We start from the raw sequence: 114440 nt of genomic DNA on the forward strand, positions 1-114440 counted from the left end.
CTCGACGCGTTTGCTGCGGAGGAAAGTCTGCACGTGCCGCTGAAGGCGCTGGATGCGTACGGCGCGTGATGGTTGCGGAGGGTTTCGCTTGAGGGTGTCGCCGCCCGCGCGGTCACGCGTCGAAGTGTCGGCTTCGTGCGCGAACGCGGGTGGCGCTTCGTTACGTGCGTGTCGCGCTCAGGCCGTCGCGGTTCGCCGCGCCGTCAGCCGATTCCACAGCATCCCGGAGCGGCTCCCGCTTCGGCAATAGGCAAGCACGGGCTTCGGCAGCGCATCGACCAGTGCGCCGAACGCGTCGACTTCCGCATCGCCGATCCGATCGCGTTCGACCGGCAGATAGCGTGCGTCGAGGCCGAGTTCGCGCGCAGCCGCAGCGATCTCGTCGAATGCCGGTTGATCGGCGCCTTCGCCGTCCGGCCGGTTGCAGATCACCGCGCGAAAGCCCGCATTGCGGATCGCCTTCAGGTCTGCCGGCGTGATCTGTCGCGACGCGGTGAAGCCGGTCGCTGCCGCGGCCCGGCATTGCTCGAGCGCGCGGGCGAAACACGCGATCGCGAAATCGACGTCCTGCTCGGTCGTGAAGCGGCCGAAGCTGATGCGCACCGTGCGGCCCGCGGCTTGTTCATCGAGGCCGATCGCGGTCAGCACGTGGGACGGCGCGCCGCTGGTCGAGTTGCATGCGGACGTCGACGACACGGCGAGCGAATCGCCGAGCATGAACGGGAAGAAGCCCGGCGCGTTCACCGTGAGGCTCAACGTGTGCGGGATGCGGCGCGCCGCTGCCGCGTTATGCGTGATGTCGCCGAGCGCGAGCAGCGCGTCCTTCAGGCGCGCACTGAGGGCGGCGATCCGCACGGCTTCACGCTCGAGCTTGTCGGCCGCCAGTTCGCATGCGGTGCCCATCCCGACGATCTGATGCGTCGCGAGCGTGCCCGAGCGCAGGCCGCGCTCGTGTCCGCCGCCGTGAATCTGCGGCGCGATGCGATCGGCGATGTCGCGGCGCACGAACAGCGCGCCGATGCCTTTCGGACCATATACCTTGTGCGCGGACATCGACAGCAGGTCGATGCCGAGCGCGCGCACGTCGATCGGCGTCTTGCCGAGCGCCTGCGCGGCGTCGACGTGCAGCAGCGCGCCGGCCGCGTGCACGATGCGCGAGATCGCGCCGATGTCGGTCAGCGTGCCGAGTTCGTTGTTGACGAGCATCAGCGACACGAGGCCCGTATCGGGGCCGATCGCCGCGGCGACTGCGTCGACGGTGATTTCGCCGTCGGCGGTGGGCGTCAGGTAGGTTGCCGTCATCCCGCGCTTCGACAGGTTCGCCATCGTGTCGAGGATGGCCTTGTGTTCGAGGCGGCTCGTGATCAGGTGGCGCTTGTCGGTCGCGGTCTCCGCGTAGCCCTTCAGCGCGAGGTTGTTCGATTCGGTGGCGCCCGACGTCCAGACGATCTCGTCGGCATCCGCGCCGATCAGCGCGGCGACCTGCGCGCGCGCGTGCTCGACTTTTTCCTTCGCGAGCCGGCCGGCGGCGTGCGAACTCGATGCGGGATTGCCGAAGATGCCGTCGGCACCGAGGCAGGCCGTCATCGCTTCGATCACGCGGGGATCCGCCGGGGTGGTGGCTGCGTAGTCGAGGTAGTGCAGCGGGGTGGTATCGCTCATGTCCTTCTCTGGCTCTTTCTCTTCGGAATGGGAGAAATGATACGAGGGAGGGCGGGGAAAAAGGATCCAAAGTTGGCTGGCAATGCCGCTTGATGTGGAATCGTGTTTTGCATGAATGCGTCTATGGGGAATTTATTTCTGTTTGACGCCGGCCGGGCATGGTGGCGGCCCGGTCATGCGGATGCTCGCGTGACCGGCGTACGCACGCCGACGCAGCGTTCGGGGTTACGCGGCGGGATCGTGAATGCGGTCGTCGCGTATCGAGGAGACGAACGACATCGGCGGGTAGCGAGGTGGCGACTTGTCCGATCTGGCACGCACTGAACGCCAGTGAACGCCCCGAAGCACGAGCCGGTCAGGTCATCTTGTCCTGGTCCGGATGATTCGATAAACGATGTGCGTCCTGCACCCATGCGTGCAGCGCGTGCTCGTATTTCGCCGGGATCGTAATCGTGAGCGTGATGAGATGGGTGGCATTGCCGGGTAGCTGGAGATACCGTTGCCAGGCTTTTCGTACGAGTTGCGACATCGCGGAGCGCGTCATGCCGAGTTCGGCGGCCAGTGCCCGTTGTGGTCGTCCCTTCACGAAAATCTCGTGCAAGGCCCACTGGTTCAAGGGTTTGATCCGCGTATCCTGCATCCGCAGCAGACGAAATTGTTCGGCGGTCATGCGTCGTGTCTTCAGCATTCAAGGCCGCCCCGAAGTCGGAAGGGAAGAAATCAGCAGCGCGCCGCATGAAGTCTCGTGACCGTCGAACGCGGCCGCTTGGCCTTCGACGTTGAATGAAGCGTCACCTTTGGCAATCGTGCAGGTGCCGTGAACCGGACACGAACACACGTCGCCGATGCGGGCGACCGCGCGTCCCATGACCGTGCTTGTCGCGGCTCCGGATTCGACCCGGCCGCCGTGGGTATGTTTGTCGCCTACCCGGATAATTCCTCGCATATGTCGCATCCTTCTGAACGATTCGCGCGGTGGTCACGTTGGTACGCAACGCGCCACTGCGCGGGTTTGCATCACCATGAATAGCCCTGCATGCCGTAATCGGTATCGTGTCGACGGCCCCACCACGGCAGGTAGGCGTTGTTGCCGCCGCGTGCGCGGAACCAGTCTTTGGTTGGGTCGATCGGCGTGAGATTCGACGGCGGCATGACGACAACCGCGACGGGGTGGTCAGGGTCGGTCGTGCCGGCGACGAGTGCGTTGCCACCGAAGTGATTGATTCGGCCGATTGCGAGCGCGACGTCGGTCAGTGCGCTGCCGGTCCCCATGTCGCCGAGTAGGGCGGCCGTGTTGAAGGTCTGCTTCCGGTGGTCGTATTCGGGGAGGGTTTCGGTCAGGGTCTGTGCGAGCGCGACAAGACGTGATGACGCTGCATCGCTGCCGTTGCCGGCGTCGTGGACGATGTAACTCAGGTCGGTGACCGCGACGCCGGCGTTGCGTGCCGCTTGGTCGATGGTTGCTTTCCACGCCTGCACGGTGCGTGTCGTGCCGACCTTTGGCGAAAAATCGTGCGTGTTGCCCGTTGCGGCCTTGCCGATCCAGGCGAGCGGTTCGCGCTGCGTGTTGAAGTTCGGGCCGGCGAGGAACAGCACGACGAGGTTTTCGTTGATTTGTGCGTCGGTAGGCGGGAAGTTCGGTGCGTCCCAGTTCATCGCCCACACGGTCTTGTCGGGGTTTGCCTGCAAGTAGTCCAATGCGTTGTTCAGCGATGTAAAGCCGGCATTCGCGCCGCCTTGCGTGATCTGAACATCAGGGGGCGTGTCGCGGCTCCAAAGCGTCTTGGGCGACGGCGGACCGATCTCGAAGAAATTCATCATCCGATCGACCATGCGCGATTTGGCAAAGGCAGGATCAAGTCGAGGCGGAACAGCAATTTCTACGTGTATGCCGGCGAGTTCGCGCCAGTCACGCTGGCGATCGGGGCTCACTGTATAGAAATACATCGCGTTGCTGAAGTAGCGGGAGCGTAGCAGTAAGATGAATTTATCAATGTACTTGGCGTAGAAACCGTTGAAGGTTTCCGTTCCGCGATTGCCGTACACCAACGCACCAATCGACCGAAGCGCCGAATATTTCTCGGGCTTCGTACGCACCATGTCATCGTTCTTGTTCGGGGCGGCAAACCCTTGCGCCCACAACAACTGCCATTCAGTCGGATAGTCCATACGTTGCAACGGATTCAACCACATCAGACCAACGATCTGCGCGACGAACGGCTTCGCCGGCTCTTCGTTTGTTGGTGTTGCATTCTCTGCACGCTCAATGACAGGCGCGGCTTGTGCCGGATGCATCATGGCCGTGGTGAATAGAAACACCATGAGTGCAGTCAAGCCGGGTACGACAATGAATCGTTTCATCCAATCTCCTATTTCCAAATGGACCGGGTCGGGTTGCTCTACGTGAGCCGTCAGTGTGGCCATGAGCACGCTGATGATCAGCGATGCCGAAACGGGGATGGCGGCACATCTCGGTCATGTGACGATCGGTGCTTTCAAATTACATCGCCGACCTCGATCTGGCCTTGACTCTGCATGAGCCGTGCAGCGGGCTCGCTTGCATGCAACGTGCCACCGCACCGGCTTGCGTCACCACGAATAACCCTGCATGCCGTAATCGGTATCGTGTCGACGTCCCCACCACGGCAGGTAGGCGTTGTTGCCGCCGCGTGCGCGGAACCAGTCTTTGGTCGGATCGATCGGCGTGAGATTCGACGGCGGCATGACGACGACTGCGATGGGGTGGTCAGGGTCGGTCGTGCCGGCGACGAGTGCATTGCCACCGAAGTGATTGATTCGGCCGATTGCGAGCGCGACGTCGGTCAATGCGCTGCCGGTTCCCATGTCGCCGAGTAGGGCGGCCGTGTTGAAGGTCTGCTTCCGGTGGTCGTATTCGGGGAGGGTTTCGGTCAGGGTCTGTGCGAGCGCGACAAGACGTGATGACGCTGCATCGCTGCCGTTGCCTGCGTCGTGGACGATGTAACTCAGGTCAGTGACCGCGACACCGGCATTGCGTGCTGCTTGGTCGATGGTTTCCTTCCACGCCTGCACGGCACGCGTCGTGCCGACCTTCGGCGAAAAGTCGTGCGTGTTACCTGTTGCGGCTTTGCCGATCCAGGCGAGCGGCTCGCGCTCGGTGTTGAAGTTCGGGCCGGCGAGGAACAGCACGACAAGGTTTTCGTTGATCTGTGCGTCGGTAGGCGGGAAGTTCGGTGCGTCCCAGTTCATCGCCCACACGGTCTTGTCGGGGTTTGCCTGCAAGTAGTCCAATGCGTTGTTCAGCGATGTAAAGCCGGCATTCGCGCCTCCTTGCGTGATCTGAACATCAGGGGGCGTGTCGCGGCTCCACATCGATGTAAAGTATGGATTTCCTATAAAGAAAGTTTCTTGGATCGACTTTTTAAGATAGTCGTGGGCGATAATTGAGTCGAGGCGATCGGAAACGGCACTCTCAATGTGAATCCCGGCGAGTTCACGCCAATCCTGTGGACTATCTGGCTTTACAGAATAGAAGTACTTCGCATTTTTCGCGTAGCGACCACTCATCAGACGGGGGAACTTCTCGACGTACTTGTGATAAAAACCCTTGAAAGTTTCTTTCCCACGATTGCCATACACCAACGCTCCAATCGACTGAAGCGTCGCAAACGACTTCGGATCAGTGCGTACCATGTCGTCGTCTTTGTTTGGCACGGCAAGCCCCTGCGTCCACAATAATTGCCATTCGGTCGGGTAGTCCATCCGTTGTAGTGGGTTCAACCAAATCATGCCGACAACCTGAGCGACGAACGGCTTCGCCGGCTCTTCGGCTGTTGGCGCTGCATTCTCTGCACGCTCCAGAACAGGCGTGGCTTGTGCAGGACGTGTGATGGCCGTGGTGAACAGAAACACTATGAATGCAGCCAGGCCAGGAACGACAACGAATCGCTTCATCCAATCTCCCATTTCCAAATGCGCCAGGTCGGGTTGTTCTACGTGCGCCATCAGCGTGGCCATGAGTACAGTGACGATCAGCCATACCGAAATGGCGATGGAGACACGTCGCGGCCATGTAGATATCAGCGTCTTCATGCGACACCCCCGACCTTCAAATAGAGCTGACCTTCACGCTCATCCAATATCGCGGCCGGCATGTTGCCTTCGTTATTCTCGGCACGTACCCACTCCTGCATTGGCATACCGTCGATTGCACCGTCGGAAAAATACTTTCCATATTTCTTGTTTGGATGATCATCGGGAATCCCATCCCCCATCCTCCAATCCGCCTCAATGCGCAAGTCGTAGAGTTGTTCGGGCGTCAGGTAGCACAGGCCCACGGCGACGTCATACGCAAGCGCCTTCTCGGCATGCTCGGGGTTGGTCATCGTCGTCGAATGGTTGGTCGGGCTGTTGGTCGCGCCGCGATCGAGCCAATCGACAATCTGCTTGTCGCGCCATTCCTTGTAGCCATCCGGCATCGAGCTTTTACCGTCCTCGCCGATTACATGGCCGTCGCTATCGAGCCATTCCGTGTTCAGCGTTCGACGCGCCTCCATCCGCATCAGCGCGCGATCCTCATAACGCTGCCCGGCCTCGGTTTCCGCAGTACCTTGCGCTGCACTATCTGCGTTCTTTGCCTTGTACTGGTCGTAGGGATCGTCGGCCCGCTTATCTGCATCGGCCTTGCTCGCATCGCGCCATGCGGCTGGCGGGTCGTTACCTTCGTTGAAGTCGCTTACCGCGTCACCGTCCTTTGTTTCGACCGGCTTACCGAATCGCAACGATTTCGGCGGGAACGGATCATCAAGTGCCGGAGCATCCGCCACTACGGTCCAGCCCTTCGGCGGATCGGCGTTCACGCGGAGCATGTTCAGCGCCGAACTGATTCCGGTCACGACGAACATGAGCGGCGCAGTCACAAGCGTCGCCGCCATCCCGAGAACAGATTCATTCCCTTTGATCGCGCCAATGAGATTGAACTTGGCGGGCGGCGATGGCGGATACCAGAACCCCGGCTTCACTCCTTGCTTGCCGTGCCGCCAGTCATCTTCCCAATACCGATAGGGCTTCTGCACGCCGACCGGAAAACCTGATGCGAAGACCCGCTGCGTCAGGATGCCTGCCGCACCGATATCGTCGAGTTCGTGCTTGCTGATCCCGCGCCAGCCGATACCTTGAACCGTCACCGCCGAAATCACCTGATCGTGCGGACAGCAATACGCGGTAACGCGGCCATACGTCGACCCATTCAAGCCGTGCCGCTCGCGATCCTCTTGGGTCGCATAAGACCGGTTGCTCGTTGGAGATACCCGCTTGTTTTCCATGTCTTCATCGATCTTGTCGGCGGGCAGTTCGTGTGTTTTGCGAGCGCCGATGATCGATAAGAATTTGCCGAAGGTTTTCGTGCGCGCGGCATAGGTCTGCCGTCCGCGCTGGCCGCTCGCGTCTTTCGTCGCGCGTTGCGACCATGTGTCCATGAACGTGTCGGATTTGTACGGACCGTCCGCATTCGCCAGGCTATAAGGCGCATTCGCCAGCACGTAGGCGTCTGCCACGCAATGGCCGGTGCGTCCCCACGGATCTTCGACATCAGGGAAGGCGTCGCCGAAGAAAGCCGCTGTCAGGCCGACGATGTTGCCCTGGCTGTGACACACGACGGTAATGGGTACATCGGCCTGCATGCGGCGAATCGACTCGATCAGCCTGGCGAGGCGCAATGCGGCGAGCACGCCATATGCACGGGGCGGTGCGCGATACAGCGGCCGATTGGTCGGATTGATGCCCTGCACGGTCATCCATCCCATCGTTCGATCGTCCAGACCGCCGTGCCAGAGATCGGGCAGGCTTGCACAGCCGTTCGTAAACGGGCCGCCGCCCCAATAGTCCTTCTCGTTCAGAAAGATCTTGTCGCCGTATTCCTTCAGTTCGGCCGCCGTCGCTCGATAACCCCACCGGAAATGAATCACGGGCGAGAACGACGGGTCGGGCCTGACGTAGTTGTTCGCAAGCAGCTTCGGATTTAGGAACCCATCCGGCGTCACGCTTTCCGTGTACTTCGTGGGCGTCAACTGCCCGGCGTCTATGCCGTGATACATCATTTGATCGTTCAGACGCCCGAGCCGGCGATTCAGACCTTTGCACAGCCCATCCTCCGTCGCGTCGAACCACTCGCCTTCGGAGTTCACGCCATGAACGAAGATCACAATGCCGGGCAAGGGCATCTGCTTGAGGCAGATGAGTCGTACGCCTTTCGTGAACATCGTCACACCTTCGCCGCGGCCGACGATGATCGGCGGCGGTTCAGGGCGCGGCGCGGCCGCATCAGGTGATGTATCGGCTCTCGCGCCGGGTTCGTCGGTGGGCGCATCCGTTCCTGCTCGCGGATCGACAAATGAATCTGTCATCTAAACTCCTGCGTATTCCTATACGTTCTTCTTGATGAACTGCACCGCCAGCCTCTCGAACTGATCGGTATCGACGGCCGGCAGTTCGCCCGCCGCGTCGGCAGTCAAGTTCGACAGCGCACCGGAAGCCTTTTGAATCTGCCCGTCGAATCCTGGAGCCGCGTTGCCGTCCGAGGAGCGAATCAGCTTCGGCACGCGATCAAGTGCGTCCTGGCCGAACGACGGCATATCCACACTCATGCTGGCGGGACCATCCCAGGCATGACCGGCCGATTTCACCGTGAAAGTGCCGGGGCATCCCAGCTCGATATCGCCACCGTGCAGCTTGAGATATGCGCCGCCAGACGTAACGAGCACGACTTCATCACTCGCGGTGCCGACCAGCTTTCCCCCCGCCGCAGTCAATTGAATGTCTTTCGCCGACTCGACCTGCGTGTCGTCGTTCTGCGACTGGATCGAGACCTTCCCATGGTTCGCGATCGCCGACACGCCGTCGCCGTGCGCAAACATCGCGACGCCGCGGCCGGCATGCAGGTTGATGCGCTCGCCGCTGGTGACTTGCACGTGTTGCTGCGCGATCTGATCGATGTTCTCGCCCGCATACATGACGTGCGTTTTGGGGGTGACGTTGAGCGATCCGGACTGCGCGCCGAACGCCATCAACGCAGGCGCATCGTCGGCCGTGCCGGCTTGTGTACGACCGGGCGTCCAGTTGCGGAATGCACTGGCGACGTTGTCCTGACCGCCGGTGTCGGCAGACCGCCCGCCATGCTGTCCGGCATAGTCGCCAAGCGATTTGAAGAGTTCGGTGCACTGATCGAGCAGGCGAATCAGCTCATCGCGATCGAGCTGAGCCCCGGTGGCCCGTGTGCGCGCATAGGTCGACAGCAAGATGCCGCGGGCGGCGCGCAACGCCGCGGCGGCATCGGTGCGCAGCTCCGCGCCTTCGCCGCGACCCTCCCCACGTCCGTTTTCCCGCGGCTGGGTCAGATACCCGAGATTCAATTCGGTATGCGCATGTTCGCTCGTCAACTGCGCCGAGATTTGCGACGGCGTATCGTCCAGACGAAGCTGGTTATAACGCCTGCCGTTGATTTCCTTGGTCTTGATGCCGGAGAGGAACCGGTTGCCGGGAAGCGTGCCTTTATGGCTGAAGGTCGCGGGCGGATTCGCGCCGTTGCTCAAGACGCCGATGATGACCAACCGGTCCGGATCGCCCGACAGACATCCCAGCAGCACTTCCATACCGACGCGGGGCAGGAAGAGCGTGCCGAAGTTGCCGCCCGCGAGGCTGGCCCCGACGCGAATCGGCGCACTATCGCCAGCCCGCCCGTTCGTTCCGGCGCCTTGCGCGTGCGCATGGTCCTCGGGATCGAAGCCGTGGATTCGCACGCGTACGCGGCCGGCCTCGTCGCAAAACACTTCCTCTCCCTGCGTGCCGACGATCGTACCGGTCAGCAGGTGAGCCGGTGGCACATCGACGGTCGGATCGTAGGCAGGCTTGAGCGGCACGCCGCGCCGCACGCACGTGAATCGGTTCTCATAGCGCGTGTCCGTTTGTTCGGAGACGTCGGCAGGCATCGACGGAGCGGTGTCGCCCAGGTTCCGGCTCGCCGCGAACAACCCGTTCACGCGACCCGCCAGATGCTTCGGCAGGTTGTTCCAGATATCGTGTCGAACCGACGTGACGACAAACTGGCGTCGATCGACCGGCTTCATATCCAGTTCGGGGTCGCCCGTCAGCGTGAACCAGTGACCGACCGGCAAATCGCGCACGCTGCCGATGCCGTCGTAACGTTCGGCTTCGAACTGGTGAGCCAGTATCCGGTCGCGCGTGATGCGATTGTGATCGTTCCACGAATCGGCGACGTGCGGGATGTCGATCGCGACGTCGGTCAGCAGGCGCGCAAGATCGTTTCCCGACGCGCCCTGGTCGATACCGGTGACGGCCGTGGAATCGTCCATGCGGGCCGTCTTGTAATCCCAGGACGGACGGCGGACCTTGCCGGACGACAGGCTCTGGCGGTGCGCAAAGAGCGTGACCGTGTCGCGCTGCGCGGCCCCGGCGTCGCGAGGGTGAAGACGCAGGGCGCCGGCCGGTGCCTCCGTCAGGCGATGCGGGTCATCGCAAAATACGAGCGTATGAATCGGTTGCTCGTCGGCCGCGGCGCGCGTTGCTGCGACCGGCTCGGCCTTCGCGAAAACCGTGACGCCTTCCCGACGCAGCAGACGCCGGATGAAGCGTGCGTCCGACTCGTTGACCTGCCGCGTGAGTTCGCGCACCGGATAGCGATCGGCCTGCAATGCCGACAGGTCGAAATCGAATGCGCGTGCGAGTGCGGGGCTGCGCTGCTTCCACTCGTTCATCAGCGTCGCGAGAATCTCCGTCACGCTGCGCGATCGGAACACGCGGGCGTTCTTGCGGCGATCCATCAACGACAGGGCGTCGCACACGTGCAATTGATAGAGGGTCAGCTCGCCGTCGGATTGGCCGGTCCGCACTTCGCACACGATCGCATTGATCGCTCGCACGCTGCCCCGATCGGTCGTCAGCCGGACCGACACGGGCAGCCCGAGAAACAACGCGGGCGACAGATGATCGTGGGTGGACACACAGGTCAGCTGCCCGTCGATTCCGGACATCAGCCCTTCGTGGATATCGGCGTGATGGAGCGCCAGCAGATGGCCGACTGCGCGTTGCGCTCGCCCGAAATGGAGATCGACTGGCCGCGTGTTCCCTTCAATCAGACCAGACGCAAAATTACGGAACGTTTTTGCTATCGACATCACCCTAATCTCATTGATTCTGTTCTAAGTTCTGATTTGTCTGAAATTGAATCTCGGTGTGGTTATGGGCGGGAATCCGCTAAATTTCGCGGCGAAGATTAGCAAATTTATCTGGTGGGATAAATGTATTTTTATTTTGAGATTGTGTGATTTTCCTTTAAGAAACAGTATTTTGCTTTTGTTGTGATCGATTTGTTTTGAGAAAAATCTTATGTTTGGATGTGGAGGGTGTCGCCCGGACGATTATTCGGTGATTTGTCGGGCGGTGATGGTGGGTTTTTGTCCGGTTGAAAGAAGAGGGGATTTTTAAAAACCCGATTTGTCCTGCATGGAAACGGACGGCTGCGTGTTGCAGTATCGGAAAAAATGCGAACGGAATCGCACGCGTGTCTGCTCCGGGCACATCAAGGTGTCCCTGATTTTTCCTGTCGAAGGGAAGGAAGGGAAGGACTCGGCCCCGTTGCACCGTCGTGTGGTGCAGGGTGGCCGCGTGCATGAAGCGCCAGAACGGGGCCGTGCGCGAGAACGCATGATGTCTATGAGGGATTCCCCCGTGGCGCGCGAATGAGCGTCGCGTCGATCCCTTGGCCATTCGCCCGGCGCCTTCCCACCGACGCTTCGCGCCTGCCGCCGCCGATTATTTGCGTTTCGCGAATGGCGCGTTCGCCGGTTGTTCCATACCCGATCTGCATCCGTGCACCTATCGTTCGGGCGTCGGCTGATTGAATTCGACGCCTGCAACCGGAAAGGCGGCCGCCACTTCCTCGCGACTCGCGTCGCATCGCACACCAAGATAACGGACCTGGCTTCATGCACGGACGCTCCGGCGCGTGCAGACGGACCAATCCACGGAGACAGACATGAAAGCAAACGAGTGGGATACCTCCTATGAGTGGAAGGCGGTGACGCTGCTGGCGCTCGGTTTCGGGCTGGTCGGCCTCGACCGCTGGCTCATCGCGCCGCTGTTCCCTTCGATCATGAAGGACCTGCACCTGACCGCGCAGGACGTCGGCAACTGCATCGGCGTGCTCGGCCTGTCATGGGGCATCTTCGCGGCACTGATGGGCGGTATCTCCGACAAGGTCGGCCGCCGCAAGGTCCTGATCCCCGCCATCGTCGCGTTCTCGCTGCTGTCCGGCTTCTCGGGGCTCGCGGGCGGGCTGCTCGGCCTGATCGCGATCCGCGGGCTGATGGGCGTCGCCGAAGGCTCGTTCTGCCCGACCAGCTTCGCGGCGACCGCCGATGCGTCGCATCCGCGGCGGCGCGGCCTGAACCTCGGGCTGCAGCAAAGCGGCTTCGCGCTGTTCGGGCTGGCGCTGTCGCCGATCATCGCGACCCAGCTGCTCAACGTCGTGTCGTGGCGCTGGGTGTTCGCGCTCGTGGCCATTCCCGGGCTGATCCTCGGCGCGATCATGTTCTTCGTGATCCGCGAGCCGAAGCGCGCGACGGAGGTCGTGTCGGAACACGCGCCGGCTTCGCTCGGCCATGTGCTCAAGAGCCGCAACATCCTCGTCGCGATGGCTGCGCTCTGTTGCGCGATGACCGGCGTGTTCGTGCTCGGCGCGCTGCTGCCGCTGTACCTGACGGATTACCTGTCGCTCGGCACGCAGAAGATGGGCCTCGTCGTGTCGGCGATCGGCTTCGGCGGCTTTCTCGGGCAGTTCGGGCTGCCGGGTCTGTCCGACCTGGTAGGCCGCCGACTCGCGAGCATCGTGGGCTTCGCCGGCACGGCGGTGATGCTCTACATTTTCCGCGGTCTCGGCCCGCAGCCGGTCGTACTGTTCGTCGTCCTGTTCGTCGCGTCGTTCTTCACGCTCGGGCTGGTGTCGCTGCTGTCGGGCCCGGTGGCGACCGAAGCCGCGCCCGTCGGCCTCGTTTCGACGTCGATCGGCGTGGTGGTCGGTTGCGGCGAGATCTTCGGCGGCGGCATCGCGCCGGCAATGGGCGGCTACGTCGCCGCGCACTTCGGGATCCAGAACATTCTGTGGCTGCCGATGGGTGCGGTGCTGCTCGGCATCGTGGTCAGCATGCTGCTGCGCGAAACCGCGCCGGCCGTGCTGCAGCGTCGCGTGGGCGTGCAGCCGGAGTTGACGGTGGGCAAGCAGCCGTAACGAGCCGCACGGCCATGCCCGCGCCCGGCGGCTGCGAGATTGACACCTGGCGGGTGACAGTGTGACGCTTGGCGCTTGACCCAACCGGCCGGCAGGTGCGGTTAGACTGGCAGTTTCGCTTTCGGGAAAGGCGCGGTATGGACCGGTTTCTGAGCATCGAGGCATTCGTCAGGGTCGCGGAGGCGAGCAGTTTCGCGGAAGCAGCGCGACAGCTTGGGGTCACCAGTTCGGTCGTGACGAACCGGATCCAGCAACTGGAGAAGTTCGTCAACGCGCCGCTGTTCCATCGCAGCACGCGCCACGTGCGGCTGTCCGAAGTGGGCGAGACCTTCTACCGCGAGTGCGCCGAGGTGGTGGGGCGCGTCAACGAGCTGACCGACCAGATGCGCGAGCTGCGCGCGACACCGACCGGGCGGCTGCGCATCCAGATGCTGCCCGGTTTCGCGCTCGATCACTTCGGCGTGCCGCTCGCCGAATTCAATCGGCGCTACCCGGGCATCCAGTTCGACATCATCGTCAATGACCGTGTCGTGGACCCTGTCGAAGAAGGGTTCGACATCGCGTTCCAGATCTTCCCGCCGATTTCCGAGTCGCTGATCGAGCGGCGACTGTTCGTGGTCCGACGCCTCTTCTGCGCGTCGCCCGCCTACCTCGAAGCGCATGGTGCGCCACAGCATCCGCGCGAATTGCTGCAGCACACCACGGCGCTGTATTCGGGTTATCCATCGCGCAACCGCTGGACGATGACGCGCGGCGACGAGGTCGTCGAAATGGAGTTGCCCGGCATGATCCGCTCGAACTCCGTGCATCTGCTGCGCGAGTACGCACTGACGGGCGGCGGCGTCGTGTGCCTGCCCACGCTGGTCGCGAGCGATGCGCTCGTCGCGGGCCGGCTGGTGCCCATCCTCACCGACTTCCAGATCGCGCCGCTGAGCTTCGCCGCCGTCTATCCCGCAACGCAGCGACAGGCGTTGAAGGTGAAGGCGCTGGTCGAATTCCTCGCCGAATACATCGGCGACGAGTCGCCGTGGGACCGTCCGCTGCTGGAGCGCGGCTGGGTCCGCTGAGCCGGTCGATTATTCGCGAAACGCAAATGCCGTAGTCGCGGTCCGTTGCCTTGTTCAGGGGCGCCCTTGCCCCTAGAGTTGAATCCAACAAGCAGTTCAACTCAGGAGACAGCAATGACCGACACGGCCTTCCACACCGTCTTTGGCTCGCTCGACGGCTACACCAAGGGCGAGATCGAAATCACCAGCGGCAGCGCGCAGCACTACGCCTTCTCGAATGTGTTCGAGGTGGCATCGAAGTCGGCCCCTTATGAAAAGGTCGTCGCCGGCAAGAACCTCGAATACGTGATCGAAGTACTGCGAACCGACGGCCTGTCGCCGTGGTTTGCGTGCGCGCACGACGAGTTCGCGATCCAGATGGATGGCGAAGTCCGCATCGAATTCATCAAGCTCGACAACCCGCCGACCACCGGCCGCGGCACCGTGAGCGCCGGCACGCAGCCGGCGGGCCGCGAGATGGGCTACGTCGTCCTGCGCAAGGGGCACCAGGCATTGCTGCCGGCCGGCTGCGCGTATCGCTTCGCCGCCGGCAAGCCGGGCGTCGCGCTCGTGCAGACCGTGCTCGGCGAGCTGTCCGTCGAGAAGTGGGCCGACATCTGTCTGCACTGACCCATCCGACCGCCCCGATTCGACTATTCCAGGAGACACGATATGGCCACCCTCGAGACCCTCGACCTTTCCGCAGGCTTTGCCGCCGATCTGGTGCAAGCCACGCAAGCCGATGCCGTCACCGGCTACCGCCGCTTCCAGCTCGGCGCGTTCGCGTTCCAGCGCGACGAATACTTCGTGAAGATCAGCTGGCCGGCGAAAGGCCAGACGCGCACGCATGCGATGCCCGCGGACGCGTTCCTGCGCGCGATGATGCGCGACGTTGCGTGGGGCTTCTTCTACGGCTGGGTGAACTTCGATCACGTGTTCGGCACGCGCAATCACTACGGCAAGGTCGACGTCTATGCGGGCACGTTCAACGGAATCCTGAAGGAAGCCGGCGTCGACTACACCGAGACGTTCGAAACGCCGACGATCATGGCGACCTTCAAGGCGATGCTGCACGACTGGACCAACGAAGGCTTCGATCCGTTCGCGGCGCCCGAGGAAACCGGCACCGCATTCGGTCGCAAGCATGGCGAGAACGGCGCGGCGATCGAGCGCACGCGCATCGCGACGCGCCGCATGCCGGGCCTCGAAGGCGACTCGCCGCTGCGCGACGAGCTGCCGGTGAACCGCGCGTTCCTCGACGTCGGCCAGGACGAGCCGGAAGTGCATGTGAAGCCGGGTTTCGAAGGCGAGCTGCATGCGTTCAACCTGTTCAAGTACCTGTCGCGCTCGGACGTGACGTGGAATCCGTCGGTCACGTCCGTGTGCGGGCGCAGCCTGTTCTGCCCGACCACCGAGGAATTCATCCTGCCGGTGTTCCACGGCAACGACCGCGTCGAATGGTTCCTGCAACTGTCCGACGAAATCGTGTGGGACATCGGCGACAAGAACACCGGTGCGCCGCGTGCGCGCATCACGATGCGGGCCGGCGACATCTGCGCGATGCCCGCCGACATCCGGCACCAGGGCTACTCGACGAAGCGTTCGATGCTGCTCGTCTGGGAAAACGCGACGCCGGACCTTCCGCAACGCTACGAGAGCGGCGAGCTTGCGCCGTATCCGATCGAGTTCTAAGCAGCGCATGCGCACACAAGCACATCATCGAGGACGATTCATGCAAACCCAACTCTTCATCGACGGGCGCTTCGTTGACGCCGTCGACCGCGGCACGATCGACGTGCTCAATCCGCACGACGGCTCGCTGATCACGAAGATCGCCGCCGCCACCGCGGCGGACGTGGATCTGGCGGTCGAAGCCGCTACCCGTGCGTTCCCGAAGTGGTCGGCCATGCCGGCAGCCGAACGCGGCCGGCTGCTGCTGCGTCTGGCTGATGCGATCGAAGCCAACGCGGAGGAGCTCGCGCAACTCGAATCGCTGGACACCGGCCACCCGATCCGCGATTCGCGCGCGCTCGACGTGCCGCGCACGGCCGGCTGCTTCCGCTACTTCGGCGGGATGGCCGACAAGCTGCAGGGCTCGGTGATTCCCGTCGAAACGGGCTTCCTGAACTACGTGCAGCGCGCGCCGATCGGCGTCGTCGGGCAGATCGTGCCGTGGAATTTCCCGCTGATGTTCACGAGCTGGAAGATGGGCCCCGCGCTGGCCGCGGGCAACACGGTCGTGCTCAAGCCGTCGGAAATCACGCCGCTGTCGACGCTGCGTATCGTCGAACTGATGGCCGAGGTCGGGTTCCCGGCCGGTGTCGTCAATATCGTTCCCGGCTACGGGCATACGGCCGGCCAGCGGCTCGCCGAACATCCCGGTGTCGGCAAGATCGCGTTCACCGGTTCGACCGCGACGGGCCGCCGCATCGTCGAGGCATCGCAGGGCAACCTGAAGCGCGTGCAACTGGAACTGGGCGGCAAGGGCGCGAACATCGTGTTCGACGACGCGAACCTCGATGCCGCGATCAACGGCGCCGCCTGGGCGATTTTCCACAACCAGGGGCAGGCGTGCATCGCGGGTTCGCGTCTCGTGCTGCACGAACGCATCGCCGACGAATTCCTCGAGCGCTTCGTGTCGCTGGCCTCGTCGATCCGCGTCGGCAATCCGCTGGACCCGAACACCGAGATGGGGCCGCTCACATCGAAGCAGCACCTCGACCGCGTGCTGTCGTTCGTCGACGTCGCGCGCGACCAGGGCGGCCGTGTGCTGGCCGGCGGCAGCGCGCCGCAGGATGCGGCGCTTGCCAACGGCTACTACGTGCGCCCGACCGTGATCGAAGCCAGGAGCGCGACGGATCGCGTCGCCCAGGAGGAAGTGTTCGGCCCGTTCGTCACCGTGCTGCGCTTCGGCAGCGACGAGCAAGCACGGTCGATCGCCAACGCGACCGAATACGGGCTCGGCAGCGGCCTCTGGACCAACGATCTGTCCCGTGCACACAAGATGGCGTCGCAGATCGACGCGGGCATGTGCTGGATCAACTGCTACAAGCGCGTGAATCCGGGCAGCCCGTTCGGCGGCATCGGGAAGTCGGGCTATGGCCGCGAGATGGGCTTCGAGGCGATGCACGACTACACGGAAGCGCGCTCGGTATGGGTCAACGTCGACGGCAAGGTGCCGCCGCACTTCAAGCGCTGAGGCCGAGATGGAGCGCTTCGTCTATCAGGGAACGCCGTCGCGCGTCGTGTTCGAATGGGGCGCGCTCGAGCGGCTGCCGAACGAGCTGTCCGTGCTCGGTGCGCAGCGGGCGCTGATTCTGTCGACGCCCGAGCAGCAGCCGCTCGCCGAACGGGTCAGGGACGTGCTCGGCGAGCGTGCGGCCGGCGTATGCGCGCAGGCCGTGATGCACGTGCCGGTCGAAGTTGCGCGCGCCGCGCGCGAGATGGCGGCCGAGCTGGGTGCGGACTGCTGCATCGCGATCGGCGGCGGCTCGACGATCGGGCTCGGCAAGGCGATCGCGCTCGAATCGTCGCTGCCGATCCTCGCCGTGCCGACGACCTACGCGGGCTCGGAGATGACGCCGATCTTCGGGCTCACGGAAGGCCGGCTGAAGCGTACCGGGCGCGATATGCGCGTGCTGCCGCGGACGGTGCTCTACGACCCGTCGCTGACGTTGTCGCTGCCGCCGGGGATTTCCGCGGCTTCCGGTGTCAATGCGATGGCGCATGCGGTCGAAGCGCTCTATGCGGAAGATGCGAACCCGGTGATCAGCTTGATGGCGGAGGAGTCGATCCGGGCGCTCGGCGAGGCGCTGCCCGCGATCGTGCGTGCGCCGGACGACCGCGAGATGCGCAGCCGCGCGTTGTACGGCGCATGGCTTGCCGGCACGTGTCTCGGCGCGGTCGGCATGGCGTTGCACCACAAGCTCTGTCATACGCTCGGCGGCACGTTCAACCTGCCGCACGCGCAGACGCACGCCGCGATGTTGCCGCATACCGCGCACTACAACCACGCCGCGGCCCCCGACGCGCTGCGCCGTGTCGCGCGGGCGCTGGGCGGCACCGACGCAGCCGACGCCGGCCCGTTGTTGTTCGAATTGAATCGGCGGCTCGGCCTGTCGGCGGCGCTTGCCGACATCGGGATGCCGGAAGCGGGCCTCGACGAAGCCGCCGACCTCGCATGCCGCAATCCCTACGCGAATCCGCGGCCGATCGAACGCGCACCGATTCGTGAATTGCTTCAGCATGCGTGGGAAGGGCACGAGCCGCAGTGAGCGGCCGGCCGCATCCAAGGAGACGAACGTGACGAATGATCATCATGACGGCGACACCCGGCTGACCGAGCAGGTCGTCGCCAGCTTCGACGGTACGCCGAATCCGCGCTTGCGCATGCTGATGCAGAGCCTCGTGCGGCATCTGCATGCGTTTGTCCGCGAAACGGAGTTGACCGAGGCCGAGTGGATGGCCGCGATCCGCTTCCTGACCGAAACCGGGCAGATGTGCGACGACGTCGTGCGCCAGGAGTTCATCCTGTTGTCGGACACGCTGGGCGTGTCGATGCTGGTCGATGCGATCAACCATCGCTTCGCCACAGGCGCGACGGAAACGACCGTGTTCGGGCCGTTCTACATCGAGGGCATGCCCGACCGCGCGTATGGCGAGAACATGGCGTTCACGCCCGGCACGCCGGTCGTCGTGCATGGCCGCGTGCTCGCCACCGACGACACGCCGGTGCGGGGCGCCGTGCTCGACGTGTGGCAGACCGCGGACAACGGCATGTATTCCGGTCAGGACAAGGAACAGCCGCACGGCAATCTGCGCGGCCGCTACCGGACCGATGCCGAAGGCCGGTATGCGATCACGACGATTCTGCCGGTCAGCTATCCGATTCCGACCGACGGCCCGGTCGGGAAGATGCTCGATGCCACCGGACGCCATCCGTGGCGGCCCGCGCACCTGCACTTCATGATCGACGCGCCGGGCTACCGCAAGCTCGTCACGCATCTGTTCGACGAGGAGGACGCGTACCTGAAGTCGGATGCCGTCTTCGGCGTGAAGCCGTCGTTGATGGTCGCGTATCAGCCGCGTGCGGCCGATGATGAACTTGCGCGCCGGTTCGGCTTGAGCGGCGCGTACCGCGAAGCGACGTATGACTTCGTGCTCGACCGGAGCTGATCGACATGGCGCGATTCTTTGCGGTGTTTGCGACGGACCAGCCCGGGATGCGCGAGGTGCGCGACCGCATGCGATCCACGCATCGGACCTACCTGCGTTCCGCCGCGCAGCACGGCGTGTATGTGCGGCTCGGCGGGCCGACGCTCGATCCGCAGGGCGATGCGATGAACGGCACGCTGCTCGTCGTCGAGGCGGACGACATCGATGCGGTGATGCAGTTCGTCGGCAACGATCCGTATGTGAAGGAAGGGCTGTTCTCGCGGGTCGAGGTTCGTCCGTGGGACTGGAGCCTTGGAAACCCCGAGCGGAGAGTGTGAGTCATGGGGGGCGCGCAACTCTGTCGCTTCTCCGATGTGCCCGACGGCGGGGCACGGGTCGTCGATGAAGCGTGTATCGGGCGTCCCGTCGTCGTCGTTCGACGCGGGGAGCAGGTGTGGGCGTACGTGAACCGGTGCCCGCATTTCTCGGTTCCGCTCGATTTCGTGCCGGGCAACGTTTCCTGCTATCGGTCTCAGGTGCTGATGTGTGCGCATCACAGCGCGCTGTTCCGGTTCGACGATGGCGTGTGTATCGACGGTCCGTGTTCGGGCGCCGGACTGGAAGCCGTGGCCGTCGAGGTCGATTCGGCGGCGTGGGTGATCTGTCGGGGCGCGTGAGCCGGAAAGCGGGATTGCCCAAAGGCATTCGAGTAATCGGGCAATCGCTTCGGGTTGGATGAAATTGGGAATATTCTGGATTTCATCCATTCCATTCAATCAGTAAAGCTAAATGAAATTTTTCCGACCCGGATGAAGGCGAAGCCGGGCTGGGGAAGTCGTTGTTTCACGAAGCAGCGGTCGAGTACCTGCGAGACAGTGGGCGGCCGGTTCGCATTGACAGAAAAAAGACGGAGACACAATGAAACTGAGGTTTGGAGCAATCGCGATGCTTGCCATCGCACAGGGCGCATACGCGCAGAGCAGCGTGACCCTGTTCGGTCTGATCGACAGCGGCATCTCGTATGTCAGCAACGAAGGCGGAGGAAAGAACGTCAAGTTCGACGACGGCATCTTCACGCCGAACCTGTTCGGTTTGCGCGGCACGGAGGATCTCGGCGGCGGATATCGCGCGACGTTCGCGCTCGTGAACCAGTTTTCGATGGCGAACGGCAGCATCGTCGGCACCGGGATTTTCGGCCGCAATGCATACGTGGGTATCGAGAGCGACCGCTTCGGCAACATCACGCTCGGGAACCAGTACGACTTCATGGTCGATTCCCTGTTTGCGAAGGGGAATGCGATTTCGATGGATATTACCGGGCTGTACGGGTTCAGGAACGGCCCGTTCCAGCGTCTTGCGCTGCCGAATAATCCGACCGGCGCATTCGACTGGGATCGAACGGCGGGCAGCAAGCCCGTGGCGAATTCGGTCAAATACACTTCGCCGACGATTGCGGGCTTCTCCGGGGGCGTGATGTATGCGTTCGGCGGCGTGGCCGGTTCGGTCGGCGCGGACAATACCGTGAGCGCCGGATTGAACTACGACGCCGGGGCGTTCGGTATCGGCGCGGCCTATACGAACGAGAAGTATGGCCCGGCGCCCGGTACACCGTCGACCAGTGTGCGCAACTGGGGCGTCGGGATGCACTATGACTTCGGTGCGGTGACGGCAAAGGCGTTGCTGACCACCGTGCGCAATTCGTTCAACGACGCCAGCGTGTGGATGGCCGAAGCCGGCGGCGTGTGGCGCATCAGGCCGGACGTCTTTCTCGGCGCGAAGTACATGTACATGAAGGGCAACGAAGCCGTGAACGACAACCATGCGCATCAGGTCAGCGTCGCACTTCAATACCTGTTGACGAAGCGGACGATGGTTTATGTGTCCGCGGATTATCAACGCGCGAACAGCGGCGCGAACGCGCAGATCAACGGTGTGCTCGACCCGAACGGGGCGTCGAGTTCAGCGAGCCAGGCGATCGCGCGGATCGGGTTGCATACGATGTTTTGAAGGCGGACGGCTGGCGGGTTTGCCGGCGTCCGGGCGGAACGTGCATCAAGGTCCGCCCGGCACCGGACTATCTCGCCGCTGCGGCTGCCTCCTTGGCTTTGTCCTGTTCCGCCGCCAGCGCCGCATCTGCGGCCTGTGCGCGCTGGATGGCCGGTCGGGCGAGGATGCGATCGATGTAGGCGCGAATGCGCGGCGTCTCGGGCACCAGCTTGAACATCGTGGTCCAGTTCAGCGCCGAGCCCCACAGCACATCGACCGCCGTAAAGCGCTCGCCCAGCAGGTACGGGCCCTTGGCCAGTTGCGCTTCGATCGCGTTGATGACGGTATCGAAGTCGCCGTAGGGCGACGTCGAGTAGGCCGCGGGCGGGCGATTCATCGACCGGTCGACGATGGCAGGCTCGAAGCACGAACCGTAGAACGCCATCCAGCGCAGATACGGTCCGCGCAGCGAATCACCCGGCGCCGGCGACAGGCCGGCTTCCGGATACAGTTCGGCCGCGTACAGGTAGACGGCAGCCTGCTCGGTGACGATCGCATCGTCGTGGCGCAGTGCGGGAACCTTGCCCATCGGATTGATGGCCAGGTAATCGGGGTCGTGGTGTTTGCCGGTGGAGAGATCGAACGCGTGCAGTTCATAGTCGGCGCCCAGTTCCTCGAGCAGCATGCGGGCGCCGGCCGAGCGGCTGCGCGGGGAGTGGAACAGGGTCAGGTGACGGTCTTGCGGCATCGCGGGCTCCGGTGTGGGTTCGGGACAAGGATTCCAATGTAGGTCGGTTGCGTGCCGCCGTCTTGGAAAAATCCGCTGCGGCAGTGCATCATCACGCAATCCCCCGAACGGTTCGTCACCATGGCCGACTTGCGTAACGTGACCGACACGCCCAAGGGTGTCGTCGGCCCGAAAGCATTCAACCAGCGCTTCCGCCTGAATCGCTACTACCCGCGTGCCGAACTGGCCGGGGTGCTGGATCACCACTGGATCGTCGAATGGGATCTGCGCGACCAGCCGCCGTACGTGCAGCGCACACTGCCGTATCCGTGCGTGAATCTGGTGTTCGATCGGCGGCAGACGGGGATCTTCGGTGTGGTGTCGGGGGCGTTCGAGACGACGCTGGCCGGAGCGGGGAGGGTGATCGGTTTGCGCTTTCGGCCGGGGGCGTTTCGCGCGTTCTTCGGCAAGCCCGTGCATTTGCTGACCGACAAGGTGCTGCCGGTGTCCACGCTGCTCGACTGTGGCGACGCGGAAGCCGAAAATGCCGTGCTCGGCGCCGAGGATGATGCCGGGATGGTGGCGGCCGCCGAGGCGCTGCTGTTGCGCGTGCTGCCGCCGCCCGATCCGCAAGTCGAGCGCATTCACGCCATTTTGCAGATGCTGCAGCAGGACCTCGCGCTCACGCAGGTGCGGGATCTGGCCGAGCGTGCGGGGTTGAGCGAGCGCACGCTTCAGCAGCTCTTCTCCAGCCATGTGGGTGTGACGCCGAAGTGGGTGATCTGTCGATACCGATTGCATGAGGCCGCCGACAAGCTCGCCGGCGGCGAGCCGGTCGATCTCGCGGAGCTGGCTCATGCGCTCGGGTATTTCGATCAGGCGCATTTCACGCGCGATTTCCGCACGCTGGTGGGGAAGGCGCCGGCGGAATACAGGCGGGAGGATCGGCAGGAATGAGGTTGCGGTTGCGGTTTCGCGACGGGCAACGGAATGTCATTGCCCCCGCCCGTCGCGCCGCTGCTCGCTTGTCGTGGATTGTTGTAGTCTGGGCAATACGATAGTGTGGCGCGCCGGCCTGCCGCCGAGCTGACAATGAACCTATGATGTGTCGCGCAAGCGATCGGTGAACTCGAACGGTTGGCACGTTGCCGATCATTGGATCCTGCCGATCTCATGGCCGACCGATCCGCCAGAAAATCAGGAGTTTGCCGTGTTTCACCGGAAATCCATGTTGGGCCGTTTGAATGTCGCGTGCGTCGTCGCCGTGGCGATCATGCTGGCCCCAGTCGCGACGCGCGCAGCGGCCGACAAAGTCAACGAAACGGCGAGCGTCGCGCCTGCCGTTTCGGCCAACAGGTCGCTCACGCGGCCGATTGTCGGCGACGATCCGGTTGCGATTCGGGAAGCACTGGAGAAGCTGCACGTCAAAAGCGCGTCCCCGTCCCTGAGCGATCGCGTCCGCCGCCTGATCCCCGGCGTGGCCGACAAGCATGGCCAGAACGCCGACCTGGCTGCGGTCAACCTGGATCGTGAGGTCACTTTCCTGGTGCCGCTGTCGTACGGGCTGCGATATCAGTCGCAGAAGCATCTGTTGAAGGTGAACGTCGACCTGGTCGACGCCGACGGCGAAGGCCGGACAGGCATCCTGCTCAGAAAGGTCATCACCGGGCCGCGAGGGCGAGGGCTCGTGATCGCAGCCGAGGCGAAGGCAAAAGGCTATATCCAGCAGATCGACATCATCGAACTCGATCCCGGAAAAGGCAGGAAGTCCACCGTGCGCGGCCGCGTGAGGCTGTCACCCGCTGCGTACGCGCAAACGCATGGCGAGTTCGCGTTCGCGCTTTCCGGGCGTCTGGTGCGGCCATACCTGACCGAACACATCGAGCACGCCGAACCGAGCAACGACGAGCCGACCGACATCACGACGAGGACTTCGAGGTTGTACCTGGATGTCGAATCCATTTCGCTCGTGAGTCCGGCGAGTGGTGCGGTGCTGTTGAAGAAGCTGAGTTTTTCGAAGTAGGGGGCTGCTTGGGCGGGGCTTTGGCCGGTCAAGAGGCTCCGCAAGCGAACATGTCGAGCGTGCGGGGTTGAGGGAGCGCATGCTGCAGCAACCCTTTTCCAGCTATGTGGGCGTGACGCCGAAGGGTTGATCTGTCGACATAGCCTGCATGAGACCCCCGATAAGCGCGCCGGCGGCGAGCCGGTCGATCTCGCGGAACTGGCTCATGCGCTCGGGTATTGCGATCCGGTGCATCTCACGCGCGATAACTGCAAGCTGGCCGAGGAAGGCGCCTGTGGGGTATCGGCGGCAGGATGGTCACGGGTGACGTCGCGGCACAGGGTGGCACTGCGGCGTCAGGCCGGATTGTGTTCATGCGGGAACAGGGAGATGTCAGCTTGAACATGGGTCGGCTGTAGTTGTGAACGCATACATCATGTTCCCCGCGTTTCGGTGCGTCCTTCGTGAGTCGCCCGCTCTTCACGTAACTGATAACTTGCGATCCAGTTATACAACTGTTCGACTTCCGGTCGGATCGGACGCAGACTATTTCGCATAAGAAAATACCCGCGGCCTGGGCGCACGCTGAGCGTAGACAGAGGCGCCAGCCTTCCGCTGCGAATCTCGCTGTCGAGCAGGTATCGCGTGCCAAGCGTAACGCCGCGCCCGCGAATGGCGGCATCCACTAGAACGATGTAATTGTTCCCGTACTCGGTTGCCTTTACGCGCTTGGGCTCGACCCCGAGCGAAGCAAACCATGCAGACCAGTTGATCCAGTTCGGTTCGAGTCGTTCGTATTCGAGAAGAACCTGGGATAGCAGTGCCTCGGGCCCGTCACCGCTCAGTGGATGACGATCGACGTAAGCGGGGCTCGCCACGGGAAATATTTCCTCTTCGAACAGCATTTGTCCCGTCCAGTCGATTCGATGGCCAGCGTCATACACGACGGCGAGGTCAACGCTGTCGTGAAAGAGATCGGCGGTGTGATCCGACGTAATCGTCCGGATGCTTGCCGCGAAGGTCGGGTTGCAATCCCGGAAATCTTTCATGACCTCGCTCAGCCAGAAGTGCGAAATCGCCGTGTTGCTGGCCAGCGTCACGACTGAGCCGATTCGCTTGTCACTCAACTCGTCCACCGCATCAGCGAGGTAATTGAAGGCCGCGCTGACCTTGTCGTGAAGCTGCGCTCCGCGAGGAGACAGGTAAACCCGGCGCCCCACCCGCTCGAAAAGCGAAACCCCCAATCCCTCTTCCAACTGCCGGATCTGCTTGCTGACCGCCGCCTGCGAGACGTGCAGTTCCTCTGCGGCGCGTGTGAAGTTCAGCGTTCGTGCCGCGGCCTCGAAAAACATCAGGCTGCTCAGCGGTGGAAGGCGATGACGCAGACTCTTCATAACTATTGGTTATCAACGTGGATGAGATTTCATCTATGTACAGCGAAATTCTCGACTCGTAAAGTCCTCCACAACTGACATGGCAACAAAAAATGCCTGCCGGCGCGAATGTATTTTCATAACCCACAGTGATCTGTTCCTCAGAGGAAAGCCTCCATGACAACGCTGGACTGGCATCGCGAACGCACGGACCTCTCGGATGTCCACGCGCTTGATCAATCGTCGACGGGCGTCGACATCGACCTCCGGGCAGTGCGCGCGTACCGCCTCGGACGCGTGCGGGCCGAGATGCGAAAGCGCGACATTGCCGCGTTGATCGTCAGCGATCCGGTCAACATCCGGTACGCGACTGGCGCTCGCAATATGCAGATCTTCTGCGCACGCAATACGCCGTCGCGGTATCTCGTCGTGACGGAGCGACGAACGATTCTGTTTGAATTCACGGGTTGCGAGCACCTGGCCGCCGGACTGGAAACCATCGATGAAGTGCGGCCGTCGTCGACGGCGAGCTTCGTCGCGGCCGGCCCCGCGATCGCGCAGCGCGAACACGCATGGGCAGCCGAGATGGCCGCAACGCTGATCGAACTGGTCGGGCCCAATCCCACCATCGGCATCGAGCGCATGAACGCCGGGACGGCTATCGCGCTCGCCGCCCGCGGCATGCGTCTGGTCGATGCGCAGGAACCGATCGAGATGGCGCGCGCGATCAAGTCGACCGAAGAGCTCAAATGCGTGGTGGCGTCGCTGCGCGCGACCGAGACGGCCGTCGGCAAGTTGCGCGATGCAATCCGGCCGGGCATGACGGAAAACGAATTGTGGTCGGTTCTGCATCAGTCGGTGATCGCGCAGGACGGCGACTACGTGGAAACGCGCCTTCTGAGCGCAGGCCGTCGCACCAACCCGTGGTTCCAGGAAACGTCGAGTCACATCATTGGCGCGAACCAGCTGATCGCATTGGACACCGATGTCGTCGGGTGTCACGGCTACTACTCCGACTTCTCGCGCACCTTCCATGCCGGACCGGACGCACCGACCGAGAACCAACGCACGCTTTACAAGCTGGCTCACGAGCAGGTGCACCACAACATCGAGGTCATTCGGCCGGGCATGACGCTCAAGGAGTACAGCGACAAGGCCTGGAACATTCCCGCCCGGTATCACGCGAACCGCTATTACCTGTCGGCGCATGGCTGCGGCATGACCGGCGAATACCCGTATCTCTACCACCATGCCGACTTCGGTGCTTCGGGCTACGACGGTGAAATTCAGCCGGGGATGACGTTGTGTGTCGAAAGCTACATCGGCGAAGAAGGGGGGCAGGAAGGCGTGAAGCTGGAGCAGCAGCTTCTCGTCACGGAGACGGGCACGCAACTGCTTTCCCTGTTCCCGTTCGAGGACGCGCTGCTGAAGTAGTCGTGTCGCACTGCGCCGCTTCGACACGGGATGCCGTGAACTACAAGAAGTGAATTTCGATGACTTGTGAGGAGAAAACGTCAATGAAAAAGAAGCTGTTGGTGCTGGCGATATGTGCACCGATTGGATCGGCGGTCTACGCCCAGTCGACCGTGACGCTTTACGGCATCGTCGATGAAGGTTTCAACTACACGACGAATGTCGCAGGAAGCAAGTCGTACGAGTTGCAGAGCGGTTATGCGCAAGGCAGCCGGTGGGGATTGAAGGGATCGGAGGATCTCGGCGGCGGACTCAAGGCCGTGTTTACGCTCGAGAACGGGTTCGATGTGAACAATGGTCGGCTGGGCCAGGGCGGTCTCATGTTCGGTCGGCAAGCCTATGTTGGACTGTCGAGTCCGACGTATGGTGCCGTCACGTTAGGCCGGCAATATGACGCGCTCGTCGACTTTCTTGCACAGACGACAGCCAACGGAAACTGGGCGGGTTATCTCTTCTCGCATCCGTACGACAACGACAACACCGACAATTCGTTTCGCGTCAACAACACAGTCAAGTACACCAGTCCTGCGTTCGGCGGTTTTCAGTTTGGCGGCACCTACAGCTTTTCGAACAACACGAGCTTTGCGAATAACCGGCAGTACAGCGTGGGCGCGCAATATGCGAACGGCGGACTGCTTGTCGCCGCAGCGTACTTGCAGGCCAACAACCCATCGGCGAATGCCGGCGGGGCTATCAGCACTGGCGACCAGAACTTCATCGGTTCGCGCGTGAGAGTTTTCGGCGCCGGTGTGAACTACACGTTCTCTGCCGCGACCGTTGGCTTTGCCTATACCAACAGCGACGTAGCGAATCCGGTCAGTTCGGTGTACGTGGGAGCGATTACGCCGGCTGGCGCCTCTGCCTCGAATCTTCGTTTTCAAAACTTCGAGGTGAACGCAAAGTACCAGTTCACGACGGGCTTGTATGCCGGTGCGATGTACACCTACACGCGCGCCACGCTGAGTCAGGCGACCGGCAAGCGTCACCCGAACTACCAGTCGGTCGGGCTCATGGCCGACTACAGCCTGTCGAAACGCACCGACTTTTATCTGCAAGGTGCCTATCAACATGCCGGCGGCGACGCGACCGGATCCGTGCTCGATGTCGCGTATGTGCCGGGCGCGAGCAATGTGTCATCGAACGGCAATCAACTCGTCGTGCGGGCTGCCATCCGACATAGGTTCTGACGCGGCGACCTTGCATGACCGGCCTGCATCGACGTGTTCGATGCGGCCGTCGTCTCAACCCTGAAATGGAACTGCAGAAAATGACCAGGATTCTTCGATTTCTCAAGTTTCTCGTGCCCATGGTCCTGCTGATCGCGGGCGCATCGGCCCGTGCGGATGACAAGTCGATCACCATCGGCGTGAACAACTGGGCGGAAAACATCGCTGTCGCCAACATGTGGAAGCTGCTCCTTGCGGAGAAGGGGTATCAGGTTCGATTGCAGAACGCCGACAAGGCACTTTTGTACAACAGTGTCGCGCAAGGGAAAATCGACCTGACGTTTGAGGTCTGGCTCCCTGCGGGAGACAAACCCGCATTCGACAGGGTCAAAGACCACGTGGTGAAGATCGGCCCGTGGTTCAAGGAAGCCAATCTGGGCCTCGTCGTGCCGGACTACGTTCCGGTCGATCGCATCGATCAACTGAACCAGAACAAGAACCTCTTCGCGACGGGAGGTGGACCGAAGATCGTCGGGATCGACTCGGGCAGCAGTCTCATGCAGTTGACCGAGAAAGCAAAGACGACCTATGGGCTCGACTTCGGTATTCAATCCTCGTCCGAGTCCGCGATGGTCCTCTCGCTCGAGCGTGCGATTCAGCGCAAGGAACCGATCGTCGTGACGTTGTGGAAACCGCACTGGATCTGGTCGAAGTACAAACTCAAGTACCTGAAGGACCCGAAAGGTACTTTCGGCGCAAGCGATTCCATCTACGGCATCGAGACGCAGGTATTCGCCAAGCAGCACCCCGATGTCGAGAAATGGCTGCAGCAATGGAAGATGGACGACAACTCGCTCGGCAGCCTGATGTCCGAAATCATCAAGGAGGGCGCCTCGACGCCCGAGAAGGGAGCGAAAGTCTGGATCGACGCCAATCGTCAGCTCGTACAGCAGTGGATGCACTGATATCGCGAGGATGGCAACGCGGTAGCCGCTGGAGCAGCCATCGCATTCAGGAACGTGTCGACCCGGTCGAACTTCGCAATGGGGTTCGTCGGGTCGAAGCGACCTGCAAGACATGACAAGACATTGGAGACAGGAGATGCATCCTTTCGATCTGAAGCAACTGGGCCTCGACGTCGAATATCCGTATCACGAGCAGTACGAGAATTACATCGGGGGGCGATGGGTGCCACCGATAAATGGCGAGTATTTCGACAACGTATCGCCGATCAACGGCAACGCATTTTGTCGCGTACCGCGTTCAAGCGGCGCGGATGTGGAATTCGCGATTGACGCCGCACACGAGGCGCGCCGCAAATGGGCGAAGACGTCGGTCACCGAGCGCGCGAACTTGCTGCTCGCCGCCGCCGACCGGATGGAAAAGAACCTGAAGCTGCTCGCGGTGGCCGAGACGATCGACAACGGCAAGCCGCTGCGCGAGACGATGGCGGCCGACCTGCCGCTCGCAATCGACCACTTCCGCTATTTCGCGGGCTGCATCCGCGCGCAGGAAGGCGGCATTTCCGAGATCGACGGCAACACCGTCGCGTATCACTTCCACGAGCCGCTCGGCGTCGTCGGCCAGATCATCCCGTGGAACTTCCCGCTGCTGATGGCGGCGTGGAAGCTTGCGCCGGCGCTCGCGGCCGGCTGCTGCGTCGTGATGAAGCCTGCCGAGCAGACGCCTGCATCGGTGCTGGTGCTGATGGAGCTGATCGGCGACCTGTTCCCGGCCGGCACGATCAACATCGTGAACGGCTTCGGCAAGGAAGCGGGCGAATGGCTCGCGACCAGCAAGCGGATCGCGAAGATCGCGTTCACCGGTTCCACGCCGGTCGGGAAACGCATTCTGCATGCTGCTGCCGACAACCTGATTCCGTCGACGGTCGAACTGGGCGGCAAGAGCCCGAACATCTTCTTCGCGGACGTGCTCGACCAGGACGACGCGTTCCTCGACAAGGCGCTCGAAGGCCTCGCGATGTTCGCGCTGAACCAGGGCGAGGTGTGCACGTGCCCGTCGCGGATCCTGATCCAGGAATCGATCTACGACCGCTTCATCGAGAAGGCCGTCGCGCGCGTCGAGCGCATCAAGGCCGGCCACCCGCTCGACCTGCAGACGATGATCGGCGCGCAGGCGTCGCAGCAGCAGCTCGACAAGATCCTGTCGTACATCGATATCGGCCGCGACGAAGGCGCGCAATGCCTGACGGGCGGCGAGCGCACGGCACCGGCGGCCGACCTCGGCACGGGCTATTACGTGAAGCCGACGATGCTGCTCGGCAACAACAAGATGCGTGTGTTCCAGGAAGAGATCTTCGGGCCGGTCGCGTCGGTGATGACGTTCAAGGACGAGCAGGAAGCGATCGAACTCGCGAACGACACGTTCTACGGGCTCGGCGCGGGCGTGTGGACGCGCAACGGCACGCGTGCGTACCAGATGGGCCGCGAGGTCGAGGCCGGCCGCGTGTGGACCAACTGCTACCACCTGTATCCGGCGCACGCGGCGTTCGGCGGCTACAAGCAGTCGGGCATCGGTCGCGAGACGCACAAGATGGCGCTGTCGAACTATCAGCAGACGAAGTGCCTGCTGGTCAGCTATCAGGCCGAGGCGCTCGGGTTCTTCTGATCGCTTCGACTTTCGACAAGCGGGAAGCCGGGCGCTGTGGCGAGAGCCGCGCCCCGGCGACCGTCGAGCATCCTTTTCCTGGAACTTGATTTCCAAAGTCAAGTAGCCGGCAGGCGGAAAACCGAATCCGGGAATGACACGCGACTACGACGCAGCTTCGGCCCGTCGAGCCGAAAGAAGCAATTGGGTTTGAAGAAACTCGGCAATCGAATCCAGCCCGGGCTTCTTCTCGGGTGCGATGGCTAGCCGGATCATGAGCTGGTCGTTGATCGGGGTGACCTTGAGCTTGCTCGACGTGAGCGACGATGGGCTGAGCGAGCTCTGCGGAAGCAACGCCGCGCAGAAGCCGTTTTCGACTGCCGCTGTAATGCTATATAGCGCGTTGGAGCGAAACGCGATCCGGTGAAAGGGGGCCTGTTGGGCTGCAAGGCGCAACGTCATGTCGCGCAATACGCAATCGACGTCGAGCAGACCGACTGCCGTGTAGCTGTCCGCACGCCTCTCGCTTCCCACCGGCTCGGCCCAGACCAGTTTCTCTTCCCACAGGGGCAGGCCGGAATCGATATCCACATCCTGCGTGAGAATCGCCAGGTCCAGTTCATTGCTCTCGATCTTCCGTCGCAGCTTCCTGCTCAGGTCGCATTCCACCGAAGGGACCACCGCGGGGAAGTTGTCGTGCAGATAGGGCAGCGCGGATGACAGAAGGGCGGGAGCATAGTCGGCCGGCACGCCGATGCGGATCTCGCCGGCAATCGGCTCACGCAGGAATTCATTCAGTGCCGCGCTTTCGAGACGAAGCATGGCGCGGGCATGGGCCAGCATCTTCTCGCCCGCCGGTGTCACACGAAGACTCTGGTTGTTCCTCTCGAGCAGCCGCTGTTGCACGCACTCTTCAAGGCGTTTGATCTGCATGCTGACCGCAGACTGCGTGAGGTACAGGTGCTCGGCCGCGCTCTTGAGGCTGCCGGAGAGACAGACCGTGGCGAATGTCTCAAGTACATTAAGGTCCAGCTTTCCTCGTCGCATTACCTGACTCCGCTCGCCGCACGTCCATGTCGTTGCATGATTATCCGGTCGGCGATGTGAGGATGCAAATTCCGGGTGCCCATGCGATTTGCTGCGGTAATCAGTGCGGCAATCACGCCGCTGGCGAGTGCCTGTCGCCAGCGGCGTACCGAACGCCTTGCCGACGCTTACTGCATCCACTGCTGCACGAGGGAGCGATGGGCATCGATCCAGATCCTGGTGCCCTTCTCAGGCGTGGTCGCACCTTGCTTGTTGATTTCGGACATCAGGCTGCCAAGCGAGTTGTCGTCCATCTTCCATTTCTGGAGCCACCGCTCGACGTCCGGATGTTGCTTCTTGAATGCCAGGGTTTCGATGCCGTAGATGGAATCGGTCGAACCGAACTCGCCTTTCGGGTCCTTGAGGTACTTCAACTTGTACTTCGACCAGATCCAGTGTGGCTTCCACAGCGTGACGACGATCGGTTCCTTGCGGCTCTCGGCGCGTTCCAGCGACAGGATCATCGCCGACTCGGACGACGGCTGCACATCCCAATCCAGCTTGTAGCTGTTCTTCGCAGTCTCGGTTTCGCGCATCAGGCTGCTGCCGGAATCGATGCCGACAATCTTCGGGCGGCCGTTCGACGCGAACAGGGTTTTGTTCGCGTTGAGCTGCTCGATACTGTCGACGTTGACATAGTCGGGAACGGCCAGGCCCAGGTTGGCTTCCTTGAACCACGGACCGACGAGGGCAACGCGTTCCTTGACCTTGTCGTAGGCCGGCTTGTCGAGCGTCGGGAGCCAGACCTCGAAGGTCATATCGATTTGCCCGTTGGCGACGCCGTTATAGAGCAGGGCCTTGTCGGCGCTCTGCAGCTTGACGTTGTAGCCTTTCTCGTCGAGGAGAATCTTCCACATGTTCGCGACGGCGATGTTCTCGGCCCAGTTGTTGACGCCGATCGTGATTGCCTTGTCGTCGGCATATGCATTACCCGCCGCAGAGAGGAAGACAGCGGCCGGCAAGAGGAATTTCAGTAATCTGGACATCTTCATGGTGTTTCCCTGTTGGAAGGTTTCGGGGCCAAGCTTTGCGTGGGTTGTCGCGCGGCCAATCGGGCCGCGGCGCGCTTCAGGTCATGCAACAAACTTCAGGGAATCACCCCGCAGCACCGGCTTTCCGAGCACGATGTCACTCGCGCGCTCTGCCAGCATGATCGTGGCGGCATTGATGTTTGCACTGGGCACCGAGGGCATGACCGACGCATCGATGACGCGAAGCCGTTCGACGCCATGAACCTTCAGGTCTGTTCCGCTGACTGCCAGCCGGTCTTTCTTCGGGCCGATCTTGCAGGTGCCGCACGGGTGGTACGCGCTGGACGCGTCCATCCGGATGAACTCGTCCAGCGCCTCGGTGGCGCTGACGTCGATACCGGGCATGTCCTCGCGGAAGTGATACCGGCTGAAGGCGGGCTGCTTCGAGAACAGCAGGCCCAGGCGCATTGCCTCGCGCATGACGCGCCAGTCCTCTTCGGTATCCATGTAGTTGGGGTCGATGGAGAGGGCCTCTTCCGCCACGTTCGACTTCAGTCTCACCTGGCCGCGGCTGGTCGGCCGCATCGGACCGACGCCGATTCGATAGCCGTTGGTCTGCCGAGTCGGAATCCAGTTCTTGTCGAAGAACACCGGGAAGAAGTGGAACTGGATGTCCGGATGCGTGATGTAGTCGGCGCTCTTCAGGAAGGCACCAACATGGCATTGATTGACAGAAGCGATGCCGGACTTGAAACCGAACCATTGCACGCCGGCGAGCAGCATCCGGTGCAGTCGAAGCTCGCGATTCAACGAGACGGGCTCCTTGGTCTCGATCTGAATGTGGCATTCGAGGTGGTCTTGCAGGTTCTGGCCAACGCCGGGCAAATCAACTCGTACGTCGATGCCTTTCTCCTTCAGATGTGCGCCCGGTCCGATGCCGGAAAGCATCAGCAGTTGAGGAGAACCGAACACCCCGCTGCAGAGCAGCGTCTCCTTGCGAGCGAGTACGTCGACGATCGAACCTTCATGCAACACCTGGAAACCCGTCGCCCGGTTCCCGATCATGTTGATTTTTCGCAGCGTGCTTCGCGTCCAGATGGTGAGGTTGCCATCGTCCTGACGCGAGTGCAGATAGCCATACGAAGCACTATTGCGGATCCCATGGTCGACGCTCATCTCGAAGCGCGAGACGCCTTCCTGCTGGTAGCCGTTGACATCGCCTGTCAGCGGGAATCCGGCTTCGACGCCGGCGTCGAGAAACGCCTGGTTCAGCGGGGAGAGGCTTTCCTGACGTTGAGCATGGATGAATCCGTCGGTGCCGCGGTAGGCACTCCTGACGTCGCTGCGCTCGATCTTCCGGAAGTACGGCAGGCAGTTTTGCCAGTCCCAGCCGGTCGCGCCTTCCTGCGCCCAGCGGTCGTAGTCGAGCGGGTGACCGCGCAGCCAAGTCATGCCGTTGATCGAGGAGGAGCCTCCGAGGACACGGCCGCGCGGCTGTTGAATGCGCCGATTGCCGAGGTTGCGCTGCGGCTCCGTCTCGAACCAGTAGTTGTACTTCGAGGAAGGCTTGAAAATCGAACGAAGGCCGGCAGGCATACGGATGACCCACGCGTTGTCTTTGGGACCGGCCTCTATCAGCAGGACTCGATTGCCTGCGTCAGCGAGACGTCGTGCAAGAACGCAGCCTGCCGAACCGGCTCCGCCAATCACATAGTCAAATTCCAATGCCTGGCTCATGATCACGCTCCCGCAGCGCCACCGCTCTCGTGGTACGCGTACCGCGTCTCGATGGGCGAGGAGATGACCCATTCGGCTTCGGCGCCTTCGCCAATGGTCACGAGGTCCCCTTGAGCGATGTCGAGCTCGAGCCCGTGCTTGAAGGTCAGTTTCGCCTGACCGCGAACGACGAGGAAGGTGGCGCCAGGAACGTATCGATGCGCAAACGTACTGTCGGTGCATTGCCAGGAATCCCAGCCCGCAATTTTCTGTTCGATGTCGCTCGGCGCCGGTTGCTTGGAAACGGAAGGGATGAGGTGAGATGAGGTCATGTCGGACGTATCGGATTCAATGGGGTATGGACGCGAACGGCAGGATTCGTTTGCTCGCAGACGCACAGGCGTGCAGGCCTTTCTCGTGCGGAGCTGCGGCAGGGGTATGTCGTATCGCGAAATCACAGTACCCAGCCGATATGGTCAAAGCAAACGAAACTATCTGATGCGGTGCTTCAAATATTTTGATAAACCGACTCAAGAAGATTCGTTTGCCTGGACTCGATGTCGTCTACCAGAATTGAGCCGGTACACGGGATTCGAGCCGCTCGACGGACGATGCGGGACGCCGTTGGCGCAGGTGCTTCCCCTGTCACGCGGTTCGACCATCGAGGTTCGAACTCCGTTTGCGAAGACGATGAGTGGCGAGGTTCCAGGCTGTGGAGACAATTGACTACACGAAAGTTTACGCGCGACGCCTCGAGCGGACGCGCGAGATGCTGAAGGCCGAAGGCATCGATGCGGCGGTGCTGTTCGACCCGCTAAATTTGAGATATGCGACGAACTGCCGGAACATGCAAGTGTGGTCCTCGCATCATATGGTGCGGTACGCGTTCGTGCCCGTCACGGGCAATGTCGTGATGTTCGACTATGGCGGCGCGCTTCACCTGTCTGAGGGCAACGCGCTGATCGACGAAGCCCGGCCCGCCAAATCCTGGGACTACTTTGGGTCGGGTTCGCGTGCCGAGGAGCATGCCAACATGTGGGCGGAGGAAATCGCCGACTTGCTCACTGAGGTGTGCGGGAAAGGTGCGGTGCTGGGGCTGGACCGTATCGATCTGTTGCCGCTGCGCGCGCTCGACAGGCTTCACGTTCGAACAGTCGATGCGAAGGGGCCGCTCGAGCGTGCGAAGTCGGTCAAGAGTCCGGACGAAGTCCGGATCATTCGCGACTCGATGCGGGTCTGCACCGATGCCATCGCCTACATGCGCGAGCACGTCCGTCCGGGCGTCAGCGAGAACTACCTGCTGTCGCTGCTGAACCAGTACAACATCGAGCACGGTGGCGAGTATCAGGAGACGAGGGGGCTCGCGTCCGGTCACCACACGAACCCGTGGTTTGTCGAAGCATCCGAAAAGATCGTCGAGGCCGGCGAGATGCTGGTGTTCGACAGCGACCTGATCGGCCCGCACGGCGTTTTCGCGGACCAGACGCGATCCTTCGTGATCGGCGATGGGCGGCCGAACAACGAGCAGCGAACGAACTACGCCCTCGCGTACGAGCAACTGCAGCACAACATGTCGTTGCTGCGACTGGGGCTTTCGTTCCACGACTTCATCGACAGCACCTGGAAGATGCCGGAAGTGTACGTACCGAACCGCTACGCCGAAATCGTGCACGGTCTCGGGTTCGGCGTCGAGTACCCGCTCGTGTATTTCCCGCCCGATGCACCCGCTTACCAGTACCCGGGGGTCTTCGAAGAGGGGATGACGGTATGCGTGGAGAGCTATGTCGGCGTGCCCGGCGGTGTGGACGGCGTGAAGCTCGAGCAGCCGGTGCAGATCACTCGGGACGGACCGGTTTCGCTGTCGGAATGCCCGTTCGAGCTGGACTACCTGTAGGCGACCCCCTGTCGAGCGCGCTGAGGGAAGCATGCCGAAGCGAAGCGCGTGCGTCCCGGCGTGTTCGTTCCGGTGCCGCCACGGTATCGGCGAAAGAGGACGTGGAACGTGGCGCCAGCATGCTAGAAGCCAATACCTATGAGGGTATGGGCCTCGGTGCTCTGTTCGATGGTGGTAGGGCGCTGGAGAAGCAGCTCAAGAGCATTGAGGCGATGAAAGAGGCTGGGCTTGCGACAGCTGGACCGGAGGCATGGAAGCCTTATACGACCCACTATCGGCAGCAGGCTATCGTCGACTTTCGGCAAGCGATGGCGAAGGCGATGAAGTTGGAGCAAACGAGCACGCTTGTGCCACTGTCGCAAGACCATCAGGCATGGCTGTCCAGTTCCGCATTTTTGAATGTTTTCGAGTCGGATTACGAGCCGGGAAGCTGGCGATGCGGGCTGAGCTACACAAACACGTTTACACGATGCATCGAAGGCTCGGCTGACCGCAAGGATGTCGTTGATGTGCTCGTCAAATGGGCTAAGGGCAGCGTATCCGATACCCGCAATCCGTTGTTGAGGGCGTTCGTTCTGAATAGTCCAGTGTTGGCCGAGAAGGTCAAAGAAGTCTCCAGTTATCCATATATGGAGCTGAGGGAGTTTGTGGCGAAGCTCATCGAGTCATACAGCAAGATAGAGCAGGTGGAGGAGTCGAAGGATAAGGGTATCAAGGTTGCTGTTGCGAAGGCGTTAGCGTGGCTTCTCCATGAGACAGGTGGGCCCGTGGCCGAAGCTATTTGGAGCCACGGGGCTAACGGCATGAGACCGGGGTCGATGCCCCGAACCCCCGCTTGATGGAATCATTTCGGTGAAACTTTTTCGGAATTTCCCCTCTGAAGTGGGTAATTTTTCGTTGCAGGATTAGAAGCGTTTACGTAACAAAAACAAGTGTTTGGAGACAAAAACTGGCTCCGGACGGATTAGAAACGTTGACGTGTAAACGCTTCTAATCCAGATTGCCACATCGTGGTCTACGACGAATGCCCCTCACTCCACCGTCACCGACTTCGCCAGATTCCTCGGCTTATCAATATCCGTCCCCCGTGCCAACGCAGCGTGATAAGCCAGCAGTTGCATCGGCACCGTATGCAGAATCGGCGACAGCGGCCCATAGTACTCATTGAGCCGAATCACCTCGATCCCTTCGCTCGGCACCAACCCGCAGTCCACGTCCGCGAACACAAAGAGCCTGCCATTCCGCGCACTGACTTCATGCATGTTCGACCGGAGTTTTTCCAGAAGCACATCATTCGGCGCCACCGCGATAACCGGCATTTCATTGCTGACCAACGCCAGCGGCCCGTGCTTCAACTCCCCGGCGGGATAAGCCTCCGCGTGGATATACGAAATCTCCTTCATCTTCAGCGCGCCTTCCAGCGCGATCGGATAATGCATCCCGCGCCCGAGAAACAGCATGTTGTCGCGTCGCGCGAGCAGCTCCGACCAGCCCATGATCTGCGGCTCCAGCGCGAGCACCTTCGACATCGCATCGGGCAGATGCCGCAGCGCACGCAAATGCGCTTTCTCCTCGTCGTCGCTCAACCGCCCACGCACCTGCGCAAGCGCCAGCGTGAGCAGAAACAGCGCAACGAGCTGCGTCGTGAAAGCCTTCGTCGACGCGACCCCGATCTCGATCCCCGCACGCGTGACGAACTGCAGCGCGCATTCGCGCATCAGCGCGCTCGTCGCGACGTTGCAGATCGCGAGCGTATGCATCATCCCGCGCTGCTTCGCGACATGCACGGCGCCGAGCACGTCGGCCGTCTCGCCGCTCTGCGACACCGCGACGACGAGCGTGCGCGGATTCGGCACGCTGTCGCGATAACGGAACTCGCTCGCAATCTCCACGCTCGCCGGCAGCTTCGCGATGCTCTCGATCCAGTACTTCGCGGTCAGCGCCGCGTGATAGCTGCCGCCGCACGCGAGCAGCAGCACCGAATCGACGTCGTTGAACACGCGCCACGCGCCGTCGCCGAACAGCTCCGGCATGATAGACGCGACGTCGAGCAGCGTATCGGCCACCGCCTGCGGTTGCTCGAAGATTTCCTTCTGCATGTAGTAGCGATACGACCCGAGGTCGGCCGCGCCGCTGTGAGCCGCCACCCGCTGCACCGCGCGCTCGACGCGCTGGCCGTTCGCATCGACGATCCAGTAGCGATGCAGTTGAATGTCGGCGACGTCACCGTTCTCCAGATACGCGATGCGATCGGTGATGCCCGACAACGCGATCGCATCCGACGCGAGGAAATTCTCGCCATCGCCGACACCGACGACGAGCGGCATCCCGTCGCGCGCCCCGACGATCCGGTGCGGCTCGTCGCGGCACATCACCGCGATCGCGTAGCTGCCGCGCAGTCGCGCGACCGCGCGGCGCACCGCGTCGAACAGGTCGCCGTCGTACAGGTGGTCGATCAGGTGCGCGATCGCCTCGCTGTCGGTCTGGCTCGCAAACACATAACCATGCGCCTGCAGTTCCGCGCGCAGTTGAGCGCAGTTCTCGATGATCCCGTTGTGCGACAGCGCGATGCGCGCGTTGTCGTCGCTCGGCGAGAAGTGCGGGTGCGCATTGAGCGTGACGGGCGCGCCGTGCGTGGCCCAGCGCGTATGCGCGATGCCGGTGTAGCCCGACAGCGCATGCGCGGCGATCTCGCGCTGCAGGTTGGCGACGCGCTCGACGCTGCGCGCGCGTGCCAGCGCACGGTCGCGATAGACCACGATGCCGCACGAGTCGTAGCCGCGGTATTCGAGCCGCTTCAGCCCGTCGACGAGGTTCGGCAGGATGTCCCGCTGGGCAACCGCCCCGACAATTCCACACATATCGCGCTCCGTAAATGTCCGGTCTGGATCCGTGACAGCGATGGTAGAAGCGGTTGAATGAAATTAAATTTCAAAATAAGTCAATAAATGAAGCAAACGGGCGATACGTTATGATATTGAAATTAAATTTCACATCCTGACCGGAAGGAGCCGACGATGGCCGGCATCACGCTCGACGATCTCGATCTGCGCATTCTCGCGATCCTGCAGGACGACGCATCGGTGTCGAACCTGCAACTGGCCGAGCGCGCGCTGTCGTCGCCGCCGACCTGCATGCGCCGTGTGCGGCGGCTGACGGAAGCGGGCGTGATCCGCCGCCAGGTCGCGGTGCTCGATCCGGTCGCGATCGGCACGGCCGTCACGGCGCTGATCGAGATCAGCCTCGACCGGCAGACGGCCGAAGACTACGACGCGTTCGAAGCGTACGTCTGCGCGGAGCCGGCGGTTACGCAGTGCTACCGCGTGTCGCCGGGGCCCGACTTCGTGGTGGTGGCCGATCTGGCCGATGTCGCCGAATACGACGCGTTCGCGCGGCGGCTGTTCACCGGCGCATCGAACGTGCGCAACGTGCGGACGTTCTTCTCGACGCATCGCGCGAAGTTCGAGGCGAACGCGCGGGTCGCGCATGCGATGCGCAAGCGCAGCGACGACTAGGCCGCACCACGCACGCCGAACGGTAAATTCGCGACGTCAGAACGCGAGCGACTGCTGCACCGGGTGACGCTCGCCGCGCGCGAACCCGGCGCCTTCGAGCGACAACAACGCGCGCTTCCGTTCAATCCCGCCTGCATAACCGGTGAGGCTGCCTGACGCGCCGATCACGCGATGGCACGGCACCATGATCGACACCGGGTTGCGGCCGACCGCGCCGCCGACGGCGCGCGCCGCACTCATCGGCAGCCCCACGCGCTCGGTGATGTCGCCGTACGACACGAGTTCGCCGAATGGAATCGCGAGCAGTTCCTTCCACACGCTGCGCTGGAACGCGGTGCCGCGCAGGTGAATCGGCACCGAGAAGGTTTCGCGCGTGCCGGTGAAATATTCGGCGATTTCTTCTGCAACCTGGCGCGCGAGCGGCGATGCGGCGCGTGCGTCCGCGTTCGCGTCCGCAACGATTGCCAGCGACGGATAGTATTTCTGGCCGACGAAGAAAAGGCCCGTCAGCGCATCGTCTTCGATACGAATGGCGATGTCGCCCAGCGGGCTCGGAATCAGATGAGCGGGAATCATCGCGAAGCTTCTCCATGAAGGCGCCACACATGCAGTGCGGCATACGCGCGCCACGGCGCCCAGTGTGCCGCATGCGGCGCGGATGATGCGATGCGCGGGCGTTCGGCGGCGATGCGCGGCGCGAGCCACGCGTCGTCGGCGGGGAACGCGTTCGGCCAGGCCATCGCCCGCATCGCGACGTATTGCACCGCGCGTTCGTCGAAGCCGGGCAGTGCGCGCAACGCGGCGAGCGTCGCATCGAGCGGCGCCATCGGTTCGAGCGCGAGCGTGCCGTCGGCCACTGCGCGTGCGAGCGACACGATCGCCCGTGCGGCATCGCGCGTCACGCCGATTGCTTCGAGCGCAGCCGGCGGCAAGACCGCCAGCGTGGCAGCCGAAGGCAACGCATGCGTGAGCCCGGGCGGCGCGTTGTCGACCGGCGTACCGAAGCGTTCGGCAACGCGCGTCAGCACGGCACTCGCCTGCGTTGCCGCCAGGTGTTCACCCGCGATCGCACGGATCGCGATCTCGAGTCCGTCGAATGCGCCGGGCACGCGCAGGCCGGGCGTGCCTTCCGCGAGTTCGCCCAGATGCGCGTCGATCACGTCGGGGCGGCTGTCGAGATCGAACAGCCGCCGCACGCGCGCGAGCACGGCCGGCACGACGGGCGTCAGCGTGGGCGACACGGTGACCGCGAGTGCGAACCGCTGCGGCGCGTGCGCGACGGACAGCCAGCCCGTCACGTGACCGTTGCCGTTCGGCAGCGCGACAACGCGCGCATAGCCGTGTGCGTCGACCCGCTCGACGCCGTCGATCTGCCGCTGCGCGAGAAAGCGCATCAGCTCGGGCCACGCGAACGGCGGCCTGTAAGGTAGCGGGAACGTCATGTCGCTGCCGGTGGCTGCGCCGGCACCTTTGCGCAAGCGCAGCGGATTGAGGCCGTAGCGTTGCCGGAACAGGTCGTTGAAGCGCCGCACGCTGCCGAACCCGGCGGTCGACGCGACGACGGCCACCGGCAGCGCGGTATCGGTCAGCAGGCGCTTGGCCATCAGCAGCCGGTGCGTCTGCGCGAACTCGACCGGCGACACGCCGAACTGCGCGGCGAAGATCCGGCGCAGATGGCGCTCGGTCACGCCGACCCGCTGCGCGAGCGCGTCGACGGAGTGTTCGTTCAGGAAACCGTCCTCGATCAGTATGGCGGCCGCATCGGCGAGGTTGCCGGACAGGTCGAGCAGCCCATGGCCGGGCGCGAGTTCGGGCCGGCAGCGCATGCACGGCCGAAAGCCGGCCTTCTCCGCGGCGGCGGCGGTCGGGTAATAGCTGCAGTTCTGCGCCTTCGGCGGTTTCACCGGGCAGACGGGGCGGCAATACACGCCCGTCGTCGATACGCCGACGAAGAACCAGCCGTCGAAGCGGCGGTTCCGCGAAAGCAGGGCGTCGTAGCAGGTGTCGGGATCGAGGCGCATGCGACGACTGTAAACCATCCTCGCCGCCGATTCTGGCTGGAATCGGACATGTGTATCGGCGCACCGGTTTGCGTCATGGCCCCATTTTGCGCGCAGGAAAATGCCGGAAAAACGGTTAATGCCAATCTGCAAAACAGTCATCTCTTTTTGTGCGGCCAGATTTGAGATGACTCATCGAAATCCCCGACTGACACGGCACCGGGCCGCGCCCTATCCTTTGAAAAACGTTTTCCAGAACTCGACAGGCAATCGGCCGCACCACGAAAAGGTGGCCCGATTGCCCGCCCCGGCGCCCGTCGCCGGTCACGGACAGCAACATCCAGCGGCGCGACGGGCGCGGCCGCGTATCGGAGACACTCATGCAATCTGCCGTCGTCGGCGCGGTGCGCGCCGCCGCCAGCCGCTATCGCTGGACCGTCTGTGCGCTGTTGTTCTTCGCGACCGTCATCAACTACATGGATCGCCAGATCCTCGGCCTGCTCGCGCCGATGCTCCAGCACGACATCGGCTGGAGCCAGGTGCAGTACGGCCGCATCGTGATGGCGTTTTCCGCGTTCTACGCGATCGGCCTGCTCGGTTTCGGGCGCATCGTCGACTGGCTCGGCACGCGCATCTCGTATGCGGTCGCGATGCTGGTGTGGAGCATCGCCGCGATGCTGCATGCGATGGTCGGCTCGGTGATGGGCTTCGCGGCCGTGCGCGCGCTGCTCGGGATCGGCGAGGGCGGCAACTTCCCGGCCGCGATCAAGACCACGGCCGAATGGTTTCCGCGCCGCGAACGCGCGCTCGCAACCGGCATCTTCAACTCGGGCGCGAACATCGGCGCGGTGTTCGCACCGGCGATCATTCCCGCGATCGCGGTGGCCTACGGGTGGCGCGCGGCGTTCGTGATCATCGGCGCGATCGGCATCGTGTGGCTCGCGGTGTGGCTGGTGCTCTATCGCACGGCCGACACGCGCGCGCTCGCCGCGGAATACGACGAGCCGCGCGACGAAGCCGAAGCGCTCGACGCGGCGAACGCGGACGCCGGCGCGCCGCGCTGGGGCGAGCTGATCCGCAAGCGCGAGACGTGGGCGTTCCTGATCGGCAAGTTCCTGACCGACCCGGTGTGGTGGTTCTACCTGTTCTGGCTGCCGAAGTGGCTCAACGAATCGCGCGGGATGGATATGCAGCATATCGGTCTGCCGCTCGTGTGCATCTATGCGCTGACGACGGTCGGCAGCATCGGCGGCGGCTGGCTGTCGTCGGTGCTGCTGCGCGCGGGCTGGAGCGTGAACGGCGCGCGCAAGACGGCGATGCTGATCTGCGCATGCTGCGTGCTGCCGATCGCGTTCGTGTCGCAGGTGCAGAGCCTGTGGATCGCGGTGCTGATCGTCGGCCTCGCCGCCGCCGCGCACCAGGGCTGGTCGGCGAACCTGTTCACGACGGCGTCCGACCTGTTCCCGCGCCGCGCGGTCGCGTCGGTGGTCGGCATCGGCGGGATGGCCGGCTCGATCGGCGGCGTGCTGTTCTCGGAAGTGATCGGCCAGGTGCTGCAGCGTACGGGCCACTACTGGGTGCTGTTCGCGATCGGCGCGCTGGCTTACCTGCTCGCGCTGGCGATCATGCACGTGCTTACGCCGAAGATGAAGCCCGCGAAGCTCGACGCGTAATCGCGTGCCGGCACACGAACGCGCCGCCCGGAGGCGGCGCGTTTCTCATGTGTGATGCGCGGAAGCGATGAAGGCAGGACGTGGCGCGCGCTTCAACCGGCCGCGGCCGTCGACGCGCGCATGATCAGCCGCGGCTCGAACGTCGAATAGCTCGCATCGGTGCGCCCGGCGAGCGCGTCGATCAGCTTCTGCATCGCGAGCTCGCCCATGTTCTCGCTCTGGATGTCGATGGTGGTCAGCGCGGGCGCCGCATATTCGCCGTACGGCACGTTGTCGATGCCGGCGACGGACACGTCCTGCGGCAGCCGGAACCCGAGCGATGCGGCTTCCTTCATGAAGCCGAGCGCGATCAGGTCGTTGTAGCAGATCACGGCCTGCGGGCGCTGCGGCCCGAGCATCACGCGCGAGCACGCGCGCTCGCCGGCTTCGGCGGTCGGCGCATGCGCATCGTGCACGTCGAGCGTGAGCCCCGCTTCCGCGAGACAGTCGCGCGCGCCCTGGATCCGTTCGTCGTTCACGCGCGCGGTGCCGAAGCCGAGGTACGCGATGCGCGTATGGCCGAGATTGAGCAGGTGACGCGCGAGCATGTAGGTGGCGAGCCGGTTGTCGATGCCGACGCTCGGGATCGGCAGGCCGGGGCTGCGCCGCAGCAGCACGAGCGGCTTGTGCAGGTCGAGCATCCAGCCGGCTTCGTCGTCGGGCATCCGCGTGCTGACGATCAGCCCGTCGACGCGCTGCGCGAGCGCCTCGATCAGCGAGCGTTCGCGCGCCTGGTTCTCTTCGGTATCGACGAGCAGCAGCGTGTAGTCGTGCTCGAGCGCGACGCGGTTCGCGCCTTTGACGACGTTCGTGAAGTACGGGTTGCTGATGTCGAGGATCACGAGGCCGATGGTGCGCGTGCGTCCGGTGATCATCGAGCGCGCGAGCGGATTCGAACGGTAGCCGAGCCGCTCGATCGCTTCCTTGAGGCGCGCCTCGACGGCCGGCGAAAAGCGCTGCGTGCCGTTCACGTACTTGGATACCGTCGCGACCGACACGCCGGCTTCCGCCGCCACGTCGCGGATCGTCGGGGAAACTTTTTTCATTGGAAGGGTAACGTTTTCGTCAGCTTATGCCGGATTGTGGCAGAAAAAGCCCGCGTCCGGCCACCGGCCGATATCGGGAAAGTGTGGATAGCTGCGAACAGGTTCGGCCATTGACGTTCGGCTTTTGTCACGCGTATAGTTGGAAAACGTTTTCCGATTTCAGCCGATTCCATCGATTTCGGGCAACTTCCCGGACACCCTCAGGACAGATTCAAGGAGACTCGATGAACGCCTCATCCACCGGCGCACGCAAGCCGTTCGGGCGCCTGCTGCTGACCGGCGCGGCCGGCAACCTCGGCCGCCAGGTGCGCGGCGCGCTGGCGAACTGGGCCGACGTCGTGCGCGTGAGCGACATCGCCGCGCTGGACGACGCGGCCGCGCACGAAGAAACCCGTGTCGTCGATCTGGCCGACCGGCCGGCGGTGATGGACCTCGTCGACGGCGTCGACGCGATCGTCCACCTCGGCGGCATTTCGGTCGATGCGCCGTTCGACGATCTCGTGGGTGCGAACATCACCGGCACGTACAACCTGTATGAAGCCGCGCGCAAGCACGGCGTGAAGCGGATCGTGTTCGCGAGCTCGAACCATGCGATCGGTTTCCATCCGGTCACGGAAGTGCTCGATGCCGATTCGCCGCTGCGTCCGGACAGTCTCTATGGCGTGACGAAGTGCTTCGGCGAGTCGCTGTCGCGCTACTACTTCGACCGCTTCGGGATCGAAACGGTGTGCCTGAGGATCGGTTCGTCGTTCGAGGCGCCGAAGAATCCGCGCATGCTCGTCACGTTCCTCAGCTATCGCGACTTCATCGAGCTCGTGCGCTGCTCGCTGCTGACGAACCGCGTCGGGCACGCGATCGTCTACGGCGTGTCGGACAACCCGGTGAAGTGGTGGGACAACACGAAGGCCGGCTTCCTCGGCTTCCGGCCGCAGGACAGCTCGGCGCAGTTCGCGGGGCTGTTCCCGCCGACGGCGCCGACCGCCGAGTACGACGATCCCGCGCAGCGCTACCAGGGCGGCGGTTTCGTCGTCGGCGAGCCGATGGAGCGCAACGCGAAGTAAGCGTCGCATGCGATGCATGTGTCGCATGCGTCGTGGTTCAGCGCAGGATGTCCGTCGCCTTGTGCGACTCGTCGACGCCGTCGATCAGGATCAACGGGCCGCTCGCGTGCCGAGCGCGTAGCGGCTGGATCTGCCGGTACGCATCCGATTCGTACCAGGCGCGCGCCGCGGCGAGATCGGGAAAGGCGATCGCGATCAGGTCGCCGTGCCACACGCCTTCGCGCACGTCGGGCCGCGCGCCGTGAATGACGAAACGGCCGTCGAATGGCGCGAGCGTGCCGTCGATGCGTTCGAGGTATTCGACGATGTCGTCGCACATTTGAACGTCGTGCAGGTGGGCGATGGCGTAGGCGGTCATGGCGGGCTCCGGGGTGTCGATGCGATGCGTCGATCGATGCAGCCATGATCGGCGCGCGGGCGATGCGCGTCGATTACCTGCGACGTAAGCAAATCCATGTGGCCATGCACCGCGGACAGCCGGCGCCATGCGTGTACACGCGTGCTCACGCGCGCTTGCGTGCCGGCCTCGGGTGCGACACCGGCGCAGGCGCCGCTGCGGCCTCGGCCTCTTCCTTGCACAGCTTGTCGAGCATGCGTTGCGCGGCGCCCGCGCAATCCTCGCCGGCGGGCTTGTTCGCGATCTCGTCGATCAGCGCCTGCAGGCTGCGGCGGTTCTGCGCGAGCCGCTGCTCCAGCAGCGCGATTTCGTCGACCTTGTGCCGCAATGTCTGGAGCAGCTCGTCGCGCGGCCACGCGCCGAGATCGGGCGGCAGCACCGCGCGGATTTCATCGAGCGCGAAACCCGCGCGCTGCGCGCGATCGATGATCGCGAGCCGCGTCAGCGCTTCCGGCCCGTATTCCCGATAGCCGTTCGCCTGCCGACGTGCCGGTTCGAGCAGGCCGCTCGCTTCGTAGAACCGGATACGCGACGCCGCGATGCCGCTGGTGCGCGCCAGTTCGCCGATTTTCATGGTGTGCTCCTGAGGGGCTTGACCTTGAAGCTGACTTTAAAGTTAAGGTTGGGCATCGTCAATCGAGGATGCCCACCATGAACCTGTTTGCCCCCCTCACACTGCCCAATGGCGCGGTGATTCCGAACCGGCTGGCCAAGGCCGCGATGGAGGAGAACATGGCCGACGCGGATCACGCGCCGTCCGATGCGTTGCTGCGCCTGTACCAGGCATGGGCCGACGGCCGGGCCGGCCTGATCCTGACCGGCAACGTGATGGTGGACGGCCGCGCGATGACGGGGCCGAACGGCGTCGTGCTCGACAGCGACGCGCATCTCGACCGCTTCCGCCGGTGGGCGCAGGTCGCACGCTCCGGCGGCGCGCATGTCTGGATGCAGATCAACCATCCGGGGCGCCAGATGCAGGCGGCGCTCGGCCAGACGACGCTCGCGCCGTCGGCCGTGCCGCTCGCGCTCGGCGCGCTGTCGAAGCAGTTCCCGGTGCCGAAGGAGATGACGGAAGCCGACATCGCCGACGTGCAGCAGCGCTTCGTGCGCGCCGCGCAGCTTGCCGAGCAAAGCGGCTTCACCGGCGTGCAGATCCACGCGGCGCACGGTTACCTGCTGAGCCAGTTCCTGTCGCCGCTGACGAACCGCCGGCAGGACGCGTGGGGCGGCAGCATCGAGCACCGCGCGCGGCTGCTGCTCGACATCGTCCGCGCCGTGCGTGCGACGGTGTCGCCCGCGTTCGTCGTGTCGGTCAAGCTGAATTCGGCCGACTTCCAGCGCGGCGGCTTCAGCGCGGACGATGCGAAGCGCGTCGTGGAACTGCTGAATCCGCTCGGCGTCGATCTCGTCGAGCTGTCGGGCGGCAGCTATGAAGTGCCGGCGATGCAGGGCGAGGCGCGCGACGGACGCACGTTGGCCCGGGAAGCGTATTTCCTCGAATTCGCGCGGGACATCACGGCGGTCGCACGCATGCCGCTGATGGTCACGGGCGGGATCCGGCGCCGCGCGGTGGCCGAGCAGGTGGTCGCCAGCGGCGTGGCGATGGTCGGCATCGCGACCGCGCTGTCGATCGATCCGAACCTGCCGCGCGCCTGGCAGGCCGGCAAGGACAGCGCGCCGGCGCTGCAGCCGATCCGGTGGAAGAACAAGGCGCTGGGCGCGCTGGCGAACATGGCCGTCGTGAAGTTCCAGCTCGCGCGGTTGAGCGCGGGGCGACGCACGCATCCGGGCGTGTCGCCGCTGCGCGCGCTGGTGTCGCAGCAGATGGCCGCGCAGTGCCAGACGCGGCGTTACCGCAAGTGGATGGCGGGGCGGGTTGCGCGCTAGCCGTAGGGGCGGTGCGTTGTGCGGCCCGGTGCCCGCTCAGACCGGATACGCGTCGTCGACCTTCAGGTTCGCGAGCCGGAACAGCGTGCGCAGCGTCTGCGGGTGAATGTCGCGGCGTGCGGCGAGCGACGTCAGCATGAAGTCGAGGACCTTCGCGTAGCGCAGCAGCACGAGGCAGCGCGCGAGATCCGCGTTGCCGCCGCGCATGCCTTCGGCGAAGTGGACCATCTGGGTCGACAGCGCACGCGCCATCTCGAGTTCCATCTGCTGCTTTTCGGTCCATTCGGGCTGCGGCTGTTCGAGCAGTTTCGCGAGAAAGAGCTGGAACGACGTATCGGATGAGTTGGGCAGCGCATCCATGAGGAACCTCGTTGCTTGCGTGGATCGTTCGGGCGTATCCGGTGGACGGGTCCCGATCCGGGTTCATGTCCGCACCAACCGGCGGCGCGGTTGTCACTGCACTGCGAATGCAGGTTCCGTACCAGCGCCGCGATCCGGTGGTCGAGCACGGTTGCCGCGAGTCGCGGCAGCGGCCAGCGTGTCCCGCCGCTACTGGCTTGCACGGAAAATCGACGCGGGTGTCCGTACGCTGCCCTCGGTCGCGCTCGGCCGCACGAGAGGGCCCGGACGGATGAAATGCTTCAGCGATGTAACGTAATGTCGGGTTGAAACCAACTGTGCGTTTCAGCCGACGCATCGCCGGAAGGTCGCGACGCTGGTGTGTCGGGCGTCCCGGCGGCCTCGGGCCGGTTGTGTGCCGCGCGCCGCAACGAGGTCCGCCGCACGATCGAATGCCGCGCCACCTGCGCCGGATGTTTCAGATTCGAGACGTTTTGCGCGCGGCGATCCGGATGCGAGCGCAACGTCGTCGCCCGCGCCACCCAACTGGCCCAGCGAATAACCGGACAACTGTCCATGGGCAGCCGCGCCGTGTTTGCGAACAATCCGGGGATCATCCTCGCGAGGTTCGACATGAGCGTCCACGCCTTCTTCTCGGCCAACCTGCTGCTGGCCTACACGGCTTATTTCGTCGGCACGGCCAGCCCCGGCCCGAGCAATCTCGCGATCATGTCGGTCGCCGCGAACCATGGCCGCAAGGCGGCGCTCGCGTTCGCGCTCGGCGTCATCTCGGGATCGATGTTCTGGGCGACGGTGGCCGCGCTGGGCGTATCGGCGGCGCTGCTCGCGTGGTCGAAGCTGCTGGTCGCGATCAAGCTGTTCGGCGGCGTGTACCTGCTGTGGCTCGCGTTCAAGTCGGGGCGCACCGCGTGGTCGGCCAAGGCTGCCGCCACGCTGAAGGCGGCGCCCGATCAGACGCTGTCGCGCTTCTACGCACGCGGCGCGATGCTGCACCTGACGAATCCGAAAGCCATCCTGGTGTGGGTGTCGATCGTCGCGCTGTCGTCGAACGGCGCGGGCGCGTCGCACGGCGCCGTCGTGCCGGGCTGCATCGCGATCGGGTGCCTGGTGTTCGGCGGCTATGCGCTGGTGTTCTCGACGGACGGCGCGCGCCGGCTCTACGTGCGCGGCCGGCGCGCGATGGAAGCGTGTCTCGCGGTGGTGTTCGGTGTGGCGGGCATCAGGTTGCTGGCGTCGAACGTATGAACGTACGACCCGCACGCATATGAACGGATGATCCGCCGCGCGAACGCGCGGCGGATCATCCATCGCATCGAACCCGCTTCAGTGCTTCAGAAAATGAAGCCCGTGTTGATGAACTTCGAGTGGTGGTCCGACACGATCGAATCGAGCAGTTGCTTGCTGCCGTCGGTCTGCTTGGCCGCGACCATCGAACGGATCGAGAACGCGCGCAGCGCATCGGTCACCGACAGCGTGCCTTCCGCCGAATCCTTGCGTCCCGCGAACGGGAACACGTCGGGCCCGCGCTGGCACTGGCAGTTGATGTTCACGCGGCACACCTGGTTCACGAGCGGATCGACGAGCGCGCCGATCTGCGCCGGATCGGAACCGAAGATGCTGACCTGCTGGCCGTGCTCCGACGTCGTCACGTAGTCGAGCGCGGTTTCCACGTCGTCGAACGGCGCGACCGGAATGATCGGCCCGAACTGCTCCTCGCGATACAGCTTCATGCCTTCGGACACCGGATACACGACGGCCGGGTAGAACAGCGTCTTGCTGAACTCGCCGCCCGAGTGGTTGACGACCTGCGCGCCCTTCGCCTTCGCGTCGTCGATCGCATCGGTCATGTAGGTGGTGCGATGCATGCCCGGCAGCGGCGTGATGCTGACGCCTTTCTCCCACGGCATGCCGATCTTCAGCTGTTCGAGCGCGGCGGTGAAGCGCTTCAGGAATTCGTCGACGATCGACCGGTGCACGAGCAGCATCTTCAGCGCGGTACAGCGCTGGCCGTTGAACGACAGCGCGCCGAGCAGGCACTCCTTCACGGTGAGGTCGAGATCGGCGTCGGGCAGCACGATCGCTGCGTTCTTCGCGTCGAGGCCGAGGATCGCGCGCAGCCGGTGCGACTTCGGATGCTGCTTCTTCAGGTGATCGGCGACCTTGCTCGATCCGATCAGCGCGAGCACGTTGATCTTGCCCGACGCGAGCATGTGCGGCACGACTACCGCGCCCGGCGCGTAGATCGTGTTGATCACGCCTTTCGGGAACGCGTCGCGGAACGCCTCGAGCAGCGGCTCGAACAGCAGCGTGCCGTACTGAGGCGGCTTGAAGACCACGGTGTTGCCCATCAGCAGCGCGGGGATCAGCGTCGCGAAGGTCTCGTTCAGCGGATAGTTGTACGGCCCCATGCACAGCACCACGCCGAGCGGCGTGCGGCGGATCTGGCCGATCGTGCCTTCCGCGATCACGAAGCGCGAGTTCGCGTTGTCGAGCTCCTTCAGCGCGTCGATCGTCTGCGTCATGTACGTGACGGTGCGGTCGAACTCCTTCTGCGAATCGGCGAGGCTCTTGCCGATCTCCCACATGATCAGGTTCACGACCAGCTCGCGCTGCGCGACCATCCGCTTGATGAAGTCCTGCATGCACGCGATGCGCTGCTCGACCTTCATCGTGGGCCACTCGCCGCGGCCCGAGTCGTACGCGCGCACCGCGGCGTCGAGCGCCGCGTCGCTTTCCGTCTCGCCCATCACCGGATAGCTGCCGATCTCCATCTGCGCGACGCTGCCGTCCGGCTGGCGCACGCACACGGGCGACAGCACGGTCTTGGTCGTGCCGTCCCACGGGCGCAGCGCGCCGTCGACCAGCGACACGCGCTGGTGGATCGGTGCGGCGAGCCGGAACTCGGCGGGGATGTCTTGATAGGCGGGAAACAACTGCTGCAGGGAGGCGGAATCGGGCATGACGGTCTCGTTTGACGGGTGTCCGGGAAGGACGGGCGATGCGGAATCCTGAACTGAATGATCCTCGATCCTGAATCGGCATCATGACGCGCGAACGTCGAGGCGTCACGCGACGGCGTGGCCGAAACGCGGAATGGAACCAGTTCCATTAGAAAGGAACGCCGAGCCGATTGCAAGATTTGCCGAGCGAGATCGTTTGGTTCGTAAGCGTTTTGAAGGATTGTTTCCGAATGCCGGGAATAAGTTGCCCGGCGCAAGCGCAAACGTTTCACTTCGACCGGTTTGGGCGGATAATGGCCGGGCGCGGTGAAGTAAAAAATGCCCCCGAACCTGAGAGAAAACATACGCAGTGAAGAAATGAGAGAAGGTCCGCCGCGCTGCCGAAGCGAGGTCGGCTGCCCGGAGCGCCGGGTCGGGGTTGCCCGCCCGGCGCGCACCGGACCACTCGCGTCTCCCGGCATCCTCGTCGTCCCGTTTTTTCCCTGTTCCGACATTGCCGGCATTACCGACATTGGCGCGTCAGCGCGGTGCTCAAGCAGGGCGCCCGTCCGTACGACAAGACGGCGAAGCACGCTACATCGCGATGCCGCGCGTTATTCGACATCCTCGTCGTCTTCGCCATCCGCCACGTCGTTTTCCTCCCGCCCCGGCGCCGCATACGCGCTCGCCTGTTCCAGCAACCACGCACGAAACGACTCCAGCGGCTTGCTGTGGCTGAACTCGGTCGGATACACGAGGTAGTACGCCGAATCGCCGACCGTCGCCGCGTCGCACGGCACGACGAGGCCGAGCTGCTGCAGCTGTTCCTCGACGAAGAACTTCGGCACCAGCGCGATCCCGAGCCCGGCCGCGGCCGCGCTGATCAGCATCGTGTGGAGTTCGTAGCGCACGCCCTGCATCGTGCGGATGTCCTCGACGCCGTGCGTCTCGAACCATTGCGCCCACGCGCCGGGACGCGTGGTCGAGTGCAGCAGCGGATACGCGAGCAGGTCCTCCACGCGTTCGACCGGCCCGTCGAGCAGCGCGGGCGAGCAGATCGGTACGACTTCCTCGCCGAACAGGTAGTCGGACGAGGTGCCCGGCCAGGTCGGCTTGCCGTAGTGGATCGCGGCTTCGAAGTGCGTGTCCTCGAACGAGAACAGGTCGGTGCGGCTGCCCATGTTCACGCGCACGTCCGGCGTGCGGTCGTAGAAGCTCTTGATGCGCGGGATCAGCCAGTGCGATGCGAAGGTCGGCAGCACGGCGAGCTCCAGGTAGCCGCCGCCGCTGCCGTGCGCGATGATCGACAGCGTGTCGCGATCGAGCGCCTCGAGCGCGCGCCGCACCTGCGTGCCGTACAGCTTGCCGGCGCGCGTCAGCACGACGCGCTGCTTCACGCGCGCGAACAGCCGCACGCCGAGGCTCGCTTCAAGCGTCGCGATCTGCCGCGATACCGCGCTTTCGGTCAGGAACAGCTCCTTCGCCGCGTGCGTGAAGCTCTCGTGGCGCGCCGCGGCTTCGAAAGCCACGAGCGCACCCATGTTGGGGATCTTGAATTTGCGCATGATGCTCGTTTTGTCTGACAAACGGACCCGCCCACGGCGGGCCGGCGGACGAGTGCGGAGGCCGCGAATAATTCCAAAAACTCATCACGTGTCAATTTAATCTCGCTTTACGCCCCGCTGCAACCCTTTGAATAATGCATCCCACGCAAGGCAAGGCGCCCGTTGGGCGGCCGGCCACCCGAGTTGCCGGCACGTTTGCCGGCGGTCCCCCGAGACGAGAATCCTGATGCGCAATCCGAATATCGAGAGCTTGCTGACGAAGCTGCTGGGACAGGCGAAGACCGACGCCCTGTTCGCGACCCTGAACATGCCGGCCATCCTCGACGAATGGGAAACCGACGTCGTCACGCGTGCGGAAATCGCCCAGGCGATGAACATGGCGCTGTTCGAAGGGCTGCTCGAACGTTCGGCGAACGGCCGCGCGTACACGGCCGATGCCATCGAGAACGGCGGCTCGGTCTACTTCGACCACGGCGCGCTGCGCACGGTGCGCTGGCCGCACACGGGCGCGCTGCCGCCGGGCGAAGCCGCGTTCACGCGCATCCTGCGTCCGCTCGGCTTTCGCCTGAACGGCCGCTACCCGCTCGACAAGCTCGGCATGACCGGCCGCGCATACGCGCATGAAGACGCGCCGGACGAGATCGCGCAGTTCTTCGTCAGCGAACTGCATCCGGAACGTTTCTCGAAAGAATTCCAGCAGGCCGTGACGAACGTCGTGAGCTCGTCGCGCGATCCGCTGTCGCCGGCGGCCGTCGCGCTGTTGTGGGAGATCGAGCGCGAAGGCTGGCTGTCGCTCGACGCCGCGCACGCACTGCTGCCCGAGATCGTCGGCGCGTTCGCTCGCCAGCACGACCTGCCGAACGAACTCGACTACGAGACGCTGCTGCTCGAATCGGCCGAGATGGCATGGATCGCGACCGAAGGCAACGCGTTCAACCATGCGACCGATCGCGTGACCGACGTGTTCAAGCTGTCCGACGACGAGAAGGCGAAGGGCCGGCCGATGAAGCCGGAAGTCGAGCGCTCGCGTTCGGGCCGCGTGTTCCAGACCGCGTATCGCGCGGACATCGTCGAGCGCGAGTTCCGCACGCGCGACGGCGGCACGGTGAAGCGCAACGTGCCGGGCTCGTTCTATGAATTCATCACCCGCCGCCGCACGTTCGACCAGACGGCGCGCCGCTGGGTCACGGACCTGCGTTTCGATGCGGGCAATGCGCAGGGCATCTTCAAGATGACGGCGAACGCGGCGAAGTAAGCGCGACGCACCAAGGCAAACGGGCCGGCGGCTGATGACAGCCTCCGGCCCGTTTGCGTTGCATGGGCGCCGCGAGCGTCAGAACAGGTGCGTGACGAGGTAGAACAGCACCAGCACGCCGACCGGCACGCCGAGCAGCCATGCGATCAGATATTTGCCCATGTCGTTGTCCTTCGCGTTGCCGCGACGCGGGACGCATCGCGGCGGGGTGAGACGGCCGGCGCGTTACAGCTTGCGATCGAATTCCTTCAGTTGCTTCTCGGCTTCGTCGCGCGCGATCCCGTAACGCTCCTGGATCTTGCCGACCAGATAGTCGCGGTTGCCTTCGGCGGCGGTCAGATCGTCGTCGGTCAGCTTGCCCCACTTGGCCTTCAGCTTGCCGGTGAGCTGCTTCCACTGGCCCTTGATCTTGTCTTCGTTCATCGTTCGCTCCTGGAGTAAGGGGAGAAAAGTGCGGCGCTCGGCCGCGTGACAACTCAGGCCTGAGCCTTCAGGCCGGATGCGTGGACGTGCTTCACGCCCTTGATCGAGCGCGTCACGGCGACGGCCTTCTTCACCGCGATCTTCGACGGCAGCACGCCCGTCAGCGTGACGACACCGTCGACCGTCTTCACGCTGACGTGAGTGCTCTTCAGGCCTTCGGTGGTCGCGAGTTCGCTCTTCACCTTGGTCGTGATCCATGTGTCGGTGACGGGCTGGTTCGATTCGGTCGTCATGCCGTTGCCGGCCGGCGACGACGCCTGTGCCTGCGCGCTCGTGAGCGGTGCGGCGGCGAGCAGGAAGGCCGCGCTGACGGCGAGCAGTGTCGAAAGGTGCGAGATCTTGTTCATTGATGTTCTCCTGCGATTGGCGTGAGTGGATGAATGCCGATCGCGCCGTGTGCTACCGCGCGATCGGCGTGTCGTAGCCGGGCTCGCGCGGCGGCATGTCCGGGCGCGGCACGTCGGGCGGCAGCGGCACCGGCGGATCGGTGCCGGGCGACGGTTCGGGCGGATGGTCCGGGGCCGGTTCGGGCCGCGTCGGATCGGGTGTCTGATGCAGCTTCATCAGGTGGTCCTCCTCTGCGGTAGGGCAGCGCGTACGCGCCGATGCAGTACCAGCGTACCGGCGCGAACGCACGCGGACATCGCGCAAATTCACCGGATCGGCTAGTGCGTTTGCACGGGGACGGAACGAAGGAGCGGGAACGAGGCATGCGCCATGACGGGGGCAACGCGGGACGGCAGGCGCGGATGCCGCGCCGCGCGCCGCTCGGCGGGGTAGCGCACGCAGGCGGCGCGGCATGCGAATGTACTATTGCGCGTGGCGCATCTGCACCTGCCCGTCGTATCGGCGGCACGCGATCATCGCGGCACGCGCCATCCGGCGCATGTCGGCGCGGAGGCGACCGGCCCGGCAACCATGTCGACCATGTGGACCACCAATCAATGGACGAACGCGTAAACGAACAGGTGCTCAAGTCGCATACCGACCGGCGCCAGTTGCATCAGATCATCGCGGGGCTCACCGAGGGCGTGATCCTCATCGAACCCGACCAGCGGATCGTGTGGGCGAACGAGGCCGCACTCGCGATGCACGGCGTGACCGAGCTCGATGCGCTCGGCGCGGACGTGACCGAGTATCGCGAGCGCTTCCGGCTGCGCTACCGGAACAATCATCCGGTGCGCGACGGTCACTATCCGATGGACCGCGTGATCGCGGGCGAGGAGTTCAGCGACGTGACGGTCGAAGTCGAATCGGCCGCCGACGAGAACGTGAGCTGGGTCCACCGGATCCGCAGCCTCGTGCTGACGAATGCGGCCGGCGAGCCCGACTGTCTCGCGCTCGTGCTGCACGACGCGACCGAATGGGCGAGCGCCGAGGAGCGCTTCGAGCGCACGTTCAACGCGAATCCGGCGCCGGCCGTGATCTGCCGGCTCGACGACCTGCGCTACGTGAAGGTCAATCAAGGCTTCCTCGACATGACGGGCCACGCGCGCGACGACGTGCTCGGCCGCTCCGTCTATGAACTCGATGTGCTCGAACAGGCCGAGCGGCGCGAACTCGCGATCGAGCGGCTCGGCGAGGGCGCGACGATCCCGCAGATGGAGGCCGTATTGAAGTGCGCGGACGGCGGCACGAAGGCGGTCGTCGTCGCCGGGCAGCCGATCGACATGAACGGCGAAGCATGCATGCTGTTCACGTTCATGGATCTCGAGCCGCGCAAGCAGGCGGAGTTCGCGTTGCGGCAGAGCGAGGAGCGTTTCGCGAAGGCGTTCCGGATGGCGCCGGTCGCGACCGCGATCGTCACGGCCGACCGCTTCGAGCTGCTCGACGTGAACGATGCATTCGTCGCGATGGCCGGCCATGCGCGCGACGACCTGCTCGGCAAGTCCGCGGACGAGATCGGGCTGTGGGCCGAGCGCGGCGCGCGCCAGCGGATCGACAGCCAGCTCGCGCGCGACGGCAACGTGCGCAACGCGGACGTGCAGATCCGCACGCGCGATGGCGACGTGCGCGATTGCGTGGTATCGGCCGACCCGGTCGCGATTCACGGCCAGGATTGCCTGCTGATCGCGTTGCTCGACATCAGCGATCGCAAGCGTACCGAGATGGAACTCGTCTACGCGATCGAGACCGCGATGCAGGACGCGTCGTGGTTCAGCCGCACGCTGATCGAAAAACTGGCGAACGTGCGGCGCGCGAATGCGCCGGACGCGGGCGCGCAGCTGTCGGACCTCACCGCACGCGAGCGCGACGTGTTCGACCTGCTGTGTCACGGTCTCGCCGACAAGGAGATCGCCGGCCGCCTCGGGCTCGCGCCGAACACGGTCCGCAATCACGTCGCGACGATCTACGCGAAGCTCGACGTGCATAGCCGCGGCGAGGCGATCGTGTGGGCGCGCGAGCGGGGGATCGTCGGCGCGGCCGACGCGAACGGCGCGCGCGGCGAGAAGGGCGCCGAGAAGGCCGCCGACAAGGGCGGCGCGACCGGCAAGGGCTGACGCCGGCCGCTGCCCCATCGGTGCGAATGCACCATGCGGGCTGGTGCATCCGCATCTGCCGCGTGCGGCGCGCGGCTGCGATCCTGTCCACTCGGCGGTGCGGCGCAGGCTGCCTTGCCGTCGGCTCTCTCCCCAACTCATCGCAGGAGACGACCATGGACAGGAATCGCATCGAAGGCAAGCTCAAACAAGTGAAGGGTTCGGTCAAGGAAGCGCTCGGCAAGGTGACGGGCGACCGCGAGACGGAAGCGCAGGGCGTCGCGGAGCAGCAGGCCGGCAAGCTGCAGGAGAAGGCCGGCGAGGCAGCCGATGCGGTGCGCAAGCATATGGGCACCGATACGCACATCGATCGGCACTGAGCGTCCGCGACCGAATCGTGCGATGCGCGACGTGTCACGTCACGGGCGGCGGCCTGACACAGCGATTGATTCTCCATCGGCATTACCCGGCGCCGCCTTGATGCAACGGCATCTGCGCGCATCGCTTGAAGTTTCCCCTTCCGGGCCCGCCGTCGAGCGGGCCGCGCACCGTCGGTAGCGACGGTACTTGATGACAATTCCTCACAACATAGTTCCGATATTTCGTTTGCTGCACGCGTATTGGCTACCCACAATCGGTTCACCTCTTTCGCGCTGACAGGTTCCCCGGAGACGGAACCGCGGTGATCGACCGGCAGGCGATGCGCCATTGGCGACGCCCCGGCGACAGAAAAAATCACCGGCACGCGAGAGGTCGCCGGCGCGCGATGGTCGCGCGCCGCATCCCGACCCATACAAGAAGGATTGGCCGATGACGTTCCGCATTCGCTCGCTTTCCGGCATCGCACTGACCGCCGCGATTTTCGCGTTCCAGACGGGCGCGGCCCACGCGCAGGAGACGGTCGTCAAGGTCGGCGTGGCCGTGCCGCTGACCGGCGGCGGCGCCGCCTACGGCAAGGACATCGAGAACGGCGTGCGCATGGCCGTCGACGAGGCGAACGCCGCGCACACGACGATCGGCGGCAAGCCGGTGAAGTTCGTCGTCGCATCGCAAGACGACCAGAGCGACCCGCGCATCGGCGTGCAGGCCGCGCAGCAGCTGACCGACGCACAGGTGGCCGTCGTGATCGGCCACTTCAATTCGGGCACGACGCTGCCCGCGTCGAAGATCTACGCGAAGGCTGGCATTCCGATGATCACGCCGTCGGCGACCAATCCCGACATCACGCGCGCCGGGCTCGGCACCGTGTACCGCGTGATCGCAACCGACACGCAGAACGCCGGCAACGCCGGCGCGTATGCGGCGAGCGTGACCAAGGCGAAGCGCATCGCGATCATCGACGACCGCACCGCGTTCGGCCAGGGCGAAGCCGACGAGTTCGAAAAGGCCGCGAAGGCGAACGGCGGCACGATCGTCGCGCGCGAATTCACGAACGACAAGGCCGTCGACTTCAGCGCGCAGCTCACGAAGATCAAGAGCACGAATGCCGACCTGGTGTTCTTCGGCGGCCTCGACGCGCAGTCCGCGATGCTGGTCAAGCGCATGCGCCAGCTCGGCATCCGCGCGCAGTTCCTGGCAGGCGGCGGCGTGATGAACGCGAACTTCATCAAGCTCGCGGGCAATGCGGCCGAAGGCGCGTCCGTGTGGGAATACGGGCAGCCGCTGTCGCGTCTCGCGAAGGGCAAGCAGTTCGAAACGAAATTCAAGCAGAAGTATGGCGTCGACATGCTCGCGTATGCGCCGTTCGCGTACGACGCGACGTGGGTCGCGATCAACGCGATGCAGAAGGCGAACTCGGCGAAGCCGGCCGATTTCAACGGCGCGCTGAAGGGCACGCGCTACGACGGCATCACCGGCACGATCGCGTTCACGAATACCGGCGACCTGAAGAACCCGAGCTCGACGCTGTATGAAGTGAAGAACGCCGCGTGGCAGCCCGTCACCACGCAAACGTCGGACTGAATACCCGACGCGTGCGGGCTTTCGCGGCGACGCCGGACGTGCTGAAATACCCGAAGCGATCGGATCCGATCGCGGTGCATGTCGAGGCGATTCGCCGGGCGGTCCACACGCACGGCGCCGCGCGCGACGCGGCACGAACAACCTTCGGGCGCGGCCGGCTGGCCGCGCCTTTCACGTGCAACTGGAGTCAGTCGTGAGTTCTCAAGTCGTCATCGTCGGCGGTGGTGTGATCGGCAGCTCGATCGCGTATTTCCTGCGTGCTACCGATCCGACGGTGTCCGTGACCGTCATCGAACGCGATCCCACCTATGCGAAGTCGTCGTCGGCGCTGTCGGCCGCGTCGATTCGCCAGCAGTTCTCGACGCCGCTGTCGATCGAGATGTCGCTGTTCGGAATCGATTTCCTGCGCACGATCGGCGAACGGCTCGAGGTCGACGGCAGCCGGCCGTCGATCGATCTGCATGAGGGCGGTTACCTGTTTCTCGCGACGCCGGCAGGCGATGCGACGCTGCGCGAGAACCATGCGCTGCAAACGAAGCTCGGTGCCGATATCCGCTTGATGGATCGCGATGCGCTGCGCGCGAAGTTCCCGTGGCTGAACGTCGACGATCTCGTGTCGGGCGCGTATGGCGTCAGCGGCGAAGGGTGGTTCGACGGCTACGGGCTCGTGCAGGCGCTGCGCAAGAAGGCACAGGCGCTGGGCGCGCGCTACGTGCCGTCGGACGTGACCGGCGTCGTTCGCGATGGTCGCAAGGTAACGCATGTGATGACGAGCGACGGCGAGCGCTACGCGTGCGACACGCTCGTCAACGCGGCTGGTGCGTGGACGCGCACGCTGTCGTCGATGATGGGCATCGACATTCCCGTGTATGCGCGGCGTCGCAGCATCTTCAACGTGTCGTCGCCGGCGAAGCTCACCGATTGCCCGCTGCTGATCGATCCGACGGGCGTGTATTTCCGGCCGGAAGGGCGCACGTATATCTGCGGGACGTCGCCGAGCCCCGATCGCGATCCCGACGATCTGCCGCTCGACGAGGTCGATCACGACCTGTTCGACGAGGTGATCTGGCCGACGCTTGCGAATCGCGTGCCGGAGTTCGAAGCGCTGCGCGTGGAGAACTGCTGGTCCGGATACTACGAGTACAACGTGTTCGATCACAACGCGATCATCGGGTATCACCCCGAGCTCGACAACGTCGTGTTCGCGAACGGATATAGCGGGCACGGGCTGCAGCAGGGGCCTGCGACCGGGCGTGGGGTGAGTGAACTGATTCTGGGCGGGCAGTATGAATCGCTCGACCTGTCGTCGCTCGGCTGGGAGCGTGTGCTCGAAAACCGGCCGATCGTCGAAAAGAACGTCGTGTAGTGCGGTAGTGCGGCGTGACCGCCCGGTGTGGGGTGGGCGGGATTCTCCTTGTGTCTCGATCTGATTGGCCCGGCTTTGCCGGGCCTTTTTTGTTGGGGTGAGTTTACGTCTGAGCGCCTTGTCAGCGAGCAGCGTCCTGAATCGAGTACGTCGATTCCCAGCCGCCACCGAGTGCCTTGCAAAGCGTGACGAGGTTGGTGTCGGCGGTTGCCTTGCTTTGCTCGAGATTGCTCTGTGCCGCCACCAACTGTTTCTGCACGTTCAGTACATCGAGGTAATCGACCGCTCCCGCCTTGTACCGTTGCCGCGCGATCGCGAGCGCGCGCTGGTTCAGCGTCACCACGGATACGAGCCGATCGCGCCGGCGCTGTTCGGCAGTGTAGACGACCAGCGCGTCGTCCACTTCCCGCCATGCCTCGAGTACGGTACGTTGGTAGTTGATCGCGGCCTCCTGTTGTTGCGCTTCCCGCAGGTGGAGCATTCCCTTGAGACGGCCACCCTCGAAGATCGGAAGCGTAATCGACGGCCCGACGACGAACTGGCCGGATGCCCAGTTGGCGAGGCTCGACAGTTGCAGGCTCTGGAAACCCGCGCTGCCGTTCAACGAAATGCGCGGATAAAAGTCGGCCTTCGCCATTCCGATCGACGCCGTTGCTGCATGCAGCTGCGCCTCCGCTCTCCTGACATCCGGTCTGCGCAGCATGAGTTCGGACGGAAAGCCGATCGGCACGTGTTCAGGGAGCGGCGGAACGTCGCGAGACTCGCCGAGCACATCCCGCAGCGCCCCCGGATTCTGTGCGAGCAACACGCCAATCGCATTGATCGTCGTCTCGCATTTCGCTTCGAGCGTCGGGATCAGACTTTCAATCGACTCGGCCTGTGCAGAGGCATTGGCGACGTCGAGCTCCGTCGTTACCCCTTCGCGCACGCGAACTTGCGTGAGGTTGACTGCATCCCGGGCAATCTCGAGGTTCTGCCGTGCGATACGAAGCTGAGACTGCGTATCGCGCAACTCGATATAGTCCCGCGCGAGCTCGGCCCGGACCGACAGCAGCACGGCATTGCGATCCTCGTAAGACGCGTCGGTCAATGCGGTTGCAGCTTCGACGCCGCGTCGAACCCGGCCCCAGATGTCGATCTCCCACGATACATCGAAACCCGACTGATACAAATTGTAGGCCGGCGAACCTTTGGATCCCGGCAACGCCGCCACGCCGACCGGCGCGTTTCCCGATGCCGATTGCGGTTGAGTCTGTGTCGGCGTGACGCCAAGCAACGACAATATGCCGTTCTCGCTTCCACGCTCGCGGTCATACGATGCAGCGCCGACGATGGTGGGAAGTTCCGCGGCACCCGCAACGCGCCGTTGCGCACGGCTCTGTCGCAGGCGTGCCGAGGCCGCTGCCACGTCCAGATTCGCGTCGGCGAGCTGTTTTTCCAGCGAGTCGAGTATCGGATCGCCGAAGAGCGTCCACCAATCCGGATTGAATGGCGATTCGACGGGTTTGCTCGAAGCTTGCGCCGCTTCGGTGCGGCTGAAGACATCGGGTGTCGGGCTTTTCGGACGTTCGAAGTCAGGACCCAACGTGCATCCCGCCATCACGAGACATGCGAGTATCGCCAGTACCGTCTCGCGTACGGAGAATTCGCTCGTTTTCATTTCCCGTTCCCTCCCGCCACCGGCACATCGCGATGCTCGCCAACGGCCACTTCCGCTTCGACGGAAAGCCCCACACTCAGTGCAGACGCTGCCTGCTGCCCGCGGTCGATCGTGATCTTGACGGGCACACGCTGTACGACCTTCGTGAAATTGCCTGTCGCGTTGTCGGGCGCGATGGGCGCGAAGCTCACGCCGGTCGCGGGCGCGAGACCGTCCACATGGCCGCGAATCACGACGCCCGGAAAGCTGTCGACCTTGATGCGTACGCCGGCACCTCGTCGCATGTTGGTGATCTGGTTTTCCTGAAAGTTGGCCACGACATAGGCGTCGCGGAGCGGAACGATCGCGAGAATCGCTGTCCCGGGCGTCACGAACGCACCCACCCGCGCGGAACGTCGTCCAATCTTTCCGTCAACCGGCGCGCGGATTTCCGTATAGGACAGATTGAGCGTGGCCTGTTCCAGCGCCGCCTCGGCACGCGCCAGCGCGCCCGCCGCCTTGTCGCGTCCGGCGCGCAGGACGTCGAGGTTCTGCTCGGTCGCCGTCAACACGGCCTGATCGCGCGCTTGCTGGGCGAGCTGCTCGGCGAGCGTCGTCGAAGCGTGCTGCTGCTCCTGTGCCGTGCCTGCACCGGCTTCCGAGAGATTCTGGTAACGCGATGCATTCGCCCGCGCAAACGCGATACTGGCCTCGTCGGACCGAAGCGTCGCTCGCGCCTGCCCGACGAGCGATGGCTGTCGTGCAATCTCGGCTTCGAAATTGGCCACGGACGCCTTGGCCGCAATCACATCCGCCTGGGCACTCAGCAATGCCGCGCGGAAGTCGCGATCGTCGATGCGTACCAGCAACTGGCCGGCTTTCACCGACTCGTTGTCGTCCACCAGGACGTCGGAAATCTGACCGGCGACGCGCGGTGCAACGAGCGTGAAGTCGGCCTGTACGTAGGCGTCGTTCGTTGACTCGGTAGCCGGTGCGGAAACGAGCCGTGCGCAGCCCCATACGGCCATGCCTGCCGCGACCAAGGATGCGGCAACGTAAGCGGTCTTGAACGGGAAACGGGTGGCGGTTGACATGATTTTGTCCATCAACGGGAAGGAGGCGGCGTCATGGTCCACGGCGGATAGATCCGCACGGGCAACACCGGAACGAGGAGAAGAAGCGCAATCGCGACGCCCGCCATCACGCGATAGAGATCGGCCGACGTCAGCACGAACGCTTGCTCGTGGACTCGGTGTGCAAGCTCGCTAAGACCGCGAAGGGTGTCGATGCTCTGGTCCGTCGCCGCCATGTGGTTGCCCAGGCGGTCCACCAGCACGTTCGAATGAAAGCGTTCGCGAGCGGTACCGACTCTTTCGATCAGCGCAGTCGCGGCTACGGCGGAGAACGTCTTCAGCGAATTGAACATGGCCGACGCAAACGGGCCCTCGGTCGGCGGCAAACCCGTCGTGACGCCCATCAGGATCGACAGGATTACCATCGGCTGGGCCGCGATCTGTAACGACTGAAGCAGATAGAAATTGTCGCGAATCCACTCGGACGTCATCACGCTACCCATCGCACATGTCGTTGCCATGAGGGCAAGTCCGATACCGAGCACCCAGCGGCGATCGATCTGCCGAAGGTTCAGCACGGCGGCCGTCAGGGGCAGCGCAATCAGTAGCGGGAGGGCGACCAGCAGCGACAGCGGAGCCGTCTGCAGCGCTCTGTAGGCGTGAACCTTCGCGAGATACTGCCCCGGTATCGCGGCGACGCCGACCAGCAGCACCACGGCGCCCGTGAGCGTGAGGAGGCCGTGCGCGAAGTTGCGGCGGCCGAGCATCTGCAGCTTGAAAAAGGGCAGCGGGTGAAACCATTCGTTGACGAGGAACACCGCAAGCAGGAACGCCCCGCCGGAAAACATCGCGCAGATGAAGGCGGAATGCAGCCAGTCGAGGCGATCGCCTTGCAGAAGGCCGATCACGAGCATTGCCACGCCGGGAAAGCCGGTGAGGAATCCGATCCAGTTGAACGAACCGAACCGTTCGAGTTTCAGCGGATCGGCCGGGATGCCGAACCGAATCGCCAGACAGCTCGCGATCCCGAGCGGCACGATCTGAAGAAAGGCCATGCGCCAACTGACATACTCCGTCCACAATGCAGCCAGCGGCGTGCCGAGCGCGGGCCCGAACGTTGCGGTCAGCGCGTATCCGGCGAGCCCGTACAACTTTATCTTGGGCGGCAGATAGCGCAGCGCGACGATGATCAGCATCGGCGGCAGGCAACCGCCCGCCACGCCCTGCAGCACGCGCAGCACGTAAAGTGCGGGCAGGGTCGGCGCGAGCGGACAAAGCATGCCGAAGATCAACGTGGCGACGACGGCGCCGATCGTGAATCGCTTCAGCGTGAAGGTCATACCGAACCATGGGGCGAACACCATCGTCGCAACGTTGGCGGCTTCGAACAGCGCGGTCAGCCAGGTCCCGTCGTCATGTCCGATCGACAGTGCGCCTTGAATGTCGGCCATCGCCGATGCGGTGACCTGTTCGTTGAGTATCGCCAGCAACGACGCGAACAGCATTCCGACCAGGCCGATAGCGACACGAGGCGACAATGCAGCGTGGCCGGAGCCCGGCTGCACCGGCGTCTGCGTGTTCCGCAACGGCGCGTGCGCCGGTGCGGGTACGCCGAGCGGCTCGCTCGTTCCGGTCGTCGAAGGGGGGGCGGAACTCATAGGATCCCTTATCTACCGAGATTGGAGAAATGACGGCATCGGCAAGATGCCGTCAGCGTGTGGCCGGTTCATGGCGACGCGCTTCGTCGAAGTGCTGCGGCGCTTCCCTGCGATCGAACATGCCGTACTCCCGCACGATGCGGATATGCCGAACGCGCGTATCGGAGCGCAGGTTCGCTCCGCGTTCGAACGCGGCGGCGGCAGCCTGATCGCGCCAGGTCGCGACGACGATCACGTCGCCGGGCGTCAACAGCGCGTCGAACGCGTCCCATGCAACGAGGCCGTGCGCCTGCGTGTCGAGCCCCACCCATTCGGCAACCGCTTGCGCGCCTGCCTGCCTGGGCCAGTCCGGTGCGCACGTCGCATCCAGCAGCATGACGGCCGTGCCTGCGCCGACCTCGGTCACGTCGAGGCGCTGTTCCTGCAGGACCTGACCTGCTGGAATGCACGTATCGGCGACGACCTGGCCGATGCGCAGGTGGTAGTCGGAAAATATGCGATCGCGCGCGACCTGCTGAATGGTGTGGTGCTTCGTCGAGGTTCGCCAGCGCACCAGCGACTTCTCGTCGCGCCAGCTCGACAGCGACAGAAGCCATCCGTCCCGGGTCAGGCTTCCATAGCGCGTGTTATCGACGAACCCGTCGATCTTCTCGAGTTCGGGCCGAAGCATCTTCGCCATGCCGAGATAGGCATCGAACTGTTCCGGTATCGGCTTGACTTCAAGCATTGCAGAAAACATGGCGGACTCTCTCATTCGGTTAGCAATACGACGCAATGTGCAAGACGCACGGCGCCCGGCGATGCGGGCCGGTATTGTCGTGCTGTCGCGGCCACGCGGTGATGGCATTCATTGTCAGAGATGGAGCGGCTTTCCCATAGCGCGAGCAGCTTCGGTTTTGGGCCAATGAGCGAGCGAAATGTGCCACGGCCGTAGTGGACGTCTTCATTACCGGCACGAACGGAAAGACTCTGTTTACGTCGGGCCGGAATGACCGGCATCGGCGAACCGCGAGTGGCACGATCGGCATGCTTCATGCCGAACGGAAATGGATCGATTGCGGCCATCCTGCCGCGTTTTTGGGTCACCCGAACGTGCGAAAGCTCGACCGGCAGGATCGCGCGCATACAATCGCGACGTATGGATTCAATCGACCGGGTCGGGAGGCGGAGTGGACAAGTTGCGCGAGATGGAAGTCTTTGTGGCCGTCGTCGACCGCGGCAGCTTCACCGCCGCATCGGAGAAGCTCGGCTTGTCGACGGCGGCGGTTTCGCGGGCGGTCCATTCGCTCGAAACCAGAATCGGCACGCAACTGCTGGCGCGCACGACGCGCTCGGTGCGGGCAACGGACGCGGGTACGACCTACGCCGATGCGTGCCGCAAGGTGCTGGACGTCATCGCGGACGCGGAGGTGAATATTGCCGCGGATCATGAGAACCCCGTGGGCACGCTGACCGTTTCGGCCCCGGTGCTGTTCGGCCAGCGCTTCATCGCGCCGTTGGTGAATGCATTCGTATTGCGTTATCCCGATGTCGACGTCAACGCGGTGTATGTCGACCGGACCACGCGGCTGCTCGAGGAGGGCGTCGATATTGCCATCCGGATCGGCCACCTGGGCGACTCGTCGATATTCGCGCTTCCGTTGGGTGTCGTTCGGCGACGAACGTACGCAGCGCCTGCCTATCTCGCCGCGCATGGAGAACCCGCGCATCCGCGCGACCTGATCCGTCATGACTGCGTGTCATGCACCGGTGTGTCGCTTCCGCTCGAGTGGGTGTTTTACGACAACGGTTTGCGGGTGCCCGTTCGACTTCGACCGCGGATGATCGTCGACCTGGTTCCGGCCGCCGTTCTGGCTGCCGTCGATTCCGTGGGCATGACGCAGCTTCTGTCGTATCAGGCCGCCCAGGAGGTGCGCGACGGCAGGCTTCGGCCCGTCCTGACGGCGTTCGAGCCCGAGCCGATTCCGGTAAGCCTGCTCCATGTCGAGCGGCGAGGCGCGAGCGGAAAGGTCCGGGCCTTCGTGGATTTCGTTACCGACACGCTGCGCAACAACGCAGAACTTCAAGGCACGGACGCGATCGCGACACGGAGTTCACGGTAGGCGGCTACCAGTGAATCGAGGTCGAACGCGCGGTTCAGGCCGCTCGGATTCGGCAGCACCCATGCAAGTGCACCGCCGAACGTATCGGGTTGCGTGCCCCACTGGATGTCGCGCTTGCCGGACATCGCGGCAAGTGCGGCCTTGCCGAGAAACGCGACGTACCGCGGCGCATGATGTTCGATCTTCCGCTTAAATCCGGATGCGGCCGCTTCCAGCTCTGATCGCGACAACTCGTCGGCACGCGCCGTCGCACGCGAAACTGCCGTGGTGAGCCCGCAACCATATCGAAGAAGCGTGCGATCGTCTTCGGGACGAATCCGTTCGGGAGAAAAGCCGGCCAGGTGAACGACGCGCCAGAATCGGTTGCTTGCGTTCGAGAAGTGATGGCCCGTCGACGCCGAACCGAGCCCCGGGTTGATTCCGCAGAAGATCACCGACAACCCGGGCTCGAGAATGTCCGGCAGCGGCTGAACCGAATCGGCGCGACTCACGGATGCAATGGCTCTTGCGAACCGGCTGGGTCGCCCGCACCGGCCTGCGCGTGCCGATTCGAATCCGCCGTGCTCCTGAACCGTTGCCGGTACTGTTGCGGCGTGACGTTGAGCCGCCGCGCGAACGTCGAGCGCATATGCGTCGCGCTGTGAAAGCCGCATCTGAACGCGACGGTCTTGAGCGGTGCGTCGGACTTTTCGAGCAATGTCCTCGCGGTGTCGACGCGAATCTGTTCGACGAACGCGGACGGCGTCACCTTTGCATGCTTGGCAAACAGCCGCGAGAAGGTCCGGCGGCTCACCGACACGGCGCTCGCGAGCTGCTCGATCGACAGCGTATCGGTGATGTGGTCGGTCACGTACTGGTGAACCTTGCCGATGATCGGATCCTCGTCCTTGCCGGCCGAGACGAACGGACTGTACTGCGACTGCCCGCCTTCGCGCTGAATATAGACGACCAGTTGCTTCGCGATGCGGACGGCCATCTCGTGTCCCCAGTCTTCCGACACGAACGACAGACAAAGATCGATGCCTGCCGTCACGCCGGCGGACGTAAACAGTCGCCCGTCCCGGATGAATATGCTGTCGGGTTTTACGCTTGCCAATGGAAACTCGTTTGCGAGACGCTCTGCAACCGCCCAGTGCGTCGTCACGGCCTTGCCGTCGATCAGGCCCGCATGGCCGAGCAGAAACGTGCCGTTGCACACGGAGCCGAACCGTGTCGCGCCCCGTGCCTGCGACTGCAGCCAGGCAAGGACGTCGCCGGACGGTCGGGCGTCCGGCAACTGCGGACCACCCGCGACCAGTATCAGGTCATATTGCGCGTCGATATCCGCAAAGCCGAACGGGACGGACAACTGCATTCCGTTCGAACAGGTCACGGTGCCGGCCCGGCTTCCCACGAGGGAAACCTCATACCTTTGATGAACAGGAAGATATGTGTTGGCTTCCGCAAATACGTCCAGTGGGCCTGCGACATCCAACGCCTGCACACCATCGAAGATGACAATGGCGACTTTCATTCCTGACCTTCAGCAAGTAAGAGCCCGCTCGCGCAGAGGCATCACGCGCCGCGGCTGCGGCATCGCGTTTCGAGCCGGCGCGGGGACGTGGTGACGAGCGTTGCGCCAGATTACCGCAACGGAGGGACTGCGTGGACACACGGTCCGGTAATTGACTTTTGCGTCGTGGGAACAAGGCTGAATGTCAGCCAGGCCGGCGTGCTTCGACGTTTGCAGCGTTGCAGCCGCTCGTCGGGAGCCGAAGCCGGCGACGCGACGTGGCCGAAATCTCGCCGCGATTGGCCGCGCAAGATTGCATGTTCGGGTTTCGGCTTTCGCGTCGTCTGACTAGACTGGGTTCCGACAACGTGCGGGGCAAGAACGGCGCCGGAAATGGATCGGGTAAGCCGAATTGTCGTATCGACCGAAGCGCGTCACGCGTTGCCGTTGTTCGAAGGAATTGCATGCCATGTCGGGGGCCCGTGCCGGCTTTGCCCGGTCGGCCGGAGGCGTTCCCGCCGGCATGGCCTGCCACTGCGGTGCGGCGACAAAGTCAGCGATTCGCCCGAGTACGTCTGCGGAGTAATGCACTATGGATGTCGCAATCATGCTGTACGCCGGGTTTCGGCTTCTCGAAGCAAGCGGTCCGATGGATGTGTTTCAGGAAGCGAATCGACAGTGTGGCCGGATAGTCTACGAACAGCACCTCGTCGGGCCGGCGCCCGGGCCGGTCGTTTGCTCGAACGGAACCGCGGTAGGCACGACAGCTAGCCTGGCGGACGCGCCCGCGTCGTTCGACATCGTCGTCATACCCGGCTCCCGGTTCGCCGGTCCGGAGCGAGCGCATCGGGAACTCGTCGATTGGCTTCGCGAAACCGGTTATCACGCGCGGAAGCTCGCGACCGTGTCCAACGGTGCGTTTTTGCTCGCCCGTGCCGGCCTTGCCGATCGTCGTTGGCTGGTCACGCATCCCGGCGACGCACAACGCCTTGCCAACGAGCATTCCCGAGTCAACGTCCTCGCGGGTCAGCATTGCGTGAAAGACGGGAACGTCTATTCGGCGGACGGGGTGAACGCCGGCATCCGCCTGGCCCTGGCCCTGGTCAGCGAGGATCTCGGTCAACGCGTCGTCGAGCGCATCGCCAAAGCGTTGTTGGCGTAACCGCACCGAAGCGGCGCGCGAGCCAACCCCATCGGTCGCACGCGTTTGCCCCGGGACATCGGGACGCTGATCAGGACGATGGCGTCGAGCCCGCCGTGGCCCGGATAACGATCACTTTGGCCCGTACGCGTGGTTCATCCGCGCACCGGCGGCTTCGATCGTTGGCAGAATGATTTCAACTCCTTCGCAATTCTTCCAGGCGCGCAAGCACCAACGTGCGCGATGGGCAGGGCCCGATACACCGAGCCCGTTGGAACGATCGTCCACGAACTGGTTTGGAACATACGCTGTTCTCGAGTTGGAAGGGAAATCATCCCTTGTCATCGGTCGCCGACGTAATCGGTGTCCCTTTCCCTGCGAGTCATCCATGACCCAGAATCCGAATGTTGCGTCGCAACGCCTTCATCCGCCGGCTCACGCCGGCGAGCTGATGTCCGGCACAGACATCATCCTGCGAGTGCTCGCCGAACAGGGCGTCGATACGCTGTTCGGCTATAGCGGCGGCGCAATCCTGCCGACGTACGACGCGGTGTTTCGTTTCAACGAACGACACAAGGCAAGCCCCGAGCGTCAGATCCGGTTCGTCGTTCCTGCCAACGAGCAGGCTGCAGGCTTCATGGCCGCCGGCTACGCTCGTGCCAGCGGAAAAGTGGGCGTGTTCATGGTGACATCCGGCCCAGGTGCAACGAATGCGGTGACGCCGATCGCCGACTGCAACGGGGATTCGGTTCCCGTCGTCCTGATTTGCGGACAAGTGCCTCGCGCAATGGTCGGCACCGATGCGTTTCAGGAAGCACCTGTCTTCAACATCATGTCGGCGTGCGCAAAACAGGTATTTCTTGTCACCGATCCGTCGAAGCTGGAGCAGACGTTGCGAAGCGCGTTCGACATCGCTCGCACCGGCCGTCCGGGACCCGTGGTCGTCGATGTGCCGAAGGACGTTCAGAACTGGATGGGACCTTATCTCGGGCACGGTACATTGCAGTTGCGCGGATACTCGGATCGCCTTCGAATGGTGGCGCAGGGCGTCCATCTGGACGACGACAAGCGTGCGGCATTCTTCGACCTGCTGGCGCAGAGCCGGCGCCCGCTGCTTTATGCGGGCGGCGGCGTTGTCGCGGCAGAAGCGGCGGACGAGCTGCTGCGGTTTTCCGAGCGCTACAGGATTCCCGTCGTGACCACGCTCATGGGCATCGGTGCGATACCCGCACGATATGAGCTGGGGCTCGGCATGCTCGGCATGCATGGCGCCGCCTGCGCGAACTATGCGGTCGAAGACTGCGACTTCCTGATCGCAGTGGGTGCTCGGTTCGACGATCGGGTCGTGGGTGGCCGCCCTGACCGATTCGCGCCGGGCGCGCGGCATGTGGCTCACATCGATATCGACGAAGCGGAAATCAACAAGGTCAAGCGGGTGCAGTGGAGCCACGTCGGCAATGCGAAGGACGCGTTGCAGTCGTTGATGGCGCATGACCGTATTGTGCAAAGCTCTGCGGACTGGCTCGATCGGGTGGGGGAACTCAAGCGTCGCCACGGCATGAATTTCGACCGGAACAACACGGCGATTCAGCCACAGTATGTGATCGAGAAACTCAGCGAGATGACAGGCGGGCGCGCGATCGTCACGACTGGAGTAGGCCAGCATCAGATGTGGGCTGCTCAGTATTTCGATTTCGTCGAGCCGCGCAGCTTCCTCACATCGGGCAGCATGGGCACAATGGGCTTCGGGCTACCGGCTGCGATCGGTGCGCAGTTGGCGAGGCCGGATGCCCTCGTCATCGATATCGACGGTGACGGCAGCATCCGGATGAATGTCGGCGAACTCGAAACGGCGAGTACGTATGGTGTGCCCGTGAAGGTGCTGCTTCTCAACAACTGCGGCGACGGGATGATCCGGCAGTGGCAGCGGCTCTTCTTTGATGGACGGATGTTCGTGAGCGACAAGGCGCTTCATCGAAAGGACTTCGTGATGGCGGCTCGGGCCGATGGATTCGAATTCGCTTGCCGCGTCGATACGGTCAATGAATTGGAGGCCAAGCTCAGGGCGTTCATTGAATTCGAGGGGCCAGCCTTCCTCGACGTAAGGATCGACCCGGACGCCGATGTGTTCCCAATGGTCGGGCCGGGCCAAAGCTATTCGACGATGGTCACGGGGCCCTTTATCGAGGCTCGAGCGGGCATTGAGCGTGGCGCGCACCACGAAGGCCACCCGAACCGGACCGACATGTTCTGATGCTGCCGCACTCTGGCGCTGCGGCAGCTAACGTGTGCACGACGTGAAGCAGAACGGTCGGGGCGACGCATATCGTATGCCAGCCCCGCCTTGCCTCATATCGCCAACTTCCATCCCGATCCTGGTCGAACATCATGATTGACGAAAATCTGATTCATAAGGCGCTCGCGAACCCCTTGAGGCGCGAAATTCTGGCGTGGCTGAAAACGCCGGATCGAGGATTCGAGAGAGGCGTCGTCGACTTCCGTCACGGCGTGCCGTCGAATGCGATCCATGCTCGTAGCGGTCTGTCGCAGTCTACGGTGTCTGCACATATCGCGACGTTGATTGACGCCGGGCTTCTCGTTTCAAACCGAGTGGGTCAGTGGATTTTTGTCTCTCGTAATGAAGAGGTAATACGCGCGTTCGGCAAGCATCTCTACTTGCATCTTTGACAAGATCGTTGGCGCATCGCGGACAGACGAGTGTCTAACGTCGGCGGCCTTTATACATCTGCTTGCGGATTTTTCAGGCGAGTACGCTGAAGGTGCGCTCCGGGTCGGCAAGCGATGTCCGCGGAAATCCACGAAGCCCCCTTCTTTGTTGACGCGCGCCCGACTCACGCCAGCAGGCACGCGATCAGATCGTGGGTCGTACGGACTTCGTACTTTCTCAGCAGGCTCGCGCGATGGATGTCGACGGTGCGCGGGCTGATGTTCAGCTCCTTGCCGATTTCCTTGCTGGTGAGGCCGTGCACCAGGAAGGCCGCGACGTCGCGCTCGCGATCGGTCAACGTGTTGGCGACGTCCGGATGCTTGGCGTTGCCCGACAGGTCGGTGAAGGTCCAGATGGCCAGCTCGAAGGGGCGCTTCGGGTTGTATCCGAAGCCGCATACGGTCACCCAGAAATGGCTGCCGTCGACACGGCGCATGATGCGGTCGTCGCTGAATCCCGCATGTTTCGCGAGCAGCGGCGCGAGGCGGCGGCCGGTCGTCGCGAAGTCCTTCTGCTGCGGATACAGCTTCGCGAACGACTGGTCGACGATGTCGTCGCGGCTCGCCCTGAACAGTTGCAGCGCCTGCTCGTTGCAGTCGATCATGATGCGCTCCCTGGCCACGATCGCCGCGACAGGCAGATGCCTGAAGAGATCTTCGTAGTCGAGGCTGGGCATCGTGTCGGTCATGTTCGGCATCTTGTCGACTGGGCCGAACCGGGTTCGGACCCATGCTATCGGGTGGGGCGCTCCTGTCGGATTGTAGCGGTAGCGCGTGCAAGGCACTCATCCGACGTGAAAGACACGGCAATCGTGCCCCTCGCTCACGCCCTGGACTTCAGCCGAACCGCATGGCACGAGCGTATCTGTCGTGCGGTTCAACCGTTCCAGACTTCGCCGAATACCCGCAGCCAGTTTTCGCCCATCACCTTCTTGATGCGCGACTCGCTCCAGCCGGCGCGCTGCATCGCGGCCGTGAGGTTCGGGAATTCGCCGATCGTGCGGATGCCTTCCGGATTGACGACCTTGCCGAAGTCCGTCAGACGACGATAGCGGCCCTTGTCGTGCGTGATCCAGTCGAAGAACTCGGTGCTGTAGCCCTGCGTGAAGTCCGTGCCGATGCCGACCTTGTCCTCGCCGATTACGTCGATCACGTATTCGATCGCTTCGAGATAGTCGTCGATCGTCGCGTCGGCGCCGCGTCGCAGGAACGGCATGAACATCGTGACGCCCACGAAGCCGTTTGCTTCGGCGATCTCGCGCAGTTGATCGTCCGTCTTGTTGCGCGGATGCTCTTTCAAACCGGACGGGCAGCAGTGCGAGTAGGTGACCGGTTTCTTCGAACAGGCGATCGCATCGGATGATGTTTTCGCACCGACGTGCGAGAGATCCACCATGATGCCGACGCGGTTCATCTCCTGAATCACTTCGCGGCCGTATCCGGACAATCCGCCGTCGGGTTCATAAGAACCCGTGCCGACGAGGTTCTGCGTGTTGTAGCAGAGCTGCACCACGTTCACGCCGAGTTCCTTGAACACTTCGATGTAGCCGAGATTGTCCTCGAACGCGTACGCGTTCTGGAAGCCGAGGATGATGCCCGTCTTGTTCTCCTGCTTCGCGCGCAGGATGTCGTCCGTCGTGCGTACCAGCGTGAGGATTTCGCTGTATTCGCGGATCTGCTGCTTCATTTCCGCGATGTTGTCGATCGTCTTCTGGAAGTCTTCCCACACGGAGACCGTGCAATTGACGGCCGTGACACCGCCTTTGCGCATGTCTTCGAACACCGAGCGCTCGAATCTGGAAATGTTCAGGCCGTCGATGATGATGCTGGCGTCGTGAAGGTTGGTCATGATGCCTCTCCGTGTGTTGATCTTCTTGCGTGACGGGTTGCTCAAACGGCGCGTTCGACGCCGCGCTTGGCGGTTCTCGCGGTTGCCGGACCGGCTTCCTCGAGTGCCGTCTTCGACGTTTCCGGCAGCGCCAGGCCACCGATCATCGCGAAGATCGACACGGCGATCAGGTAGTACGCAGGCGACAGGTTCGTTCCGGTCGCGGAGATCAGCCACGTGGCGACGAGCGGGGCGGTGCCGCCGAAGATCGTGTAGGCGAGGTTGTAGGTGATCGCGGATGCCGTATAGCGGGTTTTCGTCGCGAACACTTCCGACATCAGCGGTGCCGTCACCACGCCCGAGAACACCGCGCCGATCGCGAGCAGCGCGACGCCGATCAGCGATTGCGACAACACGCCCGAGCCGCCCAGCGAGAATGCCGGATAAACCGACACGATGATGAAGAGGCAGGTCGTGGCGATCGTCGCGCGGCGGCCGACGAGGTCGGAGAAGAGGCCGGCGACCGGGCACAACGCCGCTGCGAAGAGGAGGGCGAGCACCGTCACGAGAAGCGACGTGCCGCGGGACAGGTGTCCGGCCACTTGCAGGTAAGTCGCGAAATACGTGGTGAACGTGTAGAACGACAGCGCCGTCACGGACACGAACGCACCGAGCTTCAGGATATTCAACGACTGCGAATGCAGCGTTTCCATCAGCGGGGCATGCGCGACGTCGTGCTTGCCTTCGAGCGCCTGGAACGCGGGCGTTTCATTCAGGTTGACACGCAGGTAGACGCCGATGAGGCCGACCGGTGCCGCGATCAGGAACGGCACGCGCCAGCCCCAGTCGATCATCGCCTGCGACGACAGCGACGACTCGAGCAGATAGGCCACCACCGCCGCGCAAGCGAACGACGAGAAGGTCGATACCGGCACGAAGCTGCCGAAGAAGGCGCGGCGGCGGCGCGGTGCGTGTTCCATCACGTAAGCGCATGCACCGGCATATTCGCCGCCGGCGGAAAAGCCCTGCACGCAGCGAATCATTGTGAGCAGCAACGGCGCCCAGTATCCGATGCTCGCGTAGGTCGGCAGCAGGCCGATCAACGTCGTCGAGCCGGCCATCATCAGGATCGTCAGCGCAAGCGTGCGCTTGCGGCCGATCCGGTCGCCGATGACGCCGAAGATGAGGCCACCCAGCGGGCGGAATGCGAAGGCCACCGCGAAGACGGCGAAGGTCTTCAGGAGCCCGATGGTGGGGTCGCCGCTCGGGAAGAATTCGCGCGTCAGGATGGTGGCGAGAAAGCCGTATGCGGCGAAATCGAACCATTCGACGAAATTGCCGATGGACGCTGCGGCGATCACGCGCCGCAGGGTGCTGGTGTCGACGTCCTGGGTGGTCATGGTCGTGTCCTCTTGGTGTGGGGCGCTTTGGGTCGCGTCGGAAACCATGGTAGGGAGGACAATTACCTAGGTCGATAGGTGTCAATTACCTAGGTAATCGGGGCGGGGTGGGGCTGCCATGCGTCTTTGGCCGGTGGTCGCTGTTTGTGCGCGGTGCTGCCGGCCAGTGAAGTGGCAGTCGATTGTTGAGTCGATCAAACAAGGGTCTAGTAGCCCGTGGGCTACAGAAATTGCCGTATCGTTGATCTTGGTGTCCCGAGGGCTACACGTAGCAATACATTGAGATGGCGGAGAGATGCGGAAAGGTGTGCAGCAGCAATTTGCCAGAGAGAGCTTGCTGCCACACCGTGAAGCTCCAACGTGTCTGTCGAGGCCGTCGAATAGGTTCGATTCCAGCCGACAGCAAGCATCCCCCGCTCCACCCAATTAATGACCAAACCGCAAGACCTAGTGCATAGATATCGTTTGCCGCAGCGTTAATGACTATCGACAATCGTGGCTCGAATTCCCGCCTTGGGCGCCAGAAGCGCCCTGGCGGGCGGCACCTGTCGGCTATCCCGGCCGTCCGTGCCATCCAGCTCACGACGACATGTACGCGTTTACGCCCTCATTCCAGAATCCAGCCGGTTCGCCGATCCGCGAGCTGTTCAAGTACCTCTCCGAGCCGGGGATGATTTCCTTCGCGGGCGGCTATCCGGCCAGCGACCTGTTCGACGTCGACGGCCTGAACGCCGCCGCCGAACGCGCGTACGCGCAGCCGGTCCGCTGCCTGCAATACGGCCCGACCGACGGCCTCGCCGAACTGAAGCAGCAACTGATCGCCTTGATGGCGCGCCGCAACGTGACCTGCACGCCGGCCGAACTGCTCGTCACGACCGGCTCGCAGCAGGGCCTCGACCTGCTGCTGCGCGTGATGGTCGCCCCGGGCGACGTCGTGCTGACCGAACAACCGGCTTATCCGGCGACGCTGTCGGCGATGCGTCTGCAACAGGCGCGCATCGTGACGATCCCCGTCGACGGTGAAGGCCTCGACGTCGACCGCCTCGCATCTCAACTCGCATCCGGCACGATCGCGCAGCCGAAGCTGCTCTACACGGTCCCGACCTTCGCGAACCCGACCGGCGCGACGCTCACGCGCGAACGCCGGCTGAAGCTGCTGCGTCTCGCGGTGCAATACCGTTTCCTGATCGTCGAGGACGATCCCTATGGCGATCTGCGTTTCGCGGGCGAACCGGTGCCGTCGATGCTCGCGCTCGCGAACGAAGTCGAAGGCGCGCGCGACTGGATCGTGCACTTCGCGAGCCTGTCGAAAATCGTCGCACCGGGGCTGCGCGTGGGCTGGACGATCGCGCCGACCGAGATCGCGCGACGCTGCGTGATCGCGAAGCAGACTGTCGACCTGTGCAGCGCACCGTGGACGCAAGCCACCGCCGCCGAGTATCTCGCCGACGGCGCGCTCGAACGCCACCTGCCGCGCATCACGGCGGCCTACAAGCGCAAATGCGATGCGATGTGCGACGCGCTGCGCGACGGATTCGGCGATGCGATCACGTTCCATCGTCCCGAAGGCGGGATGTTCGTGTGGGCGCGGATCGGCGCGGTGTCGTCGGACGTGCTGCTGCAACAGGCGATCGCGAACAAGGTCGTCTTCGTGCCGGGCAAGGCGTTCTTCGCGGACAACGTCGACGCCGCATCGCTGCGTCTGTCGTTCGCCGCACCCGACGTCGACGCGATCCGGGAAGGCGTGGCGCGCCTGGTGCGCGCGTATGGTGCGGCGCTGGCCGCGTGAGGAGACACACATGAGCATTGTCATCAACGACGCCGCATGGAGGGATGAAGCGCCGGGCATGGCCGCTATCCGTCCCGTCGAACACAAGTCGTCGCAGATCAGCGCGGGGCCGCAGTACGTCGCGGACGTGCTCGGCCGCTTTGGCGCGGATTCGAGCGACACGAGTGACGCCGCACCGGTCGTCCTCGGCTATAACTGAACCACGCGGCGGCGGGTTTGCAACGGCAGCCGCGGGGGGGCCACGAACCCCGCCGCGGAAACGGTTAAGCTAGCGCGACCGAATCCCGCAAGATCGCCGCGCCGTCATGTCCGATCCCGCTTCCGAATCGCTCTCGCAAACCTGCGATCGTCTCTGGTCCTGCCTCGAGTCGGGCGTCAACGCACAGCGCTCGCCGTTCACGATGGTGCAGGCCGCGACGCTCGGGCTCGACGGCGCGCCGAAGGTGCGCACGATTGTGTTGCGGCAAGTGAGCCGCGCCGATCGTCTGCTGGCGTTCCATACCGATGCGCGTTCGGAGAAGGTTGCGGAGCTGCGCCGCGATCCGCGCATCGCCATCGTCGCGACCGATCTCGACGCGCTCGTGCAGATTCGCGCGGAAGGCGTCGCATCGATCTGCGACGACGAAGCGCAACGTCGCGCGATCTGGCAGTCGAGCCGTCCGCATACGCTGCTGTTGTATCGCGCACCGTTGCGGCCGGGCACGCCGATCGAGTCGCCTGAAGAAGCGCATGTCACGGCGAGCGCAAGCCCAGGCACATCGCCCATCGACGACGGTTATCGGAACTTCTGCGTGCTCCATGTCACGGTGACGCGCATCGACTGGCTCGATCTCGCCCGCAGCGGTCATCGCCGCGCGGTGTTCGACCTGAACGACGACGGCTACGAAGGCCGCTGGGTCGCGCCCTGATGTGACGGCGACGGTCGCATCTCCGCTACAAACGCGTACAAATCAGACAAATCCCGGATACATCAGACCTTTCAAATGGGCAAAGCCGCGTGACCGGCGCGCGCCCGATTGAAAGCGAAGGCGCGCTCGGGCGCGCGGCATGTTCACTTTCCACTTCACGAAAGGAGATGCCGAACGATGTCTTCCACACCGTTTTCCCCGATGCGTCGCCACCTGCTGGCCACTTCCGTGGCCGCCGGTGTATCCGCGATGCTGCCCACCGCGCTCCATGCGGCAACCGGCGGCAACGGCATACGCCCGTTCACCGCACACATTCCCGATGAAGCGCTGGCCGATCTGCGCCGCCGCATCGCCGCGACGCGCTGGCCGGGACGCGAGACCGTCGCCGACGAATCGCAGGGCGTGCGGCTCGCGCGCATGCAGGCGCTGCTGCAGTACTGGGGCACCGACTACGACTGGCGTAAGGGCGAGGCGCGCCTGAACGGTTTCCCGATGTTCATCACCGAAATCGACGGGCTCGACATTCACTTCATCCACGTGCGGTCGCGGCACGCGAACGCGATGCCGATGATCATGACGCACGGCTGGCCGGGGTCGGTCTTCGAACTGCTGAAGGCGATCGGCCCGCTGACCGACCCGACCGCACACGGTGCCAGTGCCGACGATGCGTTCCACGTCGTCGTGCCGTCGCTGCCGGGCTTCGGTTTCTCGGGCCGTCCGACCAAGACGGGCTGGGGCTCCGACCACATCGCGCGGGCCTGGGGTGAACTGATGGCGCGCCTCGGCTATACGCGCTTCGTGTCGCAGGGCGGCGACTGCGGCTCGGTGATCTCGCACCGGATGGCGATGCAGCGCGTGCAGGGTCTGGCCGGGATCCACGTGAACATGCCGGCGACGGTGCCGCCGGACATCGCGACGCTGCTCCAGACCGACGCGCCGGCGCCGGCATCGCTGTCGCCGAAGGAGAAGGCCGCGTACGAGAAGCTCGCGACGTTCTATCGCGACAACTGCGGTTACTCGGCGATGATGGTCACGCGTCCGCAGACGGTCGGCTACGCACTCGCCGACTCGCCGTCGGGGCAGGCCGCGTGGATGTACGACAAGATCTCGCAGTGGACCTATAGCGGCGGCGTGCCCGAACGCTCGATTCCGCGCGACGAGATTCTCGACGACATTTCGTTGTACTGGCTGACCAACTCGGCGACGTCCGCCGCGCAGATCTACTGGGAGGATCACTCGAACAACTTCAATGCGGTGGACATCTCGCTGCCGGCGGCGATCACGGTGTTCCCCGGCGAGATCTACCAGGCGCCGCGCAGCTGGGCAGAGCGCAGCTATCACAACCTGATCTACTTCAACGAAGTCGACAAGGGCGGCCATTTCGCGGCATGGGAAGAACCGGAACTGTTTGCCCGCGAAGTGCGTGCCGGGTTCCGGCCGTTGCGTCGCGCGTAAGCGTGGTCTGACGGGAGCGCGCGGGCCGGCTGCAATGCCGCCCCGCGTTCCTTGCTACTTCAGCGCCTGCAGCGCCTGCGCAAACCGCTTGTCGGCCAGATACGCGACATTGAACCGGCAATAGGCGGACGGTTGATCGGCCTGCGGCGAGAACACCGCGCCCGGCGCGAGGATCACGCCGCGCGCCAGCATCGCCTGCGCGAGTTCCATCGAATCGGACCATCCGGGCAACGCGGCCCACAGATACAGGCTTTGCTCGCTCGGCCGATAGACCTGCGCGCCGAGCCGATCGAGCGCGTCGAGCGCAGTGGCGGTCGCGCGCCGCAGCTTCTCCTGCAGATGATTCGTGTGCCGCAGGAAATGCCCGTCGCTGACGATCGCATCGAGCGTACGCTCGCAGTATTCGGAGCTGCTGACGTGGGTCAGCATCTTCACGTCGGCGAGGTCGCTCGCGAGTGCCGCGTTGCACGCGAGGAAGCCCACGCGCAGCGCCGCCGATACCGACTTCGAGAAACTGCCGATATAGATCGTCCGGCGCAGCTGATCGAGCGTCGAAATGCGCGTGAGCGAGCGCGGCCGCAGATCGGCCAGCGCATCGTCCTCGACGATGATCAGGTCGTGCGCGTCGGCGAGCTGCAGGATCCGGTGTGCCTTGGCCGCGCTCGTGTCGGTCGCGGTCGGGTTGTGCCCGACCGATTGCGTGAAGAACAGCTTCGGCCGATACGCGGCGATATGCTCGGCCAGCTTCGCGACATCCGGGCCGTCGATCTCGCGCGGCACACCGACGATGTTCGCGCCGCTCAGCTTGAGCTTGCCGAACAGCGGGTAGTAGCCGGGATCGTCGACGAGCACGGTGTCGCCGGGGCGCACGAAGTAGCGCAGCACGAGGTCCATCGCCTGGTTCGCGCCGTGGGTGAGCACGATCTGCGCGGGCGGCGCCTCGATCTCGTAGCCGGCGAGCTTCTGCTGCAGCGACTGGCGCAGCGGCAGGTAGCCGAACCGGCTGCCGTAGCGGAACAGCGAAGCGGACCCGGTACGCACGATGCGCTGCTGGTACTGGTTCAGCCGCGTTTCCTCGAGCCATTCGATCGGCGGGAAGCCTTCGCCGAGATTGAGCACGTCGGGTTTCTCGTGAAGCTGCTCGCGCATCAGCCACACGATGTCCATCGCGCGGTCGAGCGAGCTCGGCTCGTCGAGGTCGGGCGCGGCCGCCGCGCGCCGCGTGACGAAGAAGCCGGCACCGCGGCGCGGCTCGATCAGGCCGTCGGCGGCGAGCATCTCGAACGCGCTGATCACGGTGTTCTTCGAACACCCGGACGCCTCAGCGTATTCCCTGATGGAAGGCAGCTTCGCGCCGGCCGGCAACACGCCTTCCTCGATCTGTCTGGCGAGATTGTCCGCCATGGCGCCAGACAGGCTGGCTCTTGCACGCTGTTTCATCGCAATGTTCCGTCGGGCAGGTTCACTGTCATGGGTACGGAGGGTCGACTGTCTGGTCCGTCTGTACCTTTTAAATGGGTACAGTGTGACTATTATTCGGCTATCCGCAGCCCGCCGCAACCGCGGCAGGCAACAGCGCCACCCCGAAACAGAACGACATCATGCCCATCGATTCCGCGTTGCCGAACTTTCGTGCGCTCACGCCCGCACAGCGCCTGTCCCACCTCGCCCGTACTGTCGGGCTCGACGATGCCGAGCACGCGCTGCTCGCCGAACCCGGTGCGCTGTCGCTCGACACCGCGAACGGGATGATCGAGAACGTGATCGGCACGTTCGAGTTGCCGATGGCGGTTGCCGGCTACTTCCGGATCAACGACCGTGACGTGATCGTGCCGATGGCCGTCGAGGAGCCGTCGATCGTTGCGGCCGCCTCGTATATGGCGAAGCTGTCCCGCGCGGCCGGCGGTTTCCGCACGTCGAGCAGCGGGCCGCTGATGCGCGCGCAGGTGCAGGTGATCGGCGTCGGCGACCCGTACGGCGCGCGGCTCGCGATCCTGCGGCACGCGGCCGAACTGATCGCGCTCGCGAACAGCCGCGACAAGGTGCTGGTCGGCCTGGGCGGCGGCTGCCGCGACATCGAGGTGCATGTGTTCCCCGACACGCCGCGCGGCGCGATGGTGATTGCGCACCTGATCGTCGACGTGCGCGACGCGATGGGCGCGAACACGGTCAACACGATGGCCGAAGCCGTCGCGACCCGTATCGAAGCGATCACCGGCGGGCAGGTACGGTTGCGGATACTGTCCAATCTCGCGGATCTTCGGCTGGCGCGTGCAGAGGTACGGTACTCGGCGCAGACGCTCGCGACCGTCGATTATCCGGGCGAGGCGGTCATCGATCGCGTGATCGATGCGTACGTGTTCGCGGCGACCGACCCGTACCGTGCCGCGACACACAACAAGGGGATCATGAACGGCATCGATCCGGTGGTGGTCGCGACCGGCAACGACTGGCGCGCGGTCGAGGCCGGCGCGCATGCGTATGCGAGCCGCAGCGGCCGCTACACGTCGCTGACGACGTGGGAGAAGGCCGACAACGGCGACCTCGTCGGCACGATCGAGATGCCGATGCCGGTCGGGCTCGTCGGCGGCGCGACCAAGACGCATCCGCTCGCGCGTCTCGCGCTGAAGATCATGGACGTGACGTCCGCGCAGGAACTCGGCGAGATTGCGGTCGCGGTCGGCCTTGCGCAGAATCTCGGAGCGCTGCGCGCGCTCGCGACCGAAGGGATCCAGCGCGGCCACATGGCGCTGCATGCGCGCAACATTGCCGTCGCGGCCGGTGCAACGGGCGCGGACATCGACCGGATCGCGCAGCGGATGGTCGCGGCGAAAGACGTGCGCGCGGATTTCGCGGTCGCGCTGCTGACGGAGCGCAGCGCCGGCTGACGCGCGGCGTTCGGCATGCCGTGTGCCGCATGCCGTGCCGGTATGGCCGGCGACAGATCAATCAAGGAGGAGACAGATGGAACAGACCGGTTCAAGCGCGGTATCGGCGGCGTCGCATCGCGTGCAGCCGTTCGCGCAGGCTGATGCGTCCGCCGACACGCTCGTCGAGGTGTGGGGCGACACGGTCGCCACGAAGCACCTGGCGTGGTCGGTCCTGCTCGGCATCGCGATCAGCCTCGGCGCCTTTGAGGCCGGCCGGATCGCGCTCGCGTCGTTCGTGCGCGACGCGGCCATCGCGCGGGCATACGCGATGCTGATCGGCCTCGGCGGCTGCCTGCTGGCCGGCGCGCTGTGCGCGTTGCTGTTCAAGCCGAAGCGTACGGTGATCGAGCACGCGGCCGGTGGCCCCGAGCGCGACGAAGCGCTCCGGCAGCTCGCCGAAGCATCGGGCGGGCTCGGCGCGGTGAGCGACCTGTCGCCGAGTGCGCGCGCCGAGATGGAAGAGCTCGGTCTGCTCGACCTGTTCGCTTCGTACGAAGCGTCGAGCGCGCGGGCGCGCACCGGAGGTCGCTGATGGACGCGCTCCTGCATGCGTTGCCGGCCGCGCTGGCGATGGGGCTGCTCGGCGCGATCGTGTTCTCGGGCATCGGTCTGATCTCCGGCACCGACGAAACGACGACGATCGCGCCGCTCACGTTGCTCGTCGCGCTGCTCGGCGTGCCGCCCGCCGGCGTGTTCACGTTCTTCCTCGCGGGCGCGGTGGCCAAGCACATCACGCATTCGATCCCGACCGCGCTGCTCGGCATTCCCGGCGATACGATGGCCGCGCCGCTGCTGCAGCAGGCGACGCTGCTGCGCGCGCTCGGCGTGCCGCACATCGCGCTGCGCAAGATGATCTCCGGCGCGATCGTCGCCGCGTTCGTCGCGCTGCCGCTCGCGGTGCTGTTCGCGTCGCTGCTCGCGCCGTTCGGCACGGTGATCGCCAAAGCCGCGCCATGGGTGTTTCTCGCGGCCGCGGTCGGCATTGCATATTTTTCCGCGGGACGCTGGGCGTCGGTGCTGCTGCTCGTGCCGTTCGTGATGCTGGTGGTCGGGCTGCAGGCGCTGACCGGTCATTACGGCGTGAAGCTGAGCGTCAGCTACTTCCTCGGGATCGCGATCGGGCCGCTGGTCGCCGACCTGTTCTCGATCCTGTCGCCGGCCGAGCGGCGGCGCATGCGCCGCGACGGGCCGTCGACGTTCGTGCTCGCGCCGGACGTGAAGGGCTGGCGCGGCTACTTCCCGAATCCGCTGAAGGTGCTCGACCGCGAGCAGGTGGGCTGGACGGTCGGGACGGCTGCGGTGTCGAGCGCGACCTTCGTGTTCAGCCCGGTCGCGATGACGGTGCTGATGGGCGAGATCGTCGGCGCGCGCGTGCGTCATGCGTATCAGCGCCTGACGACCGTGATCGCCGCGCGCAACGGCGTGACCGAGGCGACCTACATCGCCGAGGCACTGATTCCGCTGATCGCGTTCGGGCTGCCGCTGAGCCCGGTGGCGGCCGGCCCGGCCGCGCCGCTGTTCAATGCGCCGCCGCGCTTCACGGTCGACGCGGCGAGCGGGCAGATCCACAACCTGCATACGCTGATGAGCTGGCCCGAGTTCCTCGGCTACGGGCTGCTGTCGATCCTGCTGGCCGCGCTGATCGCGTATCCGCTTGCAATGCATCACGCGCACCGCGCGGCGTCGTTCGTCTCGCGCAAGCTGAGCCACGAGGCGATCATCGCGACCTTCGCCGGGCTGATCGTCGTGATCGGCGTGTGGGAAGGGCAACTGCTGGGGCTGGCGGTGATCGTCACGGTCGGCCTGTTCGGCGGGATGCTGTCGCGCCTGTTCGCGTTCAATACCGGCGTGCAGTTCATGGGCTACTACGTCGCCGTGCTCAGCGTGCCGGCGATCGTCAAGCTGCTCTGACGCCTCGGCGCACGGCGGCCGCGTGTGCCGCGCGGCTGCCGAAACGCGCCGTTTCGCGTGCGATTTTGAATCGCTGTGTGTCGTCCTCGAACACAGATACGTTGGGATACAAAGCATCCGGATGGTTCGGATATAAAACCGGTGAAGCGATTCACACGGCGGCGCGGTGCCATGCGCCGCCGCCCTGAACGGTGATACCGGAGCGCCCGCATGTGCCGCGGGCCCCTTCCTTAGCGATCGACAATGGAGAACGCGTCATGCCTGATACCGTGAACACCCGCCGCCGCCTGATTCTGGGTACGACACTCGCCAGCCTGAGCCTGGCCGACCTCGGGTTCGGCTCGCTGGCTCGCGCGCAGTCGGCGCCCGATGCGTCGACGCCGAAGCGCGCGGCCGGCGCGGCGTCGCTCGGCAAGATCCACCAGATCGACGCCGGCGTGCTCAACGTCGGGTATGCGGACCTCGGGCCGAAGAACGGCCCCGTCGTGTTCCTGCTGCACGGCTGGCCGTACGACATCTACAGCTACGCGGAAGTCGCGCCGCTGCTCACGGCGGCCGGTTATCGCGTGATCGTGCCGTACCTGCGCGGCTACGGATCGACGACGTTCCGCTCGGCCGACACGGTGCGCAACGGCCAGCAGGCGGTGACGGCCGTCGACATCGTCGCGCTGATGGATGCGCTGAAGATCGACCGCGCGGTGTTCGGCGGCTACGACTGGGGCGCGCGCACGGCCGACATCATCGCGGCGCTGTGGCCGCAGCGCGTGAAGGCGCTGGTGTCGGTGAGCGGCTACCTGATCGGCGGCCAGCAGGCGAACAGCAAGCCGCTGCCGCCGCAGGCCGAATTCCAGTGGTGGTATCAGTTCTACTTCTCGACCGAGCGCGGCGCGCTCGGCTACGCGGAGAACCGCGATGCGTTCAACAAGCTGATCTGGCAGCTCGCGTCGCCGAAGTGGCAGTTCTCCGACGAGACCTATGCGCGCAGCGCCGCGTCGTTCCGGAACCCCGACCACGTGGCCGTCGTGATCCACAACTATCGCTGGCGCCTCGGGCTCGCGAAGGGCGAGGCGCAATACGACGACATCGAGCGGCGGCTCGCGGCCGGCCCGGCCATCACCGTGCCGACGATCACGATGGAAGGCGACGCGAACGGCGCACCGCATCCGGAACCGGCCGCGTATGCGAAGAAGTTCACCGGCAAGTACCAGCACCGGACGATCACCGGCGGCATCGGCCACAACCTGCCGCAGGAAGCGCCGCAGGCGTTCGCGGATGCGATCCTGCAAGTGGAGCATCTGTGATGCGGGCAGGTTCGGGTGTCGTGCGTCGCGGCGCGCGCCGTGCGCTGGTTGCGGGTGTGCTGCTGGCCGGCGCGTTGTCGGCGAGCGGCCCGGCCGCGTTCGCGGAGCAGCCGCAGCCGGCCGCGGCCGCGTCGCCGATCTATGGCGTGACGATCCCGCCCGGCTACCGGAAGTGGGAAATGGTCGCGCCGGCGGAGGAAGCCGCGCCGCTCGACGAATTGCGCGTGGTGCTCGGCAACCCCGTCGCGATCCGTGCGCTCGAGCAATCGACGCTGCCGTTTCCGGACGGCACGATCCTCGTGAAGCTTGCGTACAAGCGCAAGCAGTCGGACGAGTTCGCGCCGGCAACGGTGCCCGGCCAGGCGACGACCGTGCAGGTGATGGTGAAGGATTCGCGTCGCTATGCGTCGACGGGCGGGTGGGGTTTCGGGCGCTTCATCAACGGCGTGCCGGCCGATATCGGTCAGCACCAGACGTGCTTTGCGTGCCACCAGGCGCGCGTGAAGAATCACGACTTCGTGTTCACGCGGCTGGCGCCTTGATGGTGTGTGTGCGGAGGCCACCGAGCGTGTGTTGCGGGGCACGCTGTTCACTGGCGTTCTATCGTCGGTGGGAGGGTGCGTGGGACTTCGCTCGGCCGGGATGAGTCGTCGTGCTTTGGCCATTTCGTTCGATGACACGGCGGCGGCAACCCGGTCGCTCGGACTGCGCCGCCGTGTCGCTTACATCACCACGAATAGCCCTGCATGCCGTAATCGGTATCGTATCGACGCCCCCACCACGGCAGGTAGGCGTTGTTGCCGCCGCGTGCGCGGAACCAGTCTTTGGTTGGGTCGATCGGTGTGAGCGTCGATGGCGGCATGACGACGACTGCGACGGGATGTTCAGCGTCGGTCGTGCCGGCGACGAGTGCATTGCCGCCGAAGTGGTTGATTCGGCCGATTGCGAGCGCGACGTCGGTCAGTGCGCTACCGGTTCCCATGTCGCCGAGTAGGGCAGCGGTATTGAACGTCTGCTTCCGGTGGTCGTATTCGGGGAGGGTTTCGGTCAGGGTCTGCGCGAGCGCGACAAGACGCGATGATGCTGCATCGCTGCCGTTGCCGGCGTCGTGGACGATGTAACTCAGGTCGGTGACCGCGACGCCGGCGTTGCGTGCCGCTTCGGCGATAGTTTCCTTCCACGCCTGCACGGCACGCGTCGTGCCGACCTTCGGCGAAAAGTCGTGCGTGTTACCTGTTGCGGCTTTGCCGATCCAGGCAAGCGGCTCGCGCTCGGTGTTGAAGTTCGGGCCGGCGAGGAACAGTACGACAAGGTTCTCGTTGATCTGTGCGTCGGTAGGCGGGAAGTTCGGTGCGTCCCAGTTCATCGCCCACACGGTCTTGTCGGGGTTTGCCTGCAGGTAGTCCAATGCCTTGTTCAGCGACGTAAAGCCGGTATTCGCGCCGCCTTGCGTGATCTGAACATCAGGGGGCGTATCGCGGCTCCAAAGCGTCTTGGGCGACGGTGGGCCGATCTCGAAGCATTCGACAAATTCATTGGTCAAGTACGTCTTCGCCTCGATAGGATCGAGCCTCGGAGGTAACGCGAGCTCGATATGAATTCCGGCAAGCTCGCGCCAATCTTTGGCGTTCTCGGATTTCACGGTGTAGAAATAGCGCGCGTTCGCGAAGTAGCGAGAACGCATCAACACGAAAAACTTGTTCACGTACTTGTGATAGAAGCCCTTGAATGTTTCCTCGCCATCGTTCCCGTAAACCAATGCTCCAATGGACCGAAGCGACGAATATTTCTCGGGCTTCGTACGCACCATGTCATCATTCTTGTTCGGTGAAGCGAGCCGTTGCGCCCACAACAACTGCCATTCGATCGGGTAGTCCATGCGTTGTAATGGATTCAACCACATCAGGCCGACAACCTGGGCTACGAATGGCTTGACCGGTTCTTCGACTGCCGACGCTGCATTCCCTTCAAGCTCGCGGGGGGAGGCAGCTTGTGCTGGACGCATGATGGCGGTGGTGAACAGAAACACCACAAGTGCAGTCAAACCGGGTACCAAAACGAATCGTTTCATCCAATCTCCTATTTCCAAATGTGCCGGGTCGGGTTGTTCTACGTGCGCCATCAGCGTGGCCATGAGCACGGTGGTGATCAACCATGTCGAAACAGCGATGGCGACGCGTCGCGGCAACGTGGCGATCAGTGCCTTCATACGAAACCCCCGGCCTTCAGATAGAACTCGTCTTCACGTTTGTCCGTGATCGCCTCGGGAATATTTCCTTCGCTATTCTTGGCATGTACCCATTCGTGCATCGACATTCGATCAAACGTTCCATATTTAAAGTACTTGGCGTAGTTCTTGTTCGGGTTGGTATCTGGAATGCCGTCCCCCATCCGCCAATCCGCCTCGACGCGTAGGGCTTTGATCTGCTTCTCCGTCAGGTAGCACAGGCCCACAGCAACGTCATACGCAAGCGCCTTCTCGGCGTGCTCAGGATTGGTCATCGTCGTGGAATGGTTGGTCGGACTATTGGTCGAACCACGGTCGAGCCAATCGACAATCTGCTTGTCGCGCCATTCCTTGTAGCCTTCCGGCATCGCGCTTTTTCCGTCCTCGCCGAGTACGTGGCCGTCGCTATCGAGCCATTCCGTGTTCAGCGTTCGACGCGCCTCCATCCGCATCAGCGCGCGATCCTCATAACGCTGCCCGGCCTCGGTTTCCGCAGTACCTTGCGCTGCACTATCTGCGTTCTTTGCCTTGTACTGGTCGTAGGGATCGTCGGCCCGCTTATCTGCATCGGCCTTGCTCGCATCGCGCCATGCGGCTGGCGGGTCGTTACCTTCGTTGAAGTCGCTTACCGCGTCACCGTCCTTTGTTTCGACCGGCTTACCGAATCGCAACGACTTCGGCGGGAACGGATCATCAAGTGCCGGAGCATCCGCCACCACGGTCCAGCCCTTCGGCGGATCGGCGTTCACGCGGAGCATGTTCAGCGCCGAACTGATTCCGGTCACGACGAACATGAGCGGCGCAGTCACAAGCGTCGCCGCCATCCCGAGAACAGATTCATTCCCTTTGATCGCGCCAATGAGATTGAACTTGGCGGGCGGCGATGGCGGATACCAGAAGCCCGGTTTCGTTCCTTGCTTGCCATGCCGCCAGTCGTCTTCCCAATACCGGTAGGGCTTCTGCACGCCGACTGGAAAGCCGGATGCGAACACCCGCTGTGTCAGGATGCCTGCCGCACCGATATCGTCGAGTTCATGCTTGCTGATCCCTCTCCAGCCGATGCCTTGAACGGTGACAGCTGAGATCACCTGATCGTGCGGACAGCAATACGCAGTGACACGGCCATACGTCGACCCATTCAAGCCGTGCCGAGCGCGATCCTCTTGCGTTGCATAAGACCGATTGCTGGTCGGCGATACCCGCTTGTTTTCCATGTCTTCATCGATCTTGTCGGCGGGCAGTTCGTATGCTTTGCGAGCGCCGATGATCGATAGAAACTTGCCGAAGGTCTTCGTGCGTGCGGCGTAGGTCTGCCTTCCGCGCTGACCGCTCGCGTCCTTCGTCGCGCGTTGCGACCATGTATCCATGAACGTGTCGGATTTGTACGGGCCGTCCGCATTCGCCAGGCTATAAGGCGCATTCGCCAGAACGTAGGCGTCTGCCACGCAATGGCCGGTGCTCCCCCACGGATCTTCGACATCAGGGAAGGCGTCGCCGAAGAAAGCCGCTGTCAGGCCGACGATGTTGCCTTGGCTGTGACACACAACAGTAATGGGTACACCGGCCTGCATGCGGCGAATCGACTCGATCAGCCTGGCCAGTCGCAATGCGGCGAGCACGCCATAGGCACGGGGCGGTGCGCGGTACAGCGGCCGATTGGTCGGATTGATGCCCTGCACGGTCATCCATCCCATCGTTCGATCGTCCAGACCGCCGTGCCAGAGATCGGGCAGGCTTGCACAACCGTTCGTGAACGGGCCGCCGCCCCAATAGTCCTTCTCGTTCAGGGAGATCTTGTCGCCGTATTCCTTCAGTTCGGCCGCCGTTGCCCGATAGCCCCACCGGAAATGAATCACGGGCGAGAACGACGGATCGGGCTTGATGTAATTGTCAGCCAGCAAATCGGGATTCAGGAACCCATCCGGCGTCACGCTTTCCGTGTACTTCGCGGGCGTCAACTGCCCGGCGTCGATGCCGTGATACATCATTTGATCGTTCAGACGCCCGAGCCGGCGATTCAGACCTTTGCACAGCCCGTCCTCCGTCGCGTCGAACCATTCGCCTTCGGAGTTCACGCCATGTACGAAGATCACAATGCCGGGCAAGGGCATCTGCTTGAGGCAGATGAGTCGTACGCCTTTCGTGAACATCGTCACACCTTCGCCCCGACCGACGATGATCGGCGGCGGTTCAGGGCGCGGTGCAGCCGCATCAGGTGATGTATCGACTTTCGCACCGGGGCCGTCGGCGCGAGCATCCGCAACCGGTTGCGAATCGACAAATGAATCAGTCATCCAAACTCCTGAACATCCAAGACACGTTCCCCCGGTATCGGACGATCACGAAGAAAATCGATAAGTATCCGAATCAATGGAGAACAGACGCAAGGCGGCAAGCATATCGAACGAGCGCGCGTGGCAAGCGCCTATGTCGGGAAAATGCGCGCCGAGCGCGATGGCGACGAACGCAAATTGTCAGAATGTGTTTCAAGGCGAACATCCGTCGCGTTGCTTCATCGCTCAAAAAGCGATGCGGAAGCACGCTGTCTCCCAAGCCATCGCGGCGCTCGGCCCGTCATCCGGCGATGTAGCCGTCTGACGCGCTGCATACGACATTGCGTCTGTATCTGTCCACGATTAATTCGCTATCGTCCGTACCTACGTAGCGCGACCGACGAGTTTGTATCGCACTGTATCTATCGCCGCTTCGGAAACATCGGATTGCACTGAAGCCAGGATTCGGAAACATGCCGGATACGTGAGCGGGTTCTACTGTCGACATGCAGGAAACGTTCGATGCCAGCCATCTGGATCGAATGCCGAATGATCGACAGACCCACTTCCTTCAAGGAGAACACTCATGAAAGCCGCTCGAATCCTCGCCGTTGCCGTCCTCGCCGCCATCCCCGCATTGTCGTTCGCCGATACCGGCCACGGCCTCACGCGTGCCGAAGTGCGTGCCGACCTCATCCGGCTCGAGAAGGCCGGCTACAGCCCGGCGAGCAGCGAAGCGCATTACCCGGACGATATCGCCGCCGCGCAGAACGCCGTCGCCGCCGCACAGCAGGTCGCGCGTTCCGACCAGAACGGCCCGTCGAAGTCGCAGGGCGACAACGTCGCCGCCACATCGGCACCGGCTGCCCGCGTCACCGCCGCCGACACGCACGCTGCACGGAACGAACGAAACGCACAAAGCGCACAAAACGCGCGCACGGACGCCGACGATCTGTACGCGCATTCGTGATCCGTTGCCGCGCCTGCTGCAGGCTGGCGCGACCGCATCACACACACCTCACATGAACAACACGATGGAAAGGAGCATGACGATGGTCGGTTCGACGAAACGGGTTCTGGTGTCCGCGGCGGTGCTCGGCGGGCTGTTCGGTGCGGTCGCGGCGCAGGCGGCGACGAAGGACGACCTGAAGGGAACGAACGTCGTGCTGGTGCACGGTGCGTTTGCCGACGGGTCGAGCTGGAATCGCGTCATTCCGCTGCTCGAGGCGCGCGGCCTGCATGTCGTATCGGTGCAGAACCCGCTGAGCTCGCTCGCCGACGATACGGCCGCGACGAAGCGCGCGATCGACGCGCAGAAGGGGCCTGTCGTGCTGGTCGGTCATTCGTGGGCCGGTGTCGTGATCAGCGATGCGGGCAACGACGACAAGGTGAAGTCGCTCGTCTACGTCGCCGCGTTCGCACCGGACAACGGCCAGTCGATCGCCGACGTCACACAGGGGCTGCCGGCGCCGGCGTGGGCCGGCGAGCTGCGCAAGGACGCAGGCGGTTTCGCGACGCTGTCGGACAAGGCGATCGCGCAGGATTTCGCGCCGGACCTGCCGCCCGCGCAGCAGCGCGTCGTCGCGGCGATACAAGGGCCGTGGTACGGTGGCTGCATTTCGGAGAAGGTCGCGCAGGCCGCGTGGCATGCGAAGCCGTCGTCGTTCGTCGTCGCGACGCAGGACCGGATGATTGATCCGAAGCTGCAGGAGGCGATGGCGAAGCGGATCGGCGCGACGGTCACGCACGTGAACGGCAGCCATGTCGCGATGCTGAGCCAGCCGAAAGCCGTGGCCGACGCGATCATCGCGGCCGCGGAACGTGCGAAGCAGGATGCGCAGTGAGTGAAGCGACGGCGATCCGCTCGTTTGATGGGGTGACAGGCGTGATGCGTCGGCACCGCGCCGCGCCCGCCGGCCATGGTTCATCGATTCATCGAACCATCGAACCATCAACGCGCGCCATTCGACCCGGCGCGCGATTCCATTCCGGATTCCATGACACCGTGCAGCACCACGCGTGCCGCACCGTTCTTGAGTTCGCTGCCCCCTGATTCTTTCAGAAAACCTTCGATGCGTGACATCGAACGGCCACCTGCTCACATCCCCGGCAAGAATCCGCACCGATAGCGCACGCCTCTGCTATTGCATTTCGCGCGCCGCTGATTAGGAAATGAATTTTTATTGGTTCTGCTTCCCCGACCGCGCTCGCATAGTGGGGCTGACGGCTATAGACAGCACGCAAGCTGCACCGGCCGCATTCCCGGCGTTGTTGATCATACGAATCTGCGAGAACAAGGAAGCGTGATGACGTTTGCATTGGAAGAAGAAACGGCCGCCCGGCAGGCGCTCGAAGGCGCCCGCGCGGCGGCCGCATCGGCGGGTACGCCTTACGCGGGCGGCGTGGCACCGGAAACCGCATGGGCGCTGTTCTCAGCCGGCGACGCGTTGCTGGTCGACGTGCGCACGGCGGAAGAACGGAAATTCGTCGGCCACGTGCCGGAGTCGCTGCATGTGCCGTGGGCGACCGGCACGAGCCTGACGCGCAACCCGCGCTTCGTGCGCGAACTGGAAGCGAGGACCGGCAAGGACGCGGTGGTGCTGTTGCTCTGCCGCAGCGGCAATCGCTCCGCGCAGGCGGCCGAGGCCGCGACCAAAGGCGGCTTCACGCAGGTATTCAACGTGCTCGAAGGATTCGAGGGCGACCTCGACGAGCAGCAGCATCGCGGCAGCCGGAACGGCTGGCGCCATCGCGGCCTGCCGTGGGCGCAGGACTGAGTCACGGCCGTTACGGGGAGAAGTCAGCATGGCCGCATTCGACATCGACGACATTGTTCAGTCGCTACAGACCGTGCGCCGCGCGTGGCGCGAGAAGCAGCGGCGCTCGCTCGAACCGGGCGGGCGCGACCTGCCGGCGCGCGAGGCGCTCGCACAGATCATCGGCGCGCTGAAGGGCGTGCTGTTCCCGATGCGGCTCGGGCCGCCCGACCTGCGACAGGAGAGCGAGAACTTCTATGTGGCCCATGCGCTCGACGCGGCGCTGAACGCGCTGCTTGCGCAGGTGACGCTCGAACTGCGCTACGCGGCGCGGCAACGCAACGCCGACGCGCAGATCGACGAAGTGGCCTCCACTGCCGTGCAGGCGTTCGCCACACGCCTGCCCGACATTCGCCGGCTGCTCGACAGCGACGTGCTGGCCGCATTCCATGGCGATCCGGCGGCCGGCAGCGTAGACGAAGTGCTGCTCTGCTATCCCGGCATCCTCGCGATGATCCACCACCGGCTCGCGCACGAGTTGTACCGGCTCGGGTTGCCGCTGCTCGCGCGGATCATCGCCGAGCAGGCGCACGCGGAAACCGGCATCGACATTCATCCGGGCGCGCGCATCGGCGGCGGCTTCTTCATCGACCACGGCACGGGTGTCGTGATCGGCGAGACGGCGATCATCGGCGAGCGCGTGCGCGTGTACCAGGCCGTCACGCTCGGCGCGAAGCGCTTCCCGCGCGATGCGGCCGGCCATCTGGAGAAGGGGCTCGCACGTCATCCTATCGTCGAGGACGACGTCGTGATCTATGCAGGCGCGACGATCCTCGGCCGCGTGACGATCGGCCGCGGCGCAGTGATCGGCGGCAACGTGTGGCTCACGCAGGACGTGCCGGCTGGCGCGAACGTCACGCAGGCCGTGCTGCGCAGCGAGGCGAATACCGTGCCGCGCACGCGGAGCGAGCCGGCCGAACCGGTGCCCGACACACAGGTGACCACATGAGCGACCTGATCCAGCACTTCGGCGCCAACGTGCGCAAGCTGCGCGAAGCGCGCACGTGGTCGCAGGAGCAGCTCGCCGAACACGCGGGTCTGAATCGCTCGTATGTCGGCGAGATCGAGCGCGGCGAGGCGATCGCGTCGATCGTCACCGCCGACAAGATCGCGCGCGCGTTCGACGTGTCGATCTCGATGCTGTTGCCCGGCGTATACGTGACCTGACGTATCCCGCCTCTTTTCCCGTTCGGTTGTGCCGTGTGACGGCTATAGCATGTTGAGCCGGCAGGTGCGTGCTTCCGATAATCACCAAGCGTCATAAGCAATCCCGTTTTTCATCTTAAGAACCCGGAGCCACACATGTCGACCGTTGCAAGCGGCACGGCCGCGCTGAGCGATCACGCCGCCCGCCAACTAGCGAACGCTACCAAGACCGTCCCGCAGCTTTCCACGATTACGCCGCGCTGGCTGACCCATCTGCTGCAGTGGGTGCCGGTCGAGGCCGGCATCTATCGCCTGAACCAGGTGAAGAATCCGGAAGCCGTGCGCGCCGCGTGCACGCAGCTCGAGGACGAAAGCGTGCTGCCGCAGACCTTCGTGCCGTACGAGGAACAGCCGCGCGAGTATTTCCTGAACGCGGTGAGCACGGTGCTCGACGTGCATACGCGGATCTCCGATCTCTACAGCAGTCCTCATGACCAGATCAAGGAACAGCTGCGCCTGACGATCGAGACGATCAAGGAGCTGCAGGAAAGCCAGCTGATCAACAACCCGGACTACGGGCTGCTCGCGAACGTGACCGACGAACAGCGGATCTTCCCGCTGACCGGCGCGCCGACGCCTGACGATCTCGACGAGCTGCTGACCAAGGTGTGGAAGGAACCCGCGTTCTTCCTCGCGCACCCGCTCGCGATCGCCGCGTTCGGCCGCGAATGCACGCGACGCGGCGTGCCGCCGCCGACGGTCAGCCTGTTCGGCTCGCAGTTCCTCACGTGGCGCGGCATTCCGCTGATCCCGTCGGACAAGGTGCCCGTCGCGGACGGCAAGACCAAGATCCTGCTGCTGCGCGTCGGCGACAAGCGCCAGGGCGTCGTCGGCCTCTATCAGCCGGGCGTCGCGGGTGAGCAGGGCCCGGGCCTATCGGTGCGCTTCATGGGGATCAACAACCAGGCGATCGCGTCGTACCTGATCTCGCTGTATTGCTCGCTCGCGGTCCACTCGCCGGATGCGCTGGCTGTCCTCGATGACGTCGAAATCGCCAAGTACCATGACTATCCCGACACCTACCGTTAATCCCGGCTCGACCAGCAGCGACGCGCTCGCGTTGCCGCACGCGCCGCTGCCGGCCGGCTTGCCGGATCCGGCGGCGCTCGCGCGGCTAGCGTCCGAGTTCTTCGCGACACCCCCCGGGCAGGCCACCGCGCCCGGCCTGTCGGCAGGCAGCGGGGCGGCCGGCGGCGTGCCGTCGGCGTTGCCGGCTGCGGCACCGATCCTCGCGTCGGTGAGCAATCCGGCGCCGGCCGGCTCGCCGCTCGCCGGGCCGGGCGGCACGGGCACCGGCGTGCCGGGCCTTGCGCTGCCGCAAGGCAAGGCGCCTGGTGCGAACCTCGCGCCGTCCGCGCCGACGCACGTGCTGTCGCTGGGAAACCGCGTGCCCGCGCTCGCGCCGCATGCGGCCGCGCAGAACGGGCTGCCCGACAACGCGGTGTCGATCGCGCCCGCGTTCGAGCCGCGCGTCGGCGGCGCGGCGCTCGGCGTGCCGCAGGCGAATGCGGCGGTGTCGGAGCGTGCGGTGAAGGCCGCGCCGGCCGCATCGCCGTATTACTTCACCGACGGTTCGCTGCAGGGCTGGCAGGCGACGCCGCAGGACATCGTCGTGCCGTCGAACGGCCTCGCGTCGCCGGAAGCGTTCGGGTTGCCGGGCGACGATGCGTTGCGCGACCTGCTTGCCGTGCATCGCGACGTGCCGGTGTCGCGTGCATCGGGCGCGGACGTGCCGCGTTACTTCATCGACGATGCGCATGCCGCGGAGCCGCAGGGCAACCTGCCTCGCGGCGCGCATCCACCGTTCGATGTGAACGCGATCCGTCGCGACTTCCCGATCCTGCAGGAGCGCGTAAACGGCAAGCAACTCGTCTGGTTCGACAACGCGGCGACGACGCACAAGCCGCAGGCCGTGATCGATCGTCTCGCGTATTTCTATGCGCACGAGAACTCGAACATTCACCGCGCGGCGCATGCGCTGGCAGGCCGCGCGACGGATGCTTACGAGCATGCGCGCGACACCGTGCGACGCTTCATCGGCGCCTCTTCGCCGGACGAGATCGTGTTCGTGCGCGGCACGACCGAGGCGATCAACCTGATCGCGAAGACGTGGGGCGTGCAGAACGTCGGCGAAGGCGACGAGATCGTCGTGTCGCATCTCGAGCATCACGCGAACATCGTGCCGTGGCAGCAGCTCGCGGCGCTCAAGGGCGCGAAGCTGCGCGTGATTCCGGTCGACGATTCGGGGCAGGTGCTGCTTGACGAATACCGGAAGCTGCTCAACGATCGCACGAAGATCGTGTCCGTCACGCAGGTGTCGAATGCGCTCGGCACCGTCGTGCCGGTGAAGGAGATCGTCGAGCTCGCGCATCGTGCGGGGGCGAAGGCGCTCGTCGACGGCGCGCAGTCGATCTCGCACATGCGCGTGGACGTGCAGGCGCTCGATGCGGACTTCTTCGTGTTCTCCGGGCACAAGATCTATGGGCCGACCGGGATCGGCGTCGTGTACGGCAAGCGCGCGATCCTCGACGACATGCCGCCCTGGCAGGGCGGCGGCAACATGATCGCGGACGTGACGTTCGAGCGCACGGTATTCCAGCCGCCGCCGAACCGCTTCGAGGCCGGTACCGGCAACATCGCGGATGCGGTGGGGCTGGGCGCCGCGCTCGACTACGTGAGCCGGGTCGGCATCGAGAACATCGCGCGCTACGAACACGATCTGCTCGCGTATGCGACGCGCGTGCTCGCGCCGGTGCCGGGCGTGCGACTCGTCGGCACCGCGCGCGACAAGGCGAGCGTGCTGTCGTTCGTGCTGAAGGGCTATGAGACGGAAGAGGTCGGACAGGCGCTGAACGAAGAGGGTATCGCGGTGCGCTCGGGGCATCACTGCGCGCAGCCGATCCTGCGGCGCTTCGGGCTCGAGGCGACAGTGCGGCCGTCGCTGGCGTTCTACAACACGTGCGATGAAGTCGATGCGCTCGTGAGCGTCGTGAGAAGGCTGGCCGCGCGGCGCTGAGGCATGCAGTCTGCGAGAAGGCCGCTTGTGACTCCCGGCAACGGGAAGTCGCAAGCGGCCTTTTTCGTGTGGCGATGCGGGAACGTGGCGCCGCTCAACGTCCCGCGAGCATCCGTCCGCCGAGCCCCATCAACAAGAGCCCGGCCGTCGTATCGAGTACGGCCTTGCGCCGGATCAGCAACCGGCGCACCGACGGGTGCGACGCGAGCAGCGCCATCGCGCAGTACCACGCGCCCGAGATCCCGATCGACAATGCGACGACCGTCAGATCGAACCATGCCGGTGCGTGAGCCGGCACCATCAGCGCGAAGATACTGCCGTAGAACGCGACGGCTTTCGGGTTCGTCATGCTGACCACATAGCCTTTCTTCGCGGCGTGCCAGCCGCAGGACGCGGCCGGCGCGGAAACGCTCAGCGGCTTGCGCGCGGTCAGCAGCATTTTCAGGCCGAGCCAGATCAGGTAGGTGGCGCCCGCCAGCCGCAGTGCGGTGTGTACCCAGGCGACGTGGGTCACGAGCAGGCTCAGTCCGGCAATCGCGATCGCGGCCCAGGTGCCCGATGCGGCGGCGAGGCCGAGCCCGGTCATCACGCCGGCGCGGCGCTGCGCGACCGCGGTCGACGTGACGATCACGAAGTTCGGGCCCGGGCTGGCCACGCTGAGCAGCAGGACGCCGGCGAGGGGCAGCAACGTGTTGATGGTGGTCGACATGGCGGCGGGCGGCGAAGCGGGAGGGCTTTCATCTTACCCGAGCGCGATGCGCGGCCGCAGCACGGCCGCGACCGCGATTGTTGACGATGCTGGAAAGGTCCAATCCAGAAGCGGCAATAGGTGCCGCGAATATGGCCGATTATTCTCCCGGTCGCAGTAACGGCATCCGCCAGCGAATGCTGTCGGACTGCTTACAAAATCAATCGCTCAGGGAGGCCTTTCATGACACGTATCGTCGTCACCGGTGGTATCGGCGCCGTTCTCGCCGTTGCAGCATCGTCCGCGTTCGCGCAGAGCTCCGTTACGCTGTACGGCCTCGTCGATACGGCGATCCGTTATCAGACGAACGCCGGTCCCGACGGCAAGGATCTGATCGGGATGACGGTCGGACCGGAAACGCACAGCCGCTGGGGCTTGCGCGGCAGCGAGGATCTCGGCGGGGGGCTGTCGGCGATCTTCCGTCTCGAAAACGGTTTCGAGCTCGGCGACGGCAAGCTGCACGTCGCGAACACGCTGTTCAGCCGGCAGGCATACGTTGGCCTGTCGAGCAACCGGTACGGCACGCTGACGTTCGGCAACCAGTACGCGCCGCTGTACGACACGATGGGCGACGTGTTCGATCCGATGACCGTCGGCGACTACTGGCAGGATAGCTGGGCGTACAACGGCATCGGCAACTACCTGACGGTGCCGAACTCCGTGAAGTACAACTTCTCGTACAACGGGTTCAGCGTCGATGCGATCTACGGGTTCGGCAATCATGCCGGTGCGATGGGCCTCGACAGTACGTACGGCGTGGAGCTGACCTACGCGCGAGGGCCCGCATCGATCAACGCAGGCTTCCAGCAGACCTCGGTGTCGTCCGTGAACGGCAGTGCGGTCAACGGCGCGAAGGTGAGCTTCCTGCATGTAAGCGGGGCATATCGGGTCACGCCGTCCGTCCGCCTGCTCGCCGGCTGGCTGCACGGCCAGGACAAGACGGGCACGACGGATTTCAACATGCAGCAGGCCGGCGCGCCGACGCTGGTCGGCGGCAGCCCGAATCGCATCGACGATACGTTCTACGTCGGTGCGAACTGGCAGGCCACCACGCCGTTGCTGATCACGGTGGCCGGCTATTACGGCCACGCGCGCAACGCGCAGCGGCTCGATGGCACGCTCGGCTCCGGGATCAACTACTCGGCGACCGTACTGGCCGAATACGCGCTGTCGAAGCATACCGAGGTATATGGCACGGTGGATTTCGCACGCGGCAACGGGGCGTTCGCCGCCGACTATCCGGGTGCCACCAACCCGCTCACGGGCAAGGTCGACCAGATCGGCCGGACCAACAACGTCGGGGCCGCGATCGGCCTGCGCCAGATGTTCTGATGGCGGCGCGCTTGGCGGTCGCGAACAAAAAACGCGTGGCGACTGGTGCCGCCACGCGTCGTGGGTACAGCATGCGGTCGCCCGGCTCGGGCGGGCCACATTGACTGGCGTCAGAAATCGAACCCTGGCCCGCCTGCACCCGGGCCGCCCTGCACCGTGGCTGGCGCCGCATCCTTCGGCGCTTCGAACACGGTCGCATCGGTCGTCAGCAATAGCCCCGCGACCGACGCCGCGTTCTGCAGCGCGGTGCGCGTGACCTTGGTCGGATCGAGCACGCCCGATTCGACGAGGTCGCCGTATTCACCGGTCTGCGCGTTGTAGCCGAAGTTGCCCACGCCTTCCGCGACCTTCGCGACGACCACGCTCGCTTCCTCGCCCGCATTGGTGACGATCTGGCGCAGCGGTTCCTCGAGTGCGCGCAGCACGATCTTGATGCCCGCGTCCTGGTCGGCGTTTGCGCCCTTCAGTTCGCGGATCGCCTGCCGCACGCGGATCAACGCGACGCCGCCGCCAGGCACGATGCCTTCCTCGACAGCCGCGCGCGTCGCGTGCAGCGCGTCGTCGACGCGGTCCTTCTTCTCCTTCACTTCGATTTCGGTCGCGCCGCCGACCTTGATCACCGCGACGCCGCCCGCAAGCTTGGCCACGCGCTCCTGCAGCTTTTCGCGATCGTAGTCGGAGGTGGCTTCTTCGATCTGCACGCGGATCTGCTTCACGCGCGCCTCGATGTTCTTCGCGTCGCCCGCGCCGTCGATCACAGTCGTGTTTTCCTTGCCGACCTCGATGCGCTTCGCCTGGCCGAGTTCGGCGAGCGTTGCCTTCTCGAGCGTGAGGCCTGTTTCCTCGGCGACGACCTGCCCGCCGGTCAGGATCGCGATGTCCTCGAGCAGCGCCTTGCGGCGATCGCCGAAGCCCGGCGCCTTCACCGCGACCGTCTTCAGGATGCCGCGAATGTTGTTCACGACCAGCGTCGCAAGTGCTTCGCCTTCGACGTCCTCCGCGATGATCAGGAGCGGCCGGCCCGACTTCGCGACCTGTTCGAGCACCGGCAGCAGGTCGCGGATGTTCGAGATCTTCTTGTCGTGCAGCAGGATGTACGGGTTCTCAATCTCGGCGATCTGCTTGTCCGCGTTGTTGATGAAATACGGCGACAGGTAGCCGCGATCGAACTGCAGCCCTTCGACGACGTCGAGCTCGTCGGCGAGCGACTTACCGTCCTCGACGGTGATCACGCCTTCCTTGCCGACGCGGTCGATCGCCTCGGCGATGCGCTGGCCGATCGACTCTTCGCCGTTCGCCGAGATCGTCGCGACCTGTGCGATTTCCTTGCTGGTGGTGGTCGGCTTGCTGATCTTCTTCAGCGCGTCGACGGCCGACGCGACGGCCTTGTCGATCCCGCGCTTCAGGTCGAGCGGATTGAGCCCGGCCGCGACGTATTTCTGGCCTTCGCGCACGATCGCCTGAGCGAGCACGGTGGCTGTCGTCGTGCCGTCGCCGGCGGCGTCGCTGGTGCGCGATGCGACTTCCTTCACGAGCTGCGCGCCGACGTTCTGCAGCTTGTCCGCGAGTTCGATTTCCTTCGCGACCGACACGCCGTCCTTCGTGACGACGGGCGCGCCGAAGCTGCGTTCGAGCACGACGTTGCGGCCCTTCGGCCCGAGCGTGACCTTCACCGCGTTCGCGAGAATGTTGACGCCTTCGGTCAGCTTCGCACGCGCGACGTCGCTGAAAATGATTTCCTTCGCTGCCATGATTGCACTCCGTTATTGATTGACGACCGCGACGATGTCTTCCTCACGCAGCACGAGGAATTCGTTGCCGTCCACCTTGACGGCCTGGCCTGCATACTTGCCGAACAACACGCGTTCGCCGACCCGCAGGTCGGGCACGATGCGCTGGCCGTCCGCGTCCTTGCGGCCGGGGCCGACGGCGATCACTTCGCCCTGGTCGGGTTTTTCAGCGGCGCTGTCGGGGATCACGATGCCCGAGGCGGTGGTGGTTTCCTGGTCGAGTCGCTTCACGATGACCCGGTCGTGCAAGGGGCGTAGGCTCATCTTTCCGTCCTGTTCTGTTGCGTCGAAATTGGCTGGCACGCTTCATCAGAGAGTGCTGACGAGTATAAAAACGCGCGGCGACGCGATCCAATAACGGATTCGGAAAAGCATTTGCGCGAATGCGCTATGGATGGGGAACGAGGCGGGGCTGTTGCAGGCCTTCGGCACGATAGGCCTCACGCTGTTTCTGCCGCTGCTGGTGAAGAGCCTGTCGGGGCAATCGAGCTTCGCGGTCGGCAGCCTGTCCGCACTGCCGTTCCTGATCGCGTGCATCGCGATGTATCTGAATGGCCGGCATTCGGACCTCGGCGGCGAACGCGCGCTGCATCTCGGCGTGCCGATGCTGCTGGCCGGCGCGTTGCTGACCGGTGCGATCTATACGCCCGCGCTGCCCGTTGCATACGCATTGCTCGTGTTCGCGGTCGGGTTCAACTGGGCCGCGACGCCGGTGTTCTGGGCCGTGACGACCGAATACGTGTCGGGCCTCACGGCCGCCGCGTCGATCGCGCTGATCAACGCGGTCGCGAACATCGCGGGGCTGGCGCTGCCGCCGGTGATGGGACACATCAAGGACGTGACGCATTCGTACGATCTCGCGCTGCTGCTGGTCGCCGTGGCGCTGCTCGTCGGCGGCGTCCTCGGGTTGCGGATTGCCTCGCGGCGGGCGATGCCGCTGGCCGCGCGGCGTGCCGGATGAGCACGCCAGCTGCGCGGTTGCGCACGGCTCGCCGTGCCGACTAGGTCAAGCATGCTTGGCCGCCTTCGCCATCGTTCGATGCAGCAGCACGAGCTCGATGAGTTCAACCTGATAGACGTAGCGCGACTGGACCACCTTCAACGCCATCGAGCCGACGGACAGCCCGAAGACCAATGCAATGCCCCATACGATGGCGGTATTCAGGAAATTTCCGGAAACGAATCCGCTTGTCAGCGTACTCTGCAACCACGGCAAGCCACCGGCGTCCTTGATGTTCGAGAGCGTCACGGCAAGCAGCGCATAGGCGGCCGTTCCGCCGCCGAAGAACGACACGGCGCGCGCGTCGAGGCGCTTCACCTTGAGTTGCAGGACGTGCCGCGCATACTCGAGCGTGCTGTCGTCGTAGCCGGCCAGCAGCAGTGCATGCTTCTCGTCGGTCTCCACCTCGCGCGTGATGGTGTTCAGCGTTTCCGATTTCCAGCGAAACATCTGGACGATGCCGGCGACGGGTTCGACGGTGAGGGAGAGCAGGCTGAACAAGACCGTCAGTACGTAGAACACGATGGCGACGTGCTGCTGCCACGGTGCCGGGGCCGCCTTGTGCCAGAGCGCCAATGCGCCGAGCAGCACGAAGCAGACGCCGCCTCCCGCGAGCAGAAGTCGCGCCGCTTTGCGTGCCCGCTCCATCGACAGGCCTTTTGCGGGGCGGTAGGGTTCGCAGGTCGATAGCACTTTCAGTACGTCGGTGATTTTTGACATCGGGTCTCCAGAGGGCATTGGGTGATCGGGATGCTTCCGCTCGCCGTGTTTGCGACGCGCATCATGCGAGGTGCGGTTCGAGCGCGATACGGTTGCTCGCTTTCGTCGCGGCGTGCGACGGGATTATGCGTCGCGGCTTCCGTCATTCATCTCGAAATTGGGGCGGCCCGATGCAGAGGGACGCCATCGAGCCCGCGCGCATATTCCCGCACCCCGTTAGCATGTGACGAATCCGACTTTGGGCGCCGCGCGGGCGCCGCTAAGATCGTCGATCCCGTAGATCGAGCGATCCACAACAATGAAAAAGTCCGCTTCGCCGTTGCTTGCCTTCCGTTTCCGTGTAGTGTGCGCCGCGATCGCCGGTGCGATGTCGCTGGCATCGTGCGGCGGCGTTGACAGCGATCCGCCGCCGCAGGCCGGTACGACGCCCGAAGTCAGGCATCCGAACATCCTGTACATCATGGCCGACGATCTCGGCTACTCCGATATCCATGCGTTCGGTGGCGAGATCCACACGCCGAACCTCGACGCGCTCGTCGCATCGGGCCGCATCCTGTCGAACCACCACACCGGCACCGTGTGCGCGATCACCCGCGCGATGCTGATTTCCGGCACCGATCATCACCTGGTCGGCGAGGGCACGATGGGGGTGCCGACCGACGAGCGGCGCGGGCTGCCGGGCTACGAGGGCTATCTGAACGACCGCGCGCTGTCGTTCGCACAACTTCTGAAGGACGCCGGCTATCACACGTACATCGCGGGCAAGTGGCACATCGGCTCGGGGATCGTCGGCAGCACGACGGGCAGCGGGCAGACGCCGGATCAATGGGGCTTCGAGCACAGCTACGTGCTGCTCGGCGGCGCGGCGACGAACCACTTCGCGCACGAGCCGGCCGGCTCGTCGAACTACACGGAAGACGGTCGCTACGTGCAGCCAGGCCAGCCCGGACAGCCGGGCGGTACGGGCGGCAACCCGGCCGTGTTCTATTCGACGGATTTCTACACGCAGAAGCTGATCTCGTACATCGATTCGAACAAGCAGGATGGCAAACCGTTCTTTGCCTACGCGGCATACACGTCGCCGCACTGGCCGCTGCAGGTGCCGGACCCGTGGCTGCATAAATACGCGGGCGTGTACGACGCCGGCTACGACGCGATCCGCAACGCACGGATCGCGCGGCAGAAGGCGCTCGGCCTGATTCCCGCCGATTTCAAGCCGTTCGACGGCCTGCCCGAAACGACGACGGCGTCGCCGGCGATGGCGAATGACGGCACCGCGAGCGCGAAGTACGTCAGTGCCGTGCATTCGGCCGCCGACGGCTACAGCGACTACGGCGCCGGCAAGGTCGACAAGCTATGGGCGAGCCTGAGCCCGGCCGAGCGCAAGGCACAGGCGCGCTACATGGAGATCTATGCGGGGATGGTCGAGAACCTCGACTACAACATCGGCCTGCTGATCCAGCACCTGAAGGACATCGGCGAATACGACAACACGTTCATCATGTTCCAGTCGGACAACGGCGCGGAAGGCTGGCCGATCGACTCGGGCGCGAATCCGACGGCGACCGACACCGCGAACGCACAGGAGCCGATCTATTCCGCGCTCGGCACCGACAACGGCAAGCAGAACGCGCAGCGGCTGCAATACGGGCTGCGCTGGGCCGAGGTGAGCGCGACGCCGTTCCGGCTCACGAAGGGCTATTCGGCCGAAGGCGGCGTGTCGACGCCGACGATCGTTCGGTTGGCCGGCCAGACGCAGCAGTTGCCGACGCTGCGCGCGTTCACGCACGTGACGGACAACACGGCGACCTTCCTCGCGGTTGCGGGCGTCACGCCGCCGTCGCAGCCGGCGCCGCCGCTCGTGAACACGCTGACGGGTGTCGACCAGAACAAGGGCAAGGTCGTCTACAACAACCGCTACGTATATCCGGTGACGGGCCAGTCGCTGCTGCCGGTGCTCACCGGCTCGGCGACGGGCGAAGTGCATACGGCGCCGTTCGGTGACGAAGCGTATGGCCGCGCGTACCTGCGCAGCGCCGACGGTCGTTGGAAGGCGTTGTGGACCGAGCCGCCGCTCGGGCCGCTCGATGGCCACTGGCAACTGTACGACCTCGCGGCGGATCGCGGCGAGACGACCGACGTGTCCGCGCAGAACCCGTCGGTGATCAGCACGTTGGTCGACCAGTGGAAGGCCTACATGAGCAACGTCGGCGGCGTGGAACCGCTGCGTCCGCGCGGCTACTACTGAGGACGGCACGATGCGGTTCCGCTTCTGGACGCTCGGCGCGGCGCTCGCGGCCACGCTGTTCGCCGCCGCGTTTGCCGCCGGCTATGCGAGCCCGTCGGCGTCGCCCGCCGGGGCCTTCGACGACGCGAATCGCGGCCGCACGCTCGCGCCGCTCGGCACGGAGCGGCAGTGCGAGCGCTACTCGGGCCTGCCCGCGCAGTGGCGCGACGACCCGAAGGCCGGGATGGTGCACCTGAGCGGCGGCGCATTCGTGTTCGGCAGCACGCGCGGCTATGCGGACGAGCGTCCGGTCGGCGACGGCAAGACGCGCGTCGGCGGCTTCTGGATCGACCAGACCGACGTGACGATCGCGCAGTTCGCCGCGTTCGTGCAGGCGACCGGCTATGTGACCGAGGCCGAGCAGCAGGGCGGCGCGGCGGTGTTTCATGTGCCGACGCGCGACGAGCTGAATGCACGCGACCTTGCATGGTGGACGTGGGTGAAAGGCGCGTCCTGGCGCACGCCGCGCGGCCCCGGCAGCAACGTCGACGGGCTCGGCAACCTGCCCGTGACGCTCGTCACGCAGCGCGATGCGCTCGCATACGCCCACTGGCTCGGCCGCGACCTGCCGACCGAAGCCGAATGGGAATACGCGGGCAAGGCCGGCCGCGACGACGCGTCGCTCGATGCGGCGCCGCGCGACGCGAACGGCAAGCCGGCCGCGAACTACTGGCAGGGCGCGTTTCCGGTGCTCGACACGGCCGAGGACGGCCATGCGGGACTGGCGCCGGTCGGCTGCTACGCGGCGAACGGCTTTCGCCTCTACGACATGATCGGCAACGCATGGGAATGGACGAAGGATGCCTACACGGGGCCGCACCAGTCGCATACGAACGGCGATACGGCGGCCGTCGCACCGCCGACGCGCCGGCACGACACGCCAATGGTGATCAAGGGCGGCTCGTTCCTGTGCTCGCGCGATTACTGCGTACGCTATCGCGCGTCGTCGCGCGAACAGCAGGAAGCCGATCTCGGCGCGTCGCATATCGGGTTTCGCACGATTCTGAGGGATGCGTCATGAAGCGCGCGGGGCGGATCGTTGCCGCAGGGTTGATCATTGCGTGCGGCGTCATGCATCCGGCGTGGGCCGCGGCCGCGGAATTCGCCGCGCCAGCTGCGCCCGCCGCGCCGGCGGTGCGCGTCGGCGTGACGCGCGGCGTGCATGCGGCAATCCTCGACGAGGTGAAACGCGTCGCTGCCGCGCGCGGGCTGGCTGTCGACGTCGTCGAATTCGACGACGCATCGCGCATCGATACCGCGCTCGCCGATGGCAGCATCGACGCGGCGAGCTTCGAGGATGCCCAGCGCCTGAGCGCCACGCGCGCGGCGAAAGGCTATGCGCTGAGCGCCGTCGCGCCGACCGTCACGCTGCCGATGGCGCTTTATTCGCGCAAGCTGAAGAACCTGAACGAACTGCAGCCCGGCGCGACGGTCGCGATCCCGTCCGATCCGCGCGGGATGGCGCGCGCGCTCGTGCTGCTGCAGAACGACACGCTGGTGACGCTGCGCGAACAGGCCGGCCTGCATGCGACGCTGCACGACGTGACCGGCAACCGGCTCGCGCTGAAATTCGTTGCGCTGCGCCGCGACCGGCTTCGTGCGGCGCTCGACTCGACCGCGTTCGTCGCGATCGACAGTGACGACGCCACGCGCATGGGCCTTCAACCGGCGCGCGACAGCATCAATCTCGAGGACGCACGCTCGCCGTATGCGAGCGTGCTGACCGTGCGCGACGCCGACCGTGCGAAGCCGTGGGTCGCGCAACTCGTCGCCGCATATCACTCGGACGACGTCGCGCATTTCATCCTGACGCGCTACCAGGACTCGGTGCGACGGCCGTGGTAGACGACTACCGCCTCGCGTGCAATGCATGCGGCCGCTGCTGTAACAGCGCGCCGACGCTGTCGTTGCGCGAACTGTTCCGGCATCGGAACCGCTTCGTCGGCGCGCTGACGATCCATCGCGTGCCGAAGCGGCGCATCGGTGAACGAACGCGCATGGCCGGACACGAGCAGGCGCTCGACGCGAACGACGTCGCGGCCGCCGATGCGCTGGCCGACCGACTGTTCCATCGCAGCGTCGTGAATGACGAATGGCTCGCACTGACGCTGCAAGGCTACGACTATCCGTCGCTGGGCCGGTGCGCGGCGTTGGCGGACGACGGCCGTTGCGGCGTGCATGCGGACAAGCCGTCGATCTGCGGCGCGGTGCCGCTCGATCCGATGCTGCCGGACCGGTTGCAATCTCGTGTACTCGCCGGGCGGCGCGCGGAGACGGCGTGGCTGGGTGCGAATTGCATCGTCGGCGCGGACGACGTTACGGCTTCGGTCGAGACGACGCCGGCGATACCGCTGGTCACGGCAGGGCAGGTCGCCGACCGCGCGGCGCTCGACACGTTTCGCGAGGCGCTCGTGTTCGAGCGCGCGGTGTGGCGCGATGCGGTGTTCGCATCGCTGATCGACGGCGGCCCGCACGTACGCGCCGCATTGGCGCGACTTGCGCCCGGCGGCTACCTGACGATGTCGATCGTGCCGGTGTTATTTGCGGTCGCGTCGATCTCCGCTCGGTGCCGCATGCTGTGCGTCGACTTCATCGACGCGCAGCGCGCGTTGATCGACGCACGCATCGAAGCGGCACTCGCGCGCCGGCGTCTCGACGACCGGCCGGCGACACGCGAGTTGCGCGGTTTCGCGGAGGCACTCGAACGCGCGCGACACGCGCTTGCCGCGATGCCGGCAACCATGGCAACTGCGACAAACACGCAGGCCGACGCCCCATCCATCGACGCGTGGCTCGCCGATCGACCCGACCCCGTCGAGAGCACCGCGTGACGACAGCGACCCGCCACGCGTGCCTTACACTTGGCGCTCTTTCATTCGTCTCCGACGGAGCGCGCATGTACGCATCGACCTTCATTTTTCGCGCCGGGCAATACGACGACGAATTCCACCGCCTCGACCGGCAGATCGCCGACATGGCGCGCGCGACGCCCGGCTACCTCGGTGAGGAGACGTGGGAGAACGCCGAGGCCGGGCTGATCCAGAACGTCTACTACTGGGAATCGGAGGCGGCGCTGCAGCAGTTGATCCAGCATCCCGCGCATCTGGAAGCGAAGGCGAAGCAGGCGCGCTGGCTGGACGGTTATCGCGTGGTGATCTCGCAGGTGCTGCGCGAGTATGGCGACGGCAAGCTCGGTCAGCCGCATGCGGGGCTGCACGCGTAAGACGATCGCCGAATCGGCGCTTCACGCGCCGTGGGTGAACTGCCCGGCAGCCGCGTACCGCATCAAAGTGCCTCGACCAGCAGCCGGTTGCTCTTCTCGCAATACTCGTGACACGCGACGCGCGCGGCGATCGACGCGCCGTGCACGAACTTCGGCGCGTCGGCCCGGCGCGACATCGACACGACGATCGACGGCGGCGACGGCTGCAGCGGCAGCTCGACGACCTCGCCGCTCGCGATCAGCGCATCGACGAACAACACCGGAATCGCAGCGACGCCGAAGCCGTCGCGCACGAGCTGCACGATCACCGAGATCGACGGCGAGCCGGTGATGCGCGTTTCCGACAGCGGCACGCCGTGCGCGTGCGCGAGCGTGCGCACGATGTCCTCGAGCGCACGGTGCGGCGCGGTACCGCGCCCGTAGGTCAGGATCGGCTGGCGCAGCACCTGCCGCGCGAGGCCCGTGCGCGTGGTCGGCAGCAGCCCGGCGCGCGCGATCCAGCGCACCGGATAGTTCGCGAGCGCGTCGCAGACGACCGACGCTTCGTCGCTGCCTTCCACCCGAATGATCAGGTCGAGCTCGCCGGCCATCAGCCGGCGCTGCAGCACGACGCTTACGTCGACGGTCAGGTCGATCTCCAGTTGCGGATAGTCGGCGGCGAGGCGGCGCAGGTAATGCGGCAGCCAGCTGTGCACGACCGTCTCGATCACGCCGAGCCGCAGCTTGCCGCGCAGCGCGCTTTCGCCGGCCGCGGCGGCCTGCAACTCGTGCGTCGCCTCGACGACGGCCTTCGCATAGCCGAGCAGGTACTCGCCGTTCGGCGTGAGCCGGAACTCGCGGCTGTCGCGATCGACCAGCACGGTCTGCAATTCATCTTCGAGCGCCTTCAGGCGCTGCGAGATCGCGGCCGGCGTCGCGTGCAGCGCGGCGGCCGTCGTGCGGAAGTTGCGCAGCTTCGCGAGCGTGACGAAGGTTTCGAGAAAACGCGTGTTCATGGCGATCGGACGGACGTTGGACGCGCAGCTTGCCGGTGAAGAAAAGTGAACGGGACCGGGGAAAACCCCGAGATCCGTTAAGAAATTCTATACACCAGACGCAAAAAAACTCGTTGGCGACAAAATTTTTTCTTTTCTATTCTTCGCCGTATCCGCTGACGCAACCCCGTCATCCCGACGACATCCCGATCTGCCATCGAACATCATGACGCCTTCCGAATTCCGCCAGTCCGTACGCAACGGCACGTTCCGCAGCCCGACGGCCGGCCAGTGCGGCCCGTTCGCGCAAGCGAATCTCGCGATCCTGCCGAACGCGTACGCGCACGATTTCCTGCGCTTCTGCCAGGCGAACCCGAAGGCGTGCCCGCTGCTGGGCGTCGGCGAACCGGGCGCGTTCCGGCTCGACGTGCTCGGCGAGGATCTCGACATCCGTACCGACGTGCCGAGCTACAACGTATACCGCGACGGCCACCTGACCGAGCGGGTCGAATCGCTCGAGGCGCTGTGGCGCGACGATTTCGTGGTGTTCGCGATCGGCTGCTCGTTCTCGTTCGAGGACATGCTGGCACGTGAAGGAATCGGGTTGCGCCACATCGAGGAGGGGCGCAACGTGCCGATGTACCGCACGTCGATTCCGAACCGCCGCGCGGGGATTTTCGGCGGCCAGCTGGTCGTGTCGATGCGGCCGCTGCGCGGCGCCGACGCGATCCGCGCGGTGCAGATCACGAGCCGGTTCCCGGGCGTGCACGGCGCGCCGGTCCATATCGGCCATCCTGAAGCACTGGGCATCGCCGATCTCGGCGCGCCCGATTTCGGCGACGCGGTGACCGTGCGTGACGGCGAGCTGCCGGTGTTCTGGGCGTGCGGCGTGACGCCGCAAACCGCGCTGATGGAAGCGAAGCTGCCGCTCGCGATCGCGCATACGCCCGGCTACATGCTGATGACCGACATCACGAACGCGTCGCTGGCCGTGTTCTGACCCGACCGATGCCGGCGGCCTGCACGGCCGCCGGTCCGGCCCCGACGCGGCGGTACGCCGCGCCGCAGAGGATCCGCCCGGCCGGAGGGCGGCGCGCAGCCGCGGCGTAATGATCGCGACGCACGCTCGACACGCACGACACGCACGACACGCACGACACGGACGACACGCACGACCCGCACCGCAGGTACGACGAACACGGTTTCGACCGAACATTTCGACAGGAGCTTCACCATGGAAAGCAAGACTCTCGCGGCGCCCGCCGCCGATCCCGCGGGCCCCGCACGCAGCGGCCTGTTCGGGTGGTATGCGGACGCGCAGCCGCGCGAACGCCGCGCGTTCTGGAGCTGCAAGGTCGGCTACATGCTCGACGGGATGGACACGCAGATGCTGTCGTTCGTGATCCCGACGCTCGTCGCGACCTGGGGCATCTCGCTCGCGGACGCCGGCTTTATCGGCACGATGACGCTGCTCGCGTCGGCGCTTGGCGGCTGGATCGCGGGCATCCTGTCCGACCGGATCGGGCGCGTGCGCACGCTGCAGCTGACCGTGCTGTGGTTCGCGGTGTTCACCGCATTGTGCGGGCTCGCGCAGAGCTACCACCAGCTGCTCGCGGCGCGCGCGCTGATGGGCTTCGGCTTCGGCGGTGAATGGACGGCCGGCGCGGTGCTGATCGGCGAGGTGATCCGCGCACGCGATCGCGGCAAGGCGGTCGGCCTCGTGCAGTCGGGCTGGGCGATCGGCTGGGGGCTGTCGGCGCTGCTGTATGCCCTGCTGTTCTCGGTGCTGCCGGCCGAACAGGCATGGCGCGCGCTGTTTCTCGTCGGCCTCGCGCCGGCGCTGCTGGTGGTCGTGATCCGCCGCTACGTGAAGGAACCTGACGTCTACGAGAAGGAGAAGGCCACGCAGGCCAACGTGGCCGACGCGCCGCGCTTCACCGAAATCTTCGCGCCGAAGCTGCTGTCGACGACGCTGCGCGCGGCGCTGCTGACGACCGGTGCGCAGGGCGGCTACTACGCAATCACGACCTGGCTGCCGACGTTCCTCAAGACCGAGCGGCACCTGACCGTGATGGGCACGGGCGGCTACCTCGCGACGATCATCGTCGGCTCGTGGGTTGGCTACCTGACGAGCGCGTACTTGACCGACCGCCTTGGCCGCAAGCCGAACTTCATCCTGTTCGCGCTCGGCTCGATGGTGATCGCGTTCGCCTATACGTCGCCGGCGCTGAACCTCACGAACGCGTCGATGCTGTGGCTCGGCTTTCCGCTCGGGTTCTTCGCATCGGGCATCTTCTCCGGGATGGGCGCGTTCCTCACCGAGCTGTTCCCGACGCGAGTGCGCGGCTCGGGGCAGGGCTTCTGCTACAACGTGGGCCGCGCGGTCGGCGCCCTGTTTCCGTTCCTGATCGGCGCGCTGTCGAAGCACTACGGGCTCGGCGCGAGCATCGGGATCTTCGCGGTCGCCGCCTACGGCGTGATGATCGTCGCCGCGCTGACGCTGCCCGAGACGCGCGGCCGCGAACTCGACGCCGCGTAAGCGGGCACCCGCCCGCCGCCTGACCTCTCCCTTTTGATCGAAGCCCTCACGCGGCGCGCGACGCGCGCCGTGCGGCGGCGCTCGTCCTTCGTTTCATCTTCGCTTCAACGACGCATCGAGTTCATCGCCATGACTGACCGACACACTTTCCCCGTTTCCTCCGACGCCGCGCGCTGGCAATTCTGGATCGACCGCGGCGGCACCTTCACCGACATCGTCGCGCGCCGGCCCGATGGCGCGCTCGTCACGCACAAGCTGCTGTCGGAGAACCCCGAGCAGTATCGCGACGCAGCCGTCGCCGGGATCCGCCACCTGCTCGGCCTGGCCGACGGCGAGCCGATCACGCCCGAACGCGTCGACATGGTGAAGATGGGCACGACGGTCGCGACCAACGCGCTGCTCGAGCGCAAGGGCGAGCGCACCGCGCTCGCGACGACGCGCGGTTTTCGCGACGTGCTGCGCATCGCGTACCAGAACCGGCCGCGCCTGTTCGATCTCGACATCGTGCTGCCCGATGCGCTGTACGAGACCGTCGTCGAGATCGACGAGCGGATCGGCGCGCACGGCGACGTCGTCGTGCCGCTCGACCTGCAACGCGCGGAAACGGCATTGCGCCGCGTGTTCGACACCGGCGTGCAGGCGTTGGCCATCGTGCTGATCCACGGCTATCGCTACACGGCGCACGAGCGTGCGCTGGCGGACCTCGCGCGCCGGATCGGCTTCACGCAGGTGTCCGTGTCGCACGAGGTGTCGCCGTTGATGAAGATGGTGTCGCGCGGCGATACGACCGTGGTCGACGCCTACCTGTCGCCGATCCTGCGCCGCTACGTCGAGCAGGTCGCGCGCGAGATGCCCGGCGTGAACCTGCAGTTCATGCAGAGCAGCGGCGGCCTGACGCGCGCCGATGCGTTCCAGGGCAAGGACGCGATCCTGTCCGGCCCGGCCGGCGGCATCGTCGGGATGGTGCGCGCCGCGCGCGCAGCCGGCTTCGACAGCGTGATCGGCTTCGACATGGGCGGCACGTCGACCGACGTGTCGCACTACAACGGCGAATTCGAGCGCGTGTTCGAGACGCAGGTGGCCGGCGTGCGGATGCGCGCGCCGATGATGAGCATCCACACGGTTGCTGCCGGCGGCGGCTCGGTGCTCGGCTTCGACGGCGCGCGGCTGCGTGTCGGGCCCGAATCGGCCGGCGCGAACCCGGGGCCGGCCGCGTACCGGCGCGGCGGCCCGCTGACCGTGACCGACTGCAACGTGATGCTCGGCAAGATCCAGCCCGATCACTTTCCGCGCGTGTTCGGCCCGCATGCGGACGAACCGCTCGACCGCGACGGCGTGGCCGCGAAATTCGCGGCGCTTGCCGACGAGATCCATGCGGCAACCGGGCGGCGCGACACGCCCGAGGCGCTGGCCGAAGGGTTCCTGGAGATCGCGATCGGCAGCATGGCGAACGCGATCAAGAAGATCTCGGTGCAGCGCGGCCACGACGTGTCGCGCTACGTGCTGACGACCTTCGGCGGCGCGGGCGGCCAGCACGCATGCGGCGTGGCCGACGCGCTCGGGATGACACAGGTGTTCGCGCATCCGCTCGCGGGCGTGCTGTCCGCCTACGGGATGGGCCTGGCCGACCAGACCGCGATGCGTGAGCGCGCGGTGGAGGCCGTGCTGTCCGACGCGTCGTTGCCCGCGCTGAACGCGACGCTCGACCGGCTGGCCGACGACGCGGTCGGCGCGCTGCTCGAACAGGGCGTGCCGCCGGAACGCATCGCGACCGAGCGGCGCGTGCACCTGCGCTACCAGGGCACCGATTCCGCGCTCGACGTGCCGGCCGGCAGTGTCGTCGCGATGCAGCAGGCGTTCGAAGCCGCTTACCGGCAGCGCTACGCGTTCCTGATGCCCGGCACGCCGCTGGTCGCCGAGCTGGCGTCGGTCGAGGCGATCGGCCGCTCCGATGCGCCGGTCGAAATCGCGCCGCTCGTGCCGCGCGACGACGGCGCGGCGCCGCGGGCCCACAGCACCGTGCGTTTCCATTCCGGCGGCCAATGGCACGACGCGGCGCTGTACGTGCGCGACACGCTGCTCGCCGGCGACGCGATCGACGGCCCGGCGATCGTCGCCGAGAAGAACGGCACGACCGTCGTCGAGCCCGGCTGGCGCGCGCGGATGACGGCCCAGGGCAACCTCGTGCTGACGCGCACGACGCCGCTGCCGACGCGCCGCTCGCTTGGCACCGACGCCGATCCGGTGCGGCTCGAGATCTTCAACAACCTGTTCATGTCGATCGCCGAGCAGATGGGGCTGCGGCTGCAGAACACCGCGTATTCGGTGAACATCAAGGAGCGGCTCGACTTCTCGTGCGCGATCTTCGACGGCGACGGCAACCTGATCGCGAACGCGCCGCACATGCCCGTGCACCTGGGCTCGATGGGCGAGAGCATCCGCACGGTGATCGAGCGCAACCGCGGCCGCATGCGCGACGGCGACGTATTCATGCTCAACGACCCGTATCACGGCGGCACGCACCTGCCGGACGTCACCGTCATCACGCCGGTGTTCGCGGACGGCTCGGATGCGCCGCTGTTCTACGTCGGCTCGCGCGGCCACCACGCGGACATCGGCGGCACGACGCCGGGCTCGATGCCGCCCGATTCGACGCACATCGACGAAGAAGGCGTGCTGATCGACAACTGGCAGCTTGTGTCGGCCGGCGTGCTGCGTGATGCCGACACGCGCGCGCTGCTCGCATCGGGCCGTTATCCGGCG

General features: G+C 64.6%; 102 protein-coding genes and 2 pseudogenes (1 of these 104 running past the window's edge). 59 read left to right on the top strand and 45 right to left on the bottom strand.

The features are described 5' to 3' along the window. Nucleotides 1-177 precede the first annotated feature (177 nt). The 7 genes from AC1Z3W_RS03135 to AC1Z3W_RS03165 form a co-directional block, all read right to left on the bottom strand. Complete coding sequence (locus AC1Z3W_RS03135; protein WP_057926395.1) at nt 178-1662, bottom strand: aminotransferase class V-fold PLP-dependent enzyme; 1485 nt, start codon at nt 1660-1662, stop codon at nt 178-180. Nucleotides 1663-2017: 355 nt separating this feature from the next. Then, entirely contained in the window at nt 2018-2332 is a 315-nt protein-coding gene (locus tag AC1Z3W_RS03140) for a TrfB-related DNA-binding protein (protein ID WP_483506970.1), read from the bottom strand. Nucleotides 2333-2350: 18 nt separating this feature from the next. Further along, nucleotides 2351-2608, bottom strand: coding sequence for a PAAR domain-containing protein (locus tag AC1Z3W_RS03145; RefSeq protein WP_082664678.1), 258 nt, complete (start codon nt 2606-2608; stop codon nt 2351-2353). Nucleotides 2609-2679: 71 nt separating this feature from the next. Further along, nucleotides 2680-4023 (bottom strand): virulence factor, encoded by a 1344-nt coding sequence (locus AC1Z3W_RS03150; protein ID WP_483506972.1) that lies wholly within the window; start codon nt 4021-4023, stop codon nt 2680-2682. A gap of 228 nt (nt 4024-4251) precedes the next feature. Then, nucleotides 4252-5733 (bottom strand): virulence factor, encoded by a 1482-nt coding sequence (locus AC1Z3W_RS03155; RefSeq protein WP_483506974.1) that lies wholly within the window; start codon nt 5731-5733, stop codon nt 4252-4254. Next, the gene (locus AC1Z3W_RS03160; RefSeq protein ID WP_483506976.1) at nt 5730-8045 is read right to left on the bottom strand and encodes a T6SS effector phospholipase Tle3 domain-containing protein; all 2316 of its coding nucleotides are present in this window, start codon (nt 8043-8045) and stop codon (nt 5730-5732) included. Before AC1Z3W_RS03160 ends, AC1Z3W_RS03155 begins: the two co-directional genes overlap by 4 nt. Nucleotides 8046-8063: 18 nt before the next feature. Next, nucleotides 8064-10832, bottom strand: coding sequence for a type VI secretion system Vgr family protein (locus AC1Z3W_RS03165; RefSeq protein ID WP_483506978.1), 2769 nt, complete (start codon nt 10830-10832; stop codon nt 8064-8066). 860 nt (nt 10833-11692) lie between these two features. Between AC1Z3W_RS03165 and AC1Z3W_RS03170 the strand changes: the two genes are divergently transcribed. The 10 genes from AC1Z3W_RS03170 to AC1Z3W_RS03215 all read left to right on the top strand — a co-directional run bounded on the left by AC1Z3W_RS03170 (nt 11693) and on the right by AC1Z3W_RS03215 (nt 21150). Continuing rightward, the gene (locus AC1Z3W_RS03170) at nt 11693-12943 is read left to right on the top strand and encodes an MFS transporter (protein WP_057926399.1); all 1251 of its coding nucleotides are present in this window, start codon (nt 11693-11695) and stop codon (nt 12941-12943) included. Between the two features lie 137 nt (nt 12944-13080). Then, a complete protein-coding gene (locus AC1Z3W_RS03175) occupies nt 13081-14010 on the top strand; it encodes a LysR family transcriptional regulator (protein WP_057926400.1) in 930 nt (309 codons plus the stop codon). A 114-nt stretch (nt 14011-14124) separates the two neighbouring features. After that, nucleotides 14125-14619: a cupin domain-containing protein gene (locus AC1Z3W_RS03180; protein WP_483506980.1), complete on the top strand. Its 495-nt coding sequence runs from the start codon at nt 14125-14127 to the stop codon at nt 14617-14619. A gap of 42 nt (nt 14620-14661) precedes the next feature. After that, nucleotides 14662-15681 (top strand): hypothetical protein, encoded by a 1020-nt coding sequence (locus AC1Z3W_RS03185; RefSeq protein ID WP_057926402.1) that lies wholly within the window; start codon nt 14662-14664, stop codon nt 15679-15681. Nucleotides 15682-15721: 40 nt separating this feature from the next. Then, complete coding sequence (locus AC1Z3W_RS03190; protein WP_057926403.1) at nt 15722-17188, top strand: aldehyde dehydrogenase family protein; 1467 nt, start codon at nt 15722-15724, stop codon at nt 17186-17188. Between the two features lie 7 nt (nt 17189-17195). Continuing rightward, entirely contained in the window at nt 17196-18263 is a 1068-nt protein-coding gene (locus tag AC1Z3W_RS03195; protein WP_057926404.1) for a maleylacetate reductase, read from the top strand. Nucleotides 18264-18291: 28 nt separating this feature from the next. Next, the gene (locus tag AC1Z3W_RS03200; protein ID WP_175825905.1) at nt 18292-19164 is read left to right on the top strand and encodes an intradiol ring-cleavage dioxygenase; all 873 of its coding nucleotides are present in this window, start codon (nt 18292-18294) and stop codon (nt 19162-19164) included. Between the two features lie 5 nt (nt 19165-19169). Further along, complete coding sequence (locus tag AC1Z3W_RS03205; RefSeq protein WP_057926405.1) at nt 19170-19481, top strand: YciI family protein; 312 nt, start codon at nt 19170-19172, stop codon at nt 19479-19481. 3 nt (nt 19482-19484) lie between these two features. After that, a complete protein-coding gene (locus tag AC1Z3W_RS03210) occupies nt 19485-19820 on the top strand; it encodes a Rieske (2Fe-2S) protein (protein WP_483506984.1) in 336 nt (111 codons plus the stop codon). A gap of 241 nt (nt 19821-20061) precedes the next feature. Continuing rightward, nucleotides 20062-21150: a porin gene (locus AC1Z3W_RS03215; RefSeq protein ID WP_124835673.1), complete on the top strand. Its 1089-nt coding sequence runs from the start codon at nt 20062-20064 to the stop codon at nt 21148-21150. A gap of 67 nt (nt 21151-21217) precedes the next feature. Here the strand turns inward: AC1Z3W_RS03215 and AC1Z3W_RS03220 are convergent, their stop codons facing one another. Next, nucleotides 21218-21877, bottom strand: a complete 660-nt coding sequence (locus AC1Z3W_RS03220) for a glutathione S-transferase family protein (RefSeq protein WP_057926408.1) — start codon at nt 21875-21877, stop codon at nt 21218-21220. 120 nt (nt 21878-21997) lie between these two features. Here AC1Z3W_RS03220 and AC1Z3W_RS03225 point away from each other — a divergent pair, with 120 nt between their 5' ends. Both AC1Z3W_RS03225 and AC1Z3W_RS03230 read left to right on the top strand, forming a co-directional pair. Next, nucleotides 21998-22813, top strand: coding sequence for a helix-turn-helix domain-containing protein (locus AC1Z3W_RS03225; protein WP_124835672.1), 816 nt, complete (start codon nt 21998-22000; stop codon nt 22811-22813). Between the two features lie 253 nt (nt 22814-23066). Next, complete coding sequence (locus AC1Z3W_RS03230) at nt 23067-23879, top strand: hypothetical protein (protein ID WP_057926460.1); 813 nt, start codon at nt 23067-23069, stop codon at nt 23877-23879. Between the two features lie 413 nt (nt 23880-24292). Here the strand turns inward: AC1Z3W_RS03230 and AC1Z3W_RS03235 are convergent, their stop codons facing one another. After that, entirely contained in the window at nt 24293-25252 is a 960-nt protein-coding gene (locus tag AC1Z3W_RS03235) for a LysR family transcriptional regulator (protein ID WP_124835671.1), read from the bottom strand. Between the two features lie 156 nt (nt 25253-25408). Here AC1Z3W_RS03235 and AC1Z3W_RS03240 point away from each other — a divergent pair, with 156 nt between their 5' ends. The 4 genes from AC1Z3W_RS03240 to AC1Z3W_RS03255 all read left to right on the top strand — a co-directional run bounded on the left by AC1Z3W_RS03240 (nt 25409) and on the right by AC1Z3W_RS03255 (nt 30498). Continuing rightward, on the top strand, nt 25409-26665 hold the full coding sequence (locus AC1Z3W_RS03240; RefSeq protein ID WP_057926411.1) for a M24 family metallopeptidase: 1257 nt from the start codon (nt 25409-25411) through the stop codon (nt 26663-26665). Between the two features lie 83 nt (nt 26666-26748). Beyond that, nucleotides 26749-27891 (top strand): porin, encoded by a 1143-nt coding sequence (locus AC1Z3W_RS03245; protein WP_483506988.1) that lies wholly within the window; start codon nt 26749-26751, stop codon nt 27889-27891. Nucleotides 27892-27905: 14 nt separating this feature from the next. Then, nucleotides 27906-28835 carry a glycine betaine ABC transporter substrate-binding protein gene (locus AC1Z3W_RS03250; RefSeq protein WP_242431810.1) on the top strand — a complete coding sequence of 310 codons (930 nt, stop codon included), beginning with the start codon at nt 27906-27908 and terminating at the stop codon, nt 28833-28835. A gap of 136 nt (nt 28836-28971) precedes the next feature. Then, the gene (locus tag AC1Z3W_RS03255) at nt 28972-30498 is read left to right on the top strand and encodes an aldehyde dehydrogenase family protein (RefSeq protein ID WP_483506990.1); all 1527 of its coding nucleotides are present in this window, start codon (nt 28972-28974) and stop codon (nt 30496-30498) included. Nucleotides 30499-30642: 144 nt separating this feature from the next. Here the strand turns inward: AC1Z3W_RS03255 and AC1Z3W_RS03260 are convergent, their stop codons facing one another. The 4 genes from AC1Z3W_RS03260 to AC1Z3W_RS03275 all read right to left on the bottom strand — a co-directional run bounded on the left by AC1Z3W_RS03260 (nt 30643) and on the right by AC1Z3W_RS03275 (nt 34582). After that, nucleotides 30643-31524 carry a LysR family transcriptional regulator gene (locus AC1Z3W_RS03260; RefSeq protein ID WP_124835480.1) on the bottom strand — a complete coding sequence of 294 codons (882 nt, stop codon included), beginning with the start codon at nt 31522-31524 and terminating at the stop codon, nt 30643-30645. A 167-nt stretch (nt 31525-31691) separates the two neighbouring features. Beyond that, entirely contained in the window at nt 31692-32555 is an 864-nt protein-coding gene (locus AC1Z3W_RS03265; RefSeq protein ID WP_483506993.1) for a glycine betaine ABC transporter substrate-binding protein, read from the bottom strand. A gap of 81 nt (nt 32556-32636) precedes the next feature. Continuing rightward, entirely contained in the window at nt 32637-34271 is a 1635-nt protein-coding gene (locus tag AC1Z3W_RS03270; protein ID WP_483506995.1) for a choline dehydrogenase, read from the bottom strand. 2 nt (nt 34272-34273) lie between these two features. Continuing rightward, on the bottom strand, nt 34274-34582 hold the full coding sequence (locus AC1Z3W_RS03275) for a cupin domain-containing protein (RefSeq protein ID WP_057925957.1): 309 nt from the start codon (nt 34580-34582) through the stop codon (nt 34274-34276). A gap of 380 nt (nt 34583-34962) precedes the next feature. Here AC1Z3W_RS03275 and AC1Z3W_RS03280 point away from each other — a divergent pair, with 380 nt between their 5' ends. Beyond that, nucleotides 34963-36144, top strand: coding sequence for a M24 family metallopeptidase (locus AC1Z3W_RS03280; RefSeq protein WP_483506997.1), 1182 nt, complete (start codon nt 34963-34965; stop codon nt 36142-36144). Between the two features lie 119 nt (nt 36145-36263). Continuing rightward, nucleotides 36264-36983, top strand: coding sequence for a hypothetical protein (locus tag AC1Z3W_RS03285; RefSeq protein ID WP_483506999.1), 720 nt, complete (start codon nt 36264-36266; stop codon nt 36981-36983). Between the two features lie 192 nt (nt 36984-37175). Here AC1Z3W_RS03285 and glmS read toward each other — a convergent pair whose 3' ends face one another. Next, nucleotides 37176-39005, bottom strand: a complete 1830-nt coding sequence (glmS, locus tag AC1Z3W_RS03290; protein ID WP_483507001.1) for a glutamine--fructose-6-phosphate transaminase (isomerizing) — start codon at nt 39003-39005, stop codon at nt 37176-37178. Nucleotides 39006-39161: 156 nt separating this feature from the next. Between glmS and AC1Z3W_RS03295 the strand changes: the two genes are divergently transcribed. After that, entirely contained in the window at nt 39162-39659 is a 498-nt protein-coding gene (locus AC1Z3W_RS03295) for an Lrp/AsnC family transcriptional regulator (RefSeq protein ID WP_057925949.1), read from the top strand. A gap of 36 nt (nt 39660-39695) precedes the next feature. On the opposite strand, the gene AC1Z3W_RS03300 is transcribed toward AC1Z3W_RS03295, so the two are convergent. Beyond that, nucleotides 39696-40235 (bottom strand): methylated-DNA--[protein]-cysteine S-methyltransferase, encoded by a 540-nt coding sequence (locus AC1Z3W_RS03300; protein WP_483507003.1) that lies wholly within the window; start codon nt 40233-40235, stop codon nt 39696-39698. After that, nucleotides 40232-41698, bottom strand: coding sequence for a DNA-3-methyladenine glycosylase 2 family protein (locus AC1Z3W_RS03305; RefSeq protein WP_483507005.1), 1467 nt, complete (start codon nt 41696-41698; stop codon nt 40232-40234). The genes AC1Z3W_RS03300 and AC1Z3W_RS03305 overlap by 4 nt, the downstream gene beginning before the upstream one ends. A 341-nt stretch (nt 41699-42039) precedes the next feature. Between AC1Z3W_RS03305 and AC1Z3W_RS03310 the strand changes: the two genes are divergently transcribed. Then, nucleotides 42040-43332 carry an MFS transporter gene (locus tag AC1Z3W_RS03310; RefSeq protein ID WP_057925946.1) on the top strand — a complete coding sequence of 431 codons (1293 nt, stop codon included), beginning with the start codon at nt 42040-42042 and terminating at the stop codon, nt 43330-43332. A gap of 92 nt (nt 43333-43424) precedes the next feature. Here AC1Z3W_RS03310 and AC1Z3W_RS03315 read toward each other — a convergent pair. Next, nucleotides 43425-44528, bottom strand: a pseudogene (locus tag AC1Z3W_RS03315) (LacI family DNA-binding transcriptional regulator). Between the two features lie 113 nt (nt 44529-44641). Here AC1Z3W_RS03315 and AC1Z3W_RS03320 point away from each other — a divergent pair. Further along, complete coding sequence (locus AC1Z3W_RS03320) at nt 44642-45478, top strand: NAD-dependent epimerase/dehydratase family protein (RefSeq protein WP_057925944.1); 837 nt, start codon at nt 44642-44644, stop codon at nt 45476-45478. 37 nt (nt 45479-45515) lie between these two features. On the opposite strand, the gene AC1Z3W_RS03325 is transcribed toward AC1Z3W_RS03320, so the two are convergent. After that, on the bottom strand, nt 45516-45836 hold the full coding sequence (locus tag AC1Z3W_RS03325; protein ID WP_057925943.1) for a DUF1330 domain-containing protein: 321 nt from the start codon (nt 45834-45836) through the stop codon (nt 45516-45518). A gap of 145 nt (nt 45837-45981) precedes the next feature. Beyond that, entirely contained in the window at nt 45982-46449 is a 468-nt protein-coding gene (locus tag AC1Z3W_RS03330; RefSeq protein ID WP_057925942.1) for a MerR family transcriptional regulator, read from the bottom strand. 77 nt (nt 46450-46526) lie between these two features. Between AC1Z3W_RS03330 and AC1Z3W_RS03335 the strand changes: the two genes are divergently transcribed. Beyond that, complete coding sequence (locus tag AC1Z3W_RS03335) at nt 46527-47762, top strand: NADH:flavin oxidoreductase/NADH oxidase family protein (protein WP_057925941.1); 1236 nt, start codon at nt 46527-46529, stop codon at nt 47760-47762. A 36-nt stretch (nt 47763-47798) separates the two neighbouring features. Here the strand turns inward: AC1Z3W_RS03335 and AC1Z3W_RS03340 are convergent, their stop codons facing one another. After that, nucleotides 47799-48122 (bottom strand): hypothetical protein, encoded by a 324-nt coding sequence (locus tag AC1Z3W_RS03340; protein WP_057925940.1) that lies wholly within the window; start codon nt 48120-48122, stop codon nt 47799-47801. Nucleotides 48123-48403: 281 nt separating this feature from the next. Then, complete coding sequence (locus AC1Z3W_RS03345; protein ID WP_124835470.1) at nt 48404-48736, bottom strand: hypothetical protein; 333 nt, start codon at nt 48734-48736, stop codon at nt 48404-48406. Between AC1Z3W_RS03345 and AC1Z3W_RS03350 the strand changes: the two genes are divergently transcribed. Continuing rightward, nucleotides 48735-49367 carry a LysE family translocator gene (locus AC1Z3W_RS03350; protein ID WP_057925985.1) on the top strand — a complete coding sequence of 211 codons (633 nt, stop codon included), beginning with the start codon at nt 48735-48737 and terminating at the stop codon, nt 49365-49367. The two genes, AC1Z3W_RS03345 and AC1Z3W_RS03350, sit on opposite strands and share 2 nt — an antisense overlap. 86 nt (nt 49368-49453) lie before the next feature. Here the strand turns inward: AC1Z3W_RS03350 and AC1Z3W_RS03355 are convergent, their stop codons facing one another. Next, the gene (locus AC1Z3W_RS03355) at nt 49454-51082 is read right to left on the bottom strand and encodes an NADP-dependent glyceraldehyde-3-phosphate dehydrogenase (protein WP_057925938.1); all 1629 of its coding nucleotides are present in this window, start codon (nt 51080-51082) and stop codon (nt 49454-49456) included. Nucleotides 51083-51675: 593 nt separating this feature from the next. Beyond that, nucleotides 51676-52626 carry a LysR family transcriptional regulator gene (locus tag AC1Z3W_RS03360; RefSeq protein ID WP_124835469.1) on the bottom strand — a complete coding sequence of 317 codons (951 nt, stop codon included), beginning with the start codon at nt 52624-52626 and terminating at the stop codon, nt 51676-51678. Between the two features lie 226 nt (nt 52627-52852). Here AC1Z3W_RS03360 and AC1Z3W_RS03365 point away from each other — a divergent pair, with 226 nt between their 5' ends. Then, entirely contained in the window at nt 52853-53881 is a 1029-nt protein-coding gene (locus AC1Z3W_RS03365) for a DUF1338 domain-containing protein (protein WP_057925936.1), read from the top strand. 225 nt (nt 53882-54106) lie between these two features. Here the strand turns inward: AC1Z3W_RS03365 and AC1Z3W_RS03370 are convergent, their stop codons facing one another. The 3 genes from AC1Z3W_RS03370 to AC1Z3W_RS03380 are packed head-to-tail and all read right to left on the bottom strand — an operon-like array spanning nt 54107 to nt 54928. Next, nucleotides 54107-54304, bottom strand: coding sequence for a CsbD family protein (locus AC1Z3W_RS03370; RefSeq protein WP_057925935.1), 198 nt, complete (start codon nt 54302-54304; stop codon nt 54107-54109). Between the two features lie 53 nt (nt 54305-54357). After that, nucleotides 54358-54711 carry a BON domain-containing protein gene (locus AC1Z3W_RS03375; RefSeq protein WP_057925934.1) on the bottom strand — a complete coding sequence of 118 codons (354 nt, stop codon included), beginning with the start codon at nt 54709-54711 and terminating at the stop codon, nt 54358-54360. A 52-nt stretch (nt 54712-54763) separates the two neighbouring features. Beyond that, the gene (locus tag AC1Z3W_RS03380) at nt 54764-54928 is read right to left on the bottom strand and encodes a hypothetical protein (protein WP_162840554.1); all 165 of its coding nucleotides are present in this window, start codon (nt 54926-54928) and stop codon (nt 54764-54766) included. 380 nt (nt 54929-55308) lie between these two features. Here AC1Z3W_RS03380 and AC1Z3W_RS03385 point away from each other — a divergent pair, with 380 nt between their 5' ends. The 5 genes from AC1Z3W_RS03385 (at nt 55309) to AC1Z3W_RS03405 (ending at nt 60172) form a co-directional block, all read left to right on the top strand. Next, on the top strand, nt 55309-56865 hold the full coding sequence (locus tag AC1Z3W_RS03385) for a helix-turn-helix transcriptional regulator (RefSeq protein ID WP_057925933.1): 1557 nt from the start codon (nt 55309-55311) through the stop codon (nt 56863-56865). 155 nt (nt 56866-57020) lie between these two features. After that, on the top strand, nt 57021-57224 hold the full coding sequence (locus AC1Z3W_RS03390; protein WP_057925932.1) for a CsbD family protein: 204 nt from the start codon (nt 57021-57023) through the stop codon (nt 57222-57224). A gap of 430 nt (nt 57225-57654) precedes the next feature. Further along, nucleotides 57655-58806 (top strand): branched-chain amino acid ABC transporter substrate-binding protein, encoded by a 1152-nt coding sequence (locus AC1Z3W_RS03395; RefSeq protein WP_483507010.1) that lies wholly within the window; start codon nt 57655-57657, stop codon nt 58804-58806. A 38-nt stretch (nt 58807-58844) separates the two neighbouring features. Further along, nucleotides 58845-59003, top strand: a complete 159-nt coding sequence (locus AC1Z3W_RS03400; RefSeq protein ID WP_242431796.1) for a hypothetical protein — start codon at nt 58845-58847, stop codon at nt 59001-59003. Continuing rightward, the gene (locus AC1Z3W_RS03405; protein WP_483507012.1) at nt 59000-60172 is read left to right on the top strand and encodes an NAD(P)/FAD-dependent oxidoreductase; all 1173 of its coding nucleotides are present in this window, start codon (nt 59000-59002) and stop codon (nt 60170-60172) included. Before AC1Z3W_RS03400 ends, AC1Z3W_RS03405 begins: the two co-directional genes overlap by 4 nt. 121 nt (nt 60173-60293) lie before the next feature. Here AC1Z3W_RS03405 and AC1Z3W_RS03410 read toward each other — a convergent pair whose 3' ends face one another. The 5 genes from AC1Z3W_RS03410 to AC1Z3W_RS03430 are packed head-to-tail and all read right to left on the bottom strand — an operon-like array spanning nt 60294 to nt 65667. Continuing rightward, nucleotides 60294-61832 (bottom strand): efflux transporter outer membrane subunit, encoded by a 1539-nt coding sequence (locus tag AC1Z3W_RS03410; RefSeq protein WP_057925929.1) that lies wholly within the window; start codon nt 61830-61832, stop codon nt 60294-60296. Then, nucleotides 61829-62905, bottom strand: coding sequence for an HlyD family secretion protein (locus AC1Z3W_RS03415; protein WP_057925984.1), 1077 nt, complete (start codon nt 62903-62905; stop codon nt 61829-61831). The genes AC1Z3W_RS03410 and AC1Z3W_RS03415 overlap by 4 nt, the downstream gene beginning before the upstream one ends. Nucleotides 62906-62916: 11 nt before the next feature. Next, on the bottom strand, nt 62917-64542 hold the full coding sequence (locus tag AC1Z3W_RS03420) for an MFS transporter (RefSeq protein ID WP_483507014.1): 1626 nt from the start codon (nt 64540-64542) through the stop codon (nt 62917-62919). Nucleotides 64543-64594: 52 nt separating this feature from the next. Further along, complete coding sequence (locus AC1Z3W_RS03425) at nt 64595-65281, bottom strand: antibiotic biosynthesis monooxygenase family protein (RefSeq protein ID WP_483507016.1); 687 nt, start codon at nt 65279-65281, stop codon at nt 64595-64597. Nucleotides 65282-65292: 11 nt separating this feature from the next. Next, nucleotides 65293-65667 (bottom strand): hypothetical protein, encoded by a 375-nt coding sequence (locus AC1Z3W_RS03430; protein ID WP_175826266.1) that lies wholly within the window; start codon nt 65665-65667, stop codon nt 65293-65295. 44 nt (nt 65668-65711) lie between these two features. Between AC1Z3W_RS03430 and AC1Z3W_RS03435 the strand changes: the two genes are divergently transcribed. Then, on the top strand, nt 65712-66644 hold the full coding sequence (locus AC1Z3W_RS03435; RefSeq protein WP_483507018.1) for a LysR family transcriptional regulator: 933 nt from the start codon (nt 65712-65714) through the stop codon (nt 66642-66644). Here AC1Z3W_RS03435 and mug read toward each other — a convergent pair. Next, nucleotides 66605-67135, bottom strand: a complete 531-nt coding sequence (gene mug, locus AC1Z3W_RS03440; protein ID WP_185734587.1) for a G/U mismatch-specific DNA glycosylase — start codon at nt 67133-67135, stop codon at nt 66605-66607. The two genes, AC1Z3W_RS03435 and mug, sit on opposite strands and share 40 nt — an antisense overlap. Then, on the bottom strand, nt 67132-68157 hold the full coding sequence (locus AC1Z3W_RS03445) for a GlxA family transcriptional regulator (protein ID WP_057925924.1): 1026 nt from the start codon (nt 68155-68157) through the stop codon (nt 67132-67134). Before AC1Z3W_RS03445 ends, mug begins: the two co-directional genes overlap by 4 nt. A gap of 571 nt (nt 68158-68728) precedes the next feature. Here AC1Z3W_RS03445 and AC1Z3W_RS03450 point away from each other — a divergent pair. The 3 genes from AC1Z3W_RS03450 (at nt 68729) to AC1Z3W_RS03460 (ending at nt 71965) form a co-directional block, all read left to right on the top strand. Then, nucleotides 68729-69298, top strand: a complete 570-nt coding sequence (locus tag AC1Z3W_RS03450; RefSeq protein ID WP_483507021.1) for a DJ-1/PfpI family protein — start codon at nt 68729-68731, stop codon at nt 69296-69298. Nucleotides 69299-69665: 367 nt separating this feature from the next. Continuing rightward, the gene (gene ilvB / locus AC1Z3W_RS03455) at nt 69666-71531 is read left to right on the top strand and encodes a biosynthetic-type acetolactate synthase large subunit (protein WP_483507023.1); all 1866 of its coding nucleotides are present in this window, start codon (nt 69666-69668) and stop codon (nt 71529-71531) included. Nucleotides 71532-71665: 134 nt separating this feature from the next. Beyond that, entirely contained in the window at nt 71666-71965 is a 300-nt protein-coding gene (locus tag AC1Z3W_RS03460; RefSeq protein ID WP_057925922.1) for an ArsR/SmtB family transcription factor, read from the top strand. A 164-nt stretch (nt 71966-72129) separates the two neighbouring features. On the opposite strand, the gene AC1Z3W_RS03465 is transcribed toward AC1Z3W_RS03460, so the two are convergent. The 3 genes from AC1Z3W_RS03465 to AC1Z3W_RS03475 all read right to left on the bottom strand — a co-directional run bounded on the left by AC1Z3W_RS03465 (nt 72130) and on the right by AC1Z3W_RS03475 (nt 75232). Beyond that, nucleotides 72130-72702, bottom strand: coding sequence for a PAS and helix-turn-helix domain-containing protein (locus tag AC1Z3W_RS03465; RefSeq protein ID WP_057925921.1), 573 nt, complete (start codon nt 72700-72702; stop codon nt 72130-72132). A 179-nt stretch (nt 72703-72881) separates the two neighbouring features. Next, nucleotides 72882-73853, bottom strand: coding sequence for a dipeptidase (locus AC1Z3W_RS03470; RefSeq protein WP_057925920.1), 972 nt, complete (start codon nt 73851-73853; stop codon nt 72882-72884). A gap of 41 nt (nt 73854-73894) precedes the next feature. Beyond that, a complete protein-coding gene (locus AC1Z3W_RS03475) occupies nt 73895-75232 on the bottom strand; it encodes an MFS transporter (RefSeq protein WP_057925919.1) in 1338 nt (445 codons plus the stop codon). A gap of 589 nt (nt 75233-75821) precedes the next feature. Between AC1Z3W_RS03475 and AC1Z3W_RS03480 the strand changes: the two genes are divergently transcribed. The 4 genes from AC1Z3W_RS03480 (at nt 75822) to AC1Z3W_RS03495 (ending at nt 79384) form a co-directional block, all read left to right on the top strand. Continuing rightward, nucleotides 75822-77021, top strand: coding sequence for an aminotransferase-like domain-containing protein (locus AC1Z3W_RS03480; protein ID WP_057925918.1), 1200 nt, complete (start codon nt 75822-75824; stop codon nt 77019-77021). A 10-nt stretch (nt 77022-77031) separates the two neighbouring features. Beyond that, on the top strand, nt 77032-77220 hold the full coding sequence (locus AC1Z3W_RS03485; protein WP_057925982.1) for a hypothetical protein: 189 nt from the start codon (nt 77032-77034) through the stop codon (nt 77218-77220). Between the two features lie 106 nt (nt 77221-77326). Further along, nucleotides 77327-77929: a pyridoxamine 5'-phosphate oxidase family protein gene (locus AC1Z3W_RS03490; RefSeq protein WP_057925917.1), complete on the top strand. Its 603-nt coding sequence runs from the start codon at nt 77327-77329 to the stop codon at nt 77927-77929. A 177-nt stretch (nt 77930-78106) separates the two neighbouring features. After that, nucleotides 78107-79384, top strand: coding sequence for an epoxide hydrolase family protein (locus AC1Z3W_RS03495; RefSeq protein ID WP_057925916.1), 1278 nt, complete (start codon nt 78107-78109; stop codon nt 79382-79384). Between the two features lie 54 nt (nt 79385-79438). On the opposite strand, the gene AC1Z3W_RS03500 is transcribed toward AC1Z3W_RS03495, so the two are convergent. After that, the gene (locus AC1Z3W_RS03500; protein ID WP_057925915.1) at nt 79439-80824 is read right to left on the bottom strand and encodes an aminotransferase-like domain-containing protein; all 1386 of its coding nucleotides are present in this window, start codon (nt 80822-80824) and stop codon (nt 79439-79441) included. 161 nt (nt 80825-80985) lie between these two features. Between AC1Z3W_RS03500 and AC1Z3W_RS03505 the strand changes: the two genes are divergently transcribed. From AC1Z3W_RS03505 to AC1Z3W_RS03525, 5 genes are all read left to right on the top strand, one after another. Beyond that, entirely contained in the window at nt 80986-82272 is a 1287-nt protein-coding gene (locus tag AC1Z3W_RS03505; protein ID WP_124835455.1) for a hydroxymethylglutaryl-CoA reductase, degradative, read from the top strand. A gap of 76 nt (nt 82273-82348) precedes the next feature. Next, nucleotides 82349-82846: a hypothetical protein gene (locus AC1Z3W_RS03510; RefSeq protein ID WP_057925913.1), complete on the top strand. Its 498-nt coding sequence runs from the start codon at nt 82349-82351 to the stop codon at nt 82844-82846. Then, entirely contained in the window at nt 82846-84225 is a 1380-nt protein-coding gene (locus AC1Z3W_RS03515) for a tripartite tricarboxylate transporter permease (protein ID WP_483507029.1), read from the top strand. The genes AC1Z3W_RS03510 and AC1Z3W_RS03515 overlap by 1 nt, the downstream gene beginning before the upstream one ends. A gap of 257 nt (nt 84226-84482) precedes the next feature. Continuing rightward, the gene (locus tag AC1Z3W_RS03520) at nt 84483-85526 is read left to right on the top strand and encodes an alpha/beta fold hydrolase (protein ID WP_483507031.1); all 1044 of its coding nucleotides are present in this window, start codon (nt 84483-84485) and stop codon (nt 85524-85526) included. After that, nucleotides 85526-86068, top strand: a complete 543-nt coding sequence (locus tag AC1Z3W_RS03525; protein WP_057925910.1) for a cytochrome P460 family protein — start codon at nt 85526-85528, stop codon at nt 86066-86068. Before AC1Z3W_RS03520 ends, AC1Z3W_RS03525 begins: the two co-directional genes overlap by 1 nt. Nucleotides 86069-86253: 185 nt before the next feature. On the opposite strand, the gene AC1Z3W_RS03530 is transcribed toward AC1Z3W_RS03525, so the two are convergent. Continuing rightward, nucleotides 86254-87735, bottom strand: a complete 1482-nt coding sequence (locus AC1Z3W_RS03530; RefSeq protein WP_483507033.1) for a virulence factor — start codon at nt 87733-87735, stop codon at nt 86254-86256. Further along, entirely contained in the window at nt 87732-90047 is a 2316-nt protein-coding gene (locus AC1Z3W_RS03535) for a T6SS effector phospholipase Tle3 domain-containing protein (protein WP_483507035.1), read from the bottom strand. The genes AC1Z3W_RS03530 and AC1Z3W_RS03535 overlap by 4 nt, the downstream gene beginning before the upstream one ends. 565 nt (nt 90048-90612) lie before the next feature. On the opposite strand from AC1Z3W_RS03535, the gene AC1Z3W_RS03540 reads away from it, so the two are divergent. Both AC1Z3W_RS03540 and AC1Z3W_RS03545 read left to right on the top strand, forming a co-directional pair. Continuing rightward, the gene (locus AC1Z3W_RS03540) at nt 90613-90996 is read left to right on the top strand and encodes a DUF4148 domain-containing protein (RefSeq protein ID WP_124835687.1); all 384 of its coding nucleotides are present in this window, start codon (nt 90613-90615) and stop codon (nt 90994-90996) included. 82 nt (nt 90997-91078) lie between these two features. Next, nucleotides 91079-91870: an alpha/beta fold hydrolase gene (locus AC1Z3W_RS03545; RefSeq protein WP_483507824.1), complete on the top strand. Its 792-nt coding sequence runs from the start codon at nt 91079-91081 to the stop codon at nt 91868-91870. A 107-nt stretch (nt 91871-91977) separates the two neighbouring features. Here the strand turns inward: AC1Z3W_RS03545 and AC1Z3W_RS03550 are convergent, their stop codons facing one another. After that, the gene (locus AC1Z3W_RS03550) at nt 91978-92109 is read right to left on the bottom strand and encodes a hypothetical protein (protein WP_260428430.1); all 132 of its coding nucleotides are present in this window, start codon (nt 92107-92109) and stop codon (nt 91978-91980) included. Between the two features lie 223 nt (nt 92110-92332). Between AC1Z3W_RS03550 and AC1Z3W_RS03555 the strand changes: the two genes are divergently transcribed. The 5 genes from AC1Z3W_RS03555 to AC1Z3W_RS03575 all read left to right on the top strand — a co-directional run bounded on the left by AC1Z3W_RS03555 (nt 92333) and on the right by AC1Z3W_RS03575 (nt 97064). Then, entirely contained in the window at nt 92333-92803 is a 471-nt protein-coding gene (locus AC1Z3W_RS03555) for a rhodanese-like domain-containing protein (RefSeq protein WP_175826279.1), read from the top strand. 28 nt (nt 92804-92831) lie between these two features. Beyond that, nucleotides 92832-93791, top strand: a complete 960-nt coding sequence (gene epsC / locus AC1Z3W_RS03560; protein ID WP_057925907.1) for a serine O-acetyltransferase EpsC — start codon at nt 92832-92834, stop codon at nt 93789-93791. Then, nucleotides 93788-94009 carry a helix-turn-helix domain-containing protein gene (locus AC1Z3W_RS03565; RefSeq protein WP_057925906.1) on the top strand — a complete coding sequence of 74 codons (222 nt, stop codon included), beginning with the start codon at nt 93788-93790 and terminating at the stop codon, nt 94007-94009. The genes epsC and AC1Z3W_RS03565 overlap by 4 nt, the downstream gene beginning before the upstream one ends. A 135-nt stretch (nt 94010-94144) precedes the next feature. Then, nucleotides 94145-95077 carry a family 2A encapsulin nanocompartment shell protein gene (locus tag AC1Z3W_RS03570; RefSeq protein WP_057925905.1) on the top strand — a complete coding sequence of 311 codons (933 nt, stop codon included), beginning with the start codon at nt 94145-94147 and terminating at the stop codon, nt 95075-95077. Then, nucleotides 95052-97064, top strand: coding sequence for a family 2A encapsulin nanocompartment cargo protein cysteine desulfurase (locus AC1Z3W_RS03575; RefSeq protein ID WP_483507038.1), 2013 nt, complete (start codon nt 95052-95054; stop codon nt 97062-97064). The genes AC1Z3W_RS03570 and AC1Z3W_RS03575 overlap by 26 nt, the downstream gene beginning before the upstream one ends. A gap of 94 nt (nt 97065-97158) precedes the next feature. Here the strand turns inward: AC1Z3W_RS03575 and AC1Z3W_RS03580 are convergent, their stop codons facing one another. Then, a complete protein-coding gene (locus AC1Z3W_RS03580) occupies nt 97159-97773 on the bottom strand; it encodes a LysE family transporter (RefSeq protein WP_175826280.1) in 615 nt (204 codons plus the stop codon). 222 nt (nt 97774-97995) lie between these two features. On the opposite strand from AC1Z3W_RS03580, the gene AC1Z3W_RS03585 reads away from it, so the two are divergent. Next, nucleotides 97996-99144 carry a porin gene (locus AC1Z3W_RS03585; RefSeq protein WP_124835691.1) on the top strand — a complete coding sequence of 383 codons (1149 nt, stop codon included), beginning with the start codon at nt 97996-97998 and terminating at the stop codon, nt 99142-99144. 110 nt (nt 99145-99254) lie between these two features. Here the strand turns inward: AC1Z3W_RS03585 and groL are convergent, their stop codons facing one another. Together groL and AC1Z3W_RS03595 are read right to left on the bottom strand one after the other, a co-directional pair. After that, complete coding sequence (gene groL / locus AC1Z3W_RS03590; protein WP_124835692.1) at nt 99255-100895, bottom strand: chaperonin GroEL; 1641 nt, start codon at nt 100893-100895, stop codon at nt 99255-99257. Between the two features lie 12 nt (nt 100896-100907). After that, nucleotides 100908-101198 carry a co-chaperone GroES gene (locus tag AC1Z3W_RS03595; protein ID WP_057925901.1) on the bottom strand — a complete coding sequence of 97 codons (291 nt, stop codon included), beginning with the start codon at nt 101196-101198 and terminating at the stop codon, nt 100908-100910. Between the two features lie 145 nt (nt 101199-101343). Between AC1Z3W_RS03595 and AC1Z3W_RS03600 the strand changes: the two are divergent. Further along, a pseudogene (locus AC1Z3W_RS03600) lies at nt 101344-101895 on the top strand (MFS transporter); the annotation flags it as partial. A gap of 45 nt (nt 101896-101940) precedes the next feature. Here the strand turns inward: AC1Z3W_RS03600 and AC1Z3W_RS03605 are convergent. Continuing rightward, complete coding sequence (locus tag AC1Z3W_RS03605; protein WP_483507041.1) at nt 101941-102654, bottom strand: hypothetical protein; 714 nt, start codon at nt 102652-102654, stop codon at nt 101941-101943. Between the two features lie 298 nt (nt 102655-102952). On the opposite strand from AC1Z3W_RS03605, the gene AC1Z3W_RS03610 reads away from it, so the two are divergent. The 5 genes from AC1Z3W_RS03610 to AC1Z3W_RS03630 all read left to right on the top strand — a co-directional run bounded on the left by AC1Z3W_RS03610 (nt 102953) and on the right by AC1Z3W_RS03630 (nt 108164). After that, the gene (locus AC1Z3W_RS03610) at nt 102953-104902 is read left to right on the top strand and encodes an arylsulfatase (protein WP_483507043.1); all 1950 of its coding nucleotides are present in this window, start codon (nt 102953-102955) and stop codon (nt 104900-104902) included. A gap of 10 nt (nt 104903-104912) precedes the next feature. Then, nucleotides 104913-105962, top strand: coding sequence for a formylglycine-generating enzyme family protein (locus AC1Z3W_RS03615; RefSeq protein WP_175826283.1), 1050 nt, complete (start codon nt 104913-104915; stop codon nt 105960-105962). Between the two features lie 50 nt (nt 105963-106012). After that, complete coding sequence (locus AC1Z3W_RS03620; RefSeq protein ID WP_057925979.1) at nt 106013-106786, top strand: MetQ/NlpA family lipoprotein; 774 nt, start codon at nt 106013-106015, stop codon at nt 106784-106786. Then, nucleotides 106780-107772 carry a YkgJ family cysteine cluster protein gene (locus AC1Z3W_RS03625; RefSeq protein WP_483507045.1) on the top strand — a complete coding sequence of 331 codons (993 nt, stop codon included), beginning with the start codon at nt 106780-106782 and terminating at the stop codon, nt 107770-107772. The genes AC1Z3W_RS03620 and AC1Z3W_RS03625 overlap by 7 nt, the downstream gene beginning before the upstream one ends. A 65-nt stretch (nt 107773-107837) precedes the next feature. Next, complete coding sequence (locus AC1Z3W_RS03630; protein WP_057925895.1) at nt 107838-108164, top strand: antibiotic biosynthesis monooxygenase family protein; 327 nt, start codon at nt 107838-107840, stop codon at nt 108162-108164. A 62-nt stretch (nt 108165-108226) separates the two neighbouring features. Here the strand turns inward: AC1Z3W_RS03630 and AC1Z3W_RS03635 are convergent, their stop codons facing one another. Then, nucleotides 108227-109159 carry a LysR family transcriptional regulator gene (locus AC1Z3W_RS03635; RefSeq protein WP_057925894.1) on the bottom strand — a complete coding sequence of 311 codons (933 nt, stop codon included), beginning with the start codon at nt 109157-109159 and terminating at the stop codon, nt 108227-108229. A 205-nt stretch (nt 109160-109364) separates the two neighbouring features. Between AC1Z3W_RS03635 and AC1Z3W_RS03640 the strand changes: the two genes are divergently transcribed. From AC1Z3W_RS03640 to AC1Z3W_RS03650, 3 genes are all read left to right on the top strand, one after another. Next, a complete protein-coding gene (locus AC1Z3W_RS03640; protein WP_057925893.1) occupies nt 109365-110138 on the top strand; it encodes a putative hydro-lyase in 774 nt (257 codons plus the stop codon). 234 nt (nt 110139-110372) lie between these two features. Then, nucleotides 110373-111677 carry an MFS transporter gene (locus AC1Z3W_RS03645; protein WP_057925891.1) on the top strand — a complete coding sequence of 435 codons (1305 nt, stop codon included), beginning with the start codon at nt 110373-110375 and terminating at the stop codon, nt 111675-111677. Nucleotides 111678-111806: 129 nt separating this feature from the next. Continuing rightward, nucleotides 111807-114440 carry the 5' portion of a hydantoinase B/oxoprolinase family protein gene (locus AC1Z3W_RS03650; protein ID WP_483507048.1) on the top strand. 1005 nt of this gene lie beyond the right edge of the window, so only the first 2634 of its 3639 coding nucleotides appear in the window; it begins with the start codon at nt 111807-111809; the stop codon falls past the right edge of the window.

The organism is Burkholderia sp. 10_S31 (genome assembly GCF_056930375.1).

Bases quoted from the DNA above. Each gene is read 5' to 3' on its own strand.
- AC1Z3W_RS03395 (WP_483507010.1), top strand. From the start codon at position 57,655: ATGACGTTCCGCATTCGCTCGCTTTCCGGCATCGCACTGACCGCCGCG.
- AC1Z3W_RS03545 (WP_483507824.1), top strand. From the start codon at position 91,079: ATGGTCGGTTCGACGAAACGGGTTCTGGTGTCCGCGGCGGTGCTCGGC.
- AC1Z3W_RS03370 (WP_057925935.1), bottom strand. From the start codon at position 54,304: ATGAACGAAGACAAGATCAAGGGCCAGTGGAAGCAGCTCACCGGCAAG.
- glmS (WP_483507001.1), bottom strand. From the start codon at position 39,005: ATGTGTGGAATTGTCGGGGCGGTTGCCCAGCGGGACATCCTGCCGAAC.
- AC1Z3W_RS03410 (WP_057925929.1), bottom strand. From the start codon at position 61,832: ATGAAAACGAGCGAATTCTCCGTACGCGAGACGGTACTGGCGATACTC.
- AC1Z3W_RS03500 (WP_057925915.1), bottom strand. From the start codon at position 80,824: ATGAAACAGCGTGCAAGAGCCAGCCTGTCTGGCGCCATGGCGGACAAT.
- AC1Z3W_RS03265 (WP_483506993.1), bottom strand. From the start codon at position 32,555: ATGAAGATGTCCAGATTACTGAAATTCCTCTTGCCGGCCGCTGTCTTC.
- AC1Z3W_RS03185 (WP_057926402.1), top strand. From the start codon at position 14,662: ATGGCCACCCTCGAGACCCTCGACCTTTCCGCAGGCTTTGCCGCCGAT.
- AC1Z3W_RS03610 (WP_483507043.1), top strand. From the start codon at position 102,953: ATGAAAAAGTCCGCTTCGCCGTTGCTTGCCTTCCGTTTCCGTGTAGTG.
- AC1Z3W_RS03155 (WP_483506974.1), bottom strand. From the start codon at position 5,733: ATGAAGACGCTGATATCTACATGGCCGCGACGTGTCTCCATCGCCATT.
- AC1Z3W_RS03175 (WP_057926400.1), top strand. From the start codon at position 13,081: ATGGACCGGTTTCTGAGCATCGAGGCATTCGTCAGGGTCGCGGAGGCG.
- groL (WP_124835692.1), bottom strand. From the start codon at position 100,895: ATGGCAGCGAAGGAAATCATTTTCAGCGACGTCGCGCGTGCGAAGCTG.
- AC1Z3W_RS03365 (WP_057925936.1), top strand. From the start codon at position 52,853: ATGCGCAATCCGAATATCGAGAGCTTGCTGACGAAGCTGCTGGGACAG.
- ilvB (WP_483507023.1), top strand. From the start codon at position 69,666: ATGACCCAGAATCCGAATGTTGCGTCGCAACGCCTTCATCCGCCGGCT.
- AC1Z3W_RS03340 (WP_057925940.1), bottom strand. From the start codon at position 48,122: ATGGATGCGCTGCCCAACTCATCCGATACGTCGTTCCAGCTCTTTCTC.
- AC1Z3W_RS03475 (WP_057925919.1), bottom strand. From the start codon at position 75,232: ATGACCACCCAGGACGTCGACACCAGCACCCTGCGGCGCGTGATCGCC.
- AC1Z3W_RS03330 (WP_057925942.1), bottom strand. From the start codon at position 46,449: ATGAAAATCGGCGAACTGGCGCGCACCAGCGGCATCGCGGCGTCGCGT.
- AC1Z3W_RS03570 (WP_057925905.1), top strand. From the start codon at position 94,145: ATGTCGACCGTTGCAAGCGGCACGGCCGCGCTGAGCGATCACGCCGCC.
- AC1Z3W_RS03485 (WP_057925982.1), top strand. From the start codon at position 77,032: ATGAGCATTGTCATCAACGACGCCGCATGGAGGGATGAAGCGCCGGGC.
- AC1Z3W_RS03380 (WP_162840554.1), bottom strand. From the start codon at position 54,928: ATGAAGCTGCATCAGACACCCGATCCGACGCGGCCCGAACCGGCCCCG.
- AC1Z3W_RS03620 (WP_057925979.1), top strand. From the start codon at position 106,013: ATGCATCCGGCGTGGGCCGCGGCCGCGGAATTCGCCGCGCCAGCTGCG.
- AC1Z3W_RS03305 (WP_483507005.1), bottom strand. From the start codon at position 41,698: ATGGTTTACAGTCGTCGCATGCGCCTCGATCCCGACACCTGCTACGAC.
- AC1Z3W_RS03190 (WP_057926403.1), top strand. From the start codon at position 15,722: ATGCAAACCCAACTCTTCATCGACGGGCGCTTCGTTGACGCCGTCGAC.
- AC1Z3W_RS03225 (WP_124835672.1), top strand. From the start codon at position 21,998: ATGGCCGACTTGCGTAACGTGACCGACACGCCCAAGGGTGTCGTCGGC.
- AC1Z3W_RS03300 (WP_483507003.1), bottom strand. From the start codon at position 40,235: ATGATTCCCGCTCATCTGATTCCGAGCCCGCTGGGCGACATCGCCATT.
- AC1Z3W_RS03425 (WP_483507016.1), bottom strand. From the start codon at position 65,281: ATGTTTTCTGCAATGCTTGAAGTCAAGCCGATACCGGAACAGTTCGAT.
- AC1Z3W_RS03575 (WP_483507038.1), top strand. From the start codon at position 95,052: ATGACTATCCCGACACCTACCGTTAATCCCGGCTCGACCAGCAGCGAC.
- AC1Z3W_RS03275 (WP_057925957.1), bottom strand. From the start codon at position 34,582: ATGACCTCATCTCACCTCATCCCTTCCGTTTCCAAGCAACCGGCGCCG.
- AC1Z3W_RS03615 (WP_175826283.1), top strand. From the start codon at position 104,913: ATGCGGTTCCGCTTCTGGACGCTCGGCGCGGCGCTCGCGGCCACGCTG.
- AC1Z3W_RS03390 (WP_057925932.1), top strand. From the start codon at position 57,021: ATGGACAGGAATCGCATCGAAGGCAAGCTCAAACAAGTGAAGGGTTCG.
- AC1Z3W_RS03270 (WP_483506995.1), bottom strand. From the start codon at position 34,271: ATGAGCCAGGCATTGGAATTTGACTATGTGATTGGCGGAGCCGGTTCG.
- AC1Z3W_RS03445 (WP_057925924.1), bottom strand. From the start codon at position 68,157: ATGAAAGTCGCCATTGTCATCTTCGATGGTGTGCAGGCGTTGGATGTC.
- AC1Z3W_RS03140 (WP_483506970.1), bottom strand. From the start codon at position 2,332: ATGACCGCCGAACAATTTCGTCTGCTGCGGATGCAGGATACGCGGATC.
- AC1Z3W_RS03360 (WP_124835469.1), bottom strand. From the start codon at position 52,626: ATGCGCAAATTCAAGATCCCCAACATGGGTGCGCTCGTGGCTTTCGAA.
- AC1Z3W_RS03450 (WP_483507021.1), top strand. From the start codon at position 68,729: ATGGATGTCGCAATCATGCTGTACGCCGGGTTTCGGCTTCTCGAAGCA.
- AC1Z3W_RS03255 (WP_483506990.1), top strand. From the start codon at position 28,972: ATGCATCCTTTCGATCTGAAGCAACTGGGCCTCGACGTCGAATATCCG.
- AC1Z3W_RS03540 (WP_124835687.1), top strand. From the start codon at position 90,613: ATGAAAGCCGCTCGAATCCTCGCCGTTGCCGTCCTCGCCGCCATCCCC.
- AC1Z3W_RS03250 (WP_242431810.1), top strand. From the start codon at position 27,906: ATGACCGGCCTGCATCGACGTGTTCGATGCGGCCGTCGTCTCAACCCT.
- AC1Z3W_RS03630 (WP_057925895.1), top strand. From the start codon at position 107,838: ATGTACGCATCGACCTTCATTTTTCGCGCCGGGCAATACGACGACGAA.
- AC1Z3W_RS03510 (WP_057925913.1), top strand. From the start codon at position 82,349: ATGGAACAGACCGGTTCAAGCGCGGTATCGGCGGCGTCGCATCGCGTG.
- AC1Z3W_RS03520 (WP_483507031.1), top strand. From the start codon at position 84,483: ATGCCTGATACCGTGAACACCCGCCGCCGCCTGATTCTGGGTACGACA.
- AC1Z3W_RS03235 (WP_124835671.1), bottom strand. From the start codon at position 25,252: ATGAAGAGTCTGCGTCATCGCCTTCCACCGCTGAGCAGCCTGATGTTT.
- AC1Z3W_RS03565 (WP_057925906.1), top strand. From the start codon at position 93,788: ATGAGCGACCTGATCCAGCACTTCGGCGCCAACGTGCGCAAGCTGCGC.
- AC1Z3W_RS03195 (WP_057926404.1), top strand. From the start codon at position 17,196: ATGGAGCGCTTCGTCTATCAGGGAACGCCGTCGCGCGTCGTGTTCGAA.
- AC1Z3W_RS03245 (WP_483506988.1), top strand. From the start codon at position 26,749: ATGAAAAAGAAGCTGTTGGTGCTGGCGATATGTGCACCGATTGGATCG.
- AC1Z3W_RS03295 (WP_057925949.1), top strand. From the start codon at position 39,162: ATGGCCGGCATCACGCTCGACGATCTCGATCTGCGCATTCTCGCGATC.
- AC1Z3W_RS03215 (WP_124835673.1), top strand. From the start codon at position 20,062: ATGAAACTGAGGTTTGGAGCAATCGCGATGCTTGCCATCGCACAGGGC.
- AC1Z3W_RS03220 (WP_057926408.1), bottom strand. From the start codon at position 21,877: ATGCCGCAAGACCGTCACCTGACCCTGTTCCACTCCCCGCGCAGCCGC.
- AC1Z3W_RS03495 (WP_057925916.1), top strand. From the start codon at position 78,107: ATGTCTTCCACACCGTTTTCCCCGATGCGTCGCCACCTGCTGGCCACT.
- AC1Z3W_RS03240 (WP_057926411.1), top strand. From the start codon at position 25,409: ATGACAACGCTGGACTGGCATCGCGAACGCACGGACCTCTCGGATGTC.
- AC1Z3W_RS03150 (WP_483506972.1), bottom strand. From the start codon at position 4,023: ATGAAACGATTCATTGTCGTACCCGGCTTGACTGCACTCATGGTGTTT.
- AC1Z3W_RS03170 (WP_057926399.1), top strand. From the start codon at position 11,693: ATGAAAGCAAACGAGTGGGATACCTCCTATGAGTGGAAGGCGGTGACG.
- AC1Z3W_RS03260 (WP_124835480.1), bottom strand. From the start codon at position 31,524: ATGCGACGAGGAAAGCTGGACCTTAATGTACTTGAGACATTCGCCACG.
- AC1Z3W_RS03350 (WP_057925985.1), top strand. From the start codon at position 48,735: ATGAGCGTCCACGCCTTCTTCTCGGCCAACCTGCTGCTGGCCTACACG.
- AC1Z3W_RS03335 (WP_057925941.1), top strand. From the start codon at position 46,527: ATGAACCTGTTTGCCCCCCTCACACTGCCCAATGGCGCGGTGATTCCG.
- AC1Z3W_RS03285 (WP_483506999.1), top strand. From the start codon at position 36,264: ATGCTAGAAGCCAATACCTATGAGGGTATGGGCCTCGGTGCTCTGTTC.
- AC1Z3W_RS03375 (WP_057925934.1), bottom strand. From the start codon at position 54,711: ATGAACAAGATCTCGCACCTTTCGACACTGCTCGCCGTCAGCGCGGCC.
- AC1Z3W_RS03595 (WP_057925901.1), bottom strand. From the start codon at position 101,198: ATGAGCCTACGCCCCTTGCACGACCGGGTCATCGTGAAGCGACTCGAC.
- AC1Z3W_RS03525 (WP_057925910.1), top strand. From the start codon at position 85,526: ATGCGGGCAGGTTCGGGTGTCGTGCGTCGCGGCGCGCGCCGTGCGCTG.
- AC1Z3W_RS03555 (WP_175826279.1), top strand. From the start codon at position 92,333: ATGACGTTTGCATTGGAAGAAGAAACGGCCGCCCGGCAGGCGCTCGAA.
- AC1Z3W_RS03470 (WP_057925920.1), bottom strand. From the start codon at position 73,853: ATGACCAACCTTCACGACGCCAGCATCATCATCGACGGCCTGAACATT.
- AC1Z3W_RS03430 (WP_175826266.1), bottom strand. From the start codon at position 65,667: ATGCGCGCGATCCTGCCGGTCGAGCTTTCGCACGTTCGGGTGACCCAA.
- epsC (WP_057925907.1), top strand. From the start codon at position 92,832: ATGGCCGCATTCGACATCGACGACATTGTTCAGTCGCTACAGACCGTG.
- AC1Z3W_RS03535 (WP_483507035.1), bottom strand. From the start codon at position 90,047: ATGACTGATTCATTTGTCGATTCGCAACCGGTTGCGGATGCTCGCGCC.
- AC1Z3W_RS03635 (WP_057925894.1), bottom strand. From the start codon at position 109,159: ATGAACACGCGTTTTCTCGAAACCTTCGTCACGCTCGCGAAGCTGCGC.
- AC1Z3W_RS03145 (WP_082664678.1), bottom strand. From the start codon at position 2,608: ATGCGAGGAATTATCCGGGTAGGCGACAAACATACCCACGGCGGCCGG.
- AC1Z3W_RS03325 (WP_057925943.1), bottom strand. From the start codon at position 45,836: ATGACCGCCTACGCCATCGCCCACCTGCACGACGTTCAAATGTGCGAC.
- AC1Z3W_RS03550 (WP_260428430.1), bottom strand. From the start codon at position 92,109: ATGTCACGCATCGAAGGTTTTCTGAAAGAATCAGGGGGCAGCGAACTC.
- AC1Z3W_RS03580 (WP_175826280.1), bottom strand. From the start codon at position 97,773: ATGTCGACCACCATCAACACGTTGCTGCCCCTCGCCGGCGTCCTGCTG.
- AC1Z3W_RS03180 (WP_483506980.1), top strand. From the start codon at position 14,125: ATGACCGACACGGCCTTCCACACCGTCTTTGGCTCGCTCGACGGCTAC.
- AC1Z3W_RS03345 (WP_124835470.1), bottom strand. From the start codon at position 48,736: ATGTCGAACCTCGCGAGGATGATCCCCGGATTGTTCGCAAACACGGCG.
- AC1Z3W_RS03530 (WP_483507033.1), bottom strand. From the start codon at position 87,735: ATGAAGGCACTGATCGCCACGTTGCCGCGACGCGTCGCCATCGCTGTT.
- AC1Z3W_RS03320 (WP_057925944.1), top strand. From the start codon at position 44,642: ATGAACGCCTCATCCACCGGCGCACGCAAGCCGTTCGGGCGCCTGCTG.
- AC1Z3W_RS03355 (WP_057925938.1), bottom strand. From the start codon at position 51,082: ATGCCCGATTCCGCCTCCCTGCAGCAGTTGTTTCCCGCCTATCAAGAC.
- AC1Z3W_RS03465 (WP_057925921.1), bottom strand. From the start codon at position 72,702: ATGCCGAACATGACCGACACGATGCCCAGCCTCGACTACGAAGATCTC.
- AC1Z3W_RS03585 (WP_124835691.1), top strand. From the start codon at position 97,996: ATGACACGTATCGTCGTCACCGGTGGTATCGGCGCCGTTCTCGCCGTT.
- AC1Z3W_RS03605 (WP_483507041.1), bottom strand. From the start codon at position 102,654: ATGTCAAAAATCACCGACGTACTGAAAGTGCTATCGACCTGCGAACCC.
- AC1Z3W_RS03480 (WP_057925918.1), top strand. From the start codon at position 75,822: ATGTACGCGTTTACGCCCTCATTCCAGAATCCAGCCGGTTCGCCGATC.
- AC1Z3W_RS03160 (WP_483506976.1), bottom strand. From the start codon at position 8,045: ATGACAGATTCATTTGTCGATCCGCGAGCAGGAACGGATGCGCCCACC.
- AC1Z3W_RS03310 (WP_057925946.1), top strand. From the start codon at position 42,040: ATGCAATCTGCCGTCGTCGGCGCGGTGCGCGCCGCCGCCAGCCGCTAT.
- AC1Z3W_RS03420 (WP_483507014.1), bottom strand. From the start codon at position 64,542: ATGAGTTCCGCCCCCCCTTCGACGACCGGAACGAGCGAGCCGCTCGGC.
- AC1Z3W_RS03385 (WP_057925933.1), top strand. From the start codon at position 55,309: ATGGACGAACGCGTAAACGAACAGGTGCTCAAGTCGCATACCGACCGG.
- AC1Z3W_RS03415 (WP_057925984.1), bottom strand. From the start codon at position 62,905: ATGTCAACCGCCACCCGTTTCCCGTTCAAGACCGCTTACGTTGCCGCA.
- AC1Z3W_RS03460 (WP_057925922.1), top strand. From the start codon at position 71,666: ATGATTGACGAAAATCTGATTCATAAGGCGCTCGCGAACCCCTTGAGG.
- AC1Z3W_RS03645 (WP_057925891.1), top strand. From the start codon at position 110,373: ATGGAAAGCAAGACTCTCGCGGCGCCCGCCGCCGATCCCGCGGGCCCC.
- AC1Z3W_RS03135 (WP_057926395.1), bottom strand. From the start codon at position 1,662: ATGAGCGATACCACCCCGCTGCACTACCTCGACTACGCAGCCACCACC.
- AC1Z3W_RS03205 (WP_057926405.1), top strand. From the start codon at position 19,170: ATGGCGCGATTCTTTGCGGTGTTTGCGACGGACCAGCCCGGGATGCGC.
- AC1Z3W_RS03505 (WP_124835455.1), top strand. From the start codon at position 80,986: ATGCCCATCGATTCCGCGTTGCCGAACTTTCGTGCGCTCACGCCCGCA.
- AC1Z3W_RS03210 (WP_483506984.1), top strand. From the start codon at position 19,485: ATGGGGGGCGCGCAACTCTGTCGCTTCTCCGATGTGCCCGACGGCGGG.
- AC1Z3W_RS03640 (WP_057925893.1), top strand. From the start codon at position 109,365: ATGACGCCTTCCGAATTCCGCCAGTCCGTACGCAACGGCACGTTCCGC.
- AC1Z3W_RS03490 (WP_057925917.1), top strand. From the start codon at position 77,327: ATGTCCGATCCCGCTTCCGAATCGCTCTCGCAAACCTGCGATCGTCTC.
- AC1Z3W_RS03515 (WP_483507029.1), top strand. From the start codon at position 82,846: ATGGACGCGCTCCTGCATGCGTTGCCGGCCGCGCTGGCGATGGGGCTG.
- AC1Z3W_RS03165 (WP_483506978.1), bottom strand. From the start codon at position 10,832: ATGTCGATAGCAAAAACGTTCCGTAATTTTGCGTCTGGTCTGATTGAA.